Annotated in this window: 83 protein-coding genes (1 of these 83 running past the window's edge); 35 read left to right on the top strand and 48 right to left on the bottom strand. The window is 63.5% G+C overall.

Going from position 1 to position 91521, the window contains the following annotated elements; genetic code table 11:
- Positions 1 to 20: 20 nt before the first annotated feature.
- On the bottom strand, positions 21 to 1790 hold the full coding sequence (locus P0D87_RS24775; protein ID WP_053859478.1) for a RecQ family ATP-dependent DNA helicase: 1770 nt from the start codon (positions 1788 to 1790) through the stop codon (positions 21 to 23).
- A 233-nt stretch (positions 1791 to 2023) separates the two neighbouring features.
- Between P0D87_RS24775 and P0D87_RS24770 the strand changes: the two genes are divergently transcribed.
- A complete protein-coding gene (locus P0D87_RS24770) occupies positions 2024 to 2281 on the top strand; it encodes a hypothetical protein (protein WP_029966284.1) in 258 nt (85 codons plus the stop codon).
- A gap of 168 nt (positions 2282 to 2449) precedes the next feature.
- On the opposite strand, the gene P0D87_RS24765 is transcribed toward P0D87_RS24770, so the two are convergent.
- The 6 genes from P0D87_RS24765 to P0D87_RS24740 form a co-directional block, all read right to left on the bottom strand.
- Positions 2450 to 3061, bottom strand: a complete 612-nt coding sequence (locus tag P0D87_RS24765; RefSeq protein WP_053859479.1) for a hypothetical protein — start codon at positions 3059 to 3061, stop codon at positions 2450 to 2452.
- 103 nt (positions 3062 to 3164) lie between these two features.
- Positions 3165 to 4334 carry a zinc-dependent alcohol dehydrogenase gene (locus tag P0D87_RS24760; RefSeq protein ID WP_006049334.1) on the bottom strand — a complete coding sequence of 390 codons (1170 nt, stop codon included), beginning with the start codon at positions 4332 to 4334 and terminating at the stop codon, positions 3165 to 3167.
- 170 nt (positions 4335 to 4504) lie between these two features.
- Complete coding sequence (locus P0D87_RS24755; RefSeq protein WP_006049333.1) at positions 4505 to 4810, bottom strand: hypothetical protein; 306 nt, start codon at positions 4808 to 4810, stop codon at positions 4505 to 4507.
- Positions 4807 to 5181 carry a phage holin family protein gene (locus P0D87_RS24750; protein ID WP_006049332.1) on the bottom strand — a complete coding sequence of 125 codons (375 nt, stop codon included), beginning with the start codon at positions 5179 to 5181 and terminating at the stop codon, positions 4807 to 4809. Before P0D87_RS24750 ends, P0D87_RS24755 begins: the two co-directional genes overlap by 4 nt.
- Before the next feature lie 116 nt (positions 5182 to 5297).
- Positions 5298 to 5582 (bottom strand): CsbD family protein, encoded by a 285-nt coding sequence (locus P0D87_RS24745; protein WP_006049331.1) that lies wholly within the window; start codon positions 5580 to 5582, stop codon positions 5298 to 5300.
- A 477-nt stretch (positions 5583 to 6059) separates the two neighbouring features.
- Positions 6060 to 6272, bottom strand: coding sequence for a hypothetical protein (locus P0D87_RS24740; RefSeq protein WP_006049330.1), 213 nt, complete (start codon positions 6270 to 6272; stop codon positions 6060 to 6062).
- A gap of 371 nt (positions 6273 to 6643) precedes the next feature.
- On the opposite strand from P0D87_RS24740, the gene P0D87_RS24735 reads away from it, so the two are divergent.
- The 6 genes from P0D87_RS24735 to P0D87_RS24710 all read left to right on the top strand — a co-directional run bounded on the left by P0D87_RS24735 (position 6644) and on the right by P0D87_RS24710 (position 13705).
- The gene (locus P0D87_RS24735) at positions 6644 to 8698 is read left to right on the top strand and encodes a TonB-dependent receptor plug domain-containing protein (protein WP_053859480.1); all 2055 of its coding nucleotides are present in this window, start codon (positions 6644 to 6646) and stop codon (positions 8696 to 8698) included.
- A 1-nt stretch (position 8699) separates the two neighbouring features.
- Entirely contained in the window at positions 8700 to 9230 is a 531-nt protein-coding gene (locus tag P0D87_RS24730) for a YfiR family protein (RefSeq protein WP_006049328.1), read from the top strand.
- The gene (locus P0D87_RS24725) at positions 9227 to 11170 is read left to right on the top strand and encodes a putative bifunctional diguanylate cyclase/phosphodiesterase (protein ID WP_053859481.1); all 1944 of its coding nucleotides are present in this window, start codon (positions 9227 to 9229) and stop codon (positions 11168 to 11170) included. Before P0D87_RS24730 ends, P0D87_RS24725 begins: the two co-directional genes overlap by 4 nt.
- 83 nt (positions 11171 to 11253) lie before the next feature.
- A complete protein-coding gene (locus tag P0D87_RS24720; protein WP_006049326.1) occupies positions 11254 to 11706 on the top strand; it encodes a MarR family winged helix-turn-helix transcriptional regulator in 453 nt (150 codons plus the stop codon).
- Positions 11707 to 11736: 30 nt separating this feature from the next.
- Positions 11737 to 12300: an isochorismatase family protein gene (locus P0D87_RS24715; protein WP_053859482.1), complete on the top strand. Its 564-nt coding sequence runs from the start codon at positions 11737 to 11739 to the stop codon at positions 12298 to 12300.
- Positions 12301 to 12364: 64 nt separating this feature from the next.
- On the top strand, positions 12365 to 13705 hold the full coding sequence (locus P0D87_RS24710; RefSeq protein ID WP_006049324.1) for an MFS transporter: 1341 nt from the start codon (positions 12365 to 12367) through the stop codon (positions 13703 to 13705).
- A gap of 122 nt (positions 13706 to 13827) precedes the next feature.
- Here P0D87_RS24710 and P0D87_RS24705 read toward each other — a convergent pair whose 3' ends face one another.
- Positions 13828 to 15351, bottom strand: coding sequence for a CoA-acylating methylmalonate-semialdehyde dehydrogenase (locus P0D87_RS24705; RefSeq protein ID WP_053859483.1), 1524 nt, complete (start codon positions 15349 to 15351; stop codon positions 13828 to 13830).
- A 322-nt stretch (positions 15352 to 15673) separates the two neighbouring features.
- Between P0D87_RS24705 and P0D87_RS24700 the strand changes: the two genes are divergently transcribed.
- Positions 15674 to 17083, top strand: coding sequence for an MFS transporter (locus tag P0D87_RS24700; protein WP_006049322.1), 1410 nt, complete (start codon positions 15674 to 15676; stop codon positions 17081 to 17083).
- Positions 17084 to 17109: 26 nt separating this feature from the next.
- On the opposite strand, the gene P0D87_RS24695 is transcribed toward P0D87_RS24700, so the two are convergent.
- Together P0D87_RS24695 and hpaR are read right to left on the bottom strand one after the other, a co-directional pair.
- The gene (locus tag P0D87_RS24695; RefSeq protein WP_053859484.1) at positions 17110 to 18135 is read right to left on the bottom strand and encodes a hypothetical protein; all 1026 of its coding nucleotides are present in this window, start codon (positions 18133 to 18135) and stop codon (positions 17110 to 17112) included.
- Positions 18132 to 18539, bottom strand: coding sequence for a homoprotocatechuate degradation operon regulator HpaR (hpaR, locus tag P0D87_RS24690; protein ID WP_006049320.1), 408 nt, complete (start codon positions 18537 to 18539; stop codon positions 18132 to 18134). Before hpaR ends, P0D87_RS24695 begins: the two co-directional genes overlap by 4 nt.
- A 192-nt stretch (positions 18540 to 18731) precedes the next feature.
- Between hpaR and P0D87_RS24685 the strand changes: the two genes are divergently transcribed.
- The 7 genes from P0D87_RS24685 to hpaI are packed head-to-tail and all read left to right on the top strand — an operon-like array spanning position 18732 to position 24761.
- Positions 18732 to 19517, top strand: coding sequence for a fumarylacetoacetate hydrolase family protein (locus P0D87_RS24685; protein ID WP_053859485.1), 786 nt, complete (start codon positions 18732 to 18734; stop codon positions 19515 to 19517).
- On the top strand, positions 19514 to 20272 hold the full coding sequence (locus P0D87_RS24680) for a fumarylacetoacetate hydrolase family protein (RefSeq protein ID WP_053859486.1): 759 nt from the start codon (positions 19514 to 19516) through the stop codon (positions 20270 to 20272). The genes P0D87_RS24685 and P0D87_RS24680 overlap by 4 nt, the downstream gene beginning before the upstream one ends.
- 29 nt (positions 20273 to 20301) lie before the next feature.
- Positions 20302 to 21759, top strand: coding sequence for a 5-carboxymethyl-2-hydroxymuconate semialdehyde dehydrogenase (hpaE, locus tag P0D87_RS24675; RefSeq protein ID WP_053859487.1), 1458 nt, complete (start codon positions 20302 to 20304; stop codon positions 21757 to 21759).
- Between the two features lie 60 nt (positions 21760 to 21819).
- Positions 21820 to 22683 (top strand): 3,4-dihydroxyphenylacetate 2,3-dioxygenase, encoded by an 864-nt coding sequence (gene hpaD / locus P0D87_RS24670; protein WP_053859488.1) that lies wholly within the window; start codon positions 21820 to 21822, stop codon positions 22681 to 22683.
- 21 nt (positions 22684 to 22704) lie between these two features.
- Complete coding sequence (locus tag P0D87_RS24665; protein ID WP_053859489.1) at positions 22705 to 23106, top strand: 5-carboxymethyl-2-hydroxymuconate Delta-isomerase; 402 nt, start codon at positions 22705 to 22707, stop codon at positions 23104 to 23106.
- A 39-nt stretch (positions 23107 to 23145) separates the two neighbouring features.
- On the top strand, positions 23146 to 23949 hold the full coding sequence (gene hpaH / locus P0D87_RS24660) for a 2-oxo-hept-4-ene-1,7-dioate hydratase (RefSeq protein ID WP_053859490.1): 804 nt from the start codon (positions 23146 to 23148) through the stop codon (positions 23947 to 23949).
- A gap of 8 nt (positions 23950 to 23957) precedes the next feature.
- Complete coding sequence (hpaI, locus tag P0D87_RS24655; protein ID WP_053859491.1) at positions 23958 to 24761, top strand: 4-hydroxy-2-oxoheptanedioate aldolase; 804 nt, start codon at positions 23958 to 23960, stop codon at positions 24759 to 24761.
- Positions 24762 to 24794: 33 nt separating this feature from the next.
- On the opposite strand, the gene P0D87_RS24650 is transcribed toward hpaI, so the two are convergent.
- Entirely contained in the window at positions 24795 to 27128 is a 2334-nt protein-coding gene (locus P0D87_RS24650; RefSeq protein ID WP_053859492.1) for a bifunctional diguanylate cyclase/phosphodiesterase, read from the bottom strand.
- Between the two features lie 92 nt (positions 27129 to 27220).
- Positions 27221 to 28489: a DUF2252 domain-containing protein gene (locus tag P0D87_RS24645; protein ID WP_006049311.1), complete on the bottom strand. Its 1269-nt coding sequence runs from the start codon at positions 28487 to 28489 to the stop codon at positions 27221 to 27223.
- Positions 28490 to 28883: 394 nt separating this feature from the next.
- On the opposite strand from P0D87_RS24645, the gene P0D87_RS24640 reads away from it, so the two are divergent.
- From P0D87_RS24640 to P0D87_RS24625, 4 genes are all read left to right on the top strand, one after another.
- Positions 28884 to 31616, top strand: coding sequence for a response regulator (locus tag P0D87_RS24640; RefSeq protein ID WP_171799998.1), 2733 nt, complete (start codon positions 28884 to 28886; stop codon positions 31614 to 31616).
- 209 nt (positions 31617 to 31825) lie between these two features.
- Entirely contained in the window at positions 31826 to 32086 is a 261-nt protein-coding gene (locus tag P0D87_RS24635; RefSeq protein WP_029966318.1) for a hypothetical protein, read from the top strand.
- A 305-nt stretch (positions 32087 to 32391) separates the two neighbouring features.
- Positions 32392 to 32634: a hypothetical protein gene (locus tag P0D87_RS24630; protein ID WP_006049308.1), complete on the top strand. Its 243-nt coding sequence runs from the start codon at positions 32392 to 32394 to the stop codon at positions 32632 to 32634.
- Positions 32634 to 33551, top strand: coding sequence for a formate/nitrite transporter family protein (locus P0D87_RS24625; protein WP_006049307.1), 918 nt, complete (start codon positions 32634 to 32636; stop codon positions 33549 to 33551). Before P0D87_RS24630 ends, P0D87_RS24625 begins: the two co-directional genes overlap by 1 nt.
- A gap of 35 nt (positions 33552 to 33586) precedes the next feature.
- On the opposite strand, the gene P0D87_RS24620 is transcribed toward P0D87_RS24625, so the two are convergent.
- On the bottom strand, positions 33587 to 34837 hold the full coding sequence (locus tag P0D87_RS24620) for an arsenic transporter (protein WP_053859494.1): 1251 nt from the start codon (positions 34835 to 34837) through the stop codon (positions 33587 to 33589).
- Between the two features lie 298 nt (positions 34838 to 35135).
- Between P0D87_RS24620 and P0D87_RS24615 the strand changes: the two genes are divergently transcribed.
- The 4 genes from P0D87_RS24615 (at position 35136) to dinB (ending at position 38440) form a co-directional block, all read left to right on the top strand.
- Positions 35136 to 35699 carry a YceI family protein gene (locus P0D87_RS24615; RefSeq protein WP_107709079.1) on the top strand — a complete coding sequence of 188 codons (564 nt, stop codon included), beginning with the start codon at positions 35136 to 35138 and terminating at the stop codon, positions 35697 to 35699.
- 60 nt (positions 35700 to 35759) lie between these two features.
- Complete coding sequence (locus P0D87_RS24610; protein WP_053859496.1) at positions 35760 to 36338, top strand: YceI family protein; 579 nt, start codon at positions 35760 to 35762, stop codon at positions 36336 to 36338.
- Positions 36339 to 36497: 159 nt separating this feature from the next.
- The gene (locus tag P0D87_RS24605) at positions 36498 to 37205 is read left to right on the top strand and encodes a hypothetical protein (protein WP_216649111.1); all 708 of its coding nucleotides are present in this window, start codon (positions 36498 to 36500) and stop codon (positions 37203 to 37205) included.
- Between the two features lie 68 nt (positions 37206 to 37273).
- Complete coding sequence (gene dinB / locus P0D87_RS24600) at positions 37274 to 38440, top strand: DNA polymerase IV (protein ID WP_044021003.1); 1167 nt, start codon at positions 37274 to 37276, stop codon at positions 38438 to 38440.
- Here the strand turns inward: dinB and P0D87_RS24595 are convergent.
- The 6 genes from P0D87_RS24595 to P0D87_RS24570 all read right to left on the bottom strand — a co-directional run bounded on the left by P0D87_RS24595 (position 38407) and on the right by P0D87_RS24570 (position 47398).
- On the bottom strand, positions 38407 to 39897 hold the full coding sequence (locus P0D87_RS24595; RefSeq protein ID WP_053859497.1) for a heavy metal sensor histidine kinase: 1491 nt from the start codon (positions 39895 to 39897) through the stop codon (positions 38407 to 38409). The genes dinB and P0D87_RS24595 overlap by 34 nt on opposite strands.
- Positions 39894 to 40598 (bottom strand): heavy metal response regulator transcription factor, encoded by a 705-nt coding sequence (locus P0D87_RS24590; protein WP_006049300.1) that lies wholly within the window; start codon positions 40596 to 40598, stop codon positions 39894 to 39896. Before P0D87_RS24590 ends, P0D87_RS24595 begins: the two co-directional genes overlap by 4 nt.
- Positions 40599 to 40691: 93 nt before the next feature.
- Positions 40692 to 42161: an efflux transporter outer membrane subunit gene (locus P0D87_RS24585; protein WP_408637069.1), complete on the bottom strand. Its 1470-nt coding sequence runs from the start codon at positions 42159 to 42161 to the stop codon at positions 40692 to 40694.
- A gap of 50 nt (positions 42162 to 42211) precedes the next feature.
- Positions 42212 to 43435, bottom strand: a complete 1224-nt coding sequence (locus P0D87_RS24580) for an efflux RND transporter periplasmic adaptor subunit (RefSeq protein WP_006049298.1) — start codon at positions 43433 to 43435, stop codon at positions 42212 to 42214.
- 88 nt (positions 43436 to 43523) lie between these two features.
- Positions 43524 to 46727 (bottom strand): efflux RND transporter permease subunit, encoded by a 3204-nt coding sequence (locus tag P0D87_RS24575; protein WP_006049297.1) that lies wholly within the window; start codon positions 46725 to 46727, stop codon positions 43524 to 43526.
- Between the two features lie 236 nt (positions 46728 to 46963).
- Positions 46964 to 47398 (bottom strand): VOC family protein, encoded by a 435-nt coding sequence (locus P0D87_RS24570; RefSeq protein WP_029966336.1) that lies wholly within the window; start codon positions 47396 to 47398, stop codon positions 46964 to 46966.
- Positions 47399 to 47526: 128 nt separating this feature from the next.
- Between P0D87_RS24570 and P0D87_RS24565 the strand changes: the two genes are divergently transcribed.
- The gene (locus tag P0D87_RS24565; RefSeq protein WP_029966338.1) at positions 47527 to 48402 is read left to right on the top strand and encodes a LysR family transcriptional regulator; all 876 of its coding nucleotides are present in this window, start codon (positions 47527 to 47529) and stop codon (positions 48400 to 48402) included.
- A 118-nt stretch (positions 48403 to 48520) separates the two neighbouring features.
- Positions 48521 to 49156 (top strand): LysE family translocator, encoded by a 636-nt coding sequence (locus P0D87_RS24560; protein ID WP_053859498.1) that lies wholly within the window; start codon positions 48521 to 48523, stop codon positions 49154 to 49156.
- A 6-nt stretch (positions 49157 to 49162) separates the two neighbouring features.
- Here P0D87_RS24560 and P0D87_RS24555 read toward each other — a convergent pair whose 3' ends face one another.
- From P0D87_RS24555 to P0D87_RS24540, 4 genes are all read right to left on the bottom strand, one after another.
- Positions 49163 to 50860, bottom strand: a complete 1698-nt coding sequence (locus P0D87_RS24555) for a SulP family inorganic anion transporter (protein WP_053859499.1) — start codon at positions 50858 to 50860, stop codon at positions 49163 to 49165.
- A 494-nt stretch (positions 50861 to 51354) separates the two neighbouring features.
- On the bottom strand, positions 51355 to 52557 hold the full coding sequence (locus tag P0D87_RS24550) for a DUF2252 domain-containing protein (RefSeq protein WP_053859500.1): 1203 nt from the start codon (positions 52555 to 52557) through the stop codon (positions 51355 to 51357).
- A 42-nt stretch (positions 52558 to 52599) separates the two neighbouring features.
- The gene (gene ftrA / locus P0D87_RS24545) at positions 52600 to 53562 is read right to left on the bottom strand and encodes a transcriptional regulator FtrA (protein ID WP_053859501.1); all 963 of its coding nucleotides are present in this window, start codon (positions 53560 to 53562) and stop codon (positions 52600 to 52602) included.
- Between the two features lie 51 nt (positions 53563 to 53613).
- Positions 53614 to 54021 carry a rhodanese-like domain-containing protein gene (locus tag P0D87_RS24540; protein WP_053859502.1) on the bottom strand — a complete coding sequence of 136 codons (408 nt, stop codon included), beginning with the start codon at positions 54019 to 54021 and terminating at the stop codon, positions 53614 to 53616.
- Between the two features lie 357 nt (positions 54022 to 54378).
- On the opposite strand from P0D87_RS24540, the gene ald reads away from it, so the two are divergent.
- Positions 54379 to 55497: an alanine dehydrogenase gene (gene ald / locus P0D87_RS24535; RefSeq protein WP_006049289.1), complete on the top strand. Its 1119-nt coding sequence runs from the start codon at positions 54379 to 54381 to the stop codon at positions 55495 to 55497.
- 195 nt (positions 55498 to 55692) lie between these two features.
- Here ald and P0D87_RS24530 read toward each other — a convergent pair whose 3' ends face one another.
- The gene (locus P0D87_RS24530) at positions 55693 to 57003 is read right to left on the bottom strand and encodes an MFS transporter (RefSeq protein WP_307258826.1); all 1311 of its coding nucleotides are present in this window, start codon (positions 57001 to 57003) and stop codon (positions 55693 to 55695) included.
- Between the two features lie 234 nt (positions 57004 to 57237).
- Here P0D87_RS24530 and P0D87_RS24525 point away from each other — a divergent pair, with 234 nt between their 5' ends.
- Together P0D87_RS24525 and P0D87_RS24520 are read left to right on the top strand one after the other, a co-directional pair.
- Positions 57238 to 59316 carry a putative bifunctional diguanylate cyclase/phosphodiesterase gene (locus P0D87_RS24525; RefSeq protein WP_053859503.1) on the top strand — a complete coding sequence of 693 codons (2079 nt, stop codon included), beginning with the start codon at positions 57238 to 57240 and terminating at the stop codon, positions 59314 to 59316.
- Positions 59317 to 59418: 102 nt separating this feature from the next.
- Positions 59419 to 60225, top strand: coding sequence for a hypothetical protein (locus tag P0D87_RS24520; protein WP_171799999.1), 807 nt, complete (start codon positions 59419 to 59421; stop codon positions 60223 to 60225).
- Between the two features lie 27 nt (positions 60226 to 60252).
- Here P0D87_RS24520 and P0D87_RS24515 read toward each other — a convergent pair whose 3' ends face one another.
- The 5 genes from P0D87_RS24515 to P0D87_RS24495 form a co-directional block, all read right to left on the bottom strand.
- Positions 60253 to 60696: a bactofilin family protein gene (locus P0D87_RS24515; protein ID WP_006049285.1), complete on the bottom strand. Its 444-nt coding sequence runs from the start codon at positions 60694 to 60696 to the stop codon at positions 60253 to 60255.
- Between the two features lie 49 nt (positions 60697 to 60745).
- Positions 60746 to 61123 carry a hypothetical protein gene (locus P0D87_RS24510; protein ID WP_053859505.1) on the bottom strand — a complete coding sequence of 126 codons (378 nt, stop codon included), beginning with the start codon at positions 61121 to 61123 and terminating at the stop codon, positions 60746 to 60748.
- Positions 61116 to 62126, bottom strand: coding sequence for a peptidoglycan DD-metalloendopeptidase family protein (locus P0D87_RS24505; RefSeq protein ID WP_053860758.1), 1011 nt, complete (start codon positions 62124 to 62126; stop codon positions 61116 to 61118). Before P0D87_RS24505 ends, P0D87_RS24510 begins: the two co-directional genes overlap by 8 nt.
- A gap of 248 nt (positions 62127 to 62374) precedes the next feature.
- Positions 62375 to 63238: a 4-hydroxy-tetrahydrodipicolinate synthase gene (dapA, locus tag P0D87_RS24500; RefSeq protein ID WP_053859506.1), complete on the bottom strand. Its 864-nt coding sequence runs from the start codon at positions 63236 to 63238 to the stop codon at positions 62375 to 62377.
- A 126-nt stretch (positions 63239 to 63364) separates the two neighbouring features.
- Positions 63365 to 63643, bottom strand: coding sequence for a hypothetical protein (locus P0D87_RS24495; protein ID WP_053859507.1), 279 nt, complete (start codon positions 63641 to 63643; stop codon positions 63365 to 63367).
- Between the two features lie 20 nt (positions 63644 to 63663).
- On the opposite strand from P0D87_RS24495, the gene P0D87_RS24490 reads away from it, so the two are divergent.
- Positions 63664 to 64956: an aspartate carbamoyltransferase gene (locus tag P0D87_RS24490; RefSeq protein ID WP_006049281.1), complete on the top strand. Its 1293-nt coding sequence runs from the start codon at positions 63664 to 63666 to the stop codon at positions 64954 to 64956.
- A 61-nt stretch (positions 64957 to 65017) separates the two neighbouring features.
- Here P0D87_RS24490 and P0D87_RS24485 read toward each other — a convergent pair whose 3' ends face one another.
- Both P0D87_RS24485 and P0D87_RS24480 read right to left on the bottom strand, forming a co-directional pair.
- Positions 65018 to 65860, bottom strand: coding sequence for an alpha/beta hydrolase (locus P0D87_RS24485; RefSeq protein ID WP_053859508.1), 843 nt, complete (start codon positions 65858 to 65860; stop codon positions 65018 to 65020).
- A gap of 185 nt (positions 65861 to 66045) precedes the next feature.
- Positions 66046 to 66822 (bottom strand): NAD(P)H-dependent oxidoreductase, encoded by a 777-nt coding sequence (locus tag P0D87_RS24480; RefSeq protein ID WP_053859509.1) that lies wholly within the window; start codon positions 66820 to 66822, stop codon positions 66046 to 66048.
- A 76-nt stretch (positions 66823 to 66898) separates the two neighbouring features.
- On the opposite strand from P0D87_RS24480, the gene P0D87_RS24475 reads away from it, so the two are divergent.
- Complete coding sequence (locus P0D87_RS24475; protein ID WP_006049278.1) at positions 66899 to 67807, top strand: LysR family transcriptional regulator; 909 nt, start codon at positions 66899 to 66901, stop codon at positions 67805 to 67807.
- An 18-nt stretch (positions 67808 to 67825) separates the two neighbouring features.
- On the opposite strand, the gene P0D87_RS24470 is transcribed toward P0D87_RS24475, so the two are convergent.
- Positions 67826 to 68719 (bottom strand): aldo/keto reductase family oxidoreductase, encoded by an 894-nt coding sequence (locus P0D87_RS24470; RefSeq protein WP_053859510.1) that lies wholly within the window; start codon positions 68717 to 68719, stop codon positions 67826 to 67828.
- Positions 68720 to 68836: 117 nt separating this feature from the next.
- On the opposite strand from P0D87_RS24470, the gene P0D87_RS24465 reads away from it, so the two are divergent.
- The 3 genes from P0D87_RS24465 to P0D87_RS24455 all read left to right on the top strand — a co-directional run bounded on the left by P0D87_RS24465 (position 68837) and on the right by P0D87_RS24455 (position 71712).
- A complete protein-coding gene (locus P0D87_RS24465) occupies positions 68837 to 69733 on the top strand; it encodes a LysR family transcriptional regulator (RefSeq protein ID WP_053859511.1) in 897 nt (298 codons plus the stop codon).
- Between the two features lie 104 nt (positions 69734 to 69837).
- Positions 69838 to 71064 (top strand): sensor histidine kinase, encoded by a 1227-nt coding sequence (locus P0D87_RS24460; RefSeq protein ID WP_006049275.1) that lies wholly within the window; start codon positions 69838 to 69840, stop codon positions 71062 to 71064.
- A gap of 270 nt (positions 71065 to 71334) precedes the next feature.
- On the top strand, positions 71335 to 71712 hold the full coding sequence (locus P0D87_RS24455; protein ID WP_053859512.1) for a DUF2917 domain-containing protein: 378 nt from the start codon (positions 71335 to 71337) through the stop codon (positions 71710 to 71712).
- Between the two features lie 104 nt (positions 71713 to 71816).
- Here the strand turns inward: P0D87_RS24455 and P0D87_RS24450 are convergent, their stop codons facing one another.
- From P0D87_RS24450 to P0D87_RS24410, 9 genes are all read right to left on the bottom strand, one after another.
- Positions 71817 to 72398, bottom strand: a complete 582-nt coding sequence (locus tag P0D87_RS24450) for a hypothetical protein (protein ID WP_053859513.1) — start codon at positions 72396 to 72398, stop codon at positions 71817 to 71819.
- A gap of 232 nt (positions 72399 to 72630) precedes the next feature.
- Positions 72631 to 73833: a 3-oxoadipyl-CoA thiolase gene (gene pcaF, locus P0D87_RS24445; protein ID WP_053859514.1), complete on the bottom strand. Its 1203-nt coding sequence runs from the start codon at positions 73831 to 73833 to the stop codon at positions 72631 to 72633.
- 371 nt (positions 73834 to 74204) lie between these two features.
- Entirely contained in the window at positions 74205 to 75185 is a 981-nt protein-coding gene (gene denD, locus P0D87_RS24440; RefSeq protein WP_053859515.1) for a D-erythronate dehydrogenase, read from the bottom strand.
- A 50-nt stretch (positions 75186 to 75235) separates the two neighbouring features.
- The gene (gene otnI / locus P0D87_RS24435) at positions 75236 to 76021 is read right to left on the bottom strand and encodes a 2-oxo-tetronate isomerase (protein WP_053859516.1); all 786 of its coding nucleotides are present in this window, start codon (positions 76019 to 76021) and stop codon (positions 75236 to 75238) included.
- 77 nt (positions 76022 to 76098) lie between these two features.
- Complete coding sequence (locus tag P0D87_RS24430; RefSeq protein ID WP_053859517.1) at positions 76099 to 77433, bottom strand: MFS transporter; 1335 nt, start codon at positions 77431 to 77433, stop codon at positions 76099 to 76101.
- 73 nt (positions 77434 to 77506) lie between these two features.
- The gene (gene otnC, locus P0D87_RS24425; RefSeq protein WP_053859518.1) at positions 77507 to 78205 is read right to left on the bottom strand and encodes a 3-oxo-tetronate 4-phosphate decarboxylase; all 699 of its coding nucleotides are present in this window, start codon (positions 78203 to 78205) and stop codon (positions 77507 to 77509) included.
- On the bottom strand, positions 78205 to 79512 hold the full coding sequence (otnK, locus tag P0D87_RS24420) for a 3-oxo-tetronate kinase (RefSeq protein WP_053859519.1): 1308 nt from the start codon (positions 79510 to 79512) through the stop codon (positions 78205 to 78207). The genes otnC and otnK overlap by 1 nt, the downstream gene beginning before the upstream one ends.
- Before the next feature lie 15 nt (positions 79513 to 79527).
- Positions 79528 to 80418, bottom strand: coding sequence for an L-threonate dehydrogenase (gene ltnD / locus P0D87_RS24415; RefSeq protein ID WP_053859520.1), 891 nt, complete (start codon positions 80416 to 80418; stop codon positions 79528 to 79530).
- A 74-nt stretch (positions 80419 to 80492) separates the two neighbouring features.
- Positions 80493 to 81197: a FadR/GntR family transcriptional regulator gene (locus P0D87_RS24410; protein WP_006049265.1), complete on the bottom strand. Its 705-nt coding sequence runs from the start codon at positions 81195 to 81197 to the stop codon at positions 80493 to 80495.
- A 236-nt stretch (positions 81198 to 81433) separates the two neighbouring features.
- Here P0D87_RS24410 and P0D87_RS24405 point away from each other — a divergent pair, with 236 nt between their 5' ends.
- Positions 81434 to 82258, top strand: a complete 825-nt coding sequence (locus P0D87_RS24405; protein WP_006049264.1) for an IclR family transcriptional regulator — start codon at positions 81434 to 81436, stop codon at positions 82256 to 82258.
- Positions 82259 to 82333: 75 nt separating this feature from the next.
- Here the strand turns inward: P0D87_RS24405 and P0D87_RS24400 are convergent, their stop codons facing one another.
- From P0D87_RS24400 to manD, 6 genes are all read right to left on the bottom strand, one after another.
- Positions 82334 to 83524: a M20 aminoacylase family protein gene (locus P0D87_RS24400; RefSeq protein WP_053859521.1), complete on the bottom strand. Its 1191-nt coding sequence runs from the start codon at positions 83522 to 83524 to the stop codon at positions 82334 to 82336.
- Between the two features lie 95 nt (positions 83525 to 83619).
- Positions 83620 to 84171 (bottom strand): phosphonate metabolism protein/1,5-bisphosphokinase (PRPP-forming) PhnN, encoded by a 552-nt coding sequence (gene phnN, locus P0D87_RS24395; RefSeq protein ID WP_053859522.1) that lies wholly within the window; start codon positions 84169 to 84171, stop codon positions 83620 to 83622.
- A gap of 80 nt (positions 84172 to 84251) precedes the next feature.
- Entirely contained in the window at positions 84252 to 85085 is an 834-nt protein-coding gene (locus P0D87_RS24390; RefSeq protein WP_082367110.1) for a GntR family transcriptional regulator, read from the bottom strand.
- 66 nt (positions 85086 to 85151) lie between these two features.
- On the bottom strand, positions 85152 to 86444 hold the full coding sequence (locus P0D87_RS24385) for an MFS transporter (protein WP_053859523.1): 1293 nt from the start codon (positions 86442 to 86444) through the stop codon (positions 85152 to 85154).
- An 84-nt stretch (positions 86445 to 86528) separates the two neighbouring features.
- Complete coding sequence (locus tag P0D87_RS24380) at positions 86529 to 87575, bottom strand: L-idonate 5-dehydrogenase (protein WP_006049259.1); 1047 nt, start codon at positions 87573 to 87575, stop codon at positions 86529 to 86531.
- A 53-nt stretch (positions 87576 to 87628) separates the two neighbouring features.
- Positions 87629 to 88837 (bottom strand): D-mannonate dehydratase ManD, encoded by a 1209-nt coding sequence (gene manD, locus P0D87_RS24375; protein ID WP_053859524.1) that lies wholly within the window; start codon positions 88835 to 88837, stop codon positions 87629 to 87631.
- 211 nt (positions 88838 to 89048) lie between these two features.
- Between manD and P0D87_RS24370 the strand changes: the two genes are divergently transcribed.
- On the top strand, positions 89049 to 90542 hold the full coding sequence (locus P0D87_RS24370; RefSeq protein WP_053859525.1) for a mannitol dehydrogenase family protein: 1494 nt from the start codon (positions 89049 to 89051) through the stop codon (positions 90540 to 90542).
- A 24-nt stretch (positions 90543 to 90566) separates the two neighbouring features.
- Here the strand turns inward: P0D87_RS24370 and P0D87_RS24365 are convergent, their stop codons facing one another.
- A protein-coding gene (locus tag P0D87_RS24365; RefSeq protein ID WP_053859526.1) for a diguanylate cyclase domain-containing protein crosses the window boundary here: on the bottom strand, positions 90567 to 91521 show its 3' portion. 869 nt of this gene lie beyond the right edge of the window; only the last 955 of its 1824 coding nucleotides appear in the window; its start codon lies off the right edge, out of view — the gene reads right to left on this strand; the stop codon is at positions 90567 to 90569.

The raw sequence follows: 91521 nt of genomic DNA, 5'->3' as shown, positions 1-91521 counted from the left end.
CCCCCCCCCCCCCCCGCGGCTCAGCGTCCGGCCCTCACATAGCTCGCGAGAAAGGTGCGCGTGCTGCCGTCGGGGAATTGCACGGCCACCTGTTCGCCGCTCGCGAGCGCGACCTCGCCTGCGCCGTAACGCGGCACGCGTACTGCATCGCCCGGCGCCCAGACGCGCGGTTTGGGCGGCTCCATTTTCTTGCGCGGCGCCTTCGTGTCCGCTGACGTTGCGCCTGCAACGATCGCATCCGGTGCGACGTCGATTTGCGGCGGACGCACGCAGTTATCGCACACGCCGCAGCGCTCGACGGCGGGCGTATCGCCGTAATAGTCGAGGATTGCGCGCCAGCGGCACTGGCCGGTTTGCGCATAGTCGATCATTGCCTGCAGCGTTTCCCTGTCATGCGCGCTCATCTGCTCGAATTGCGCCGCGGCTTTCGCGATGGTGTCACGCGTGGATTCACGGGCCGATTCGCGCGTGGCTTCGTGCGCGTCATGCGTTCGCAGACGATAACGGCGCTGCCGGTCGCGGCCCGCCACGCGTGCGTCGACCAGCATGTTCAGCGCGACTTCGAGCTTGCCTGCGCCGACATCGGGCAACGCATCCTTCAGCGCCTTGAGCGTCATACCCTTCGGCTCTTCGCCGATACGCGCCGCCAGCGTGTCATACACGCGTTGCGCCAGTTCGACGCTCGGGTAGCGTCCCGCAAGAAAGAACTGCTGGATGCGCTTGTCGTTCAGATCGAATAGCAGCACGCAATCGGCGGGCTCTCCATCGCGGCCCGCGCGGCCTGTCTCCTGATAGTAGGCATCGAGGCTGCCAGGTATCTGGTAATGAATCACGAAGCGTATGTCCGCTTTGTCGATGCCCATGCCGAACGCGTTCGTCGCGATCATCAAGCGGGTCGCGCCCGACATGAACTGCTCCTGCGCTTCTTCGCGCGCGGCCGCCGACATTCGGCCGTGATAGCGCGACACCGATTCGCCGGCTTCCGTCAGCCAGCCGTGAATGCGGTCGACGTCGCGCACGGTGGCCGCATACACGATGCCGGCGCCGCCGAGCGATCCGATCAGCTTCGACAGTTGCTCGCGTTTCGCGGCCATCGCGCGCGCGGCGCCGTCCTTGCCGCCCGCCGTGCTCACCTGCACAACGCGATAACGCAGATTCTCGCGATACGTGCCCGTGCGAACCACAAGCGGGTCGCGCAGCGCGAGCGAATGCACGATGTCGTCGATCACGCGCTGCGTCGCCGTTGCGGTCAACGCGAGCACGGGCGGTTGCCCGAGCGCCTTCACCGCCGCGGCGATCTCCAGAAACGCGGGACGGAAATCGTGTCCCCAATGCGACACGCAATGCGCCTCGTCGACGACCACGAGGCCGACGCGATTTTCCGGGCGCGCGCGCAACGTCTCGATGAACGCCGGCTGCGCGAGACGCTCGGGCGTCACGAACACAATGCCGCTGTCGCCCGCTGCAATGCGTTGCAGCGCCTCGCGCTCGGCGCGGCTTTTCAACGTGCTGTTCACCAGCGTGCAGTCGATGCCGGCCGCGAGCAGCTTGTCCGCCTGGTCCTTCATCAACGCGATCAGCGGCGACACGACGAGCGTCGTGCCTTCAAGATGCAGCGCGGGTAACTGGTAGCACAACGATTTGCCCGCGCCGGTGGGCATCGTCGCAAGCGTGTCGCGATGTTGCAATACACTGCGGATGATGTCCTCCTGCCCCGCGCGCAAACGCGCGATGCCGAACATGTCGCGCATGGTCTTGCGCATGCTGCGAAGCCGTTGGTCGACTGTCATGGTTATGAAGAAGCGTCCTTGCAGGCGTTGCCGCCCGCGGTGAGGTGAAGGATGAATTGCCGCTCGTTTTCGGCGACCTGCGGTGCACGGTTGCAGTGCCTTTTAGCCGCCGAGCAATTAGCGTGCAGCACCCTTTCTCCTATGCGTTGCGGCGAGCGCGCCGCGGGTATCGCGTTTGCTCGATTCCCGATGTGCATCAACGAATGCGTGAACCCAACCGAAAGGAGAAAGCGATGAATCAGGAACCGTCCGATCCCGTCGAACGCGCGGACCAGCGGCGTGAAGAACTCGGCGATGGCGATGTGAAAGTGAATCCCGACGGCAAAGTCGAACAGCGTCCGCATGGAAGCATGGACGCCACGCTACTTGCGAAGGACAAGGATCATCCGTCGGAAGGGCCGTACACGCCCGAGCACGATCACGTCGATCCGGATCTCGAACCCGGCGGCGCGAAAGGGCATCCGACCAGTAAGGATGATTTGTCCGCGTGAATTAGCGCGAGTTGCGTTGGGTTGCGTTGGGTTGCGGGCGAAAGTACGCCCGCAATTAGCGCGGCGGTAGGCAACAAATAGAGTCAGGCGGCCAGCATCACGCCGCCGGACAGCCGGCCGGGCGAAGCGTACCGCCGCGCTGCCGGCACGCTTCCCGCACTCACTTACTCATGCGCCGTTCGTCGCGCTACCCGTGCGTCCAACATTCGCCTGCGTCGCTGACTGCCCGCTGCGCGTGTACGGCGCGAGCGCATCGGGCGCGCGCATGTCGCGTGGCGTTTCGAAGTCCGCGAGCGCGGCGCCGCGCATTTCCTCCGCCGACTTCCCAAAGCCCGTGCGATCGCTGTAGTCGACCGAAGGCAGACGCGGCGCGGCGGCCGCGCTTTTCGCCGCATACACATCGAGCGCGGTGACGCATGCGACGTTGACGGCCGCGACAGTCGCGCGTTGGCGGTCGCGCGCGCTCCACTTGTTCGACGACAGCGCCAGCGTGCCGAGATCGAGTGCATCGCCACCGACACGCGCCCACAAGAACGGCCGCGGATTGCGCGACGCAAGAATGCCGACGCCGCACGCAAGCTCGCGCAATCCATAGAAACGCACTGCCCCCGGTCCCGCATTCACACCGGCGGCGCGCGCCATCATGCGCGGCGCAACCAGTTCCGCGATGCCCAGCGCAATGCTGAACCACGCCAGACCGCGCGCGACGGAATCCGGCTGCGGCAGCTTTTCCTTCAGCGCGCGAACGCCCTCCTGCTTCGACTCGTTACGTGAATCCATTTGCATCACCTTCGTGTGTTGGGCCGCGATCGATCGACGCGGCTCAGGTAGTCAAAAAGTGCAGCACGCTTTGCATGGTCAATGGAAAACAACGGCATGAACATCAAGGCTTCAGCACGACCTTGATGCAGCCGTCTTCCTTGTCGCGAAACGTCTTGTACATGCGCGGGCCTTCATCGAGCGAGACCGTATGCGTGATCACGAACGACGGATCGATCTGCCCTTGCTGGATTCGCCGCAACAGGTCGTCGGTCCAGCGGTTGACGTGCGTTTGTCCCATGCGCCACGTGAGGCCCTTGTTCATCGACGCACCGAACGGAATCTTGTCGAGCAGCCCGCCGTACACGCCGGGCACCGACAACGTGCCGGCAGGACGGCAAACGTAGATCATTTCGCGCAGCACATGCGGTCGATCGGTTTCGAGCATCACGGCCTGCTTCGCGCGGTCGTACATGGAGTCGAGCGAGCGCGTGGCGTGCGATTCCATGCCCACGGCGTCGATACATTTTTCGGGGCCTTTGCCGCCCGTCAGTTCCTTCAATCGCTCGAGCACGCTCTCGGCCTTGAAGTCGATCGTGACCGCGCCGCCCGCGCGCGCCATCGAAAGACGCTCGGGCACGCAGTCGATTGCGATCACCTGTTTGGCGCCAAGCAGCACGGCGCTGCGGATCGCCATTTGCCCGACCGGACCCGCGCCCCAGATCGCAACCGTGTCGGTCGGTTCAATATCGCATTGCACTGCCGCTTGCCAGCCGGTCGGAAAGATGTCGCCGAGAAAAAGCACCTGCTCGTCGGTGAGGCCGTCCGGAATCTTGACGTGCGTTTTGTCCGCGAAGGGCACGCGCACGAACTCCGCCTGGCCGCCGGGATAGCCGCCCGTCAGATGCGTGTAGCCGAAGAGACCCGCTGTGGTGTGGCCGAACATCTTGTCGGCGATGTCCTTGTTGCGGTTCGTGCGCTCGCACACCGAGAAGTTGCCGCGCCGGCACTGATCGCATTCGCCGCAAATGATCGTGAACGGTACGACGATACGGTCGCCAACCTTCAGCGCCGTGTTTTCCTTGCCGACTTCGACGACCTCGCCCATGAATTCGTGGCCCATGATGTCGCCGGATTCCATGCCGGGCATGAAGCCGTCGTACAGATGCAGATCGGAGCCGCATATCGCGCAACTCGACACCTTGATGATCGCGTCGCGCGGATGTTCGATCTTCGGATCGGGCACGGTGTCGCACCGGATGTCTTTCTTGCCATGCCAGCTAAGCGCCTTCATAAAGTCCTCCACACTGTAGGGTTCATCGGCTCGCGGCTGCATTGCCCACATGGGCGCCTTGCGAACATTGCGACATTGCGCATGAAACGCGCCGCGCGCTGCGTCACGCGATAGTTGCTACATCGCGCGTGTACATTCGCGGCGCGGACATCGCAGCGCCGCACCGTGCGCTAGTGTTGAAACACGCTTCGCGCAGACCTGGTGAGCCATGCCATCACGCTCGTTCGCGCGAGCGTTCCGATCGCCTTGCGCGGTCCGAGCAGCGCCGCGGCGACACCGGCCGCGAGCAGGAGCGCCACGTACGGCGTGTCGGCGAGCGAGCTCATGACGTTGACGGCCGGCAAGCCGCCCTTGATTGGATGACGCGACGGTGTGCGCAGCGCGAGATTCGCGGACAGCAACTGCGCGCGCGACATGGCCATGCGCTCGAGAATGATCACGCGATGTTGCTGATGCCGAAGCGGATCGTGTTTCATTTCAGGGCATCCTTCAGGGCTTCGAGGTCGCTCGACATTTCGTCGCGCAGAACGTGCAACGGCTCGGCGGGCTTTTGCGTCTTCATCATCGCGAAGGTCGCAATGGAGATGAGCAGCCACGCCGCCGCGACGCCCCACGCGACTGCGACCACGTACGGCGTATTCCACGCCGAGACGATGATGGCCACGCATAGAAACGAGAGGGTGAACATGGCGGCGACTGCCAGCACGACCATCGCGATGACCTCGCGTACGAGCCGCGCTTTGGCCTCGTCGAGCTCCAGCGCCAGAAGCTCGGCGTAGTCGACTGCCCGACTGGAACAGAAGCGCGCCACGTTGCGCCACTGGCTGACTCTGCTATGTATCGACATCGTGTATCTCCCGCCGCAATGCCGTCACGCGCGCTCGCCGCCGGATGTGCCGGGCGGCGAGCGCTTCATCGCAACGATGCAATCGACTCTGTGCCAACCGTGTCTTACGACCGTTTCTAACGGTAATCCCTGTCGTCGCGGTAATCGCGTGCGGTCGACGAGCGCAGCGCGCCGAGTATGAAGCCCGCCGCCACCGCAATCGCGAGTGCGGTGAACGGCCGCTCGGTGGTCGTCTCGCGCACGACGTCGGTGAGATCGGCCCATACCTGTTGAGCCTTGCCGCTCAACTCGCGCGCGGTGCCGGCCATTTGCGTGCCGGTGTCGCCGAGCATGTCGCCCGCCGTCTGCTCGAGCTTGCCGCCGATTTCCTTTACCGTGCCTTCCACTTTTCCTGTTTCCATGTCTGCTCTCCGTGGTTTGTGCGCACAAGCGCGCACTGCGCTGCCGCGCTGCCGGAGCTCCGGCATGCGTTGCCGTCACGCCGCAAGAAGCAGGCCGCGTGAACGGATCTTCGACACTCGACGGATAGCGGCGCGCTCGCGCGGCGAATCGCATCGGCGCGCGACGGAGAACAATGGAGAAGAGAGCGAGGAATGAAGAAGTAAAAAGCGGAGAAGCAGAAGCGGACAAGCAAAAGCTGAGAAGCAGAAGCGGACAAGCAAAAGCGGCGCAGTCAGCGCGAGCATGACGGACGCATTGAACGCGCGCCGTCACGCGAACGCGCTGGCGCATCGTGGAGAAATCGTGGACAAAAGCCTCACGAACTCGCTGCTACATTAATGTATGCACTCGCGCAACCAGGGCAGTTCACGAGGCGCGACTATGCATGCGAGCCGCGCGGGTTGAAACCGCGCGTGAATAAACCGCTAACGACAGGGTTAACCCGGCGGCAACGCGCCGTTGAGTATGCGCTGCAAGGTGTCAATCTTGCGAAGATGCACGCCCCATAGCTGGCCGGCGTCCTTGATACGGCGCAGCCGATCGTGCCAGTAGCTGAGTGGAAATGCCGAGTTCTCGCGCGCACTCGCATGCGAGCGCAGCAGCACATGTTCGATATGGGCGAGATCGCGTTCGATCATCGCCTGTCGCATGGAGCCGAGCGCTCCGTTGGAGAAGGTCTGTCGCATGGAAGTAGCAGGCGGCGGTAAAAGCACCCAACTAGCAAAGCGCGTGCCGCGGGACCGCGATTAACCGGTCCAATCCCGCCGAAATCCATGCGGGGCGCGCTATTCCTCTTTAGCAAGCAGGCGCCGCGACATCGCTTTCTCGCGTCAACGAGTCGTAGAAAAACGCCTTCGTCCATGCCCTTTTTACAATCGACGCCTGCGCGAAAGAACACCGCGCGCGCCGCAATACGCCCCGTCGCAAGCCGCCTTCTGATTCAAGCTTCCCCGCCGCGAGCCGATAACAAAAAGGTGACGATCCATTTTTGAGGAGCGTTCTCCAGATCAATCCGGCTGTCATGGCTCCCATTACGCGCGCTTCCTATTCCGCTTGCTATTCCCTCACGCACCGCCTGGTCGTTTATTCGGTCGCCGGGCTGGCGACGCTTTGTTCGCCGGCCGCTTTCGCCGACAACGAGCCGGCCGCGAGCGGAACGTCGGTCTCGGACACGGCCGAGCTGGCCGCGATGCCACTGGAGGCGCTGATGCAGGTCACGGTCAACACCGCATCGCGTTTCGATCAGTCCGTCACCGACGCGCCGGCTGCGGTCGTCGTGCTCACCGCCGAGGACATCCGTGAGTTCGGCTGGCGCACGCTCGCCGATGCGCTCGCGTCGCTGCCAGGTCTCTATGTGACGAACGATCGCTCGTATCAATACCTCGGTGCGCGCGGCTTCCAGCGCCCCGGCGATTACAACAGCCGGTTCCTGCTGCTGATCGACGGCATTCGCACGAACGACGGCGTGTACGGTCAGGCGCCGATCGGCTCGGACTTTCCGCTCGACATGGATCTCGTCAAGCGCATCGAGTACGTGCCGGGTCCAGGTTCGTCCATGTACGGCGCGAACGCGCTGTTCGGCGTCATCAACGTCATCACGAAGAGCGGCAGCGATCTGGCCGGCGCGGAAGCCGCGGTCGCGGCGGGCAGCTTCGGCGAAAAGAAGGCGCGTGCGTCATACGGCTGGCATGGCGCGCATGGGGCCGACATTCTGCTGTCGGCAACCGCATATGGACGAAACGGAGAGGACTTGTATTACCCGGAATTCGACACGCCGGATCAGAACCACGGCGTTGCGCACCGGCTCGACTACGACCGCGCGCAGGACTTTCTCGCGCGCGCCGCTTATGGCGATTTCCGGTTCAGCTTCATCTACGGAAATCGCACCAAGGGTATTCCCGATGCGCCATACGGCGCCGTGTTCAACGCGCCGTTCAGCGTGTCGGACACGCATAGCTATGCGGATCTCACGTATCAGCATGCGTTGTCCGATGGCGTGATGCTGGCATCGCAGCTTTACTGGGGCCGCTACGATTACCGGATGCCGGCGATCGACGGTCCCGCGCCGTACGTGGTGAACATCGATGGAAGCCACGCGCTGTGGTACGGCGCCGACGTGCACGCGACCATCTCGTCGCTTGCGAAACATCGCATCGTGGTCGGCGCCGACTTCGCGAGAGACGCGCGCCTTAACCAGTACAACTACAACGTCGACCCGTACTCGCAAATGCTCGACGACCATCACAGCGGCAATCGCGCCGGCGTCTATGTCGAAGACGAAATCACGCTGCCCTGGAACTTCACGCTGAACGCGGGCTTGCGTTACGACCAGCAGACGTCCGCGGGCGGCAACCTGAGCCCGCGTATCGGACTCATCTACAAGCTGACTCCACGCGATACGTTCAAGCTGCTCTACGGTCAGGCCTATCGCGCGCCGAACGCGTATGAAATGTACTACGCGATAAGCGGCCCGGATGGCCAGTTGGGAAACCGGTCATTGAAGGCGGAGCACATCGCGACCACCGAACTCGTCTATGAAAGAGCGCTGTTCACGACGGCGCGCGCAACGCTTTCGCTGTTCCAGTACGACGCGCGCGATCTGATCAGCCAGACGCTCGATGAATCGTCCGGGCTCTTCATTTTTCGCAACGTAAGCCGCGCGAGCGCGCGCGGCGCCGAACTCGCCTATGAACAGCGCGTCGCGGGCGCGCGCGTGCGCGCGAGCTATTCCTACCAGATAGCTCACGACTCGAACACCGGCGCTTCGCTGCAAAACTCGCCGAGGCATCTCGGCAAGCTCAATCTCGCCGTGCCGTTCTTCGCCAATGCGTTGATGACCGGACTCGAAGTGCAATGCACGTCGTCCCGTCTCGCCGCGGCCGGCGACGCCGGCGGCTTCTGCCTTGCGAACCTGACGCTCAGTTCGCGCCGCCTGGTTCGCGGGGCCGATCTGTCGTTCTCCATTTATAACCTCACCGATAAACGATACGCCGACCCAGTGGGCCCCGGCTTTACACAGGAGACAGTTGCGCAGCAAGGCCGGACTTTCCTCTTCAAGGCCGTCTACGGGTTCTGACATGGATCGCGTTCGCATCCAGATCATTGCGGCGTCCCTGATATTCGCGTCGCCGGTCATCGTGCAGACCTCCGTCGACGCGCAAGTGGACTTGCCGGCGCTCGAGGCCGCCTACATCTTCAACTTCGCGCAGTTTACGGACTGGCCCGCGGGCCGTCCTGTCGACAACGTACTGTCGATCTGCGTGGACCCGGAGAGCCCGCTCGGCCAGGCGCTCGCGCGACTCGACGGCAAGCACGGCGGCAAACAGGCGTGGCGGGTTCGTCCGTTGCCGCGCGGGGAGAAGGTTGGCGATTGCCAGCTCGCGGTACTGACGGCGAGCACGGCATTGAGCGCGGCAGTCAAGGCGCTGCTCGCTTCGGACGCACCCGTGGTGATCGTCAGCGAAGCGGACACGGCCGACCAGGGATGGGTGATCCGCCTCGTGCGCGAAGGCGATCACCTGAAGTTCGACATCAACGTTACCGAGGCTTCACGCCGGCGCATCACGCTCAGTTCGAAACTCATGCGGCTTGCAAGGACAGTGCTATGAAAAGTTTCCCGGTCTTGCGCCGGTTTGCATGGCCTCGCGAACACGTCAACCTCGTCGGCGTGATGATTGCGCTGCTGATTTCCAGCGTCGTGCTGCTGGTCTATCAGGCGCTTTCGCTGCGCACGTCGTTGACCAACGACGTCAGCATGCAGGCGTCAGTGCTCGCGGAAAATTTGACGGCATCCGCGATGTTCGGCGACCGCGACGCCACCGCCGAAGTGCTCGGCTCGCTGCGCAAGGTGCCGCATGTCGAAAGCGCGACCGTCTATACGCCCGACGGCGAACTGTTCGTGCGCTATACGCGCCCCGGCCTGAGCCGCAGCGAATCGGAAGAAGGCACGCTCGCCAATGTCGGCAGTTCGCCGCGTCTTTCGCTCGAAGATATTTTCGTCGCGGCGCCGATTATTCATAACGGTCAACTGCTCGGCAGCATCGTGATCGTCGCGACCACCGAAGCGATAAAAATGCAGCTTGCGCAATACGGCTGCTTTCTCGTCGGCGCTTCGCTGTGTTCGGTGTGGATCGCCTCGCTCGTGATGCGGCGCATGCGCGAGCGCGTATCGCGCGCGGAGAAGGACCTCGAATATCTTGCGTCGACGGACCCGCTCACGGACCTGCCCAACCGCCGCGCGTTCTACGACGAACTGAAAGCGCGCTTGCATAAAGCGCACGCGGCCGACAAACGCGTCGCGCTGATGATGGTCGATCTCGACAACTTCAAGATCGTCAACGACACGCTGGGTCATGGCGCCGGCGACGAACTGCTCAAGCAGGTCGCCGACGCGTTGCGCAATGTCGTGCGGCCTAACGATCTCGTGAGCCGCATTGGCGGCGACGAATTCGCCGTGGTCATCGGACCGGACGCGAGCCGCGTTCGCGCACGGGCGACCGCGGGCCGCATCGCGCGCAACCTGTCGCGTCCGTTCATTCTGCACGGCAGCGACTCGGTGGTGACGGCAAGCGTGGGCTTCAGCGTCTATCCGGAAGACACCGGCGAAATGGCGGAACTGGTGAGCAATGCCGACATCGCGCTTTATTCGGCGAAAAGCAGGGGCAAGAGCATTGCCGTCGAGTTTCAGAGCGAGATGACAGCGGAGGCGCAGCGGCGCGCGCGTATCGAGGCGGAACTGCGCAAGGCCGTCGATCAGGACGGCTTGCAGATCGTCTATCAGCCGCAGTTCGACTGCCTGTCGGGACGGCTGCTCGGTGCCGAAGCGCTGGTGCGTTGGACCCATCCTTCGGAAGGCCCTATTTCGCCGGCTGAATTCGTGCCGATCGCGGAGAACAGCGATCTGATCGTCTCGCTCGGCCGCTGGGTGTTGTGGCGCGCATGCCGCGACGCGGCGAACTGGAATGCCGGCCGCAATGCGGGCGTGCATGTGGCCGTGAACATTTCGGCGCGCCAATTGCGGGCCGAGGGCTTCACCAACGAAGTGTGCAACGCGCTCGAAAAAAGCGGCCTGCCCGCTTCGCTGCTCGAACTTGAACTCACCGAAAGTCAATTGATGTCCAATATGTCGGTGGGCATTCAGGCGATGCAGGAACTGCGCGCGGCCGGTGTGCGCCTCTCCCTCGACGATTTCGGCACCGGTTACTCGTCGCTGTCGTATCTGCAATCTTTTCCGGTGCATAGCATCAAGATCGACCGCAGCTTCATCTGCCCATTGCCGAATGGCGGTCAGCCTATCGTCACCGCAATCATCTCGATGGCGCATAGTTTCGGGCTGCTGGTCGTCGCGGAAGGCGTCGAATATCCGGCGCAACTCGAATGGCTGTGCGATGCGCATTGCGATGTCGTTCAAGGCTTTTTGACCGGTCGCCCGATGTCGCTCGAACAACTGCTCGCCATCATTCGCATGGAAGAAGACAGAGGGGAACATAAGCGCGTCGGCCGCCGCTCGCCGCTGCGGCCGCGAGCGCAACGGGCGCCTACCGCCTGAAGGTCCGCTTCAAAGCCCGCTTGACCCTCGCGATATATGAAGGTAACCTGCACAGGTAACCTTCATATATGGTTCCGGCACGCATGGCCAAAAACGATCCGCCGCTCGACACCGACTCGCTTCACGTATTGGCCGAAGACCTGCGCGTGCTGACCGGCAAGCTGCGCCGCCGTCTGCGCGAAGAAGCACACCTCGGCGACTTTACGCCTTCGCAAATACAGGTACTCGGCTTGCTCGAACGCGAGGGCCCGGCAACGGTTACCGAACTCGCGCGCGCGCACGGCATGCGCCCGCAATCCATGGGCGAGACGCTTTCGGTTCTGAAAGCCGCGGGCCTCGTGAGCGGCGCGCCAGATCCGAACGACGGCCGGCAAACCGTGCTCACTCTCACGCCGGCCTTTCGCAAGAAGATCAAGGCAAGCCGCGCCGCGCGTGAAGACTGGCTCTTTCGCACGATCCAGACGCGCTTTTCAGCGGCCGAGCAAAAGCAGCTTGCCACCGGCGTCGAATTGCTCAAACGCCTGATCGACTCGTAATCCGTCAACCTCACCGCAAGAGGAATACGTATGGCACTGACTACACTCGATGCAAAAACCGCGCTCGTCGTGATCGATTTGCAGCAAGGCATCGTGGCGATGCCCACGGCTCATCCCGCCGCGCAAGTCGTCACGCACGCGGCCGCTTTAGCCGAAGCATTTCGCCGCCACGGCCTGCCGGTCGTGCTCGTCAACGTGGCGGGCGGCGCACCTGGGCGCGCGGAGCAGTCGCGCCCCACCGGCAACTTTCCGCCGGGATTCACCGACCTCATGCCCGAACTGAACCCGCAAGCGTCGGATCATCTCGTCACGAAACAGACGTGGGGCGCGTTTACGAATACAGACCTCGAAGCGTATCTGCGCGAGCAAGGCGTGACACAGATCGTGTTGGCGGGCATCTCCACGAGCATCGGCATTGAATCCACCGCGCGGTTCGCACACGAGCTCGGCTTCAACATCGCCTTTGCCGTCGACGCGATGACCGACCTGCATCTCGACGCCCACACGAATAGCCTGACGCGAATCTTTCCGCGGCTCGGCGAAACCGGCACGACGCAGCAGGTACTCGCCATGCTGGAACAAACGCGCGCATGAGCATGAGCTTGATCATGCGCCGCAAGCCCAACCTCAGTCACGCGCCTGTGCGCAAGGAGCCGCAGTGAGCAGCACATTCCGTTCGCTGCGCAACTTCAATTACCGGATGTGGGCGAGCGGCGCGATCGTGTCGAACGTCGGCACATGGATGCAGCGCACGGCGCAGGACTGGCTCGTGCTCACGGAACTCACGCAGCACAATGCGACGTCCGTGGGTATCGTGATGTCGCTGCAGTTCGGACCGCAAATGCTGCTGTTGCCGCTCACCGGCTACGCGGCGGATCACTTCGACCGCCGCAAGCTGCTGTTCTTCACGCAGGCAGCGATGGGCAGTCTCGCGCTCGGCCTCGGCCTGCTGACCATCACGGGCCTCGTGCAACTGTGGCAGGTCTACGTTTTCGCGGGACTGCTCGGCTGCGTGACCGCGTTCGATTCGCCCGCGCGCCAAACCTTCGTGTCCGATCTCGTCGGCGAAAGCGATCTGTCGAATGCGGTCGCGCTCAATTCGACCTCGTTCAATGCGGCGCGAATGATCGGGCCGGCAGTGGCCGGCTTGCTGATTGCATCGGTCGGAACGGGTTGGGTGTTTCTGATCAACTCGCTCTCTTTCATTGCCGTGCTCGGCGCATTGCGCATGCTGCGCGTACGCGAGCTGCATGCGAAGCCGCTCGCGGTTCGCTCGCGCGGCAGCTTCGTGGAAGGCTTTAAATATGTGTGGAAGCGCCCCGATCTGAAGGCCGCGCTTTTAATGCAGTTCCTGATCGGCACGTTCGGACTCAACTTCCCGATCTTCATTTCGACGATGTCGGTCAGCGCATTTCATGCGGGCGCCGGCGAATACGGCGTGCTCAGTTCGACGATGGCGGTGGGCTCCGTCACCGGCGCGCTGCTGGCCGCGCGCCGCGCGCAACCGCGCATGGCGTTGCTGCTGGGCGCGGCGGCGATCTTCGGCGTGGGCTGCACGGTCGCTTCGTTGATGCCGAACTATGTGCTATTCGGCATTGCGCTCGCGTTCATCGGCGTGTCGACGCAAACCTTCAATACGTCCACCAACAGCCTCGTGCAACTCTCCACGGAACCTGCGATGCGCGGCCGCGTGATCGCGATTCTGCTCGCTATCGCGCTGGGCGGCACGCCGCTTGGCGCGCCCGTCGTCGGCTGGGTCGCGGATCGTTTCGGCCCGCGCTGGGCGCTCGGCGTCGGCGCGGCGTCGGGCTTCGCGGCCGCGCTGGTGGGCCTCATGTATCTCGTCCGATACCGCAGTCTGCGCGTGTTTTTCGACGCGGGGCGCCTTCGCTACAGCATCGACGAGCCGCGCCAGGCGCCGCCTTATGTGAGTCCCGCCATCGCCGTGCAAAATGCGGTGCTTGATGAGGCGGAAGAAGAGTCGTCGTCGGGTGTGTGAAGTGTGAAGTGTGAAATGTGAAAAGGCCATGAAAAAAGCCGCGGCTCGAGTTTGAGCCGCGGCTTTTTTATTAGGCTTGTTGCGCTTGTTTCGCTTGTCGCGCTTCGTGCTTCTACCGCGAACTACTTCGCAACAGGCATCGTGAATTCCGCGCCCTTCGCGATGCTGTCGGGCCAACGCTGCATGATGCTCTTGTAGCGCGTATAGAAGCGCACGCCCTCTTCGCCGTACGCATGGTGATCGCCGAACAGCGACCGCTTCCAGCCGCCAAACGAATGCCATGCCATCGGCACCGGAATGGGCACGTTGATGCCGACCATGCCGACCTGAATCTGCCGGCCGAACGCGCGCGCGACGCCGCCGTCGGACGTGAAGAGCGACACGCCGTTGCCGAATTCATGTGCGTTGATCAGTTCGACCGCACTCGCGAAATCGGGCACACGTACTACCGCCAGCACCGGGCCGAAGATCTCTTCCTTATAGATCTTCATTTGCGTGCCGACGTTGTCGAACAACGTTCCGCCGATGAAGAAGCCCTCTTCTTTCGCGACCGCATGCGTGCGGCCATCGACGATCAGCGTAGCGCCCTCTTCCACGCCGGATGCGATATAGCCCGCCACTTTCGCCTTGTGCTCGGCGGTCACGAGCGGGCCCATTTCGGCGTCGAGGTTCTCACCGTTCTTGATGACGAGCGACTTCACGCGCGGCACGAGCTTTTCGATCAGCCTGTCGGCGACATTGCCCACGGCCACCGCCACTGAAATCGCCATGCAGCGTTCGCCGGCCGAGCCATAGGCCGCGCCGATGAGCGCATCGACGGCCTGATCGAGATCTGCGTCGGGCATCACGACGAGGTGATTCTTCGCGCCGCCGAGAGCCTGCACGCGCTTGCCGCGCTTCGATGCTTCGCCGTGGATGTATTCCGCAATCGGTGTCGAGCCCACAAAAGACAGCGCCGCCACGTCGGGGTGCTCGATCAATGCGTCGACGGCGACCTTGTCGCCGTTCACCACATTGAATACGCCATCGGGCAAGCCGGCTTCCTTCAACAACTCGGCAATGCGCAACGACGCCGACGGATCGCGCTCGGACGGCTTCAGCACGAATGTGTTGCCGCAAGCGAGCGCGACCGGGAACATCCACATCGGCACCATCACAGGAAAATTGAACGGCGTGATGCCGGCCACGACGCCGAGCGGCTGACGCAAATTCCAGTTGTCGATGCCGCCGCCGATCTGATCCGTGAAATCGGTCTTCAACAGGTTCGGAATGCCGCACGCGAATTCGACGACTTCGATGCCGCGCACCACTTCGCCTTGCGCGTCCGTGAACACCTTGCCGTGCTCGCGCGTGATGAGCATCGCGAGTTCGTCGTGATGTCTGTTGAGCAGTTCCTTGAACCTGAACAGAATGCGTGCGCGCTTGAGCGGCGCGGTTTCGCTCCATGCCGCAAACGCCGCCTTGGCCGATTTAACCGCGGCATCCACTTCCTCGACCGATGCAAGCGCGACCGAGCCCGTCACCTTGCCGGTCGCGGGATTGAATACGTCCTTGAAACGGCCGCTGCCGGGCGCAACCAGCGCGCCGCCGATGTAGTGACCGATCTGCTGCACTGACAGCCGGTCTTGCTCGTTTACTGCGTTCATGTCGTACCTCACGTTCGGGAAGGGGCCGCGGTGTGTGAACCGGGCAAGCAGGCGGATTCGAGACCCGCCAACTGTATCGACGTGAAGCGGGTAATTCCCTATACAGCAAAACAGAACCGCGCCTCACTGTATTGTTTTTTGCGCCGCAACTGTATTGGATAGACGGGACTATGCAGGGGATGTGCGGACGTGTGACGCGTTGCAGCATCCCGCTACATACGCGCTGCATCGCCGTGTAAGTCCTGGCTTGCATAGTTCGTGAGCCGGACGCCAAATCACAAAACCGCACGACAGGTCACGCATTTCGGTGAGGAGGCGCGACATGGCAACGAACGCATCGGCGAGTGGCCGCAAGCATCGCGGGCAGGCTGGCAAGGCAACGGCCAGCGGCTGGATCGGCTCGGCACTCGAGTACTACGATTTCTTCATCTACGCGCAGGCAGCGGCGCTCATCTTCCCGCAGTTGTTCTTTCCATCCGGTAATCCAAAGATCGCGATCGTCGCGTCGCTCGCGACGTATGGCGTCGGTTACGTCGCGCGGCCAATCGGCGCATTCGTACTCGGCCATTGGGGCGACACGCACGGCCGCAAGAACGTGCTGCTGCTCTGCATGTTCCTGATGGGCTTTTCGACGATGGCAGTCGGCCTGCTGCCTACTTATCACCATGTCGGGCTGCTCGCGCCGACGCTGCTCGTCGTGCTTCGTTTGATTCAAGGCTTCGCGGTGGCCGGAGAAATCTCGGGCGCGAGTTCGATGATTCTCGAACATGCGCCATTCGGACGACGCGGCTATTACGCGAGCTTCACGCTGCAAGGCGTGCAGGCCGGACAGATTCTTGCGGCCGCCGTGTTCCTGCCGCTCGCCTATTACATGGAAGAAAGCTCGTTCAATTCGTGGGGCTGGCGCATTCCGTTTCTGCTTAGCGCGCTCGTGCTGGTGGCCGGCTACATCATCCGTCGCGAGGTCGAAGAAACACCCGCTTTCGCGAAAGAAGACGCGAGCGGCGGCGTGCCGAAGTCGCCGATTGCGGAAGCGTTCCGCTATAACTGGCAGGACATGCTGCGCGTGGTCGGCTGCTCGCTGATGAATGTGATTCCCGTCGTCGCGACGATTTTTGGCGCGGCGTATGCGGTGCAGGCCGCGTACGGCATTGGCTTTTCGAAGAGCGTGTACCTGTGGATACCCGTGATCGGCAATATTGTCGCCGTGCTCGTGATTCCATTTGTGGGCAATCTGTCGGACCGGATCGGCCGGCGTCTGCCGATCATCGTCGGCGCGCTCGGCGCGGGGCTGCTCTCGTTCGGCTACCTGTACGCGATCAGCATTCATAACGTCGCGCTCGCGATGGTGATGTCGATCCTCATGTGGGGCGTGGTCTACCAGGGCTATAACGCGACTTTCCCGAGCTTCTATCCCGAGCTTTTTCCGACGCGCTCGCGCGTCTCCGCGATGGCGATCGGACAGAACATCGGCACCACGATTACCGCATTGCTGCCCGCGTTGTTCGCTTATGTCGCGCCGCCGGGATCGCACAACGTTCCGGTCACGATCGGCGCGATCACCTTCGGCATAACGATCATCGCGGCAGTGACCGCGTGGAGCGCGCGCGAGAACTACCGCGTCAGATTGAGCGATCTCGGCCAACCCGGCGCAGTGCCGCTGGACAAGACGAGCTATGACCAGTTGAGAGCCGAAACATTGGCTGAGTCGAAAAAGGCCGTTGCTTCATAGCACTCGGCAGCATCGCGTATTGCGGCTCAGCGCCACTGCGCAGTCAGTTCGTTCGCGAGGACCATCTTCTCGCGGACGCGTTCGATAAACGCCGCGTCGATGCCGCTTTGCGCCTTCAGGAATTTGAGCGCCGCCGAATAAACCACGCGCATCGCGCCGCCGTCTATTCCGCCGATACGCGCTGCGCTGCGGCGCGTTTCTTCCACGAGATCACGCGCGCTGCTGAAGTCCGGTGACAGGCCGCTTTGCGCTTCAAAGCCGGCTTGCAAACCGGCCGCATGATCGCGCGACTGCCCGAGAAGATCCATGTCGACGAGCAGGTCGACGCCTTGTCCCATTCGGCACGCGCAAAGCACCCACAGCGCGACAAACGCGCGATACGCGTTATTGCCTTCCGCGCTGCGTGCATAGTGTTCGCACGCGATTGCGTAGGCGTCGTCGGAAGCGGGCACAGCGGGCGGCAATTTAACGTCGCACAAGTCGATGATCTGTTTGACCAACGGTTCCGCGCGATTCAATCCGAGTACGCGAAACGGCGCGGCCACAAAAAACGGATTGCGCCACTGCTGATTCAGCAGCCAGCCCGAAGCAAACTGCGACGCGGGATTGCGCAGCACGCCGACGTGCATCGCATCCGGAAACGCCTGTCTGAGCCACGGCAATCTTCCCGACGAGCGACAGAGCTTGAACACCGGCACACTGCTCTGCTTTTGCGCGTACTCGCAAAGGCTGCGCAAATACGCCGCCAGCGCGGGGAATTCGGCGTCCGGAACATCGCCGAAACGGTCTATGCCGAATGTTCTCCGGTATCCGCTCACACCGCGCACGCCTTCCTGCAGGAACGGCCGGTATTCGTCGAAATACGGCGCATCGAGCGGCGGATGTCCCGACGTCAGCGTCGGGCGGCTCGCGGACACGTCGGCGAGACTCAGATCGGCGAGCACGTTGCTAAGCGGCTCGTAATATCCCGTCGCGCCGTTGAGCGCGCGAAGACGGGACCACACCCAGGTGCCGCCGCTGCGCCAGCCGGTATGCAGAAATATGGCCTTCATTCGTCTTCTTCCTCGAGACCCGCAAGCAGATCGTCGACGGCGCGATAGACCCGTTCGACAATCTCCGGTCCCACCTTGCGCTCCAACTCGCGGTATTGCGCCTCCAGTTCCTTCGAGATCACACGCACGAGTTCGACGCTCGTATCAGTGAGCGAAACCAGCACGCGGCGCTGATCTTCCGCGAAACGCTCTTTCGTTATCAACTCCATGCTCTCCATGCGCGCGAGTACGCCCGCCATGCTCGGGCTCGAGATCGTGCAGATGTCGGAGATATGACGCGGCTCCATCGGGCCGTGCTCATTGAGCGCGCGAATCACGCGCCATTGCTGCTCGGTCAACCCGTGCGCCGTGATCAACGGACGAAAGCGCTCCATCATTTTTTCCCTGGCGCGCAGCAGCAGCATCGGCAGGTTGCGGTGCAAAACTCGTGTGGAAGCAGACGAAGACATAGTGGGCGATGAATGAAAGCAGCCGTCGAAACTTAAGGGAAAACCCGCGATCAGCCGACTGGCTATTGACCCCGGATCATATCAAGCGCAATACTACTAACATGTTAGTGTTTATGTCGAGTCTCCATTCAGAGGCCTAGCCAGTTCATGTTTGCACTTGCCGATTATCTGTTGCACCCGGAAGGCGACGCGTTGCCTCGCGATGTCGATGCGCAAACCGCGGCGGCGCTGCTCGCGCGCGGCATGGCGTGCCGGCCGCCTGTGAGCGGCGCGGTCTACGGCACGTTGCTCAACGACCGTGCCGCGCTCGATGCGCTCGGCGATGCGATGCATGCCGCGCCGTACAAGGCGCCGCCGAAAGCGCCGGTTCTTTATCTGAAGCCGCGCAATACGCACGCGGGGCATCGGGCGAAAGTCATCGTGCCGGACGATGAGTTGGGCGTCGCGCTCGGCGTTGAGTTAGGCGCATCGCTTGGCATCGTGATCGGGCGCACTGCCACGCGCGTCAGCGCCGAGCGCGCGTTCGACTATATCGCGGGCTACACGCTCGTGGCCGATCTCAGCGTACCGCATGCGAGCGTATATCGGCCGTCGGTGCGATTCCGGGCGCGCGACGGTTTTTGCGTGATCGGACCGGCGCTCGTTGCAGCGCGGCACGTTGCGAATCCCGACGAACTCGCCATTACGGTTGCGCTCAACGGTGCGCATCTGTTCACGGCGAGCACGGCGTCGTCGGTGCGCAATGTGGCGCAATTGCTCGCAGATGTCACCGACTTCATGACGCTCGCGCCAGGCGACGTCATCACGACAGGTGTGCGGCACGGCTCGCCCGTCGCGCATCGCGGCGACGAGGCGATGCTGTCAATCGGCGCGCTGCCGCCGCTTCACGTCTCGTTTGTCGGCGCAACTCAACACGACGGAGAACAGTCATGATGCGCGGCCGCGTGGCCTATGCAGGCGCAATTCACGAAGCGTATCCGCACGCGCGAGGCGTGCAGCTTGCGGACGGACGTATATGCGCCGAAGAGCAGGTCGTCTGGCTCGCGCCTGTCGAAGTCGGCACGCTCTTCGCGCTCGGACTGAACTACGCCGAGCATGCGAAAGAATTGCAGTTCAACAAGCAGGAAGAGCCGCTGGTATTCCTGAAGGGGCCGGGCACGGTGCTCGGTCATCGCGGCTTCACTCGCCGCCCCGCCGACGTGGCCTTCATGCACTACGAGTGCGAACTCGCTGTGGTGATCGGGCAAACCGCGCGCAACGTACAACGCGAACATGCGATGCAGCACGTGGCCGGCTACATGATCGCCAACGACTACGCGATCCGCGACTACCTCGAAAACTATTATCGCCCCAACCTGCGCGTAAAGAATCGCGACGGCGCGACGATACTCGGCCCATGGTTCGTCGACGCCGCCGATATCGACGACGTCACGCAACTGGAGTTGCGCACGTTCGTCAACGGCACGCTGCAACAACGCGGCAACACGCGCGATCTCGTGACCGACATTCCCGCGCTGATCGAATACCTCAGCGGCTTCATGACGCTCGCGCCGGGCGACGTGATTCTGACCGGCACACCGGAAGGCATCGTCAATGTGAATGCCGGCGACGAAGTGGTGTGCGAGATCGACGGTCTGGGCCGCCTCGTCAACACGATTGCATCCGATGCCGATTTTGGCCGCGCGTGATCGGCAGCATAAAGAATAGGGACAACGCAATGCGAATCGAACATCTGATCGACGGCAAGACAGCCGGCGCGAAAGACTACTTTGAAACGGTCAACCCGGCGACGCAGGAAGTACTCGCCGAAGTGGCGCGCGGCGGCGAAGAAGAAGTGCATGCCGCCGTGCGAGCCGCAAAAGAAGCCTTTCCCGCATGGGCGAGCAAGCCCGCCGCCGAACGCGCGAAACTGATCCGCAAGCTCGGCGAGTTGATCGCGAAGAACGTACCGGATATTTCGGAAGCCGAAACAAACGATACAGGCCAGACGATTTCGCAAACGCGCAAGCAACTCGTGCCGCGCGCGGCGGACAACTTCAGCTATTTCGCCGAGATGTGCACGCGCGTCGACGGTCATACCTATCCGACCGACACGCATCTGAATTACACGCTGTTCCATCCAGTCGGTGTGTGCGCGCTGATTTCGCCGTGGAATGTGCCGTTCATGACAGCCACGTGGAAAGTCGCGCCGTGCCTTGCGTTCGGCAATACGGCGGTTCTGAAGATGAGCGAGTTGTCGCCGCTGACCGCGTCGATGCTCGGCAATCTCGCGCTGGAAGCCGGCATTCCGGCCGGCGTGCTGAACGTCGTGCACGGCTTCGGCAAGGAAACCGGCGAGCCGCTCGTCGCGCATCCGGACGTGCACGCAGTGTCGTTCACCGGATCGACCGCGACAGGTAACCGGATCGTGCAGACCGCGGGGCTCAAGAAGTTCTCGATGGAACTCGGCGGCAAATCGCCATTCGTTATTTTCGACGACGCCGATTTCGAACGCGCGCTCGACGCCGCTATTTTCATGATCTTCTCGAACAACGGCGAGCGCTGCACTGCGGGCTCGCGCATTCTCGTGCAGAAGTCGATTTACGCGAAATTTGCGGAGCGCTTTATCGAGCGCGCGAAGCGCCTCACGGTAGGCGATCCGCTTGCCGACAGCACGATCATTGGGCCGATGATCAGCCAGGGGCATCTGGCCAAAGTGCGCAGCTATATCGAACTCGGCCCGAAAGAAGGCGCGACGCTGGCGTGCGGCGGCCTCGATACGCCTGATTTGCCCGAGGCCATGCGCAAAGGCAACTTCGTGATGCCCACGGTTTTCGTCGATGTCGACAATCGCATGCGCATTGCGCAGGAAGAGATCTTCGGGCCGGTCGCGTGCCTGATTCCATTCGACGACGAAGCCGACGCGATCCGGCTCGCGAACGACATCTCGTACGGCCTCTCGAGCTACATCTGGACCGAAAACACCGGGCGCGCGCATCGCGTCGCGGCTGCCGTCGAAGCCGGCATGTGCTTCGTCAACAGCCAGAACGTGCGCGATTTGCGGCAACCGTTCGGCGGCACGAAGGCGTCAGGTGTGGGACGCGAAGGCGGCACATGGAGCTACGAAGTATTCCTCGAACCGAAGAACGTATGCGTGTCGCTCGGCTCGCATCACATTCCGCGCTGGGGCGTCTGACACGCCGGACAATTTCACGCGAGGCCCGCAAGGTCTCGCGGCACAGAAGAGGAGACCGCGATGGGTAAGCTCGCGCTGGCAGCAAAAGTGACACACGTGCCGTCGTTATATCTGTCCGAACTCGACGGTCCGCATAAAGGTTGCCGTCAGCCCGCCATCGACGGCCATCATGAAATCGGCCGGCGTTGCCGCGAATTGGGCGTGGATACGATTGTCGTGTTCGACGTGCATTGGCTCGTCAATAGCGAGTACCACATCAATTGCGCGCCGAAATTCCAAGGCGTCTACACGAGCAACGAACTGCCGCATTTCATCAAGAACATGCCGTATGCGTATCCCGGCAATGTGGAACTCGGCAATCTGATCGCCGAAGCCGCGAATGAAATAGGCGTGAAAAGCCGCGCGCATAGCGAGACCACGCTTGAACTCGAATACGGCACGTTGGTGCCGATGCGCTACATGAACAGCGATCAGCATTTCAAAACCGTGTCGGTCGCCGGCTGGTGCATGTGGCATCAATTGGATACGAGTGCGCGCTTCGGGCTCGCGGTACGCAAGGCAATCGAAGAACGCTATGACGGCACGGTTGCGATTCTCGCGAGCGGGTCGCTGAGTCATCACTTTGCGGACAACGGCACCGCCGAGCAGTTCATGCACAAAGTGTGGAGTCCCTTTCTCGAACAGATGGACCGCCGGGTTGTCGAACTCTGGCAAGCCGGTGACTGGAAAACCTTTTGCGACATGCTGCCGCTCTACAACGAAAAATGCTGGGGCGAAGGCGGCATGCACGACACGGCAATGCTGCTTGGCGCGCTAGGCTGGGACCGCTATGACGGCAAGGTGGAAGTGATTACGCCGTATTTCGGCAGTTCGGGAACCGGGCAGATCAATGCGATCTTTCCGGTCACGCCGCTGCCCGCCTGAATCGAAAACGGAGGAGTTATCGTGCCGCATCTGACACTGGAATACAGCGCTAATCTCGCCGATGGAGAAAGTATTAGCCGCTTATGCAATACGCTCGCTGAATGCCTCGCCAAGCAGCGCGACCAGGAGAAGAGCGTTTATCCAATCGGCGGCATTCGCGTGCGCGCGCTGCGTTGCGAGCACTATTGCATTGCCGATGGACGCGCGGATGCAGCGTTCCTACACGCGAACCTGAAGATTGCCGCAGGCCGCTCCGACGCGATAAAAAAAGCAACCGGCGATGCGTTGTTCGAAACGATCAAGCAGCACTTCGCCAATGAGTTTGAAAAGAGCGGGCTTGCGTTGTCGCTGGAAATCAACGAATTCAGCGAAGCCGGCACGTGGAAACACAACAACCTGCATGCGCGGCTCAAAGCGCAGTAGCGAGCCGGCACACTCATAGCGGCTCAATAGAGAACCATCATGCTAGACCAACAAACTATTCGCGAACTCGCGGCGCAACTCGATCACGCGGAGAAGACTCGCACGCAATTGCGCCACTTTTCCGCGGCGTATCCGCAGATGACGGTCGAAGACGGTTACGCGATTCAGCGCGAATGGGTGAAGCTCAAGCTCGCCGAAGGCCATGTGATCAAAGGACGCAAGATCGGCCTCACGTCGCGCGCAATGCAGCGTTCATCGCAGATCGACGAACCCGATTACGCGCCACTGCTCGACAGCATGTTTATCGAAAACGGCCAGTACATTCGGGCGGATCGCTTCATTGCACCGCGTGTCGAAGTGGAACTGGCGTTCGTGTTGAGCAAGCCGCTCAAGGGCCCCGGCATCACGCTATTCGATGTACTCGACGCCACCGCGTACGTCACGCCCGCCGTTGAAATCATCGACGCGCGCATCGAGCAGTTCGACCGCGACACGCGCGCGCCGCGCAAGGTGTACGACACGATTTCCGACTTCGCGGCCAATGCGGGCATCGTGCTCGGCGGGCGTCCGGTGCGTCCGCTCGATGTCGATCTTCGCTGGGTCGGCGCACTGCTGTATAAAAACGGCGCTGTCGAAGAAAGCGGACTCGCGGCCGCAGTGCTCAATCATCCGGCGACGGGCGTCGCGTGGCTCGCGAACAAGATTGCTCCGTACGACGAAATGCTCAACGCGAACGACGTGATTCTGAGCGGCTCGTTCACGAGCCCGATCGCCGCGAAGGCGGGCGACACCTTTCACGTCGACTATGGTCCGCTCGGCGGAATTGGTTTGAACTTCATTTGAGTGCGCACATGTCCTTGCCGCAAAACACATTCAAGCGCGCGCTGCGCGAAGGCACGCCGCAATTCGGCTTGTGGGCCGCGCTCGCCGATGCCTACGTGACCGAGTTGCTCGCCACCGCCGGGTTCGACTGGCTGCTGATCGACAACGAACACGCGCCGAACGACGTGCGCAGCACGCTCGCGCAATTGCAGGCGGTGGCCGCGTACGCATCGCATCCGGTCGTGCGGCCGGTGCGCAGCGACAGTGCGTTGATCAAGCAGTTGCTCGACATCGGCGCGCAGACTTTGCTTCTGCCGATGATCGACACCGCCGAACAGGCCGCCGATGCCGTCGCGGCCACGCGCTATCCGCCGCACGGCATTCGCGGCGTGGGCAGCGCATTGGCGCGCGCGTCGCGCTGGAACCGCGTGCCCGATTACCTGAACCGCGCCGCCGACGAACTGTGCGTGATCGTGCAAGTGGAGACCGTGCAAGGCATGGACAATCTGCCGGCGATTGCAGCGGTCGACGGCGTCGACGGCGTTTTTTTCGGTCCTTCGGATCTGAGCGCGTCGATGGGCCTGCTCGGACAACCCGGCGATAGAAGCGTGCGCGAAGCGATTCGCGGCGGCATACAAACCGTGCGGAATGCGGGCAAGGCTGCCGGGGTGCTCGCGCCGGATCGCGCGATCGCCGACGAGTATCTTGCGGCAGGCGCTACGTTTGTCGCGGTTGGAACGGATACGGGGTTGTTGAGCCGCGCGGCGGCGGATCTGGCCGCGTCGTATAAAGGCCAAGCTCAGACGGATGCGGCCGTGAAAGGCGGGTACTAAAAGCGAGCGAGCGGCCGACGATCCAAACGCCCCTCACTCCCCCGCCGGCCAGGGCAACCCTTGCGCCGACCAATCCAACTCCACCCCGATCACCGAGCGCTCATCCGCGAACTGCGCCGCAAGCGTCACTGCAATACAGGGCCGTCCACTCGCGAGCGAAAGATAAGGATTACTGGCAATCGCCACGCCCGGCAGCAGCACGGCATTGCGATAATACGGCCGATGATCCCACCGCGCATCGCGCGGATTGGCCACCGGATGCAGCGACGCCCCTTCCATGCTCCACGCCGGCCCCGGCACTTCCGGGCCGACCTGTCGACCCGAATCGTCGAGAACAAAGCAGCTCACGCAACGCTCGAACGACGCAAGTGCAGCGAACGCGCGCCCCATCGCGGCCCCCGCGTGCAGCGCGTCCGCAGCCTCGCGCAGCGCGAGGCGATACGGCTCCACCACAGACTCGAACAACGCATGCTGATGTGCGCGGCCTTGCGCGATGACATCGAAAGCATCGTCGATTCGCAGATGCACCGAGCCTGGCGGCGCGATCTCCGGCGCAGGCCGCCCGAGCAGATAACCTTGCGCGAAGTCCACATTCGATTCGACCGCGAGTATCAGTTCCTCGGTCGTCTCCACGCCCTCCACCACGACTAGCATGCCCGCCTGATGCAGCAGCGACACCAGCTTCGGCAAGATCGGCTGCTCGGTGCCGTGCCCGGTCGCGCGTATCAGTTCGCCGTCGAGCTTGACGATGTCCGGACGGATGCGCAGCAGCCGGTCGAGGTTCGATTGACCGGCGCCGAAATCGTCGACGGCAATCAGGAAGCCGTGCTCGCGGTACAACGCCGCCGCGCGCGACATTTCGTCGACGCTGCCGCCGTGCGATTCCAGAATCTCGAGGATCACCTGCTCCGGCGCGAGCCCCACTCTGCGCACGATCCCGGTGAGTTCATCGGCATAGCCCTCGGCGACGAAAGTGGCCGGCAGAATGTTGAGGAAAAGCCAGCCGTCCGAGGGCAGCGACGCGCGCGCGTTCGCCAGATGCACGGCATGACTCGCGCGGTCGAGCACCCCTTCGTCGTTGGCGGGCTTGCGCGCGAACAGCACCGCGGGCGGCAGCAAGGTGCCGTCGTCGAGTTCGCCGCGCAACAGCGCCTCGAAGCCGACCTGCTTCTGATGCGACAAACTGAAGAGCGGCTGAAAGTGCGAGGTCAGGTAATAGTCTTCCCATTTATGCCGCGAGCCGGCCGCGCCCGCTGTGCCGCAGGCGTCCTCGATCAGCAGTTGCAGCGGCGCATCCGGCACCGGCCGCTCCGCGCATACGCGGTTCCTGCCCGACTGCTTCGCGCGTAGCAGGGCTTCGTCGGCGCGATCCAGCAGGACCATGATGTTTTCGTCGCCGCGATGCTCGGCCACGCCGAAGCTCGCGGTCAGATGACCGTCCGGGCGTTCGAGCGCGGCAATCGCACCGCGCAGCCGCTCGGCAAGGCGCAGCGCGCCGGCAAGTCCATCGCAGGACAGCACCGCGAATTCCTCGCCGCCGATCCGGCTCACACTGTCGCCGCGCGTGGTTTGCTCGAGCAGAACCTGGGCGACCTGGCGCAACGCGAGGTCGCCCACCGCATGACCGAACCGGTCGTTGAGCGACTTGAAATTGTCGATGTCGAGAAAAATCGCGCTGGCCTCGCCGCCCCGCGCGAGTTCGGCGAGGCGCCGCTCCGCCTGCGCGACAAACGCACGGCGGTTTTGCAGGCCGGTCAGCGGATCGGTCGCGGCCAGTTGCGCGAGCTGGTCCTCGAGCAGAAAGTGATTGCGCCGGAACCCGTAAAAACCGAAATGAAAGACGACGGCGGTAGGCATGCCGATCGCGGCGATCCACATCCACACGACCACGTCGACATCGGCCGTGTGCGGCGCGGCGGGCAGCAAGCCGATCGCCGCCGCATAGAAAAGCGCGCTGCCGACCACGAAATGCGTCGGCGTCAGCCACAGCGGCGCGGCGCAAACCGGGATCACGACCATCGCCGGCAAGGTCCATAGCAACGGCTGCTGCACGCCCGCCACGTTCAGCGCGAGACCGGCGACGAGCGTCAGCGAGAAGGCCACGCCGATCGCGCCGAACGTCCACGTCGATTTCGCGAGCGGAATGGCCAGCACCAGCAAAGCCAGCACGAGCGCGCAGCCGAGCCGGTACGCGAGCGGCTCGGCGGGCCCGGCGACGAGGCCGCGCGCCGCCACCAGACAGAGGAACGCGACGACTGTGAACGCCATCGTCACCGTCGAAAGCGGGCGCTGATGTTCAAGCGAGCGCTGGTGAAAGCGCTGGCGCAGGCCGGCATCGGCGGAGTGCTGCGGCGAGGTCAGGAGCATAGGAAGGGCTAGCAGGCGGGTCCGGTCACTCTACCGATGTATATCGGCAATCATCGGACGAATATTTAGCCCTTCGTGAAAATAACCGCGCTTCAGCCCTCGCCGACGCCCGTTGCGTATTTGCGGCAATGCTCGAGATAGCCGGCCGCGTGAGTGCTGACCAGTTGGACGATGCTCTTCCAGAGCCAGCCGGGCGCATCCAGCGTTTTCGAGCGGTTCTTGCGCAACTCGGCCAGCCATGCCTTGCGTTCGGCGAGGTCCATCTGCCGCGCGTGCGCCTTGCCGACCACGAGTGCAAGAAAGCGCGCCGCCCTGGTCGCTTCGTCGCGGGTCAGTTGCTCGATGGTCAGCTTCATGTCCTGCGGCAGCAGTTCGCGCAACACGACGGGGCGGTCCGTGAGGCGCGCGGGCCTCATCCGTTCGCCGAGCGATGGCGACAGATGCCGCGCGCCTTCCACCACGCGCTCGGCGTGATCGCGCGGCATTCTCACGCCCGAGCAGCGCGGCGCCGCGGCCTGCGCGGCTTCCTTGATGTCGACGAGGCACAGGTCGTCGCCGTCGGCCGCGGCGCCGTCGATGTCGAGCAGCACCGCGTAGCGCAACCTTCCGAGCGAGCTGCAGCCCTTGACCCAGTACGCGGCGTCGAGCACCTGGACTTGCGCGTCGGCGCCCGCGCCGCGCAATGCGGTCGCGAGCGCGGCGATCGACCTCGTCCTGCACAGCTTGTCGATCTCGCGGCGCTCGGTTTTGTCGAGCGGCCAGAAACGCGAACCCAATGGAATATACGGCTCGGCGTCGTCGATACGCTCTTCGGCGAGATGACGCCACGTACGATGGATCGCCTCCTTCATCACGACGCGTACCGCCTCGGGTTTTTCCGCGTGAATGTCGGCCTCGCCCGCGGTTTCGTCGAAGGCGCGTTCATAGCCGTCGGCGAGCGCTTCCATCATGTGGACGATCGTCACGCCGGGCAGATCGGAGCCGCGCGCGGCCGTCGCAAGCGAGAGCCCGAGGCGAATCAGATCGTGCGCGGGATTGCCGATCACCGTCTGATCGAAGTCGCGCATCTGGATCTCGACGCGCCCGTAGGCATCCGCGACCGGCCCGATGTTGCCGGTATGGCAATCGCCGCAAATCCACACCGCCGGACCTTCGGGCAGCGCGTGGCCCTCGATGCCGTCGAGCCATTCATAGAAGCGGCTCGTGCTGCCGCGCACATACGCATGCGCGGAGCGCGCCATTCGCGCGTTGCGGCGCGCGGTCAGGAGCGGCTGCCGGCCGTCGGCGCGAGGCATTTTCCTGGAACGCTTGCTGGGAGATTTCTTCGCCAGCTTGCTGGTTGCGACGGGCTTCTTCGGCATCGTACGGTCCGCTCTTATCGATCTGCGAAGCCGGCGACATTCGCCGTCGCCAGCGCTCGCGGCGCGCATTCGTCGCGCGCGCGTGCACTCGACATCCAGCAGAAAACGAGCCTATCGCGTGAAGGATTCTGTAAGGACGCGCAGCGCAACAACGACCATCGCGCGAACGATGAACCGCCGCAAAAGCAAACACGCAAAGGCTCGCTTCGACAGAAATGCGCATGCGCTTATTGCCGCTTTCGAATGCGCGCGCGAGCGCCGCAGGTAAAACTTGCGAGCGTTTAAGGTGCGCGCGCAACTAAACGGCATACGCGGCGTATCGGCCCTTTACGCGGAGAATGTGAAACGGCAGACTGGACACCCACCTCATTAACGCGATCTCGTGGAGCGACGCATGCCCTTTCCGGCACAAGATCATGGCTGTACAGGCTGGAGCGGCGAAATGGCGCGGCGCATCAGTGAATTCGACTGGGCGGCGACCGGCGTCGGCGCGATCGCGGACTGGCCGCGCAGCCTCACCGCCACGGTGCAGTTGCTGCTCGCTTCTCCAGTGCCGCTCGTGCTGCTGTGGGGCCGCTCCGGCTACATGATCTACAACGACGCGTACGCGGTTTTCGCGGGCGGACGGCATCCGTATCTGCTGGGATGCCCAGTCGAAACAGGCTGGCCCGAAGTCGCCGAATTCAATCGCCACGTCATGACTACGTGCCTCGCGGGCGGCACGCTCTCGTATCGCGACAAGGAACTCGTGCTGCTGCGTGAAGGCAAGCCCGAGGACGTGTGGATGGATCTCTACTACAGCCCCGTCGCCGACGACAGCGGCGCGCCCGCGGGCGTGCTGGCGGTCGTCGTCGAAACGACTGGGCGCGTGCTGACCGAGCGCTGGCGGCAACGCGCCGAAGCGGAACTGCACGAGACCAACGAACGTCTGCAACTCGCGCTCAATACGGGTGCCGTGCTCGGCACTTGCGTCGTCGACATGCAGACCGGAAAGATCACCGGCGACGAGCGCTTTGCCCGCACGTTTTCGTTCTCCGTCGAAGAAGCGGCGCGAGGCGTCGACCACAGCGCCGCCGCCCGAATGATTCATCCAGACGATCAGTCGCTGCTCGAACGCCTGAGCGCGGATGCGCTGCAAGAAGGCAAGCCGTTTCGCGCCGAGTACCGGATTCGCCGCCCTGACGGCGACTATGTCTGGGTGCAGGCAAACGGCCAGTGCGAGTTCGACGAACACGGTCAGCCGACCCGCTTGCCGGCTGTGCTGATCGATATTCACGAACGCAAGATCGCCGAACAGTCGCTGCGCCAGTTGACGGAGACGCTCGAACAGCGCGTGGCCGACGCGGTCGCGGCGCGCGCGCTCGCCGAAGAACAACTGCGCCAGGCGCAGAAAATGGAAGCGATCGGCAGTCTCACCGGCGGCGTTGCGCACGACTTCAACAACGTGCTGCAAGTGATCAACGGCAACCTTCAGATGATGGCCGCCGACGCGAGCGGCAATCCGGCCACGCTGCGCCGTTTGTCGGCAGCGACCGACGCGGTGAAGCGCGGTGCGAAACTCGCCGCGCATCTGCTTGCGTTCGCGCGGCGCCAGCCGCTCTCGCCCACTGTGCTGAACCCGCGCCGCCTGCTTGCCGGCATGAGCGAGATGCTGCATCGCGCGCTCGGCGAAACCATGCGGATCGAAACCGTATTGAGCGACCATTTGTGGCACGTACAGGTCGATCGCAACCAGTTGGAAAACGCGCTGCTCAATCTCGCCATCAATGCACGCGACGCGATGAAGGCCGACGGCACGCTCACCGTGCGCGCCGCGAACCGCGTGCTGGACGCAGCGTTTTGCAGCGACAAGCCGGAGCTTTCGCCGGGCGAATACGTGGTGTTTTCCGTCACCGATACCGGCGCGGGCATGCCGCCCGACGTGCTCGAGCATGCGTTCGAACCGTTCTTTACGACCAAACCTCACGGTCATGGCACGGGCCTCGGTCTCAGCATGGTGTTCGGCTTCGTGAGGCAGAGCGGCGGGCATACGCTGATCGAAAGCGAGTTGGGGCGCGGCACGACGGTATCGCTGTTTTTCCCGCGCTGCTGCGAGCCCGAAACGGCCGAAGCCGCCGATGAAACCAGCGCGCCGGTGGGCGGCGGCGAAACGGTCCTCGTGGTCGAGGACGATGCCGACGTGCGCCTGACCGCCGTCGAAATGCTGGTGCAGCTCGGCTATAAGGTGCTGACGGCGTCGAGCGGCGACGCGGCGCTCGAATTCATCGACAGCGATGTGCCGATCGACCTGCTGTTCACCGACGTCGTCATGCCCGGCAAGATCAAAAGCGTGGAGTTGGCGCGGCGTGCCGCGGCCCGCTCGCCGTCGGTGCCGACGCTGTTCACGTCGGGCTACACGCGCGATGAGATCGTCCACCACGGCAAGCTCGACGCGGGCATCACGCTGCTGTCCAAGCCCTACCGCCGCGACGATCTCGCGCGCAAGGTGCGCGGCGTGCTGCGCGCCGCCGCCGGCGGAGCTGGCGGCACGGCGGCTGTCGGCAAGATGACGGATCGCGAAATCGCCGCTTGTGTGCCGAGCGTTGCGTATGATCCGGCGAGTGGCGATGCGTCGGGCGTCGATGCGCCGGGCGTCGATGCGCCGGGCGTCGATGCGCCGGGCGTCGATGCGCCGGGCCTCGCCACGCCGTTGACTCCAACACCCAAGGCAGCCCCAAACGAGAGCGAGTCCGCATCCAGCGACGCGCCCGCGCGCTCGCCGGCTCATGTGCTGCTGGTCGAGGACGACGCCGATTCGCGCGAGGCGCTAAGCTGCCTGCTCGGCGCGCTCGGGCTCGATTGCACGTCGGTCGGCAGCGCCGAAGAAGCGCTGCCGCTGCTGCCGGCGCAGCGCTACGACATTCTGTTCACCGACATCACGCTGCCCGGCATGTCGGGCGACAACCTCGCGCGCGCCGTGTTGCGCGAGCAGCCTGACGTGCAGGTGCTGCTGGTGTCCGGCTATGGCGCACAGGCGCCGATCGGCGAGCGCATCCCCGGCGCGCGACTGCTCGGCAAGCCGTTCGACCTCGCGCAACTGCGGCGCGAACTGGCGCAATGGGTCAATCCGATCGAAGCGGCATCGTAACGCCGGCACGGCCACGCAAGCGATGAGCTTTTAGCCCCATGCCGCGGAATGCGGCATATATTGGTTTATATCGATGCAAGCACACACGGCGCGAAGTGCGCGACACCTGCGCGCCCTGGTATGATGCCGGGCACGCCTGTTCCGCTATCGAATGGGCGCCTTGCGAATGGGCGCCTTGCCCTCCGCCGCTTTTTGTCACGAGAGTCATCATGCCTGCTCAACACGACCCCGCCGCCAGCCCGAGTCCCGCGAAGGCGACGCGCAAAGAGCTGTCCATTACGGTGCGCAATCTTCTGATGGTGGCCGTCGGTGTCATCGTGTTCGCGGCGGTCGCGGGCGTGGTGCTGTATGAGCCGATTGCTTACGGCGACGCCATTCCGAACTTCGGCATCATTCTGATGCTCACGGTGCCGGTGATTGCGGGCGTGGCGTTTCGCGTGGGGCTGGATGCGTGGCTGGATAGGCAGTAAGCGTCATCGCGACGTGAGTTAGCCACGCACTGCCAGTGGCAGTAGCCAATTCCTTCGGCAACATAACCGCAACTTCTAATCGATCTCCCTCGCGCGGTTAGATTCCGCGCGTTGCGTCACCTCCTTGCGCCATCTCCTTGCGTCACCTCGTTGCGCCATCTCAATGCGCCGTTCCTGCGCGCAGATCAGACTTCCCAATCCGAGCTTCCCGCCGCACTCCCGTTGTCCTGAAGAATCGGGGAACGCCACTTGCTCGTACGTTATCGCCGTCCACCTTTTTTGTCGCCTCTTATCGGATACGTCAGATGAGCTACCAGAACCTGGACAACGAGATCGCCCATCTCGAGCGGGTGTTCGGGCGGATCTCGGTGAATGACGCGATTCCGCTTTCATACTGGGACAGTCGCTTGCGGATGCTGGCGAATGCGCCGCTCGTGCCCGCGCAACAGGCGCGGCTCGCGCGGCTCGAAGCCACGCTTGCCGCGCTGCGGGAGCCCGAGGAAGCGGTCTGCGAAGCGCCCGGCCCGCGCTCGAAGGATGCCCGCTGATGACCGATGCCACGCGCGAAGAGCAACGGCAGTCATCCGCCGAATCGACGGAATCCGCCGGCAACGACGTCCCGCGAGCCCAGGACGCCGGCGCCGATTCCCCGCATCTGAACGAGGGCGAGCAGGATCAGGCGGCGCATCACACCGCCCCGCACGCGCTCGTGCTGCATGAGATCGTCCGTGAAGAGGGCGAAGCCGCGCTCGAGCGGACCATTGGCGCGCTGATCTGGTCGTCGCTCGCGGCAGGGCTTTCAATGGGCTTTTCGTTTCTCACGCAAGCGGTGCTCGAAGCCGGACTGCCGGATACGTCATGGCGTCATCTGGTGTCGAGCTTCGGTTACTCGATGGGTTTCGTGCTGGTCATCATGGGACGGCAGCAGCTTTTCACCGAAAGTACGCTCACCGTCGTGCTGCCCGTCTTGACGCGGCGCGATCCGAAGACGCTGCTCAAAGCCATGCGTCTGTGGGCCATCGTGCTCTTCTTCAATCTCGTGAGCACATGGATTTTCGCCGCGATGCTGCGCATTCCCGATGTGTTCGCGCCCGCCGTGGTGCAGGCATTCGGCGAGGTGTCGCGCGCCGCCGTCGGTTCCGAACACATGCTGCCGACGATGGTGAAAGCGGTTTTCGCGGGCTGGCTGATTGCGTTGATGGTGTGGCTATTGCCGAGCGCGCGTTCGGGCCGCCTGCTGACGGTGCTGCTGATTACCTATGTGGTGGCCGTGAGCCATCTGTCGCACATCATCGCCGGATCGACGGAAGTGGCGTATGCGTTTTTCAGCGGCGACGCGAGTCTGCGCGATTATTTTCTGCGCTTCCTCGTGCCGACGCTCGTGGGGAATACCGTGGGCGGAATGTCATTGGTCGCGCTGCTGAATCACGCGGCGATCGCGCCGGAAATCAACGGTCATCGCTGACGTATGAAAGCGGCGGCGCCGTGATCCACGGCGCGTCAGCCGATCAGAATGCGTGCGCCGAGCGCGAGCACCAGCGCCGGCAGCATCACCACGACGCCCACCTTCAGGAACTTCATGAAGCTGACGTCCTCGCCTTCGCGACGAATCGCGTTGAGCCAGAGGATGGTCGCGAGCGAGCCGGTGATCGACATGTTGGGCCCGAGATCGACGCCGATCAGCAGCGCGTCGATCACGCGCTCGGGACTATGCGCCTGCATCACCGTCGAACTCGCGATCAGGCCGGCCGGCAAATTGTTCATCAAGTTGCTGCCGATCGCGATGGCCATGCCGGCCCAGCCTGCCGTGCTCGCTTCGTTGTGCGCGGCGCCCTCCTGCGTCAACGCGGCCAGCATGCGGATTACGCCGGTATGGTCCAGCATTTCGACGAGCACGAAGAGCGCGGCCACGAGCGGCAGCACGCTCCACGATATTTCGCGGATCATCGGCAACGGCGATTTGCGCTCCTGAATCAACACGACGATTGCGGTCAACGCACCGAGTATCGCCGTGGGCAAGCCCAACGGAATATCGAACGCGGATACGGCCAGCAGCACGACGGCCGTCACCGCAATGCCCGCGAGCGCAACGCGTCCACTCGACGAGAGCCGCAGCGGTTCGAGATTCGCCTCGCAGATGCCGGCAAGCGCATCGCGCTGCGTCCAGCGCAGCAGCACGTAAGTTGCGCCGATCGACAGCAGCGACGGCAACGCGAAGCGCATCAGCCACGGCCCGAGCGCGGGCGTGTGGTTGCCGTACAGCACGATGTTGGCCGGGTTCGAGATCGGCAGAACGAAGCTCGCTGCGTTGGCAATGAAAGCGCAGACGAAGAGCAGCGGCAACGGATCGGTCTTCGCTTTCTTCGCGGCGGCAAACACAGCCGGCGTGAGCACGACCGCGGTGGCGTCGTTCGAAAGAAAGGCCGTGATTACCACGCCGACCAGATAGACCAGCATAAAGAGCTTGCGCGGCGAGCCTTGCGCATGATTCACGGCGAGCACGGCGACCCAGTCGAACAGACCTTCACGGCGGCCGACTTCGGAGAGCAGCATCATGCCGAACAGAAACAGATAGACGTCGGTGCCCTTGCCGACGGCTTCCATCGCGAGATGAAGCGGCAGCAGCCCGAGCGAGACCAGCAGCACCGCGCCCGCCACCGCCCACACTGCCTCGGGCCATTTGAAAGGCCGCGTGATAACGCCGGCTGTAGCGAAGGCGGCGATGCCCCATGAAAGGAAAATCGAAGTCAAAACTAACGTCCTGAATGATGGTTGTACGTGGGCCGTGCCCGGTGCGCAGGATAACCCAACTCGGTTCGGCCTCCGCCGTTCGTCGGTGCGCGTTGCAACGCGCAGGCCCGGACGGCATTAACGTCATCCATGGAACGATGTGTTCTCTCGCATCCGGCTATTCGGTTCTTCTTGACATCCCTATCATTCGCAGTCAGCGCGGCAACGGCTTGCTCGCCGATTCGCTACGGACTGTTGGCAATCAAATTCCCCACTGTGTGCAATGAACGCGCATGGGTTCGATAGGATGCATACCACCATGAAAACGATACTTCATCACTCCATCCTGGCGGGCGCCGCCGCGCTTTCGCTGTTCGGCGCGAGCCTCGCGCATGCCGACGTCGACACCAGCAAAAGCACCGTGATCGCGACGACGAAACAGATGAACGTGCCCGTCGACGGCAAGTTCAGGAAGTTTTCGGCGCAGCTATCGTTCGATCCGGCGAAGCCGACGGCGGGCAGCGCGAACGTGTCGATCGACACCGGCAGCTACGACCTCGGCGCCGACGACTACAACAAGCAGGCGCAAGGCAAGGAGTGGTTCGACAGCGCCGCTTACCCGGCCGCTACCTTCGTTTCCAGCGCGATCGCGCCGGCGGGCGGCAATCAGTACAAGATCACCGGCAAGCTGACCATCAAGGGCAAATCGCAGACGGTGGTCGTGCCGGTCACCATTGCAAGCCAGGGCTCGACGCAAACCTTCGACGGTTCATTGCCGATCAAGCGCTCGCAGTTCGATGTCGGCACTGGCGAATGGAAAGACACGTCCGTCGTCGCCGACGAAGTCGTCATCAAGTTCCATCTCGTCGCCTCGAAGAAGTAATTAGAAACCCGAAGCAAATCATCAAAGCGCCGTAGCGCTTTTCAAAACCTGGAGAACATCTTGAAGACGCAATTCCTGCTCGCCGCCGGCGCTCTCGCCGCCGCCCTGTCGTTCAACGCAATGGCCGCCGACACGTATCAACTCGATCCGACGCACACGGCCCCGAGCTTCGAAGCGGATCACTTCGGCGGCGTGTCGATCTGGCGCGGCAAGTTCAAGAAAAGCACCGGCACCGTCGTGCTCGATCGCGCGGCGAAAACCGGCACGGTCGATGTGACCATCGACATGAGTTCGGTGGACATCGGCAACGACAAGCTCGACGCGGAACTGGTCGGCGAGAAGTTCTTCGACGTCGCGAAGTATCCGAGCGCGACCTACAAGGGCACGCAAATCCGCTTTGAAGGCGATAAGCCGGTGGAAGTGATCGGCGCGCTGACGATGCACGGCGTGACCAAGCCCGTGAACCTGAAGATCGAGTCGTTCAAGTGCTTCGTGAACCCGATGCTCAAGCGCGAAGTGTGCGGCACGGAATCGACGGCGACGTTCAACCGCGACGATTTCGGCGTCGACTTCGGCAAGACGTACGGCTTCAAGATGCAGACCACGCTGCATATTCAGGCTGAAGGCATCAAGCAGTAAACCTCGTTATGGCGGGCGCCGCTGCGCGCCCGCTATAGTCGCTATTTACGCGGCATTATTTCCGCTTTCCCGACGACGCCGGACTTGAGCCGGAAGAGCCGCCGAAATCGCCCGCTTTTCATGCATTTGAACTGCGCGCGCAAATCGTAAAGTCCCCGCATGCAATTGATTTTTGTCGGGAGACAAGCGGTGGTGCAGGTGAAAAGGCAGGTAAAAAATGCGGCTCTCGCCGCGGTTGCGGCGATGGCGGCGCTGGTCGCATTGACTAATACGGCGCACGCGCAGGAGATTTATGTGCACGGCGGCACGCTCGGCGGCGGCATCGGCGCCGCGTTGCCGCTCAATTCATGGACGGGCGTGCATGCGGAATTCGAAGGCCTCGGCTTCTCGCATTCGGTCAACGTCAACGAAAATGAGTACGACGGCCACTTGAAGCTGCTGCAAGGCGGCCTCTATCTCGACGTGTTCCCTTTCCGCTCGAGCGGTTTCCGCCTGACGGCCGGTGCGCTGATCAACGACGACGAACTCTCTGCCCACGCCGTGCCGAATGCGCAAGGCAACTACAAGATCGGCGACGACTATGTGCCGGCAGTCGGCCCCGCGCCGTCGGCCACGGTCACGCTGCCGCGCGTGATGCCTTATGTCGGCATCGGCTACGGTCACAAGCCGGTCTCGAAGGGCTTCGGTCTCACTTTCGATGTCGGCGTCGCCTATGGCCGTCCGCGCACGCACTACAACGTGCCCGCGATTTATTCGATGTTCACGACGCAGGCGAATATCGACGAGCAGGAACAGAAGATCAATGACAAGGTCGAGCGGTATAAGTTGTATCCGGTGGTGCAACTCGGTGTGAGTTATCGGTTCTAGACCGCAATCGCCGGCACTCCCGAGGCCGACCAAGGTACTATTACGCGTACCTTCCGTTTCCGCCCTCCATGAGTTCAGCAAGCCGCCGTATCGCGCATCTCGACATGGACGCGTTCTACGCGTCCGTCGAGCTATTGCGCTATCCGGAATTGCGCGGCAAGGCGGTCGTAATAGGCGGCGGCCGCAACAGCGCGCCCGAAACGCTCGAAGACGGCAGCCGCCGTTTTGCGAAGCTGCGCGATTACGCGGGGCGCGGCGTGGTCACCACGTCCACTTACGAAGCGCGCGCGCTCGGCGTATTTTCCGCGATGGGCATGATGAAGGCGGCCGTGCTCGCGCCCGACGCGATCCTGCTGCCCACCGACTTCGACTCCTACCGTCATTACTCGCGGCTCTTCAAGGCCGCAGTAGCGACGTTCACCGATCGCATCGAAGATCGCGGCATCGACGAAATCTATATCGATCTCACGGAACTGCCGGGCGAGCCGCGCGACATCGCCGCGCGCATCAAGCAGGCGGTCAATGAAGCCACCGGCCTCACGTGCTCGATCTGCGTGGCGCCGAACAAGCTGCTCGCGAAGATCGGCTCGGAACTCGACAAGCCCGACGGCCTCACGATTCTCACGCCCGAAGACGTGCCGCTGCGCGTGTGGCCGCTGCCTGTGCGCAAGGTCAACGGCATTGGCCCGAAGGCGGCGGAAAAACTGACGGCGCTCGGCATCGCCACGGTCGGCGATCTGGCGGCCGCGGACGCGGGTCTGTTGCAGGATCACTTCGGGCACAGCTACTCGGCGTGGCTCACGCGCGTCGCGCGAGGCGAGGACGAGCGGCCGGTCGTGGTCGAATCGGAACCGAAGTCGATGAGCCGCGAAACCACCTTCGAGCGCGATCTGCATCCGCGTCACGATCGGCCCGCGCTGTCCAGTTCGTTCACCGGCTTATGCGTGCGGGTCGCGGAAGACCTCGTGCGCAAGGGCTATGTGGGCAAAACGGTCGGCATCAAACTGCGCTACGACGATTTCCGCACGGTCACGCGCGACCTGACGCTCGAGACGCCCACCGCCGACGCCGCGGAAATACGCCGCGCGGCCACCGAATGTCTGCGCCGCGTCGAGTTGAACCGCAAGCTGCGCCTGCTCGGCGTGCGCGTGAGCGCACTGAGCCTCGCGAGCGCGCAGCCGCCGCAGCGGCGTCTGCCGGTTCAGGCGGACTTGCCCTTCACGAGCGACGAATAGGAAGCCGGCGAGGAAGCCGGCGCCGATGTACTGCCCGCGTTCGCCGCGGCATTGGCCGCCACGTTCGCACGCGCGGGCGGCGTGACGCTTTCCACACGCGACGCCGCAATCGAAAACGCAAACGTGTTGACGCCGTTCGCGCTCTGCACCGACACGCTGCCGCGATGCATCTCCGCAATCGCCTTCACGATCGCGAGACCGAGGCCGTGATTCTCGCGGCTATTCGTGCGCGATGCTTCCACGCGATAAAAACGGTCGAACAGATGTTCGAGCACCGCGGCCTCGATCGGCTCGCCCGGATTCGCGACTTCGATCCGCACCTGCTCGCCTTCACGCACGATCCTGACGCCGATCGCGGCGCCCGGCTGGCAGTGTTGAATCGCGTTCATCAACAGATTCGTGCAGGCGCGGCCGAACAGCGAGCGGTTCACCTGCGCGACGGCATCGCCATCGAGGCGCGCATGCACGCGAGCCTCTTCGAGCGGAATCTCGAGAAACTCCAGCGTATGCGCGACTTCGGCCGCGAGCGACACTTCCATGAGACCGGTCGCGCGCTCGCCCTGATCGGCGCGCGCGAGAAACAGCATGTCGTTGATGATCGCGCGCATGCGTTCGAATTCCTCGAGATTCGATTGCAGCGTGTGACGCAGATCGTCGACGGAACGATTGCGCGTCAATGCGACTTCGGTCTGGCCGATCAGAATGGTCACGGGCGTGCGCAACTCATGCGCGACGTCCGCATTGAACGACTCGAGCCGGCAATACGCGCCGTCGAGCCGCTCCAGCGCGCCGTTAAACGAATTCGCGAGGTCGTTCAACTCGTGCGGCAACGAGGCGGTATTCAACCGTTGCGAGCGATTGTTCGGACTGACGGCGGACGCATCGCGCGTGAGACGCGTCAACGGCGCAAGACCGATACGTGTGACCGAGTAACTGAGTAGCAGCACCGCGAGACTGCCGAGCGCCGACAGCGCGGCGAGCGCGAAGCCGAACACGCGCATCGTGCGAATGTTCGGCAAGTAGCTCGATGCGACCTGCAACTGCATCGGCGGACGCGTCGAATAGCCGGGAATGGAGACGGTGGTGGTGAGCATGTCGTCGCCGCCGCCCGCCGGTTTGACGCGCGCGTAGCCGCCGGGCCAGCTCTTCACGATCGTCCCTTCGATCGGTTTGCCGTAGTTGTAGGACGGCTCGATGCTCGTGACCGCGTACACGGTGCTGCGGTCATGCGGCGTCATGTCGGTGAGCTTTTCGCGCGACATGCGCCATTTGTCAGGCGTCATCCCGTGATTGCAGATCAGCCGCGCGATTTGCGCCCGGTCGTCGAGCGACTCGCGCAAATGGCTTTCGAGCTGCGAGCGCAACACCGCAAAAAGCCCCGCGCCAATGACCGTAAATACGAACAGCGCGACGAGCGCGAACATCAGGGCGAGGCGTCGCGCGATGGAACGGTTCATGACGGCTCCCCGTCTTCGTGCAGTTCGCGCGCTTCGCGCACTTCGAGTACATAGCCCATGCCGCGCACGGTATGCAGCAGCTTCGACGGAAACGGGCCGTCGAGCTTCGCGCGCAAGCGCTTGATCGCCGTCTCGACCACATTGGTATGACTGTCGAAGTTGACGTCCCACACAAGCTCGGTGATGGCCGTCTTCGACAGAATATCGCCTTGTCTGCGGGCTAAAACGCTCAGTAGCTGGAATTCTTTCGCGGTCAGATCGAGCCGTACGCCGTCACGCGTTGCGCGCCGCCCGATCAGATCGACAAACAGATCGCCGACCGAAATCAGCGTTGATTCCTGCGAACGCGTGCGGCGCGCCAACGCATGCAGACGCTCGACGAGTTCGAGAAAAGAGAATGGCTTGGTGAGGTAGTCGTCCGCGCCTTCGCGCAAACCGCGCACGCGGTCGTTCACGTGATCGCGCGCGGTCAGCATGATGACCGGCGTGGACTTGCGCATGCGCAGCGCCTTCAGCACGCTAAAGCCGTCGCGCTTGGGCAGCATGACATCCAGCACGATCACGTCGTAATCGAACTCGGTCGCCAGATACGTGCCCTCCTCGCCGTCGAGCGCGACGTCCACGACCCAGCCCTGCTCCGTCAAGCCGGAGCGCAGATAGTCCACGACCTTGTGCTCGTCTTCAACGATCAGCAACTTCATGCGCGTCCCCTAGTGTCTGCATTATACGAAACGCCCTGCATTGCCTGCTCCCGTGCTTGCTCGCTTGTTGCGCCACGCTGCACCGCGCGTTACTTACTGCGCAGCGGCGCGCGTTTGCGCGTCATGTTGCGCGGCGCCCGCGTCCGCGCCCGCGAGCGCGGGGTCCGCGTCCCAGCCGCCGCCCAGCGCCTTCACGAGCGCCACCGACAACGTCATCTGCTGCCCGCGAATCTGCGCGTCCTGGCGCTTGCTGTTAAGCAGCGACTGCTGCGCGGTGATCACGTTCAGATACGCGACGAGGCCGCCGGAATAGCGGTCGTTCGCGAGCCCGAGCAGGCGCTCCGAGTCCGCGACCGCTTCTTCCGATTGCTTCGCCGCGCCGTCGAGCACGGCAAGACCCGTGATGCCGTCCTGCACCTGCTGGAACGCGTTGAGCACCGTCTGCCGATAGTTGGCCTCGGTCGCCTTGTAGCCTTCGCTCGCGAACTGCACGTTGGCCGCGCGCCGGCCGCCGTCGAACAGCACCTGGCCCGCAGCGGCGCCGAGCGTCCACATCAGCGTCGGCGCGCTCAGCAGACTCGCGAACTGCGTGCTTTCCCAACCGATGCCCGGCGTCAGCGTGAGGCTCGGAAAAAACGCGGCTTTAGCGACGCCGATCTGCGCATTGGCCGCCGCCATCGCGCGCTCGGCGGAGGCGATATCGGGCCGGCGTTGCAGCAGATCGCTCGGCACGCCGAGCGCGATGGCCGGCACCGGAAAGCTCAACACTTTCGGTTCGATCGCGAATTGCGGCGCGGGCACGCCGACGAGCGCGGCAATCGCGTGCTCGTATTGCGCGCGCTGGTTCAACAGCAATTGCGCCTGCACACGCGTGGTATCGAGCAGCGACTTCTGCTGCAATACGTCGAGGCCCGACACTGCGCCGAGGTCGTGTTCGGCGTTCACGTAGTCGAGCGCTTTCTGTTGAAGCTTCACCGATTGATTCAGCACGTCGATCTCGGTGTCGAGTTCGCGCAGCGAGAAGTAATCGGTCGCGACCTCGGTGGTCAGCACGAGCCGCGCGTTGGCGAGATCGTCCGCCGACTGTTCCGCGGATGCCGCCGCGCCTTCCACCTGACGACGTATGCGGCCGAACAGGTCCGTGTCGTAGTTGATCGTCGGGCCGAGTTGCAGATTGTTTTGCACCGTCGACATGGTCGGCAGCGCGTAGTTGGTGCGCGGCCTGTCCGCCGAAATGCGAAAGCGCGACGCGGATGCCGCGAGGTCCACTTCGGGAACCTGCTGCGCGCGCGTATTGGCAAGCGTCGCTTTAGCCTGCTCATAGTGCGCGCTGGCGGCGACGAGCGTCTGGTTCTGCGCGAGCGCCTGCGTTTCGAGCGAGGCGAGCGTGGCGTCGCGATAGACGTTCCACCAGTCCAGATCCATCGGCGCATGCGAAGGCGTCGCAACGCGCCAGTATGAATCCGTGTTCCATGCAGGCGGCACCTCGGCCTGCGGCCGCTTGTAGTCCGGTCCAACGGTACAGGCAGCAAGCATGACCGCGCTCGCCACAACAGCCGTCATCGCCCCCGCGGCTGCAAACCCGCTCACTGCGCGGCTCGCGCGTTGCGGCTTCACGACGCCTCCTTCCCGCTCTTTTGCGGCTGCGCGATCTCAACATGATCGCCGTCCGCAATCGAATCGCTCGGGTTGATGACGACTCTATCGTTCCCGTCGATGCCGCTTTCTATCTCGAGCGTCTGGCCGAGATCCTGCGCGATCACGATCTTGCGCAACTGCACGTTGCCCTTCGCATCGACCACGGCAAGCCGCGGACCTTCGGCGCGAAACAGCAATGCATTGCCGGGCACCATCCATTCGGCGCGCGCCACCGAAGGCAGCGCGACCTGCACATACGCGCCGGGACGCAGCGTGTTGTCCGGATTCGGCAACGTCACCTCGACTTGCAGCGAGCGAGTGGGCACGTCGATCGCGCCGGAAATGTGCGTGACGCTGCCATGAAACTGTTGACCGGGCAGCTCGGCCTGCGTGACGACCACCTTCTGTCCGACCGATACGTTCTGCGCATACGCCTGCGGCAATTGCACATAGACGCGCAGCGGGTCCGACTGCGCAAGCGCGAACAACGCGCGGCTCGTGCCGCTGCCGGCGTCGATCAGATCGCCGACATCGACATTGCGCTGCGTGACCACACCGGCAAACGGCGCGACGATCCGCTTGAACGATTCGAGCTGACGCAAGCGCTGCACGTTCGCATCGGCGGCGGCGAGGTTGGCGACGCTCTGCGCGTATGTGCTTTGCCGCTCGTCGAGTTCCTGCTGCGAGACCGCATCGCGTTGACGAAGCTGCTGCCAGCGTTCGAGCGAGCTCTTTGCAAGCGCGAGGCTCGAACTGATCTGCTGACGCTGCGCCGAGGCCTGCGCAAGCTCCTGATCGATCTCGGGCGTATCGAGTTCCGCGAGCAATTGGCCCTGCTTCACGCGCGTGCCGATGTCCGCATACCAGCGCAGCAGATAGCCGGTCGAGCGCGCATAGATCGGCGATTCGACGCTGCCGCGCAGCGTGCCCGGCAAGGTCGTCGCACCGCCGCTTTCGGCCGGCGTCGGGCTCACTACGTTCACGTATTGCGTGGCGTTCTGCTTCGTCGTCTGCTCGACGGCGCGGTTTTGCATCAGGTTCGCGATCACCGTGCGCAACGCGCCGAGCGCGAGCAACGCGAGCACGATGAAGATGGCGATCTTCGCGCGCTTCCATTCGCGATTACGCGGCGGCAATGCGTGGCCGCTTTCCGTCTCGCGCGACGGAATCGCCAGCGATGCATGAGTTTTTTCGGTCATCTCAGTTGGCCATCTCGGTTAGCTAGCTCCGTGAGTTGAGTAGCCGGTTTCTTGACGTTTTCCACGATTCGCTGTTCACGCTCAGGCTTTAGGCCGGCTCGCCGGCACTACCGCTTTCGCCTGCGCTGTTGCCGTCGTCTTCATGGTCGTTGCGATGACGACGCGCGAGGCGCGTATGAATGCCCGCGAACACGAGCGGCACGAAAAACAGCGTGGACACCGTTGCAAACAGCAATCCGCCGATCACCGCGCGGCCGAGCGGCGCGTTCTGCTCGGCGCCTTCGCCGAGACCGAGCGCCATCGGAATCATGCCGATGATCATCGCGAACGCCGTCATCAGCACCGGACGAATGCGGCTCGCTCCCGCTTCGAGCGCGGCGGTCAGCGGCGGCGCGCCGGCCGACAGGCGCTGACGCGCGAACGCGACCATCAGAATACTGTTGGCGGTGGCGACGCCCATCGTCATGATCGCACCCGTCAGCGCCGGCACACTCAGATGCGTGCCCGTCAGAAACAGCATCCATACGATGCCGGCCAGCGCCGCAGGCAAAGCGCTCACGATGATGAGCGGATCGACCCACGACTGGAAATTCACCACGATCAGCAGATAGACGAGCACGATCGCCATCGCCACGCCGAGACCGAGACCCAGGTACGAAGTGCGCATCGTTTGTACCTGGCCGCGCACGGTGATCTGACTGCCGCGCGGCAGCGTCGCGCGCGCTTTCTCGACGAGCTTGTCGACCTGGTTCGCGACGCTGCCCAGGTCGCGCTTGTCGACGCTCACATAGAGGTCGATCACGGGCCGGATGTTGTAATGCGTGACGACCGCGAACTGGTTTTGCGGTGATACGCGCACCAGATTGCCGAGCAGTTGCGTCGGCCCCGTTGACGATGCCGAGACCGGCGTGCGCAACAGATCGTCGATGGAAGAAATGCGGTACTGCGGCGTTTGCACCGCCACGTTGTACTCGACGCCGTTGCGGTCGTTGTACCAGAAGCCCGGCGACGTCTGCGAGCTTCCCGATAGCGAAACGAGCAGGTTTTGCGCGACATTGCTCGCGGTGAGGTTGAGCTGCTGCAAACGCGTGCGGTCCATTTGCAGGTTGATCGCGGGTTCGTCGAGCTTTTGCTGGATGTGCGTATCAACCGTGCCGGGAATCAGGCGCACTTCTTTCAACAGCTTGCGCGCGACGTCGAAATTGCCTTGCTGGTCCGCGCCGGCAATCTGCACGTCGACGGCCGCGGGCAACCCGAAGTTGAGAATCTGCGTGACGATGTCGGCGGGCTGGAAGAAAAACTCGACGCCCGGAAAACGCTGCGGCAGCATCGCGCGCAGTTTGTCCACGTAGACTTGCGTCGGCTCGTGGCCTTCCTTCAACGCGATCTGGATTTCGCCGTCGAGCGTGCCGATCGTGCCTGCATTGCTGTATGAAAGATTGATGCCGCTATACGGCAGACCAAGATTATCGAGGATCGTGCCGAGTTCGTTCGCGGGCACCACTTCGCGGATCACCTTCTCGACTTCGTCGGCAAGACGCGCGGTTTCCTCGATGCGCGTGCCGGTCGGCGCGCGCATATGCAGGCGGATATTGCCCGCGTCGACGCTCGGGAAAAAGTCTTCGCCGAGCACGAATGCGAGTCCCATCGAGACCACGCAGAAGCCGAGAAATATGCTGCCGAAGCGGCGGCGGCGCACGAGCAGGCTGCTGAGAATCACAATGTACGCAGCGCGCATGCGCTCGAAACCGTTGTCGAAACGCCGGTAAATGCGCTGGAAAAGACCGGGTTTTGCAGCGGCTTTCGGTTTGTGCGCGTGGCCCATCAGCAGCATCGCAAGCGTCGGCACGAGCGTGCGCGACAGAATGTACGACGCCAGCATCGCGAATACAACGGCTTCCGCGAGCGGCACGAACAGGTAGCGCGCCACGCCGGTGAGGAAGAACATCGGCACGAACACGATGCAGATGCACAGCGTGGAGACGAGCGCGGGAATCGCGATTTCGCCGGCGCCTTCGAGAATCGCATCGTGCAGATTGGTGCCCATATGCAGATGCCGTTCGATATTTTCGATCGTCACCGTCGCATCGTCGACGAGAATGCCCACCGCGAGCGCAAGGCCGCCAAGCGTCATGATGTTGATGGTCTGCCCGAGCGCATGCAGTGCGATCAGCGACGAGAGAATCGACAGAGGAATCGAAATCGCGATGATGCAGGTGCTGCGCCAGTTGCCGAGGAACAAGAGAATCATCGCGGCCGTGAGCGCGGCCGCCACCACCGCTTCGTGCACCACGCCCTGCACCGCCGCCTTCACGAATACCGACTGGTCGAACAGCGCCGTGATGTTCAGGTCCGGCGGCAATGCCGCGCGCGCCGCCGGCAGTAAACCGTGCAACGTATTGACGATCGACAGCGTCGACGCACTGCCGTTTTTCAGCACCGAAATCAGCACGCCGCGATGACCGTCTTGCCGCACGATATTCGTTTGCGGCGAGAAACCGTCGCGCACGTGAGCGACTTCTCGCAGATAAGTCGTCGCGCCGTTCACCGTGCGCACCGGAATGTCGTTCAGACCTTCCAGCGTCGACGGCGAGCCGTTCATGTTGATCGTGTATTCCTTCGGTCCGATCTTTGCCGTGCCTGTCGGCAGAATCAGGTTTTGCGCGTTGAACGCGCTGACCACATCGAGCGGCGTCAGACCTTTGGCGAGCAATGCGCGCGTATTGAGGTCGACGGAAATCAGCCGCGATTTGCCGCCATACGGATAAGGCACGGCCGCGCCGGGAATCGTCACGAGTTGCGGCCGCAGGAAGTTCAGCGCGGTATCGTTGAGTTGCTGCTCGGAGAGCTTCGTGCTCGACAGGCCGAGTTGAATCACCGGAATGCTGGACGCCGAGTAGCTGATCACGAGCGGCGGCGTGGCGCCCGGCGGCATCTGCTTGAGTTGCGCCTGCTCGACGGCCACGGTCTGCGCGATGGCGGTCTGGATGTTCGCATTCGGCTGCAGAAACACCTTGAGGATCGTGATGCCCGCGAGCGAATTCGACTCGATATGCTCGATGTCGTTGACGGTCGTCGTGAGACTGCGCTCGTTCACCGAGGCGATGCGGTGCGCCATGTCCTCCGCGGACAAGCCGTTGTACGTCCAGATGATGCTGACGACCGGGATGTTGATTTCCGGCAGCACGTCGACCGGCGTGGTGAACAGCACAAAAGGCGTCGCCAGCACAATCAGAATGGCCATCACGATGAACGTGTATGGCCGCTTAAGCGCAACGTTGACAATCCACATGAAACGCGCCTGAAGAAGTGCAGGTCACTGCGGCTGAGCAGCGGGAGGTGGGCGAACTGGCGCTTATGCTAGATCGCCTGGACCAACACCTGCATGGCGCCAAAATGGCGGAATTGTCAGGAAGCTTATCGTAAGGAAAAAGCGTTGACGGGCGGCCCTTTTCGAAAATCGGGCCGCACTTTTATTTCAGTTTGCCTACGCGCTTTTCATGTTTTCACTCGCGCGCTCTGCTTGCTCTACTTGGCGAACAGCGACGACATATCGGCGAACGCCTTGAATTCGAGCGCATTGCCCGACGGATCGAGGAAGAACATCGTGGCCTGTTCGCCGACTTCGCCCTTGAAGCGCACATGCGGCTCGATGATGAAGTCGATGCCCGCCGCTTGCAGCTTGTCCGCGGCGGCCTGCCATTGCTCCATCGAAAGCACGGCGCCGAAGTGACGCACCGGCACCGCGTCGCCGTCGACCTTGCTCGTCTGGCGATGCCCCGCTTCTTCCGGCGCGAGATGCGCGACGATCTGGTGCCCGTAGAAATTGAAATCGACCCATTGGTCCGAGCTGCGGCCTTCGGGGCAACCCAGCAATTCGCCATAGAACTCGCGCGCGGCGGCGATGCTATGGACGGGAAACGCGAGATGGAACGGCGGCAAGGTGGTGTGCGTAACGCTCATGATGTGGAACTCGCTGGAGATGATGCGATGGACGATGGAGATTGACTCGTCAAGTTTAACCACAAGCAAAAGTGATCGGAAACGATATATATTTGAGCTGACCATCACCGGAATCGATCAGTCGAAACATGCTTGCAGAACTTAGAACCTTGATTGCCGTTAGCCAGTACGGCACGTTTTCCGCTGCGGGCGCGCGGATCGGGCTCACGCAGTCGGCTGTCAGCGCGCAGATGCAGCGGCTCGAAGAGGAACTCGGGTTTGCTCTGTTCGACCGCACGGGCCGCTCCGCGATACTCAACGACGCCGGCCGGGAAACGCTCACGCTCGCCGAGGAAATCATCGCGCTCTATGCGCGGCTTTCCGAACGCGGCGCGGTTGCGGCCGAGAGCGGCATGCTGCGCGTGGGCGCGATTGCATCGGCGCAAGTGTCGTTTCTCGCGGACGCGCTCGCGCGTTTCCGCGACGACCGTCCGGGCTGGCGCATTCGTGTCGTGCCCGGCGTATCGCTGAATCTGCTCGGCCAGGTCGACTCGGGCGAACTCGATCTCGCCGTCATCATCAAGCCGCCGTTTGCGCTGCCTTCGGAACTCGAATGGCGCACGCTCGTCACCGAGCCGTTCGTGCTGCTCGTGCCCAAAGTGCTCGCGCGCGGCAAGCGCGGGTGGCGCGAACTGCTCAAGAGCGAACCGTTTATCCGCTACGACCGCAGCTCGTTCGGCGGGCGGCTCGTCGACCGTTTTCTGCGGCGTTCGCGGCTGAACGTGCACGACGTACTCGAACTGGACGAGTTGCAGGCGATCGCGCAGATGGTCGCGCGCGGCATCGGCATCGCACTGATTCCCGACACGGCGGGCCTCGGCAAGTGGCCTGCGGGCGTCGCCGCGTTATCGCTCGAAGACGCGACGTTTCATCGCGAGATCGGGCTCGTGCAGCGTCCGCGGCATAGCCGGCAAGCGGTGGCGGATGCACTCGCCGATTGCATCGGGAATGCGGCGCAGGGATAACAACCGCGCGCGGCTCATGCCCGATTGTGCCGATCAGCGCTTCATCAACTGTATCTGTGCGGTCGATGCAGCAGCGCGCAAAATCGTGATTCCTCTGGCCGCCCGCGAGTCTTAACTGATGACGCCCACCGCTTTCCTCACCGCCGATGTCCTGATCGCCTACAGCGCCTACTTCGTCGGCACCGCAAGCCCTGGTCCGAGCAATCTCGCGATCATGTCGCTTGCGATGAGCGCGGGCCGCCGTTCGGCGCTCACGTTTGCGCTCGGCGTGGTGTCCGGATCGTTCTTCTGGGCGCTGCTGGCGTCGCTCGGTTTGTCGGCGTTGCTCGCCACCTATTCGGAATGCCTCGTCGCGATCAAGATTGCGGGCGGCGTCTATCTGCTTTGGCTCGGCTTCAAGTCGGCGCGCTCCGCGTTGGCGCCCGCTACGTTGCCCGCTGGCGACGCGCGACAGAACGAACCGCTCAAGCGGCTCTATCTGCGCGGCCTGTTGCTGCATCTCACCAATCCGAAAGCGATTCTCGTGTGGATGTCGATCGTTTCGCTCGCGATGTCGCCGACGGGCGGCGCGCATACCGCGCCGGTCGTGCTCGGCTGCATGGCTATCGGCGTGTCGGTGTTCAGCAGCTATGCGCTGCTGTTTTCGACGGCATCCGCGCGGCGCGTGTATCTGGCGATCCGGCGCTGGCTCGACGGCTCGCTCGCGATCATGTTCGGCATTGCGGGCTTCAAACTGCTGACGTCGAAAAGCTAACGCGCGTTATTTGTCGGCGGGCTCTTCAACGCCTGCCGCGCGCAGCGCTTCATGCAAGGTGCCGAAAATGCAGCTTGCGTCGACAATCGGCGTGATGCCGTGCCGATCCATGTCGGAGCGCAAATAGCGGTTCACGCGCGCAAAAATCACGTGGATGCCGCTACGCTTTAACGCAGTGCATAGCTCGCCGACCGAGCGCGCCGCCGAATAATCGAGGTCGGTAATTGCGCTTGCATCGATCACGAACCAGCGCACCTTCGTCGGCGCATGGTCGATCAAACGTCGCGTATCGTCGACGAAAAAGTGGTCGTTCGCATAGAACAGGTCGGCGCCGAAGCGATAAACGATCAGCCCCGGCGCGGTCTGTCTGCCGGGAACGGCGGGAACCGGCACCCACATGCCGTCGTCGCCGGGCTCGAGAATCATCGTATGCGGACGGTAACTATGGCGCACGTGCCGCAAGAGCGACACGGCGACCGCAATCAGAATGCCGTGCTCGACGCCGATCAGCACGACGGCCGCAGCCGTGAACACCGCGAGCGCGAATTCGCCCGGACTTTCGCGGCGAATCGCAAACAGCGTCTTGAGATCCACGAGCCCGACGGCGATCGTGAATACGATGCTGGCCAAAATGCAGCGCGGCAAATACTGCAAAAACCGGCTGAAAAACAGCAGCACCACGACGACCACCGCGGCGAACACGATCTGCGCAAACTGGCTGCGCGTGCCGGCGCGATCGGCCATCGCCGTCTGCGTCGGGCTGCCGTTCACGACGAACGCGCCTGAAAATGCTGCGGCTGCGTTGGCCGCCGCGATGCCCAAAAGATCCGCGTTGGTGTCGGCCACCTGATGATGCCGCTCGGCAAATACGCGGCTCGCCGCCGCGCTTTGCGCGACGATCATCACGAAGCAGGAAGCGGCGACCGGCACGAGATCGAGCGTCTGTTGCCATGTCACAGACGGCATGCGAAGCGGCGGCAGCCCGCCCGCGACCGGACCGAGCACTGCAATGCCGTGCGCGGCGAAACCGTACACATCGCTCGCGACGATTCCCCCGACGACGGCGATCAACGGCATCGGCACGCGCGGCCGCACGCGTTTGAAAAACAGCACGGACGCGACGACCAGCACCGAAACGGCCAGCGTCGGCCTGTTCAGTTGCCCCCACTCGCGCACGACTAGAACCAGTTGATCCACGCTGCGCGACGCGTGACCGGGCAAGCCGAGCATATCGCCCAGCATCGCAATGCCGACTTGCACGCCGACGCCCGCCAGAAAGCCGACCAGCACCGTGCGCGACAGGAAATCGGCGAGAAAGCCGAGCCGGAAAATGCGCGCGACGAACAGGAGCGCGGCGGTCAGCAATGCGACCATCGCGGCGAGCGACGCGTATTCCGCGCTCGAAACGGGCGCCATGCTCGCGAGGCGGCTTGCGAAGATGGTGGCGGTAGCGGAATCGGCGGCGACGACGAGTTGCCGCGACGCGCCGAAGAACGCGAACGCGATAAGCGGCAGAAAGACGGTGTAAAGCCCGGTAACGGCAGGCATGCCGGCAATGCGCGCATAGCCGAGCACTTGAGGAATATCCATCGACGCAAGCTGGGCGCCTGCGAGCGTGTCGCGCATCGCCGCCGCGCGGTTCAATGGAAGCACGCCCTTGAGCACGCCCGCGCGCGCCGTCCAATTCGCCAGAAAATCTCGCATACGCGATGCCGCCCCAGAGCCAGGTTATCGCGCATCGTGCCGCGACCCGGCACTGGAAAGCAAGGCCCGTGGGCAAATTGCCAACGGCTAATGCTAATAGCTAGTAGAAAACAGCTAATGGCTAACCCGGCCGGCAACGGAACTCACTTGCCGGCTTTGCTCGAACCCGCGACGTTGAAAATCAACGCTTGAAGTGACCTGTCCGCGGATCGACATGCCGCGCGAAACCGAAAAGCGCCGCAATGCAGATTGGACAGGCGATGAAGAAAACGGCCAACATCTCGCACCCCGTAACCATTTTTTGTTAGTACAAGTCTACGCGATAAGCCGGTGAATTAAATGAGGGAAAACAGCAAATCACTGTTGCCGACTATTACACCATTGTCAGGTAGCGGCGCTTTTTAGGCCCTGAAATAGGGCGTAAAACCGATGAACGTCGGATGAGCTGATCGGCGTGCAAGCCTTTGTTTGAAACCGCAAACGTTTCCGCCGCACTACACCTTGAACGCACCGCGATCGTACGCCTCGCAATACGCTTTCCAGTCCGCCGCGACTTGCGCCGCGCATTGCGTCGCGAGTTCGATCAACGGCGCCTGCCAGTCGGTGCGATTGCCGAACGCGATCAACTCATCCGCGATCGACGACTTCTGCCGCCCGCCGCTGCGCAAATGCGCCCATGCGCTCAGTTCGGCCATGCTGACGACGACGCCCTCCAGCCTCGGCAGTTTGCCGTCCCAGTCCTTCAACGCGACGCGGTCTTCCGAAGGCTGCAAACTGCGCAGCACGTACGAGCGCCGATTGAAATCGACCGCGTGCAGAAACGCCTGCGACACCGCCTGATTGCGCCGCTGAATCTCGACGACGCGCTCCGCCTCGCTTCGCCATGCGGGCTGCGGCGTGCGCATATGCGGTACGACTGAAGAAGGCAGCGCTTCTTTAAGGTCGATCAGATAGTTGCCGTCCGGCGAGCCCTTGCCTTCGACGAGAATCACATAACGGTCCACGCCGAGGCTTCCTGTACCCGCGATCCGGCGTGCGACGTCGAGCACGCGATAAAAGCCCGGATCGGTCTCGCCCGCAGCGAACCGCTGCATGAACTGCGTGATTGCGGCACGTCGCTCATCGCTCACGGGCAGCGCTTTCTTGCCGTCCACCTTGAGCGTGCGCGTCTTGCCTTTGAGCGTGGTGCGGCGGTCCAGATGCGCGGCGCGCGTGCGGCTCGCCAATCCATCGAACAGATCGCGCACCATGCCGGACGATGTCTCGCGTTCGACCCAGCGCGCCTTGCCGAGCGCGAGCGCCGCGCCATATGCGTGCACGGCCGTATGACACAGCGCGAGCGCCTGCGCGCGGCTCAGCTTGAGGTCGGCGGCGCCGACCAGCACGCTCGTCAGCAAACGCACGAGTTCGTACAGATTCGGCGCGAGGCACGCTTCATCAAAGTCGTTGTTGTCGAAATAGACGAGGCGGTTATCGGCCTTGTAGCTGCCGAAATTTTCGAGGTGCATGTCGCCGCAAATCCAGACGGGCGGCGCATCGTCGAGTAGCGCCTGTTGCGGCAGGCGCTCATAAAACAGATGACATGTGCCGCGCAAAAACACGAAAGGCGACGCACACATCGCCTTGTATTTCATGGCCAGCCGTTCGGGATCGCGCCCGGCGTTAAAGCGCGCGATAGTCTCTGCGATGTCGATCATCTGGTTTCCTTGCAAGCGGCGTGGCGTGCAGTCCTCACGCACCTACGCCGTCGGCGCGCCGAACTTCTTACGATACGCTCCGGGACTCGTCAGCGCGATGCGCCTGAAATGCCGCCGCAACGATTCCTCGGAGCCGAAGCCGGCGAGTTCCGCGACGCGCGCCATCGGCAGCGCGCCCTGCGCTTCGAGCAACTCACGCGCGATGGCGACGCGCTCGCGCACCAGCCATTCGTACGGGGCCATCCCCGTCGCGTCATGAAACTGGCGTTGCAGCGTGCGCGGACTCATCGCCGCGCGTTCGGCGAGCGAGCGCAGCGTGTGCGGCAACGCGGGATGACCGCGCACCCAGTCCATCAGCCGCGTGAGGCGTCCGCTTTCGTCGTGCGGCACCGGGCGCGGCACGAATTGCGCCTGGCCGCCCTCGCGATGCGGCGCGACCACGAGCCGCTGCGCGACCCGGTTCGCGACCGCGCTGCCATGATCGCGCCGCACGAGATGCAGCAACATGTCGAGCCCCGCCGCCGATCCCGCCGACGTGATGATCTGCTTCTCGTCGACATAGAGCGCGTCCGGCTGCACGCGCAGATGCGGATAGCGCTCCTGCAATTTCGCGGCATAACGCCAGTGCGTCGTGACGGTCTTGCCGTCGAGCACGCCCGCGGCGGCCAGCACGAACACGCCAGAACAGATCGAACAGAGGCGCGCGTCGCGGCGATGCGCGGCGCGGATCTTCTTCAGCAACGGCTCGGGCGGCAGTTCATCCACATGACGCCAGCCGGGTATCACGATGGTGTCAGCGCGATCCAATAGCCTCAGCGTGTACGGCGCGGCGATCGTGATGCCGCCCGCCGCGCGGATGGGTCCAGGCTCCGCGGCACAGACCGCGAAGCGATACCAGTCCACGCCGAGTTCCGGGCGTTCGAGCGCGAACAGTTCGGTCACGCAGCCGAATTCGAAGGTGCAAAGCCGGTCATAGGCCAGCGCGACGACAAGATGATTGTGCATGGCGTGATGTTACCGCTCCGCCCGCGAACGCGGCTGCTTCAATGCGCGCTTTCAGGCGGCCGCGGCCGCATTCAGGTCGAAGCCCTCGTCGAGCCAGCCGGTCACGCCGCCGATCATGACTTTGACCGGACGCCCGAGTTGCGCGAGCCGCATCGCACCACGCGTCGCGCCGTTGCAATGCGGGCCCGCGCAGTAGGTCACGAACAACGTCTCGGGCGGATAGCCGGCGAGCTTCGACGCCACGATCTTGCCGTGCGGCAAATTCAGCGCGCCGGGCACATGGCCGCGCGCGAACAACGCGGGACTGCGGACGTCGAGCAACACGAAGTCGGCGGCGTTCGGGCCGTGTGCCATCGCCGAGTGCACATCGGCACAATCGGTTTCGAAGGCGAGCGACGCGCTGTAATGCGCGAACGCAGCGGCGCTGTCGGCGGCGGGTATGGCGGATACTTCGGACATGTCTGGCTCCTTCGCGTGTTTGAATGGAGACGATTATCCTGACGCGGCCCATCAGGCGACAGTGGCCATATCGACAACTTCCGGCAACATCACGCCACGGCCATTGCATCGCGGTTCGTCGATTGGGCGCGCCGCGTCCGGTCAGCTTGCAACCTCCGCTGTGATCGCTGGCGAACTGATCGCGGCTCCGGCTCTCGATCTAATTGCGTGCACGGCTCCTACAAAAACTCGGGGCAGCCACGCTTTGCGATCAAGCGTATGCTGGGTTCCACTTCTATATATAAGAGACCTGCTCGTTGCCGTGCCGCAGTGCACGAACGAGTCGTTCAGCGGGCTGTTCCGCAACTGGAGGATGACATGCTGGTTGGCGTACCCAAGGAAATAAAGAACCATGAATACCGGGTGGGACTGACGCCGTCGTCGGTCCGCGAAATGGTGGCGCACGGTCACACCGTTACGGTCGAGCAAGGCGCGGGAAGCGGCATCGGCGCATCGGACGCCGTCTATGAAAAAGCCGGCGCGACGATCGTCCCACGCGCGGAAGATGTATTCGCCGCGGCCGAGATGATCGTCAAGGTGAAGGAGCCGCAAGCCGGCGAGCGCGCCATGCTTCGCGAAGGCCAGATTCTTTTCACGTACCTGCACCTCGCGCCCGACCCGCAACAATGCGCCGATCTGATCAGGAGCAAGGCCGTCTGCATCGCCTATGAAACGGTCACGCAGGCCGCCGGCGGCTTGCCGCTCCTTGCGCCGATGTCGGAAGTCGCCGGCCGCATGTCGATCCAGGCGGGCGCGTATTGCCTCGAGCGCGCGCATGGCGGCAAGGGCATCCTGCTGGGCGGCGTCGCGGGTGTGCCGTCGGCGAAAATCGTGATTCTGGGCGCGGGCGTGGTCGGCTCGAATGCGGCGCAGATCGCGGTGGGAACGGGCGCGCAGGTCGTCGTGATCGACCGCAATCTCGACGCGCTGCGGCGCATCGACCGGCTGCTCGGCGCGCGCGTCATGACGGTGTTTTCGAACCAGGACAACGTCGAAAAGCATGTGCTCGAAGCCGATCTCGTGATCGGCGGCGTGCTGATCCCCGGCGCGGCCGCGCCGAAACTCGTGACGAAAGCGATGGTTGAAGCGATGCAGCCCGGCTCCGCAATCGTCGACGTGGCCATCGATCAAGGCGGATGCTGCGAGACCGCGAGGCCGACCACGCACGCGGACCCGACATACATGGTCGGCGACGTGGTTCACTACTGCGTCGCCAACATGCCGGGCGGTGTGCCGCGCACTTCGACCTACGCGCTGAACAACGCGACGCTGCCTTTCGCGCTGCAGATCGCCGACAAGGGCTGGCGCAAGGCGTTGCAGGACAACGCGCATCTGCGCAATGGCCTGAACGTCGCGTTTGGCAAGGTGACGTGCAAGGAAGTGGCCGAAGCGCTCGACTACACGTGGGAAGCGCCGGAATCCGTCATGACGATGTGACGCGGCGGCTGAGGCCGCTGCCGGCGGCTTAGCATGCCGCCGGCAGCGGTTGAATTGCTCCGTGGCTCTCGTTGCCGATACCGCCGGCAACGGGAGCGGCTCGCTCGCCGCGGCGCGCGATGTCACGACGCCGCGTCAAACACGCGTGATCCAACATAAACACGCGGCTGTGCGCCATCACGGTCCATCTACCGCTTACTCGACATGCACCTTCACATGCTCCGGCCGTCCCGCTGCATAACCGAACCACGCCGCCACCACGCAAACGCCCGCGCACAACGCAGCGAGGCTGTACAGCGAGCCGGTTGCATGCAACAGCGACCCGGCGATGAACGGTCCGCATGACGCGATCAGATAGCCGATTCCCTGCGCCATGCTCGACAGTTGCGCGGCGACATGCGAGTCGTACGAACGCAATCCGATGACGGTCAGCGCGAGCGTGAACGACGCGCCCTGCGCGATGCCGAGCAGTAACGCGAACATCCACATGATCGGGAAAGGCCCGAAGAAGCAGCCCATCAGACCGAGGCCGGTCAACAGCAGCGCAGCCACGTTCACCACGCGCTGATCCCGCAGACGCACAAGCAGGAACGGCAGCAGCAACGACGCCACCGCCTGCGTGACGACGCTCAGCGAGAGCATGAACCCGGCATCGACGGCGCTCATGCCGCGCGTGCGAAGCACCGTCGGCAGCCAGCCGAACACGATATACGCCAGCGACGATTGCGAACCCATGAACAGCGTGACCTTCCACGCGAGCGGATCGCGCCACAAGCCGCGCACGACGTGCACGCGTCTTCCCGCATGCACGGCTTTGGCAGGCAGATTCACGCCCCACACGAGCGTCGCCAGTGCCACAGGCAACGACCACAGCGCCAATGCCCACGCCCACGCGTTGCCGCCCGCGCCGTCGAACAGATGCGCGATGGCATTGGCCGCCGGCACCGTGGTAGCGGCTGCCGCAGCGGCGCCCGCGCACATCGCGGCGCTGTAGACTCCGGTCATCAGCGCGACGTGATGCGGGAAATCGCGCTTGACCACGCCCGGTATCAGCACATTCATCAAACCGATCGCAAAGCAGGCCACGATCTGGCCGACATACAGCACCTGCCATGCGGGAACCACACGCAATGCGGTGCCGATAGTCAGCAGCATCAACAAAGCCAGCAACGCGCGTTCGCTGCCGAGGCGCCGCACGAGCATCGGTGCAAGCGGGCCGAATAGACCGAAGCATAACGACGGCAACGTGGTCAGCACGCTTGCGCCGGTGCGCGACAGGTTCGTCGCCCGCACTGCTTCGAGCAGTATCGGACCGACGCTCGTGATCGGCGTGCGCAGCGAAAAAGCGATCAGCGCGAGGCTCGCGGCGAGCGCGATGCTGCGAGCGCGCGAATCGTGCGGAGGAGCGTCCGCGACCGGCCGCGCGGTGCCGCGGCGTTCAGTCGATGCAGTTGCAGCGTCTGCCGCCGCACGCTGGGAATGATCGGAAGGGTTGGGGGCGGTCATCAATGAGGCGGTTGTGGGGTTGCCTGCCATTGTATTCGGCAAAGCGCTGGGCAGCGGGCATCCGGCATCCGCCATACCGCAGATAAGGCATTAGGTATCGACGCGCGACGGCGCCCGGCAGCGCACGCGCAAGGCCAGCCGCGGCAATCGCTAACATATTGAAAATTAATTAAATAAACGCGCCGAATGGTCGATAACTAGTTCAGCCGCTTTTCCATCGCGGTTGGACTTCACATGCAGAGCTCATACAATCCCTGGCTGGTGGCAATGTCGTTTGTCGTGGCGACGCTTTCGTCGTACACGGCACTCGATCTGACCGCCCGCATCTTCGTGCTGGCGTCGCCGCGGCTGCGGCACGTCTGGCGTATGGGCGGCGCGGCGGCGCTCGGCGTCGGCATCTGGTCGATGCACTTCGTGGCCATGCTCGCGTTTTCCCTACCGATTCCGCTCGGCTACGATTTCGCGGAGACCGCTTATTCGCTCGCGCTCGCCATCGGCGCGTCATATCTGGCGCTCTGTCTGACCACGCGCGCGCGGCTGACGGTCGCGCGCCTGATCGGCGGCGGCGCGTTCATGGGCCTCGGCATCGCCGGCATGCACTATAGCGGCATGGCCGCGTTGCGCATGTCGCCCGCCATTAGCTATCGGCCCGTGTGGTTCGCCGCCTCGCTCGCGATTGCGATCGGCGCGTCCACCGCGGCGCTGTGGATGGCGCGCGCCCTCAGCAACGACGACGAACAGTATGTGCTGCGCAAACGCTGCGGCGCGGCGCTCGTGATGGCGATTGCGATCAGCGGCATGCACTACGCCGCGATGGCCGCCGCCGACTTCGCGCCCGGCGCGATCTGCGGCGCGGCGGCCGGCGTGAATGCCGCGTGGCTCGCGACGTCGGTGATTCTTTTCACGTTCGCGATTCTCGTCGTGACGTTGCTGCTGTCGCGCTTCGACGCGCGCACGAGTTTCCTCGTCGGCGCGTTGTCGAAGCTCAACGGACAGATCGTGCGCCTCGCCACGCTCGACACGCTGACGGGCCTGCCGAACCGCGCCACGCTGACCGAGCGCATCGAGCGGGCGATTCATGCGGCGCGCCGTCAACGGTCGCTCTTTGCGATCCTCTTCATGGATCTCGACGGCTTCAAGACGATCAACGATTCCCTCGGCCACTCAGCGGGCGATCAGGTGCTGTCCGCGTTCGCACAGCGTCTGCTCGTCTGCGTGCGCGCGGGCGATACGGTCGCGCGCCTCGGCGGCGACGAATTCGTCGTGCTGTCCGAGAACCTGGCGTCGCGCGACGACGCCGCCACGCTCGCGGAAGGCGTGCTCGAACGCATGCGGCACGACACGTGGGCCGATTCGCAGCCGCTGCAGGTGATGCCGAGCATCGGCATTGCGTTGTTTCCCGAGGACGGCGATACCGTCGACACGCTGCTCAAGCACGCGGACGCCGCGATGTACGAAGCGAAGCGCGCCGGGCGCAGCACGTATCGGTTCTTCGAACGGAGCATGAACGAAGCGGCGATGCGCACGCTGCAGATCCAGAACGCGTTGCGCGATGCGCTTGCCGAACATCATTTCACGCTGCATTTCCAGCCGAAATTCGACGGCAGCAGCGAGTCGCTCGCGGGCGCCGAAGCGCTGATCCGCTTGCACGATCCGCAACTCGGCACGCTCGCGCCGCTCGAATTTATTCCGATCGCCGAACGTTCGGGGCAGATCGTGCAGATCGGCTACTGGGTATTGCGCGAGGCATGCCGGCAAATCAGGCGCTGGATCGCGCAAGGGCTGCCGCCGATCAAGGTGGCCATTAATCTGTCGCCGCGCCAGCTATTGCAGGCCGATCTCGTGCCGACCATGCTCGAGATCGTGAAGACGGAAGGCGTGAAGTGCGATCAGATCATGTTCGAGATCACCGAAACGGTCGCGATGCAGGACGCGCCCCGCACCATCGACATGCTTCGCGAGTTCCAGGCAAGCGGCTTTGAAATCGCCATCGACGATTTCGGCACCGGTTATTCGAGCCTCGCGTATCTGCAGCGTTTTCGCGTGAAGCAACTGAAGATCGACCGCTTCTTCACGAACGGTCTCGACGCGCACGGCCCGGAAGGCAGCGCGATCGTTTCGGCGATCATCGCGCTTGCGCATTCGCTGGAAATGGATGTGGTCGCGGAAGGCGTCGAAACCGAGTCGCAAATGCACATGCTAAAGGCGATGCGCTGCGATGAAATGCAAGGCTTCCTGCTCGGCAAGCCGTTGACCGGCGAAGCCTTTGGCGATCTGCTGCGAGGACGGACAATGACCGCCGACGCCTGCTGATTCGACACGCGTCAAATGTGAGTGAAATGCGCGAGAAAAGTTATTCCGCCGTAGCCCGACCCGACGATAAACAATAAAAGCTGCACAGGTGCTGGAGACTTCATGAGATTCGATGTAGCGACGTTTACCGCGTTGTGGCTAATCACGTTTCTGTGCTGCGCACTGATCGCTACCGTGCTTGCGCGGATGTTCGCGCAAGTGAGCGCGTTCCGCTTCTGGGCCGCCGCTTTTTATCTGCTCGCGACCGCTTCCGCATGCTTCGCGTTGCATCTGACATGGCGTACGGATCTGCTGCTCTTTGCAACCGCGGCGCTCGCGCTGCAAAGCCGCATCCTGCTCTGGGCCGGCACGCGTAAATTGTTCGGTGTCCCGGTTTCGTGGCGCACCGCGATTGTCGTGATCGGCGCATTCTGCGTGTTGTATGGCGGGGCGTTGTTGCTCAAGCTGCCCATGCTGCCGCGCGCCGTTCTGCTCGCGCTGTTCTTTGCGCCGTATCGCGCCGCCACGCTCTATGAGGTATGCCGCCGACGTCGTCCGCAACTCGGTCTTGCGCGGACCATCGTCGCGATCGGCGCTGCTATCGCGACGCTCAGTGCCATCGTGCCGCTCATGCTGGTGCTGCTCGACCGCGCGAATCTCGCGTTGCTGCTCGGCAATCCGCAGACCACGTCGGCGGTCTACGCGGTCGTCTTCGCGGGCGACGTGCTGCTCGCGAGCGGCCTCATGGTGCTGGCGTTCAAGCTCCTGATTCTCGAACGCGACATGCTCGCGACGCTCGATCGCAGCGCCAGTCAACGGCTCGCCGTCGTGCGAAATATGCGGGGCATGACGGGCTCGAATGCCGCTCACGATTGTCTGACGGGCGCCGACGAACCCACGCAACGCTGCCCGCTGCCAGGCGCGGTATGAACTTCAGTGCCTTATTGCAGCACGTTATTACGCTTCGTTGAGCGCCATCGAGTTCGATTCGCGTCCGGCGTCGAGCATCGACGTGAGCGGTGTCGGCGCATTGCCTCCGTCGCGCCGCGTGAGCTTGCCGTCCACCGACGCGCCGCAATCCATGCGCAATTGCTGATAGTAAATGTTGCCTGTCACATGCGCGTTGGCCTGCAACTCGACGAAGTGATCCGCTATCACGTCGCCGACAATCTTGCCGTTGACCACCACGTCGTAGCCATGCACGTTGCCTTCGATCGAACCGCGGTCGCTCAGCACGAGCAGCGTCTGGCCGCCGGGCTCGCCGCTGACATTGCCCTTCACGTGGCCGTCGAGACGCAGGCCGTTGGTGAACTGAAGATCGCCGACGATGCGCACGTCGTGTGCAATCAAGGTGGCAAGCTTGGTTTGCTGAATGCCTGCGGCTTTTTTCTTGCTGAACATACGGACTCCGGAAAAAAATGGGTGACGCGAATCACGCGCGGCGGCGCGCCTAGCGTCGCGGCGCTGCCCTGCTCTGGCCGCGCAGGAACTGCAACTGGTCGTTGAGCCGCGCGACTTCCGCAGCGGCGCTGTCCGCCGTTTTCTGCACCGACGCGCGCGCGGCCGACTCTTGCGCCAACGCGAGGCGCGCACGAGCCAGTTCGGTCTCCTCGGCGCTTTTATCGGCAGGAACCGGCAGGCATTGCCTGAGCGGCAGACCGGCGCGCCAGGCGTCGGCGGCGATCACCGCGGCCGCGCCGGTCAGCGCGCTCAGCCCGCAGACAAGCGTCCACGCGACGATGCGAACGCGCAGCGGGCGCACGGGTGCGAGTGCATAAGCGCCATGCGCCACACGGCTTGCGTCGCGGGAAAGAAAGCGGTCAGCCATGAGAAGGAGGCGCGAAAAGCGCGAGATAAGCCGCGGGATCGACGGGCGCGCCGTTGACCAGCACTTCGAAATGCAGATGCGGGCCGGTCGAGCGTCCGGTCGAGCCGACATCGGCGATGTATTGGCGCGGCAGCACGAGGTCGCCGACATGCACGACGATGCGCGACGCGTGGCCGTAACGGGTCATCAATCCGTTGCCGTGATCGATCTCGACCGCATTGCCATAACCCGACTTCTCGCCTGCGAAGACCACACGCCCACCCGCGGCGGCGAGAATCGGCGTGCCTGTTTTCGCGACCAGATCGAGGCCCGGATGAAAACTCAGCCGATGTGTGAAGGGATCGGTGCGGTTGCCGAACGGCGAACCGAAACGCGCGCCGTCGGCGGGCATGCGGCCGGGGAACGCGGCGTACGCGACCGCGTGTGCCGCCGTCTGCTGCTCGAGCGCGCCGAGCGTCGCGGCGATGCAATTGAGTTGCTCGCCGGTGCGCTCGGCGTCGAGGCGCGCGCCGAGGTATCGCGGCGCGTCGACGCAGCGTCGTGGCGGCAACGAAGGGCCGCCCTCGCCTTCGCTGTCGGTGGCCGATGAATCGCCGCTCGACGCGGGCAGCGTGGGAGAAGCGCCAGGCGAGGCGCCAGGCGAAGCGGCCGGCGAGGCAACGGGCGCGAGCGGCGCTGGGCGCGGCGTATTCAGACGGGTTTCGAAGTCACGCAACGCACCCACTTGCGCGGTGAGGCGCGCAATGCGCGGCTCAATCTGCGCGACCGACGCGTTGAGCTTGCCGAGCTGGTCGATTGCGTAATCGCGCTCGATGCGGTTCGCGCTTTGCATGCCGGAGACGCCGCGCGCGGACCAGTACTTGCCGATCGCAATGCCGGCCGCGAGTGCGAGCACCGCAGCGGCAAGCGCGGCGCCGAGCGCGAGCGCCGTCGCCGAACGGCGCGTGATCAGTCCCACGGAACCGCTGGAGAGCCGGTCGCACGCGCGAAACACGAACGCCATCAGCACGCTCCCCGGCGCGAGCGGCATGCAGCTCGCCGCGCACGGCGCGTGAGCGGCACATTCAGGACAAACACGAATCGGACGAACTCGACTGACTGCATGCGGCATCCGCCGGACGGATGCCGGCGGCGATAATCGATAGAGGGCGCCGATTATCGCTTCATCGCCGAAAGTAGCATCTCAAATATTAGGGGCGCATCTCGCTGCGCAGTTCGCCGCGTGGTTTGCCGCGTGGTTCGCCGCTCCGCTCACGCGCGCTCTAACGCGGCGAGACGCTGCGCCAGGATTTCGCTCGCACGCGTCATCGGCAGACGAACTTCGTCGCGGATCAGCCCTTGCAGCGCGAGCGATGCCTTCACCGGCGCAGGATTCGGTTCGGCGAACAACGCGTGAATCAACGGCACGAGCGTGTGAAAAATGCGCCGCGCTTCGTCGAGCGCGCCTGCCGCGAGCGCGCGATACAGCGCGACGAAGCGTTCCGTGCGCACATGCGCCGACGCCGCAATCGCGCCGCTGCCGCCCATGCACAGCGTGTTGAACATCTGCAGGTCTTCGCCCGCGAGCACCTGCAAGCGGCCGTCGCGAATCAGCGCGAGCGTGGTGTCGAGGGAACCGGCGCAATCCTTCACCGCCTCAATCCGCGGATGCCCGGCGAGCGCGAGCAATGTGTCGAGTTCAAGCCGCACGCCGGTTCGCTGGGGAATGTCGTACAGCACGACCGGCTTGTCGCTGGCATCGGCAAGCGCCATGAAATGACTGACGATGCCGGCCTGCGACGGCCTCACGTAATACGGCGCGGCCATCAGCACGCCGGCGATCGGCAGCGAATTTAGCTCTTGAATGCGCTCGCGCATGCTCGCGGTGTTGTTGCCCGATACGCCGACGACCACGGGCAACGGCGCATCCTGCGCCGCTTCCAGAATGGTCGCCAGCACCGCGTCCTGTTCCGCGGCGTCGAGCGCGGCTGGCTCGCCCGTCGTGCCGAGCGCCACAATCCCCGCGACATCCGCGTCGGCATAGCGGCGCACGAGCGCGCGCAACGCGGCGTGATCGACCGCGCCGTCGGCGAAAGGCGTGATCAGCGGAATCCAGATACCCGAAAAAATAGACATGTCTTTCCTCTTGCGTCGATGAGCGACCGTATCGATTCCGGCAGCGTGCGAAGGAGAAAGACAGGAAGGACCGCCGAAGCGCGTGGTCCGCTGTTCCGTCGCATCTGACGGAACAGCGTGCTCCGGTCAGATGAGCGGCTGTTTTTTGGCTTTGGCGCTGAACTCCAGGCTGCATTGCTCGACGCGCGGCGCGTTCGAGAGCGAGCGGCGCGCGCGGCGTGCGGCCGCCGCGTCTGCGAAGGCAGAACGAAGCGCGGTCGACGGGCAGAGTCGGAGAAGTTGGCCGGAGAGCATGAAGCGCAGTGTAACCGCGCCGCGCGCAGCTTGGCAAAGCGCATCTTGAAATTGCTTGACTTCTATCGCGGGCAAATTAATATACGCATCGCGTATATCCGGCGCAGCCACTCCGACAGACAGGTGCCTTCATGAGCGTCCCGCAACAAGCCTTCCTCCGCGACGCCATGCGGCGTCTGAACATGACGCGCGAGACCTTCGCGGGCCGCATCGGCGTGTCGCGAAGAGCGCTGGATACGTGGCTTCTGCCGGACGACTCGCAGGAATCTCGCGCGATGCCGGAGATTGTCGAGCGATTCGTGTCCGAGATTGTCTTGCATGGCGAGCCGGGCGAAAAGTATACGCAGAGCGTAGATTCGCAATCGCTCGCGAGCCAGATGCTGTGGGAGGGCAAGCCGCAGTTGCTGTCGGTCGATCAGTTCTCGCGCGACTCGGTGGAAGCGCTGTTTCGCGTCGCCGACATCATGCAGCCCATCGCGCGGCGCCGAAAAATCTCGCGCGTGCTGGAAGGCGCGGTGCTCGGCAATCTGTTCTTCGAGGCCAGCACGCGAACCCGCGTGAGCTTCGGCGCGGCCTTCTGCCGGCTCGGCGGTTCCGTCTGCGACACGACCGGCTTCACGTTTTCGTCGATGGCCAAGGGCGAGTCGATCTACGACACGAGCCGCGTGATGAGCGGCTACGTCGACGCGCTGGTGATCCGCCATCCCGAGCAAGGCTCGGTGGCGGAATTCGCGCGCGCGACCAACGTGCCGGTGATCAACGGCGGCGACGGCCCCGGCGAACATCCGAGCCAGGCGCTGCTCGACCTCTACACCATTCAGCGCGAATTCTCGCGGCTCGGCAAGATTGTCGACGGCGCGCATATCGCGCTTGTCGGCGACCTCAAATATGGGCGCACCGTACACTCGCTCGTCAAGCTGCTGGCGCTCTATCGCGGCATCAAGTTCACGCTGATATCGCCGCCCATGCTGGAAATGCCGGGCTATATCATCGAGCAGATTTCGCGCAACGGGCATGTGATCGAACAGACTCACGATCTGCCGAGCGGGCTGCGCGGCGCCGACGTGGTGTACGCGACGCGCATTCAGAAAGAGCGTTTTACCGACGAATCGTTCGAAGGCTACACGCCCGACTTCCAGATCAATCAGGCGCTGGTGGACAGCGTGTGCGGCACCGATACGCTGATCATGCACCCGCTGCCGCGCGACAGCCGGCCGGGCGCGAACGACCTGAGCGTGGACCTGAATCACGATTCGCGGCTTGCGATTTTCCGGCAGACCGATAACGGCATCCCGGTGCGGATGGCGATATTCGCGGTGCTGCTCGGCGTCGAAAAACTGGTTCAGCATTCGATGCGCGACGCGGCCTGGCGACCGCCCGCCTATCTCGGACCGGACGACGCCGTGTTTCATGGCATCGACTGAAGCTGCCTCGGCAGCTTAGTTCGGTAACCGAAATAAAGCACGGCAGTGCTGCGGCAACACATCAAGCTATCGCACTGTTGCCGTTGCGTCTGAAACCGGCCGCAAAAAACTGCACCTGGTACTGCACTGCATTCGCCCAGTACTTCCACGTATGGCCACCGGGCCGCTCGGCATACCGATGCGGCACGCCAAGCTCGACGAGCCGCGCATGCAGCATCCGGTTCGAGTGCACGAGCGAATCGTTCGTGCCGCAGTCGATCATCAGCGCCATGTGCGCGCTCGCGAAGCTGCGCGCGTGTTCGACAATCGCCTCGCTGTTCCAGAAGTCCGCGTGCCGCGCCGGATCGCCGAATACCTGATCGATGCCCGGCTCGTCCTCGCAACCGCGCGGATCGACCGCGCCGCTCATGCTGCCGGCCGCGCCGAATTCGTCCGGCCGGTCGAGCGCGATATGCAGCGCGCCGAATCCACCCATGCTCAAGCCGGTGATCGCGCGCGCGTCTTTGGTTGCAATCGTGCGGAAATGCATGTCGATGTAGGCAACGACTTCGGTGCCGACATAAGTGGCGTAACGGCTACCCGCATCGACGGGACTGTCGATGTACCAGCTTTCGCGTCCGCCGTCCGGCATCACGAGGATCACGCCGTAGCGGTCGGCGAGTCTGCCGATAGGCGAATTGGCGGTCCAGTCGGTGTAGTCGCCGCCCGAGCCGTGCAACAGATAGACAACCGGGAAGCGGTCGGCCGCGTTGCTGCGCGCATAGCGGTCGGGCAACACGACTGTCGCTTCCAGAGACTTGTGCATGGCCGCGCTCGGAATGGTCACGACACGGGACTGGAACGCCCATGCGGGAGCGGCGGCAAGCAGCATCGCGATCAGCCAGACAAGACGTGCTGTACTCATATTCGTCGCTCTCCCTTCTACATGTGCGGACAACACAGTCGATGCAGCAGCGGCTCTGCATGCGGGGCGGCAAATTCCAGCGACGACTCTAGCAACGGCGACTTACAGCCAAATTTCAACGAACCCTACGATTCGCCTCACTCCATGCGCGACGCATGCATCGGCAACATGCGCGCGCGATCCCGCTATTTGACATGCACGCTCAGGCCCTCGCGGCCCGGCGCGATGTCGTCCTTCAGCGTCAACTCGGGAATCAGATAATCGCCGCCGTTCTGCGGACGGAACGGTATCGGCGCGGTATTCCAGAGATTGTCCAGACGCTTGCCGAGCGCATCGCGTACTTCAAGATATTTTTCTTCGTCGATGCGGCTCGTGCGATACACGACGAACGGCGGCAGCACGTCGAAGCCGGGGTAATAGAGAATGCCGTGCTGGATCGGGAACAACACATCGTCGATGGGACCATTGATGCCGCGCGGACTGTAGTGCGATTCCCAGCCGCCCGTGGTGACGACGAGCATCGCGCGCTTGCCGGCTAACATGCCTTCGCCGTAGCGGTCACCCCAGCGCGCATCGGAATGCTCGCCCACGCCGTACGCGAAACCATAGGCGTAGACGCGCTCCACCCAGCCCTTCATGATCGCGGGCATCGAGAACCACCACAGCGGGAATTGAAAAATGACCGCATCGGCCCATTTCAGCTTCGCCTGTTCCGCGGCGATGTCCGGGCTTTGCAGTCCATTCTCGAATGCATGCTTCGACGCGCGCGACGGGTCGAAGCGTTCGCCTGTTGCAGGCGCGAGGCTATCGGCTGCATCGAGTGGCGCCTTCCAGTTCATCGCATACAGATCGGAGACCTGAACCGCGTGCCCCGCTTCCTGCAGGCGCTTGACGGAGAAGTCCTTCAGCGATCCATTCAACGACCGCGGTTCAGGATGAGCATAAACAATCAGAACGTTCATTTTGCGTTGCCTTGATTCATGTGGGAATGCACCCACGATAGTGGCCGGCGCGGTATATTGGAAATGAATTGCTGATATGACAGGTATAGCCGTGAATAATCTGCGCAAGCTCGACCTGAATCTGCTCGTCACGCTCGACGTACTGCTCGCGGAACTCAACGTGACGCGCGCGGCGGAGCGGCTGAATTTCTCGCAGCCGTCAGTAAGCGTGCATCTCGCGAAACTGCGCGACGTGCTCGGCGATCCGCTGCTGCTGCCGGGGCCGCGAGGCATGCGCGCCACCGCGCGCGCCGAGGCGCTGCGCGAGCCGTTGCGGCAGGCGCTCGAAGCATTGGAGCAAGCGGTCGCGCCCGCGCGTCCTTTCGACCCGGCGCAGGCGACGCAAACCTGGCGCATTGCCGCGACGGACTACGCCGAGTCGACGATCGTTCTCCCGGCGTTGCAAGGGCTGCGCACCGCAGCGCCCGGCACGCGGCTGGCAGTCGTCGAAGCCGTGCCGCCGCGTATTGCGAAACAGGCGGAACAAGGCGAGATCGACCTCGGCTTTCATACCAGCGAAGACGCGCCCGCCGGCTTGCGGCGGCGCGTGCTGTTTGCCGAGCGTTATGTGCTTGCCGGACGCGCGGATCATCCGCGTCTCAAACGGCGGCCCACGTTGGCGCAGTTTTCGAAGCTCGAGCACGTGATCGTGTCGCCGGACGGCGGCGGCTTTGCCGGCGTCACGGACCAGGTTCTGGCCCGCGCCGGTCTCACGCGCAGAGTCGTGCTTTCCGTTCCGCACTTTCTGTTCATGATCTCCGCGCTCGCGAACAGCGACCTCGTGGCGATGGTGCCCGCGCGGCTCGTCCGCGATAACGCTGCGTTACGCGTGGTCGAGTCGCCCGTCGAAGTCCCCGGCTATGAAATGGCGATGCTATGGCATGAGCGCTCGCATCGCGATCCGGCCCATCAGTGGTTGCGCGCGCATATTGCCGGTTCGGTTTGATGAAGCGTCATGCGCTGGCTAACTCTGGCCGTCAACGTGACCATCGCCGCGGCCGATCACATCCAGCTTCGCGAGAATCTCGCCGCTCAGTGTCAGGCTGGCCGCCGCCAGGTTCTCGCGTAGATGCGCGACCGACGAGGTGCCCGGAATCAACAGAATGTTGGGCGCGCGCTGCAGCAGCCAGGCGAGCGCCACTTGCATCGGCGTCGCCCCGATGGTTTGCGCGATCTCCGTCAAAGCCGACGACTGGATCGGCGTAAAGCCGCCCAGCGGGAAAAACGGCACATAAGCGATGCCTTTATCCGCGAGTTGATCGATCAGCGCGTCGTCGGTGCGGTGCACGAGGTTGTAGTGGTTCTGCACGCAGACAATCTTCGCGATGCGCTGCGCCTCGGCCACTTGCGCCGGCGTCGCGTTGCTCAGGCCGATATGGCGAATCAAACCGCGCTGCTGAAGCTCGGCGAGCGCGGTGATCTGCTTTTCGATTGACCCTTCGCTCGGCGCGTGCACGTCGCCCATCAGCCGCATGTTGACCACTTCGAGCGCGTCGAGCCCGAGGTTGCGCAGATTGTCCTGCACGCCGCGCTCCAGATCCTGCGGCTCCTGCGCCGCCAGCCACGCGCCGTCGCTGCCGCGCACCGCGCCCAGCTTCGTGACGATCACGAGATCGGCGGGATACGGATGCAGCGCCTCGCGAATGAGCTGGTTGGTGATGTGCGGGCCATAAAAGTCGCTGGTGTCGATGTGATTCACGCCTTGCGCCACCGCCTCGCGCAGCACGGCAAGCGCGGCGTCGCGATCCTTCGGCGGGCCGAACACGCCCGGTCCCGCGAGCTGCATTGCGCCATAGCCCATGCGCCGGATCTGGCGGCCGGCGAACGGAAAGGTATCGGTGATTTCGAGGTTCGGCATCAGGCTCTCCTTGCTGGTAGTTGAAGCGCAGTATGGCCGGGATTGCACCGTTTAATAAAGCGGGCTAACGTGCACGGGTCGTGCAAAAAAACGAACAATCAAAAACGAACCATCGCCATGGAATTAAACGACCTGACCGCGTTCATCTCGGTCGCACGCGCGGGCGGCTTTCGCGACGCGGCGCGCAGCAGCGGCGTTTCCGCTTCGAGCCTGAGCGTCGCCGTGCGCCGGCTCGAAACAAAGCTCGGCTTGCGTCTGCTGAACCGTACGACGCGCAGCGTCGCGCCGACCGAAGCAGGCGTGCGTCTGCTGGAAAAGCTGACGCCGCTTTTCAGCGAAATGGAAGCGGCGCTCGACGTGCTCAACGGTTTCCGCGAGCAGCCGAGCGGCACGCTCAAACTGAACGTGCCCGCGAGCGCCGCGCGCATCCTGTTGCCCGATATCATCGCGCCGTTTCTGAAAGCGTATCCGGACATACGCGTCGAAGTGTTCGTCGAAGACGGCTTTGTCGACGTGCTTTCGATCGGCTGCGATGCCGGCATCCGTTACGACGAACGGCTCGAGCAGGACATGATCGCCGTGCCCATCGGTCCACGCGTGCAGCGCTTTGCGACGGCTGCCGCGCCGGACTACCTCGCGCTTCGCGGACGCCCGCAACATCCGCGCGAGCTGCTTTCGCACGCTTGCCTGCGCGGTCAGTTTGCCGGCGGCGCGATGCCGACCTGGTACTTCGAGCGCGACGGCGAAGTGGTGCAACTGAATCCATCCGGGCCCCTGCTCGTGCGGCCGGGCGCAGCAATGGACCTGCTGATCAACTCGGCCGTCGCGGGCGTCGGCGTGATCCATCTGTTCGAACCCATGCTTCGGCCGCATCTCGACAGCGGTGCGCTCGAGCCGATTCTCGAACCGTGGTGGCAGCGCTTTTCCGGACCTTTTCTGTATTATCCCGGCCACCGTCATGTGCCGGCGCCGCTGCGCGCATTCGTCGATTTCCTGAGGGACCGCAACGCATGACGTGACCGGCCCGCAATTTCGACGCCACGCCGCCGATTTGCGGTGATAATGGGCTGCCGCCATTGCAGCGACGCACTTCCCAAAACCTGATCGACCGCGCCATCATGAACGACAAACGCGTTAGCCCGCTGCGCAACTTCGCCGGTTTCATCCGCGCCGAGCGGCTCCGACTAACAGAGCAATGGATGAACGCGGTTTTCGGCGACGCCGACCTCGTGGAAGCCGACAAGCTCACGTATCAGCAACTCGCCGACCATCTGCCGGAAATTCTCGAAGGCTTGTGCGCGGCGCTCGATATTGAAGACCTGGAAAGCGTCGAACCGGCCATCGAACGCGATGCCCGAAAGCACGGCCTGGTGCGCTGGCGCCAGGGCTATCGCATCGAAGAACTCGTGCGGGAACTCGACCTTTTCCACCAGGTTCTCGCCGATGCACTCGAAGACTACGCGTCGCGCGACGGCACATTCACGCGCCGGCATGAGCGGCGCGCGCGCCGCATGATCGCCGAAACGCTGAGCGTCGTCACGCTCACGTCGATCAGGGAAGTGGTCAGCGAACGCGACCGCAAGATCGACGAATACACCGGGCGGCTAGAACGCGCCAATCACGAACTCACGCTGAAGCAACGGCTCGTCGGCGAATTGTACGAGTCGCGCATGCACATCACGCGCAGCGTGGTTCACGATCTGCGCAACTTCCTGAACGCGTTTTCGATGGCGCTGCAACTCATCGCCCGCGCGCCCGCGAAAGCCGACACCGCGCTGACTCTGGCCAACCGGCAGGCAGAGGACATGAAGGCGCTCGTCGAGCAGATGGTCGAGTACTCGGTGATACTCGGCGACGGCGCGCCGTTGACGCCCGAACAGGTCGATCTGCATGAACTCTTCGAGGAACTGGTTGCGTCGTCGCGGCCGTCCATCGAGGCAAAGGGGCTGACGCTGCGCTCCGCATTCGATCCCGCGCTGCCCGCCGTGACGTCGAACCGTTTGAAGCTTAAGCAGATCGCCGTGAATCTGCTTACCAACGCAATCAAGTACACGCAATCAGGACAGGTCGAGTTGCACTTTGCGATGGCCGGTCCGGAGCATTGGTCGATTCGCGTGTCCGATACCGGCGTGGGCATCGCGCCCGCCGACGCGGATCGCGTCTTCCACGAATTCGAGCGCGCGGCGGACGACGACATTCCCGGCACCGGGCTCGGACTCGCCATCGTGAAGGAACTGTGCCGCGTGCTGGGCGGACACATCGAGTTCGTGTCGCGCGAGGGCGTGGGCACGACGTTCACGATCCGCTTTCCGTTGACGCTCGAGGAGGAGCGGTTGCAGAACTAACAGCACCCGCCACCGCGGCTACGGAAAATAGCGGCCGAATTCCGTTGACAGAGCGTGCGGCAAAACGGCACACTCGATTCATGTTCACGCACACCTCCATCGCCGTCGCGATTAATCACCCGAAGCGAGCCGTCATCGGCTGGCCTTTGGGAGCATGTGCGCGTTAGCAGTCTGAATCTGTAAAACAAGCCCCCAAGGCCCCGCCGGTAACGGAAGGGGCCTTTTGTTTTGTGGGCGCCTCCGTCAGCCGGCTCTATAACGGAGAGCAAGATGGATCAGGCAAGCCCGCAGTGCATGGACGACGACGCACGTGTTCTGGCGTATCAGCAGAACGAGCGTCTGCCGAGGGTGGTGGTGCATTTCCCCGTCGCGCCTGGCGCGACGCTGACATGGCGCGTCGAAGCCGACAGCACGCTCGCGGTGAACGGCGCGCGTCTTTGGCTGACGCGCGTTAGTTCGCCTTACGATCACTGGTTGGTGCCGGGTCAAACGTTCAGCCTGCAGCGCGGCGAACGCATATGGCTCAGCATCGACGGCGAGCGTACGGCGCATGTCTCGCTGACTTATCTGTTGCCCGCACAGGGCTTGTTCAGGCGTTGTCTAAGCCGGCTCGCCCGCCTGGGCCTGGGACCGCCGACACCGCGTTGACATGCTTCGCGCGTGCGAAACACGCTCGCGAAAAGTGCAACGGCGCGATGGTCTCTTGCAGGCCATCGCGCCGCGCAAATACTCATGCTTTACCGAGCTGTGTCTTACTGCGTATCTTGCGGCGTGACCTCGACGGCCGCAGCGGAGACGAACACCGCATGGATCGTATCGCCCACTTTCACACCGGTCAGATCGACTTGCGGACCGGCTTCTAGCGTCTGCGTCTGATAGGCGCCGCGCAGCGTGACGAGGCGCCGTTTGCGGTCGATCTTCTGCACGGTGGCAAGCACTTCGACCTGGCGCGCCGATTCGAAGCCGCCCGAAGCCGGCGCATAAACCTGCGTATCGACACGTTCGCGAATGCCCTTGCCTTTGCCGTCGACCCGATCCGCCTTCACGAGCAGCGCGTTCTTGTAGAGCGCATCGACACGATCGCCGACTCTGAGCTTCTCGAAGCCGGCAACTTGCTGACCCACGAGCACGACCACCACGTTACCGCCTGCGCCCTTCAGCGTCAGCGCGCGGCTGCCGGGATCGATACCCACGATCGTAGCCTTCAGATGCACCGGCTGTACCGCGCTCACAATGTCTTGCGCGGCGCTCGCCATCGCGTCTTGCGCCCATGCCGGTTGAGCCGCCGCGAGCACCGCTGCTGCCAATGCCGCTGCAATCGTCGCTGACTTCATTTACGCTCTCCTCGATGAATCGCCCTTTATTCAATGCGCATTTCGCATCGCTCAATACGCATATATTCAGGACGCTTGATTAAAGGTGCAGCGCAAAGATTGTACATGCCTTACAGAAAGCTTCAATCGCGCGAAGGGCCGCAGGCATCGATGCAAAAAAACAGCCTCTTCGCTGTTAGGCGAAGAGGCTGTTGTGCGCGGAGCGTTATCTAACGCAGACGCGTTCAGAACATCACACGCGTTCGATGGCGATTGCAATTCCCTGTCCGACGCCGATACACATCGTGCACAACGCGAAGCGCCCTTGCGTGCGCTGCAACTGGTACATCGCCGTGGTGACGAGACGCGCGCCGCTCATGCCGAGCGGATGACCCAACGCGATCGCGCCGCCATTCGGGTTCACGCGTGCGTCGTCGTCGGCCACGCCGAGCGTGCGCAGCACCGCAATGCCTTGCGACGCGAACGCTTCGTTCAGCTCGATCACGTCGAACTGATCGATCGTCATGTTCAAACGCGCCAGCAGTTTTTGCGTGGCGGGCGCCGGGCCGATGCCCATCACACGCGGCGCGACGCCGGCCGTCGCGATGCCGAGCACGCGCGCGCGCGGCGTGAGGCCGAAGCGCTTCGCGGTTTCTTCGTTGGCGAGCAGCAGAGCCGCAGCGCCGTCGTTGACGCCCGACGCGTTGCCCGCGGTCACGGTGCCGTCCGGGCGCACGACGCCCTTCAGTTTCGCGAGCGTCTCGAGGCTCGTTTCGCGCGGATGTTCGTCTTGCGATACGGTGATCGGATCGCCCTTCTTCTGCGCGATCGTCACACCGACGATTTCCTGCGCGAGCGTGCCGTCCTTCTGCGCGCGCGCGGCTTTTTGCTGGCTGCGCAGCGCGAACGCATCCTGATCGGCGCGGCTGATGTTGTAGTCGGTCGCGACGTTTTCGCCGGTCTCGGGCATCGAGTCGACGCCGTACATCTGCTTCATCAACGGATTGACGAAACGCCAGCCGATGGTCGTATCGTAGATGTCCGCCTGGCGCGAAAACGCGCTGGTCGCCTTGCCCATCACGAACGGCGCACGGCTCATGCTTTCGACGCCGCCCGCCACCATCAACGCGGCCTCGCCCGATTTGATCGCGCGCGCCGCGATGCCGACCGCGTCCATGCCCGAACCGCACAGGCGGTTCACGGTCGAGCCGGGCACCGCCTGCGGCAAGCCCGCGAGCAGCAGCGACATGCGCGCGACGTTGCGGTTGTCTTCGCCGGCCTGATTGGCGCAGCCGTAGATCACGTCGTCGATGGCGTTCCAGTCGACGTTCGGGTTGCGCTCCATCAGCGCCTTGAGCGGCACCGCGCCCAGATCGTCAGCGCGAACCGACGACAGCGAACCCGCATAGCGGCCGATGGGTGTGCGAATCGCGTCGCACAGGAATGCTTCGGACATGTGATGTCTCCAGTGATGTACTGCGCGCGGCGCCGGCAGAAGCGCACGGATGAGTCGGGCATCGGCCGGACAGGCTGCCGGGCGGTACTCGCGGGAATTCAGCTTAGCGCAGGATAGTGAACGATGCGTTCGAGTCGCCGGCCGTTTTGTTCTTTATGCGAACAGACGGTCATATATCGAACAACAAGACTCGATGATAGGCGCGCGGCGGAAACGCTGTCAAGCGAACGCCGGCTTGCACCAGGGAATACGTGAGAAGCCCGAACGCGCACCGCAAAGTGTCTGACGATTGAGGCGCTCACACCGCGGCCCGTGTTTGCAAGGCCGCGGCGCGAGGCTGGAGGGGCGTTTGAAGGGACGCTAAAGGGACATTACCGCAGCGAGATGCCTTCGTCGGCGATATAGCCGCGGATCACATCGGTGAAACTTTGATCGCCGCGCAAGCCGAGCTGCTCGGCGCGCGACGTATCCCATCGTCCCGGCCAACTGCCGACAATCTTTTCCACGCGCGCATCCGCCTGCCACACGATCCGTTTCGCGACTTCGTCGCCGGCTACTTCGCGCAACGCCGCGACCATCTCGTCGACGCTGACCGAAATGCCGGGCAGATTCAGCACGCGCTGGTTGCCGAGCGCGGCGGCATTCAGCTCGAGGCCGGCGATCAGGCATTCAATCGCCTTGCGCGGCGACAGCAGCCACAGGCGCGTCGAGCCGTTGACCGGACACACGGCCTCTTCGCCGTTCAGCGGCTCGCGGATAATGCCGCTCGCGAACGACGACGCCGCCGCGTTCGGCTTGCCCGGCCGCACGCTGATGGTCGGCAGACGCAGCACGCGTCCGTCGACGAAACCGCGCCGCGAGTAATCGTTGAGCAGCAATTCGGCGATCGCTTTCTGCGCGCCGTAGGACGACTGCGGATTGAGCGCCGTATCGTTCTTCACGACCTCGGGCAACTCGCCGCCGTACACCGCGACCGAACTCGTGAACAGCACGCGCGGCCGGTGTCCGCGTTGCCGGCAAACATCCAGCAGCAGACGCGATGCATCCAGATTGATGCGCATGCCGAGATCGAAATCCGCTTCGGCCTGCCCGCTGACGATGGCGGCAAGATGAAAAATCGCCGCTGTGTGGCCGTCGATCGCGCGCTCGAGCACGCTGCGCTCGGCGATATCGCCGACTTCGGTGCGCACGCGGCTGTCGCCGAAATCGTTGGCTTGCACGACGTCGAGCAGCACGAGTTCCGTGAGTGCTTGCGGCGCGCCCTGCGCGTCTTTCAACGAACCGCGCGCGAGCAGTTCACGCGCGAGGCGCTGACCGAGAAAACCTGCACCGCCGGTAATGAGTACTTTCATGATTCGCTTGAGTCCTCGTGTTGGGTTATCAGGCCGCGCTCAGGCCGCCTTCACGCTGCGTTTAGATAGGGCTTGAGCCAGCCGAGTCCCGCGGACGTCGCGGCGCGCGGCCGGTATTCGCAGCCGATATAGCCGTCGTAACCGAGCGCGTCGATCACCTCGAACAGATATGGATAGTTGATCTCGCCCGTGTCCGGCTCGTGCCGCTCGGGCACGCCCGCGACCTGAATGTGGCCGATGCCCGCGAAATCGCGCCTTAGTTTCATCGCGAGATCGCCTTCGACGATCTGGCAGTGATAACAGTCGAACTGCACCTTCAGATTCGGCGCGCCGACTTCCGCGCAAATGGCTTGCGCTTCATCTTGCCGGTTGAGAAAAAAGCCCGGCATGTCGCGTGTATTGATCGGCTCGATCACGATCGTGATGCCCTCCGCTTGCGCGGCCTTCGCGGCATGCGCAAGGTTTTGCAGATACACCTCGCGATGCCGCTCGCGCGGCTGATCGGCGGCGATCAGGCCCGCCATCACGTGCAGCTTGCGATTGCCGATCACGCGTGCGTAGTCGAGCGCGGTGTCGATGCTGCGGCGGAACTCGTCTTCACGCCCCGGCAGTGTCGCGATGCCGCGCTCGCCGTTTGCCCAGTCGCCCGGCGGCGCATTGAAGAGCGCTTGCGTGAGGCCGTTCGCATCGAGACGCGCCTTGATTTCTTCCGCGCGGAAATCGTAGGGGAACAGAAACTCGACCGCTTTAAAGCCGTCTTTCGCCGCGGCGGCGAAGCGGTCCAGGAAAGCGTGCTCGTTGTACATCATCGACAGATTCGCGGCGAAGCGAGGCATGGCGGCAACTCCTTTGAAGCGATGTTCGGCGCGCGGCAAACAACGAGCAAGCTATGCGTAGGCCGCACGCAAGACGATTAACGGTTGACCAGTTTCGCGGGCGTGAGCCACGTGGCAATCGCGCCGATCACCAGCATGCCGGCCAGCACATACATGCCGGACTGCGTGCTGTGCGTCAGGTCCTTCAGATACCCGATCATATAAGGGCTCGCGAAGCCCGCGAGATTCCCGATCGAATTGATGATCGCGATGCCTGCCGCCGCGGTCGCGCCCGACATGAACGCCGTCGGCAGCGACCAGAAAAGCGGCGCGCAGGTCAGCACGCCGGCTGCGGCGAGCGATAGAAACGCAATCGACACAACCGTGTTGCTCGCGAACGAAGCCGCTACCGTGAAGCCCACCGCGCCAAACAGCGCCGGCACGATCAGATGCCAGCGGCGTTCGCGGCGCTTGTCGGCGCTATGGCCCATCAGATTCATCACGACGATCGCGCAGAGAAACGGAATCGCGCTCAGCAAGCCGATATTGAACGCACCGCTAACGCCTGTCGATTTGATGAGCGTCGGCATCCAGAACGTCAAACCATATTGGCCGGTGACGAACGCGAAATAGATCAGCGACATCCACCACGTGCGCGGATCGCGGAACACGGCGCGCAGCGAATGCGCATTGGCTTTTTCCTTCGGCTGCGATGCGGCGATTTCATCGCTGAGCAAGCGCTTTTCGGGTTCGCTCAGCCACTTCGCGCTCGCGATGCCGTTGTCGAGATACAGGATCGTCGCAATGCCGATTGCGACCGCGGGAACCGCTTCGATCAGGAACATCCACTGCCAGCCCGCGAGACCCGAGCTGTTATGAAACGACTGCATGATCCAGCCGGACAGCGGATTGCCGAAAATGCCCGACACGGGAATCGCCGACATGAACACCGCAATGATCTTCGCGCGCCGATGCGACGGGAACCAGTACGTCAGATAAAGAATCACGCCAGGATAGAAACCGGCTTCGGCGAGACCGAGCAGAAAGCGCAAGATATAGAACTGCGCGGGCGTCTTGACGAACACGAACAGCGCCGACATCACGCCCCAGGTAATCATGATTCGCGCAATCCAGATACGCGCGCCGAGCTTGTGCATCAGAATATTGCTCGGCAACTCGAACAGAAAATAGCCGATGAAAAACACGCCCGCGCCGAGGCCGAACACGGTTTCGCTAAACGCGAGATCCTGCGACATTTGCAGCTTGGCAAAGCCCACGTTCACACGGTCGAGATAAGCGACCACGTAGCACAGCATCAGGAACGGCACGATGCGCCAGAACACTTTCTTGTAGGTACGCTCGATTTCCGCGGCGCCGGGTTGTCCCAGGGCCGCCGCAATCGGCTGGCCCGATACGGCCTGATACGAACTCATGCAATGTCTCCTTGGATGGATGTGTGATGCGTCGCCTTGGGCGATCTGGCTTTGGATGGTCCGTTGCAACCGGCTACCAGCGCGCGCCGAACACGCTGCGCAGTTCTTCGAGCGCGGCTTCGGTAAGCGGCGCGGGCCGCGAATTCGTCATGAGCCACAAACGTGCGGTTTCCTCGAGTTCTTCGAGTGCATACGACGCCTGCGCGACCGAGCGCTCCCACACCACCGGACCCAGCCGCTCGAGCAACACCGCGCGAACGCTGCCGGCCAGCGCGGCGATTTGCTCGGCGACTTGCGGGTCGCCTGGCCTGCTGTAACGAATCAGCGGGACGTGGCCCACTTTCATCACGTAGTACGGGGTGATCGGCGGCAGTACGTCGCTCTCGCTCCATACGCCCGCAAGCGTGAGCGCGACGAGATGCGTCGAATGCGTATGCACGATGCCGCGCGCCTCGCTGTTGCGCGCATAGATGCCGCGATGCAGCGCGAGCGTTTTCGACGGCTTGCCGCCCGACACCGCGTTGCCGTCGAGATCGACTTTGGCGATGTCGGCGGGATCGAGGCGGCCGAGGCACGCATCCGTCGGCGTGATGAGCCAGCCGTCGTCGAGACGCGCGCTGATGTTGCCGGCGCTGCCCACGGTATAGCCGCGCTGATAAAGACTCGCGCCCGTTATGCAGATTTCTTCGCGCACGCGCGCTTCGTTGGTTGCATGGATGGCGGGTGCGCCGGTCGTTGCGCCGGTCGTTGCGCTAGTCAGTTCACTAGTCATCAAGCGGCTCCGTTCAGATGGCGCAGCGCTTTTTCGAAGAAATCCGTTGCGCCGAAATTGCCGGACTTCAGCGCGAGCGCGAGCGGTTGAGAACCGGTCGTCGCAGTCGCCGGCACGCCCGGATCGATCTGCGCGCCGATGCGCAAACTGTGCACGTCGAGCGCCTGCACCACTGCGCCCGATGTCTCGCCGCCGGCCACGACGAACTTGCGCACGCCGCGCTCATAAAGACCGCGCGCAATCGACGCCAACGTGGCTTCGACCAGATGCCCCGCCTTATCGACGCCGAGTTCGCGTTGCACCGCTTTGACTTCGTCGGGCGTGGCGGTTGCATAGATCAGCATCGGCTCGCCTTTGTCGAGGTACGTTTGCGCGAATGCGAGCGCCTGTTCGATGACGGCCTCGCCGCGCGCGGCCGCGAGCGGATCGATGCGAAACGCGGGACGCGTGTCGCGCCACGCCGCGACTTGCGCGTTGGTCGCTTTCGACGCGCTACCCGCGAGCACCGCCGACAAACCTTCGACGGCCGGCAGTTGCGCCGCATCGTCTTGCGGCTGAAGCAAGCCCGCGCGGCGAAAGTTGGCCGGCAAACCGAGCGCGATGCCCGAGCCGCCCGTGATCAGCTTGAGATCGGCGCAGGCTTCGCCGAGCACGTATAGATCGGCGTCGGAGACCGCATCGGCTATTGCCATGCGTGCGCCCTGCTTACGCAACGCGTCGAACGATTCGCGCACTGCCGCGGCGCCTTTTGCCACCGCGTCGTAGCGCACGAGCCCGACTTGCGATTGCGTCTGACGTTGCAGCACGCGCACGAGGTTCGCGTCGCGCATCGGCGTGAGCGGATGATTCTCCATGCCGGACTCGCTGAGCAATGCGTCGCCGACGAACAGATGCCCGCGAAAAATCGTGCGGCCGTTCTCGGGAAACGCCGGGCATGCAATCGTGAAAGCGCTTGCCTTGTCGTCGACGCAAAGCGCGTCGAGCAACGCATCGGTCACCGGGCCGATGTTGCCCGCATCGGTCGAATCGAACGTCGAGCAATATTTGAAAACGAACTGGCGGCACCCTTGCGCGCGCAACCAGTCGAGCGCGGCGAGCGATTGCGCGACCGCATCGGCGGCCGGAATGGTGCGCGACTTCAGCGCGACGACGATTGCATCCGCCGCGATCGTTTCGCCATCCTGAGGAACGCCGATGGTCTGCACGGTGCGCATGCCGCCGCGCACCAGCATATTCGCGAGGTCGGTCGCGCCCGTGAAATCGTCGGCGATGCAGCCGAGCAGCGCGCGTTGTGTCGTAGCCGTCATGGCAGGCGCTCCCGCTTACTTGGCCGCCGGCACGTCGATGCCGGGGAAAATCTTGATGACCGCGGAATCGTCCTCGCCGCCGTGGCCGGCCGTGGACGCCATCATGAACATCTGATGCGCCGCCGCCGAAAGCGGCAACGGGAATTTCGAGCGGCGCGCGGTATCGAGCACGAGGCCGAGATCCTTGACGAAAATATCGACGGCCGACAGCGGCGTGTAATCGCCATTGAGTATGTGCGGCACGCGGTTTTCGAACATCCACGAATTGCCCGCGCTGTGCGTGATGACGTCGTACAGCGCGTCGAGATCGACGCCTTCGCGCAAGCCGAGCGCCATCGCCTCCGCCGCCACCGCGATATGCACGCCCGCGAGCAACTGGTTGATGATCTTCACTTTCGATCCCGCGCCATGCGCCGAGCCGAGGCGGTAGACCTTGCCGGCCATCTTCGCCAGCACGTCCTCGCAGGCCGCGTAAGCCGCAGCGGGGCCGGACGTCATCATCGTCATCTCGCCGGATGCCGCGCGCGCCGCGCCACCCGAGACCGGTGCATCGAGCATCTGCAAGCCGGCTGCTTCAACACGCTTGCCGAGTTCGATCGCGAAGTCGGGCGCGACCGTCGCGCTTGCGATCACGACGCCGCCCGGCTTCATCGCCGAAACCGCGCCTTGTGCGCCGAACAGCACGGCTTCGGTTTGCGCAGCGTTGACGACCAGCGTGACGACCACCTCGCATTGCGCGCCGAGTTCGGCGGGCGATGCGCAACCCACGCCGCCTTCCTTCACGAAGGCTTGCAGCACTTCGCTGCGCAGATCGCACGCGTGAACGCGAAAGCCCGCGCGCAGCAACGAGCGCGCGACGCCCAGGCCCATTGCGCCAAGACCGATGACACCGACATTTCTGGACATGCTCGAACCTCTCTGAAGTCTGTTAAGTGCTCACGCGAATCGGCGCGGGAATGCGCCGGGCGCGGGACTTTGCATCAGCAAATGCCCGCTTCCGCGAGCCGCCGCGCCGCGTTGTACATGTGAGTTCGCGCCGCATTGCGCGCGGCCATCGGATCGCCCGCGCGAATCGCGGCGGCAATGGCCGCATGCTCTTCGCGCACCTGACGCGAAAAGTCCTCGCGCAACGCTTCATTGCGACGCGTGACGACCGTGCCGGCCTCGAGATACTGGTTCAGGAACGTGAGCGTTTTGAGGAAATACGGATTGCCGGTGGCCGCCGCGATCGCGCGATGAAACGCGACGTCTTCGGTCACGCCGTCTTCGCCCTCGGCGACGGCCTCGTCGATCTTCGCGAGCGCGGCGTCGATGGCCATCATGTCGGCGTCGGTGCGGCGCATCGCGGCCTCGGACGCGACTTCGGCTTCGATCGCCCGCCGCAGCGCGAGAATCTGCACGACGGAGCCAGGCTCGACCGCTTCCGCGTAGTCGATACGCAGCGGCCGCACCGTCCCATGCGCCGCGACGAACACGCCGCTGCCCTGACGCGGCTCGACCACGCCTTCATTCTTCAGCCGCGAGATCGCTTCGCGAATCACCGTGCGGCTCACGCCGAACTGTTGCGCGAGCACCGCCTCGGTCGGCAGCTTGCCGCCGCGCGTGAACGTGCCCTTGTCGATCTGCTTGAGAAGCTGCTGCGCGACCGTGTCGCTCAATGCGCGCGCTGGAATCTTGTCGAACATGCACTGCCTCGTTGTCATGTTATCGGGTCATCATACAAATTTTCGATGCGAACGGCATCCTCGGATACCCTGGGTTTCTCAAGCGCAGGGTGCTTAAGTTGGCGAAACAGAAGGCTTAAGCTATCGTCACGCCTTTGCGCATCCGCATGTTGATCAAGCGTCGATCACGGTCGATCGAGGTCGATTCACTCGACGCGAGCGGTGCCCGAGCCCTTCGAACGCATTCTCCCAGGTCCATGAGCAAAGCCTTGCCGCCGTCCTCCGACGTTTCCGCCAGCGCCGAACCGGCCCCGGACAAACCGGGCGACTCCTACGTGCAGTCGTTCGCGCGCGGCCTCGCGGTGATTCGCGCGTTCGACGCGAAGCGCCCCGAACAGACGCTCACCGACGTCGCCGCCGCGACCGGCCTCACGCGCGCCGGCGCGCGCCGCATTCTGCTGACCTTGCAGACGCTCGGTTATGTCGAAGCCGAAGGGCGCCTGTTCCGTCTCACGCCGAAGATTCTGGACCTCGGCTTCGCGTATCTGACGTCGATGCCGTTCTGGAATCTCGCCGAGCCGGTCATGGAGGAATTGTCCGCGCAGGTTCACGAGAGCTGCTCGGCGGCCGTGCTCGACCGAACCGAGATCGTGTATGTGCTGCGCGTGCCGACGCACAAGATCATGACGATCAATCTGTCGATCGGCAGCCGCTTGCCGGCGTATTGCACGTCGATGGGCCGCGTGCTGCTGTCCGCGCTCGACGACGAAACGCTCGACGCAACGCTGAATTCGTCGCCGCTTTACGCACACACGCCGCGCACGGTGACGGACAAGGAAGAACTGAAGAAGCTGATCGCGCAGGTGCGCCGCCAGGGCTGGGCCATCGTCGATCAGGAACTCGAAGGCGGTCTGATTTCGCTGTCCGCGCCGATCCGCAATCGGCAGGGACGCGTGATCGCCGCGATGAACATCAGCGGCAATGCGCAGCGCAATTCCGCGAAGCAGATGGTGAAGGCGTTTCTCGAGCCGCTGCAACACGCGGCGCAAAGCGTGTCGGAGATGGTGGCGCGGCGCGGGTGATGGCGCTGGCGCTTGTGCTTGCGCTTCTGCGTGAATAACGTTGAGACATAAGCGCCGCTGCCTGCGTCCAGGCGTCTAGCGGCTCAGATACCGTTCCACAAGACGCGTCCAGAACGCCGCGCCCACCGGCAGATTGCGGTCGTTGAAGTCGTAGTGCGGGTTGTGCACCATGCAGCCGTCCTCGCCGACTCCGTTGCCGATACGCAGGAACGTGCCTGGCCGCTGTTGCAGCATGAACGCAAAGTCTTCGCTGCCCATGAGCATGTCGGTCTGTGCGACCACCTTGTCGTCGCCCACCAGTTCGCGCGCAACTTCGATTGCGAAATCTGTTTCGTGATCCGAATTAATCACGACCGGATAGCCTTCGATATATTCGACGATGGCCTTGCCGCCATAACTCGCGGCCTGCGTTTCGGCGAGTTCGGTAATGCGTTTTTTCAGCAGCGCGCGCACTTCGGCGCTGAACGAACGCACGCTCAGTTCCAGCTTCGCCGTGCTTGCGATCACGTTGTTCGCCGTGCCCGCATGCATGGAGCCGACCGTCACCACCGCCGGTTGCGACGGATCGACGTTGCGCGCGACGATCGTCTGCAATGCCATTACGATGCTCGCGGCGATCACGACCGGATCGACCGTCAGATGCGGACGCGCCGCATGACCGCCCACGCCTTCAATCGTGATGATCGCCTTGTCGCCCGCCGACATGAACGGCCCCTTGCGAAACAGCAGCACGCCCGGCTCCGCGCCCGGATGATTGTGCACACCGAACACGGCGTCGCACGGAAAGCGCTCGAACAGGCCGTCTTCGATCATTTTCTTCGCGCCGCTGTCGATGCCGCTTTCTTCGGCCGGCTGAAAGTACAGGTGCACCGTGCCCGAAAAATTGCGCGTGGCCGCGAGGCGTTGGGCCGCGCCGAGCAGCATCGTCGTGTGACCGTCGTGGCCGCACGCGTGCATCTTGCCGTGCGTGCCGCTTGCATAAGGCAAGCCGGTTTCCTCGACGATCGGCAACGCGTCCATGTCCGCGCGAATGCCGATGCTGCGTGTGCCCTCGCCCACTTTGAACGTACCGACCACGCCGGTTTCACCGACACCGCGCGTCACCTGCCAGCCCCATTCTTCGAGTTTGCCGGCGACGAGCGCGGCGGTCTGCAATTCTTCGTAAGCCAGTTCGGGATGGCGATGAATGTGATGGCGAATGTCGCGCAGGCTTTCGGTGGCGGGAATCAGATCGGCTAGTTCGGTCAAACGCGCGGTTTCGCTCATTTTTCAAGGGACTCCGTGATGGATGAAGCAGAATGAAGGCAGACGCAAAGGCGGCCGTAAGCGTGACGCACGCTCACGCGGCTCGATGACCAGCACTATAGCCGGGCATGGCCCTTGAGGAAGGCGATCAATGCATGACCCGCGTCTTCGAGTTCGCCGGAGTTGTCGATCGACTCGCAGCGCACGCCGTCGGGCAAGCTGAAAGGCGCGTGACGTGCGAGCCGCGCGGCCACCTGTTCCGCGGATTCGCGCGCGCGTGCGCCGAGACGCGCCTCGAGAATATGAGGCGCCGCGTCCACATGCACGACTTCGGTCCGCGGATAGCGCGCGAGCGCATGATGCAGATACTGACGCGAACCGTTGACGACCACCGTGCAACCACGCGCGAGCCACGCATCGAGTTCGATGCCGATTCCATAGTGCAGCGAATGACTCGACCACTCGAGCGCGAAGAGACCGAGCAACGAACGCGCGGCGAACTCCTCGACACTGAGCGCGACATGTTCCTCGCCATTGCCGCTTGGCCGCGTAATGTAACGATGCGCGAAAAGAATCGGCTCGCCCGCGAGATGCTTGCGCGCAAAGCCCAGCAACGCGTCTTTACCCGCGCCGGACGGCCCCATCACATAGACCAGGCGACCTGTCATTGGCCCCTCACCTCATGGCTTTTAAACGGCACACTTTGCCATAAGACGGCGCGTTTCGGGACCTGTCCAGCGCGACGTATTTACGTGGACAGCGGCACGCGCTCGGGTTCGTCCGCTTCGAACCACGCGGGATTGCGCGCGGCGATGGGACCGAGCGACACGAGAATTTCGCGCAGATGACTGCGCATCGCGGCTTCGGCGGCGGCCGGATCGTGGGCGCGCAAGCCGGCCAGGATTTTCGCGTGCTGTTTGATTAGCAGATCGAGTGGCGACACGTCGGGCAGACTCAAGTAACGCACGCGGTCCATCTGCGCCTTGATGTCCTGGATGGTTTCCCACGCGGCCGTGCAATCTATTGCTTGGGCGATCGCGTAATGAAACGCCTCGTCGAGTGCGAGAAACGCGGCCGTGTCGTTCGATTTCGCCGCGAGCTTCTGGTCACGGATGTTGTCGGCAAGCGCCTGCAATTGCTCGTCGGTAATCGACACAGCCGCTTTGCGCACGACGGCTGCTTCAATCGCCTCGCGAATGAAGCGCCCTTCGCGCACCTGACGCGGCGAAATGCGCTTCACGAAAGTGCCGCGTTGCGGCAAGACCTGCAATACGCCCGCCTCGACCAGTTTGATGAACGCCTCGCGCACGGGCTGCCGCGACACCTGAAACATGTCGGAGACGTCCTTCTCCGAAAGCGGTGTGCCCGGCGCCATCTGTCCGATAAAAATGGCCTGCCGCAACGCCCGGAAAATCTGCTTGCCGATAGGTTCGTGCGAATCGAACGACACGTTCGCGGTCAGGTCGGGCAGCGCGACATGCTCGCCTTGCTGCGCACTCGCGCGACGCCGGGCGCGCGGCACGGCGAGCGTTGCATCGGCGGAAATCAAAGGCTTGCTGGCGGAGAAATTCCTGGTCGACATTTTTGCAAACTACGGAGAGCATCGGGTGGGAAGCCTCAGCGATACGTCGCGAGGCTTCGCACCATACTACCATGCACGTTTGATGGTCAGCGTGCTTGCACGCGGCTCGCGAATCCATACGACCGAGCACACCGCGCCGAGCACCGCAATCCCGCCCGCCAGCACGAATGCGCTGCCGTATGCGCCATGCGTCGCCTGCACGATGAAGCCGGTAACCGCGGGTCCAATCACGCCGGCCAGATTCGCCAGCAGATGCACGAAGCCGCCGACGCCGCCCACATGTTCGCGCGGCACCGTGTCCTGAATCACGGCCCAATACACGGCGCCCGTCACATAGAGGAAGAAGATCGAGACCGACATCAACGCGACCGCGCTTTGCGTGCTGGCCACGCGGCCGGCCAGCGCGACGCACACCGCCGCCGCGCCGAGGCAGGTGCCGAGCACGATCTTGCGCGACAGCAGCGGCCTGCCCGTCAACCGCAGAATCAGGTCGGAGATGAAGCCGCCCGCTGCGAGCCCGATGCTGCCGAGTACCCACGGGATCACCGTGGCGATACTCATGTCATGCAAGCTCAGGTGATGCGCTTCCGTCAGATACGTCGGGAACCACGAGAGAAAGAAGAACAGCACGTAGTTATACGAGAAGAATGCGAAGGCCGTCGCGAGAATGATCGGCTTGCGCAGGAAGTGGCCAAGGCCGAGCTTCTCGCCATCGGCCGAATGGGTGATGGCATGTTCATCCGCCTGACCGGCCAGAATGAGCTCCATCTCCGCCTGCGAGACACGCGCGTTCTGCTGCGGATGCTCAGTCGTCGTCGCGGCCCATGCGATCAGCCAAAGCAGCCCCAGCAGCATGATTGCGACGAAGGCCCAGCGCCAGCCGAACTGCACCGCCATGAAGCCCACCACCGGACCCGCGAGCGCGCCGCCAAGCGGCGTGCCGGAGCTGATCACGCCGATCGCGCTCGCGACTTCCTTGCGCGGAAACCAGTTGTTGACCATCTTGCTGTTGGACGAGCTGAACGGGCCTTCGCCCATGCCGAACAGCACGCGCAAGACGATGAGCGAACCAATGCCCGTCGCAAGCGCCGTTGCTCCGCAAAACACGGACCATACGCCCATTGCCGTGCCGAACACGCGTTTTGCGCCGACCTTATCCGACAGCACGCCGCCCACGAAATTGAACAACGCGTAGCCGACGAAGAAGCTGCTGAACACCACGCCCATTTGCGCGTGCGAAAAGTTAAGGTCTTTCTGGATCAGCGGCGCGGCGATAGACAGCGCGGAGCGGTCCAGATAATTGATGACGCCTGCGAGAAACAGCAGCGCCACGACAAACCAGCGTTGACTTTTAATCATGCGATGTCTCCTTCGGTTCTCGCCTCTTGACGGGCGTTAATACCGCTTGTGAATGGGATGCGCGCGCCTCTCGGACGTGCGGCTTCAATCGAAATTCAGGTGCACCTTCATCGATTGCGAGCGGTCGAGCGCGACCTCGAACGCCTTGTTGGCGTCGTTCATCGCAAACGCGTGCGTCATGAGCGGGCGCAGGTCCAGCTTGCCGGAGGCGATTTCATCGGCGGCGGTCGCGTATTCGTCGGCGAAACGGAACGAGCCCTGGTAGCGAAGCTCTTTCGACATGACGAGGTTGGCGGCAACAGGCGATTGACCCGCCGGCAAATTGCCGACCTGGATCACCGTGCCGCCCGCGCGCGCCGAGCGCAACGCGGTGTCGAGTCCCGCAGGGCTACCCGATGCTTCTATCACGACATCGAACGTGCCGCGTTGCGCGGACCATTGTTCGATCGTCGCGGTATCGGCGGCATTCACGGTCTGGTCCGCGCCGAGCTGTTCCGCGACGCTCAACGCGCGGCTCGACAGATCCACCGCGACGACCCGATGCGCGCCGGCGCGCCGCGCGACGGACAACAGAATGCAGCCGATCGGTCCGCAACCGATCAGCAGCACGCTCGCGCCGATGAGCGAGCCGGCCTGCTTCACCGCGTGCAACGCAACGGCGAGCGGCTCGGCCATCGACGCCTGCGCGAAATCGACGCCGTCCGCCACCGGGAAACATTGCCGCGCGGCCACGACAATGTATTGCCGGAACATGCCCTGCGTGTGCGGGAAGGTCGACGCGCTGCCCATGAAGCGCATGTTCAGACAATGATTAGGCATCCCTATCGTGCAGTACTTGCAGGTGCCGCATGCGAGGCCCGGATTCACGGCGACGCGCTGGCCGGGCGCGAGACGCGTTTCCGTACTCACGCCCGCGCCGAGCGAATCGATTTCGCCGGCCACTTCGTGTCCAAGCACAAAGGGCTCGCGCACCGCAAAATCGCCGCTTTTTCCCTTGAAGTAGTACGACAGATCCGAGCCGCAAATGCCGCCCGCGCGCACGCGCACTCGCACCTGACCGGGGCCCGGCTCCGGCGGCTCCATTTCGTCGATGCGGATCAGCTTGGGTTCGTGAAGGACGGCTGCAAACATGATGGACTCCGGTATTTCAATTCGAAAAAAGAAAGCTCAGCGATAACGCGGCGTCACCAGTTCCATAGCGTGCCGTCCTCGAGACGCGCAACGGGCAGATAAGCCGGGTCGTACGGGAAACGCGCGGCAGCGGCTTCGTCGATGTCGACGCCGTGACCCGGCGCATCGCCGGGATGCATCATGCCTTTGTCGAAACGCCATGCATGCGGGAATACATCGAGCGCGTCTTGCGGAAAGCCCATGTATTCCTGCACGCCGAAATTCGGCACCCACAGGTCGAAATGCAACGCAGCGCCCATGCAGACCGGCGACAGGTCCGATGGTCCGTGGCAGCCGGTGCGTACCTGATACAGCGAAGCAAAATCCGCAATCCGCCGAAGATGCGTGATGCCGCCCGCGTGAGTCAACGTCGCGCGGATATAGTCGATGAGCTGTTCCTCGATCAACTGCTTGCAGTCCCAGATGCTGTTGAACACTTCGCCGACTGCGATCGGCGTGACCGTATGCTCGCGTATCAGGCGGAAGCCGGCCTGGTTTTCGGCGGGCGTCGGGTCTTCCATCCAGAAGAGACGGTACGGTTCGACAGATTTGCCAAGGCGCGCGGCTTCGATAGGCGTCAGCCGATGGTGCACGTCGTGCAGCAGATGCGTGTCGAAACCGAACTTGTCGCGCACGGCTTCGAACAGCTTCGGCACGAAGTCGAGATATTTCTCCGACGACCAGCTTTGCTCTTCCACCGCGCCCTTCGTTGCAGGCTCGTACATGCCGCTGTCCTTCGACACGCCATAGACAGAGCGCATATTCGGCACGCCGCATTGAATGCGGATGGCCTGATAGCCCGCTTCGATGTGTTCGGCGTACCGCTCGAGCGCTTCGGGAATGTCACGGCCGGTAGCGTGTCCGTAGACCATCACGCCTTCGCGCGACGCGCCGCCGAGCAGTTTGTACAGGGGCATGCCGGTCACTTTGCCGAGTATGTCCCAGAGCGCCATGTCGACAGCGGCGATTGCCGTCATCGTGACAGGACCGCGGCGCCAGTACGCGCCTTTGTACAGATACTGCCAGGTGTCTTCGATACGGCCAGGATCGCGGCCGATCAGAAGCGGGCACACGTGGTCCTTCAGATACGAGGCAACGGCCAGTTCACGGCCATTGAGCGTCGCATCGCCGATGCCGTGCACGCCTTCGTCGGTGACGATTTTCAGCGTGACGAAGTTGCGGCCGGGACACGTGACGATGACGTCGGCACGAACGATCTTCATGGTTTCTTCCTTGCAAAGACTGGCCTTGGGGCGGCAACCGCAGTGGCGACGTGTTGCGGAAATCGCGTTTTTCGCAGTGCCCGAAGCGTTGGAACGATGCTACCATACAAGTATATTGAAGCGTCAAATCAGGGTTTTCCCGCTGATTCACTGCGATTCACCGTAATTCACAGCCCGTGACGCAACCCGTGACCTCGTCTGGATTTCAAACATGAGCACGCCAGCATCGTTGCCTCGACTCAATCGTCAAGCGTTGTCCGCCTTGCATGAACATGTCTTATCGCCGCGGGCCGCATGGCCCGAGCCCGGCATCGGCATCGTTCATCTCGGCATCGGCAATTTTCATCGCGCGCATCAGGCGCTTTATACGGAAGAAGCCATGCTCGCCGAAGGTGGCGACTGGGGCATTTGCGGCGTCACGCTGCAAGGCGACGTGGCCAAGCGCGATGCGCTGATGGAACAGCAAGGCTTATATAGCGTCGTTGAACGCGGCCCTGACGGCGCGAAGGTGACGGTCATGCGCGCACTGCGCGAGGTGCTCGCAATGCCGCACGATAGCGACGCGCTGTTTGCCCGCCTCGCCGATCCCGCAGTGCGGATCGTGTCGCTGACCGTCACGGAAAAAGGCTACTACCGCGATGCAAAAACAGGCGACGTCGCGCTCGACGATCCCGCCGTACAACACGACTTTTCGCATCCACACGCGCCGCGCACCGTGCCCGGCATTCTGGTCGCCGCACTGCGCGCACGACGCGACGCTGCAATAAAGCCGTTCACCGTTCTCTCGTGCGACAACCTAGCGCACAACGGCGCCGCATTACGTCAGGTGGTGTGTTCGTTTGCGCGGCAGTCCGATACGGCACTCGCCGACTGGATTGCCGCGGAAGTGGCCTTCCCGTCGACAATGGTCGACCGTATCGTCCCTGCCACGACCGACGCGGAACACGCGAGCGCAGCCGCGGCGCTCGGCTATCGCGACGCCGCGCCGGTGCCTTGCGAGCCTTTCCGGCAATGGGTTATCGAAGACCGTTTTCCAGCGGGACGTCCCGCATGGCATGCGGTGGGCGCGCAACTCGTCGACGATGTCACGCCCTACGAACTGGCGAAGCTGCGCATGCTCAACGGCACGCATTCCACGCTTGCCTATCTGTCGATGCTCGGCGGCTTCGCCACGATCGACGAGGCCATCGCCGAGCCCGCCGTGCGCAATCTCATTCACGCGATGATGACGCACGAAATCGCGCCGACGCTCGACATGCCCGCTTCGTTCGACGTAGCCGTCTATCGTGACGCACTGCTCGAACGCTATGCGAACCCCGCGCTCAAACACCGCTGCGCGCAGATCGCGATGGACGGCAGTCAAAAGATTCCGCCGCGCCTGCTCGGCACGATCGCCGCGAGAATCGCAGCGAATCAGCCGTTTGCGCGTCTTGCACTGGCGGTCGCGGCATGGATGACGTTCCTGCGCGGTCATGCGGATGACGGCTCGCGTTACGACATCAGCGATCCGCTTGCCGGCAGATTGAAGACGCTCGCGGCATCGGCCAATGGCGAGCCGCAAGCGTTAATGGACGCGCTGCTGTCCGTGCGCGAAATCTTTCCCGTGGAATTGGCCCAACAGCCCGCGTTCAGGGACGCGCTTCATCATGCGTTGCAGTTGCTGCAAACGCAGGGTGCACGCGCCGCGATAGCCGCATCGCAATAGCGCGCACAAAAAGCAAGGTGCGTATTACGCGGTCGGCTCCGCTTCGCGCCCTTCGGGTGGGCCGTCGCCTGCCGTTGCCTGCACGACTTCGATCGGCTCCGTCTGCTGACGCCGACGCGCTTCGAGCACGTCGTGATAGCGCAAATATGCGCACCGTCCCCCCGATTTCGCCGCATACATCGCCGCGTCCGCATTGAGCAGCAGTTCTTCGGCGGTGCCGCTGTCGTCGGGAAACTGGCTGATGCCGATGCTCGCGCCCACCGTCATGCCCTGGCCGTCCATCACGATTTCTTCGTTCAGCGTGTTCATGATGCGCGACGCGATGCCCGGCGCCGCCTCAGCCGAGCGCGGCCCTTCGATCAGCACGATGAATTCGTCGCCGCCCAGACGCGCGACGACATCGGCGGAATGCAGCACCTGTTTGAGCCGCAGCGCCACCGCCACGAGCACCTTGTCGCCGACCGCATGGCCGAACTGATCGTTGATCTGCTTGAAGCGGTCGAGGTCGACGAACAGCACGGCGAGTCCTTCGCGGCGGCGCGTCGCGTCCTGAATCGCGCGCTCGAGTTTCTCCATGAACAGCATGCGATTCGGCAAACCGGTCAGCACGTCGTGCGTGGCGAGATGCACAAGTTCGCGCTGCTTGACGTGCAGCGCGTCCATCTGCGATCGGATTTCGCGGCGCAAGCGGTCGAAGCAGCGCGCGAGTACACCGATCTCGTCGGTGCGCTTGAGCGGCAACGTGCCCATTGCGTGTTCGGCGAACAGATGCGTCGCCGCATACGCGAGGATGTGCAGCGGCTTGGTGAGCGCGCGTGCGAACAGAATGGCGAGCAGCACGGCCAGTGCGCTGAAGACCAACACCATGCGGATGATGCTGCCGCCCAGCAGATGCGCGCCGGACAGCACGTCCTCAAGCGGCTTGCCGAGTCCGAGCACGATAAAGCGATTGCCCTCCGACGCGCCGAACGGTCTGCGC

Origin of the sequence: Paraburkholderia sp. RL17-368-BIF-A, from assembly GCF_046054045.1 — a bacterium.
GTDB lineage: Bacteria > Pseudomonadota > Gammaproteobacteria > Burkholderiales > Burkholderiaceae > Paraburkholderia > Paraburkholderia graminis.
This window is presented reverse-complemented; position numbering and strand designations above follow the sequence as displayed.

Bases quoted from the DNA above. Each gene is read 5' to 3' on its own strand.
- P0D87_RS24635 (WP_029966318.1), top strand. From the start codon at position 31,826: ATGCCTGCTCAACACGACCCCGCCGCCAGCCCGAGTCCCGCGAAGGCG.
- P0D87_RS24705 (WP_053859483.1), bottom strand. From the start codon at position 15,351: ATGAACGCAGTAAACGAGCAAGACCGGCTGTCAGTGCAGCAGATCGGT.
- P0D87_RS24510 (WP_053859505.1), bottom strand. From the start codon at position 61,123: ATGGCTGACCGCTTTCTTTCCCGCGACGCAAGCCGTGTGGCGCATGGC.
- P0D87_RS24465 (WP_053859511.1), top strand. From the start codon at position 68,837: ATGGAATTAAACGACCTGACCGCGTTCATCTCGGTCGCACGCGCGGGC.
- P0D87_RS24530 (WP_307258826.1), bottom strand. From the start codon at position 57,003: ATGACCGCCCCCAACCCTTCCGATCATTCCCAGCGTGCGGCGGCAGAC.
- P0D87_RS24775 (WP_053859478.1), bottom strand. From the start codon at position 1,790: ATGACAGTCGACCAACGGCTTCGCAGCATGCGCAAGACCATGCGCGAC.
- P0D87_RS24570 (WP_029966336.1), bottom strand. From the start codon at position 47,398: ATGAGCGTTACGCACACCACCTTGCCGCCGTTCCATCTCGCGTTTCCC.
- P0D87_RS24380 (WP_006049259.1), bottom strand. From the start codon at position 87,575: ATGTTTGCAGCCGTCCTTCACGAACCCAAGCTGATCCGCATCGACGAA.
- P0D87_RS24725 (WP_053859481.1), top strand. From the start codon at position 9,227: ATGAAAAGTTTCCCGGTCTTGCGCCGGTTTGCATGGCCTCGCGAACAC.
- P0D87_RS24730 (WP_006049328.1), top strand. From the start codon at position 8,700: ATGGATCGCGTTCGCATCCAGATCATTGCGGCGTCCCTGATATTCGCG.
- hpaI (WP_053859491.1), top strand. From the start codon at position 23,958: ATGTCCTTGCCGCAAAACACATTCAAGCGCGCGCTGCGCGAAGGCACG.
- P0D87_RS24590 (WP_006049300.1), bottom strand. From the start codon at position 40,598: ATGAAGTTGCTGATCGTTGAAGACGAGCACAAGGTCGTGGACTATCTG.
- P0D87_RS24450 (WP_053859513.1), bottom strand. From the start codon at position 72,398: ATGAAGTCAGCGACGATTGCAGCGGCATTGGCAGCAGCGGTGCTCGCG.
- P0D87_RS24585 (WP_408637069.1), bottom strand. From the start codon at position 42,161: ATGACGGCTGTTGTGGCGAGCGCGGTCATGCTTGCTGCCTGTACCGTT.
- P0D87_RS24615 (WP_107709079.1), top strand. From the start codon at position 35,136: ATGAAAACGATACTTCATCACTCCATCCTGGCGGGCGCCGCCGCGCTT.
- otnK (WP_053859519.1), bottom strand. From the start codon at position 79,512: ATGACGGCTACGACACAACGCGCGCTGCTCGGCTGCATCGCCGACGAT.
- P0D87_RS24695 (WP_053859484.1), bottom strand. From the start codon at position 18,135: ATGAAGGCCATATTTCTGCATACCGGCTGGCGCAGCGGCGGCACCTGG.
- P0D87_RS24630 (WP_006049308.1), top strand. From the start codon at position 32,392: ATGAGCTACCAGAACCTGGACAACGAGATCGCCCATCTCGAGCGGGTG.
- P0D87_RS24740 (WP_006049330.1), bottom strand. From the start codon at position 6,272: ATGCGACAGGCGATGATCGAACGCGATCTCGCCCATATCGAACATGTG.
- P0D87_RS24400 (WP_053859521.1), bottom strand. From the start codon at position 83,524: ATGAGCGAAACCGCGCGTTTGACCGAACTAGCCGATCTGATTCCCGCC.
- P0D87_RS24550 (WP_053859500.1), bottom strand. From the start codon at position 52,557: ATGATCGACATCGCAGAGACTATCGCGCGCTTTAACGCCGGGCGCGAT.
- P0D87_RS24735 (WP_053859480.1), top strand. From the start codon at position 6,644: ATGGCTCCCATTACGCGCGCTTCCTATTCCGCTTGCTATTCCCTCACG.
- otnI (WP_053859516.1), bottom strand. From the start codon at position 76,021: ATGCCTCGCTTCGCCGCGAATCTGTCGATGATGTACAACGAGCACGCT.
- P0D87_RS24520 (WP_171799999.1), top strand. From the start codon at position 59,419: ATGAGATTCGATGTAGCGACGTTTACCGCGTTGTGGCTAATCACGTTT.
- P0D87_RS24405 (WP_006049264.1), top strand. From the start codon at position 81,434: ATGAGCAAAGCCTTGCCGCCGTCCTCCGACGTTTCCGCCAGCGCCGAA.
- P0D87_RS24640 (WP_171799998.1), top strand. From the start codon at position 28,884: ATGCCCTTTCCGGCACAAGATCATGGCTGTACAGGCTGGAGCGGCGAA.
- hpaR (WP_006049320.1), bottom strand. From the start codon at position 18,539: ATGCTGCTGCTGCGCGCCAGGGAAAAAATGATGGAGCGCTTTCGTCCG.
- P0D87_RS24680 (WP_053859486.1), top strand. From the start codon at position 19,514: ATGATGCGCGGCCGCGTGGCCTATGCAGGCGCAATTCACGAAGCGTAT.
- P0D87_RS24765 (WP_053859479.1), bottom strand. From the start codon at position 3,061: ATGGATTCACGTAACGAGTCGAAGCAGGAGGGCGTTCGCGCGCTGAAG.
- P0D87_RS24460 (WP_006049275.1), top strand. From the start codon at position 69,838: ATGAACGACAAACGCGTTAGCCCGCTGCGCAACTTCGCCGGTTTCATC.
- hpaE (WP_053859487.1), top strand. From the start codon at position 20,302: ATGCGAATCGAACATCTGATCGACGGCAAGACAGCCGGCGCGAAAGAC.
- P0D87_RS24385 (WP_053859523.1), bottom strand. From the start codon at position 86,444: ATGATTAAAAGTCAACGCTGGTTTGTCGTGGCGCTGCTGTTTCTCGCA.
- dinB (WP_044021003.1), top strand. From the start codon at position 37,274: ATGAGTTCAGCAAGCCGCCGTATCGCGCATCTCGACATGGACGCGTTC.
- P0D87_RS24540 (WP_053859502.1), bottom strand. From the start codon at position 54,021: ATGTCCGAAGTATCCGCCATACCCGCCGCCGACAGCGCCGCTGCGTTC.
- otnC (WP_053859518.1), bottom strand. From the start codon at position 78,205: ATGACTAGTGAACTGACTAGCGCAACGACCGGCGCAACGACCGGCGCA.
- P0D87_RS24505 (WP_053860758.1), bottom strand. From the start codon at position 62,126: ATGGCGTTCGTGTTTCGCGCGTGCGACCGGCTCTCCAGCGGTTCCGTG.
- P0D87_RS24605 (WP_216649111.1), top strand. From the start codon at position 36,498: ATGCAATTGATTTTTGTCGGGAGACAAGCGGTGGTGCAGGTGAAAAGG.
- P0D87_RS24685 (WP_053859485.1), top strand. From the start codon at position 18,732: ATGTTTGCACTTGCCGATTATCTGTTGCACCCGGAAGGCGACGCGTTG.
- P0D87_RS24475 (WP_006049278.1), top strand. From the start codon at position 66,899: ATGACAGGTATAGCCGTGAATAATCTGCGCAAGCTCGACCTGAATCTG.
- ftrA (WP_053859501.1), bottom strand. From the start codon at position 53,562: ATGCACAATCATCTTGTCGTCGCGCTGGCCTATGACCGGCTTTGCACC.
- P0D87_RS24625 (WP_006049307.1), top strand. From the start codon at position 32,634: ATGACCGATGCCACGCGCGAAGAGCAACGGCAGTCATCCGCCGAATCG.
- P0D87_RS24760 (WP_006049334.1), bottom strand. From the start codon at position 4,334: ATGAAGGCGCTTAGCTGGCATGGCAAGAAAGACATCCGGTGCGACACC.
- P0D87_RS24555 (WP_053859499.1), bottom strand. From the start codon at position 50,860: ATGCGAGATTTTCTGGCGAATTGGACGGCGCGCGCGGGCGTGCTCAAG.
- P0D87_RS24575 (WP_006049297.1), bottom strand. From the start codon at position 46,727: ATGTGGATTGTCAACGTTGCGCTTAAGCGGCCATACACGTTCATCGTG.
- ald (WP_006049289.1), top strand. From the start codon at position 54,379: ATGCTGGTTGGCGTACCCAAGGAAATAAAGAACCATGAATACCGGGTG.
- P0D87_RS24650 (WP_053859492.1), bottom strand. From the start codon at position 27,128: ATGCTCCTGACCTCGCCGCAGCACTCCGCCGATGCCGGCCTGCGCCAG.
- dapA (WP_053859506.1), bottom strand. From the start codon at position 63,238: ATGTCTATTTTTTCGGGTATCTGGATTCCGCTGATCACGCCTTTCGCC.
- ltnD (WP_053859520.1), bottom strand. From the start codon at position 80,418: ATGTCCAGAAATGTCGGTGTCATCGGTCTTGGCGCAATGGGCCTGGGC.
- P0D87_RS24770 (WP_029966284.1), top strand. From the start codon at position 2,024: ATGAATCAGGAACCGTCCGATCCCGTCGAACGCGCGGACCAGCGGCGT.
- P0D87_RS24595 (WP_053859497.1), bottom strand. From the start codon at position 39,897: ATGAACCGTTCCATCGCGCGACGCCTCGCCCTGATGTTCGCGCTCGTC.
- P0D87_RS24645 (WP_006049311.1), bottom strand. From the start codon at position 28,489: ATGCCGAAGAAGCCCGTCGCAACCAGCAAGCTGGCGAAGAAATCTCCC.
- pcaF (WP_053859514.1), bottom strand. From the start codon at position 73,833: ATGTCCGAAGCATTCCTGTGCGACGCGATTCGCACACCCATCGGCCGC.
- P0D87_RS24715 (WP_053859482.1), top strand. From the start codon at position 11,737: ATGGCACTGACTACACTCGATGCAAAAACCGCGCTCGTCGTGATCGAT.
- P0D87_RS24755 (WP_006049333.1), bottom strand. From the start codon at position 4,810: ATGAAACACGATCCGCTTCGGCATCAGCAACATCGCGTGATCATTCTC.
- P0D87_RS24565 (WP_029966338.1), top strand. From the start codon at position 47,527: ATGCTTGCAGAACTTAGAACCTTGATTGCCGTTAGCCAGTACGGCACG.
- phnN (WP_053859522.1), bottom strand. From the start codon at position 84,171: ATGACAGGTCGCCTGGTCTATGTGATGGGGCCGTCCGGCGCGGGTAAA.
- P0D87_RS24470 (WP_053859510.1), bottom strand. From the start codon at position 68,719: ATGCCGAACCTCGAAATCACCGATACCTTTCCGTTCGCCGGCCGCCAG.
- P0D87_RS24745 (WP_006049331.1), bottom strand. From the start codon at position 5,582: ATGGAAACAGGAAAAGTGGAAGGCACGGTAAAGGAAATCGGCGGCAAG.
- denD (WP_053859515.1), bottom strand. From the start codon at position 75,185: ATGAAAGTACTCATTACCGGCGGTGCAGGTTTTCTCGGTCAGCGCCTC.
- P0D87_RS24560 (WP_053859498.1), top strand. From the start codon at position 48,521: ATGACGCCCACCGCTTTCCTCACCGCCGATGTCCTGATCGCCTACAGC.
- P0D87_RS24490 (WP_006049281.1), top strand. From the start codon at position 63,664: ATGAGCGTCCCGCAACAAGCCTTCCTCCGCGACGCCATGCGGCGTCTG.
- P0D87_RS24700 (WP_006049322.1), top strand. From the start codon at position 15,674: ATGGCAACGAACGCATCGGCGAGTGGCCGCAAGCATCGCGGGCAGGCT.
- hpaH (WP_053859490.1), top strand. From the start codon at position 23,146: ATGCTAGACCAACAAACTATTCGCGAACTCGCGGCGCAACTCGATCAC.
- P0D87_RS24370 (WP_053859525.1), top strand. From the start codon at position 89,049: ATGAGCACGCCAGCATCGTTGCCTCGACTCAATCGTCAAGCGTTGTCC.
- manD (WP_053859524.1), bottom strand. From the start codon at position 88,837: ATGAAGATCGTTCGTGCCGACGTCATCGTCACGTGTCCCGGCCGCAAC.
- P0D87_RS24525 (WP_053859503.1), top strand. From the start codon at position 57,238: ATGCAGAGCTCATACAATCCCTGGCTGGTGGCAATGTCGTTTGTCGTG.
- P0D87_RS24390 (WP_082367110.1), bottom strand. From the start codon at position 85,085: ATGTCGACCAGGAATTTCTCCGCCAGCAAGCCTTTGATTTCCGCCGAT.
- P0D87_RS24410 (WP_006049265.1), bottom strand. From the start codon at position 81,197: ATGTTCGACAAGATTCCAGCGCGCGCATTGAGCGACACGGTCGCGCAG.
- P0D87_RS24720 (WP_006049326.1), top strand. From the start codon at position 11,254: ATGGCCAAAAACGATCCGCCGCTCGACACCGACTCGCTTCACGTATTG.
- hpaD (WP_053859488.1), top strand. From the start codon at position 21,820: ATGGGTAAGCTCGCGCTGGCAGCAAAAGTGACACACGTGCCGTCGTTA.
- P0D87_RS24430 (WP_053859517.1), bottom strand. From the start codon at position 77,433: ATGAGTTCGTATCAGGCCGTATCGGGCCAGCCGATTGCGGCGGCCCTG.
- P0D87_RS24480 (WP_053859509.1), bottom strand. From the start codon at position 66,822: ATGAACGTTCTGATTGTTTATGCTCATCCTGAACCGCGGTCGTTGAAT.
- P0D87_RS24580 (WP_006049298.1), bottom strand. From the start codon at position 43,435: ATGACCGAAAAAACTCATGCATCGCTGGCGATTCCGTCGCGCGAGACG.
- P0D87_RS24485 (WP_053859508.1), bottom strand. From the start codon at position 65,860: ATGAGTACAGCACGTCTTGTCTGGCTGATCGCGATGCTGCTTGCCGCC.
- P0D87_RS24455 (WP_053859512.1), top strand. From the start codon at position 71,335: ATGGATCAGGCAAGCCCGCAGTGCATGGACGACGACGCACGTGTTCTG.
- P0D87_RS24750 (WP_006049332.1), bottom strand. From the start codon at position 5,181: ATGTCGATACATAGCAGAGTCAGCCAGTGGCGCAACGTGGCGCGCTTC.
- P0D87_RS24515 (WP_006049285.1), bottom strand. From the start codon at position 60,696: ATGTTCAGCAAGAAAAAAGCCGCAGGCATTCAGCAAACCAAGCTTGCC.